Genomic DNA, 115,343 nt, shown 5'->3' on the forward strand with positions numbered 1-115,343 from the left:
GACAGGACAACTAATGACCCATGGCATCAAAGTAAACATGGTGGATCAATCGAAATTATTAGGTTTTTGAGTGCTTACCAATATTTTGAGGGTGGGGCGTAAACCAAAATCTTTGCTGGGTTCAGATAAGTATTATGCTGATGAATTTCATAGTGTAAGTGCGGGCCAGTTGACCTTCCAGTAGAGCCCGATTGTGCAATTACTTGACCACGCTTTACTGGTTGTCCCACCTTGACCAAGAGTTTGCTGTTATGGGCATACTTAGAAACAAAGCCTTCGTTATGAGCAATTTCAATAAAATTGCCATACGCTGGATCGAACGCCGACTTAAGCACCGTGCCATCACCCGATGCCACAATTGGGGTACCCGTTGGGGTAATAAAGTCAATGCCAGAGTGCTGCGCCAATTGCTGAGTAATAGGATCTATGCGGACACCAAAGTTACTAGTCATACCCAGCCTAGCATCAATTGGCGGCCCGATGGGCAGAGATCTTAGCCAACTATATTGCTTTTGCCATTCGGGTTCTAGCTTAGTGGCAATATCGAGAATTTCATTGGACTTGTTGGCAAGATCCTCAAGATTATCGACCAATGCTTTGGTGGGATCTAGCTGAAAATTGACTGGTTTTAGAGGGCCACCAAGGTGTGCGGGGTCTAAGAGCTTCTCTTTAATAGTGCTCGGGGTTGAGATGGCAAGATAGCGGTCTTTACTGGCTTTAAGCTCATTAAAGGTGGTACTTACCTCCTTGAGGCGCGCTTGGTAAGAAGCCAGTTCTCGGCGATACATACCGTCTAGTCTTGAGCGCTCTTCAGGTGTCACTACCCCAGTAACTTCTTTAGCCAGCTCAGGGTTGACTTCAAATGCAATGGTAATGCCAGTATAAAAAATCAAAATCCCAAAGGCGCAAAAAGCACAGCTGACAATAGCCACTAAGCGTAAAACACTCTTTTTGGTGATATTGATTTGTTTAATCGAGCCAGTCGATCCAGAAACCCAAAATAATTGCATTGATATTCTATAAGTGCTTGATTTTTTTAAAAAAATTACAAAGCTGCATTGCAAGGTAACCTATAATACCAATAAGTTTACTTTTCAGCGACCCTGTCATTCGCTTCTTATGAATTTATTACGCCCCACATTTAAAATACTGTTAGCTAGCATCTTTTCGTTTGGCAATCAAATTGCTCAAGGCGCAATCATTGGCCAAATGCCAGCCCATGGCGACATTTTGTACATTACCGCCGAGCCTTGTACCTCCGAAACGGGCAGGATTGAGCCTAATTGGTTTTTTTCCTATAGTGTCAGCGCTACAGGTAGCGTGAGCCGCAGTTGCTACGTGAGATATAACGATCAAATCTGGATTCGGGGACCATTTGGAGCCGAGACTACCTATCCATTGAGTTACTTCTCCAAGCCTGCTAATACTGCTGAAAACAAGCCAGACGCCGCTCCAGAAGTGAAGCCTTAATTAGTTCCAGCGGCTACTTGCCGCTTTGGCCCTTGCTAGACTGACCTGGTTTACAAAAAAACTGAAATAAGACATCACTCATCGTGTCCGGAATGACACGTTCCCAGGGCGAATTCGGGGTATTTTCAGCACCCAAACTGGTGCCAGAGCCCTCCGGACCTGCGTAATAACCAATATAAAACTGCTTATAGCTCTCGTAGCCAGTCCGGCAAAAATAGGATAAATCCTGAATGACAGAAAGGGTGGGCTCTCCATTGGGGCCGGAAAGAGCTTGAGAATAGCTTGTTAATAGCCATGTGCTGACTTGCTCTGCTTGGGCTTCCCTGACAGTTTTGCTGTCATCGTAATAGTAGTGATTTCCCAGTGCATCAGAGGAGATAAAGCTCCACCCGGCATAGCTGGCATTAAGCGGGTTTAGTAAAAAAGCCGTTAAAACCATCAAGATCCATTTTTTGGTCATAAAAAGAGGGTAGATTTCGGTGCGTGAAATATTTAAATTGTTCATATATAGTGCGTTTAAGCCCTTACAGGGAGTTTCAACTGATAAAATCGTTGCAATTTATACCAATAATAGAAGTACTGCCCCCAAGGAGTGTTAAGCATGGCTGAAGCAAATCAACAAGGTTGCCTATTTGTAGGTGAAGGTGTGGTTCTCAAAGGGAATTTTGAAGTTCCAGATATTGCCTCCATTTCAGGAGTCGTTGAGGGTGAGATTACTGCAAAACAAGTCATCATAGAGGCAACGGGTGTCGTGCGTGGCAAATTGTCTGGTGAGTCGGTCGATATTCGTGGTGAAGTAAATGAGTATATTTCTTCAACCCGTAGTTTGATTATTCGATCCACTGGTAAGGTTAGTGGCTCCATTAATTATTCTGAAATTGAGATTGAAAAAGGTGGCCATTTGCATGGTGAATTACATAATCTCAATCCCCATTCCTAATTATCTTAAGCAGAACATACGACGATGTCTATCTTTTCAAAAAATTCCAATTCACAAAATAACCCAGAGCAGAATACGGAAGAGCAGCCCGATAACTTTTCTCAGTCAAATATGCCTGAAGAGGTTGACTCTGAACCAGTCGAGCAAAATTTTCGAAGTGAAGCTCCAGTTCGCTCTTCCATCAACACTAAGCCATCGATTCTGAGTGAGGGCTTCGTCTTTGAAGGTACGATAGTTTCTGATGGTGTATTGAATATTTCTGGGACTGTACGTGGCAAGGTTACAGCTAAATCTATCTTGATTGATTCCACTGGTCAAGTTGATGGTGAACTCAATACTGAAAACCTAGTAATTAAGGGTGACTTGAAGGGGGATGTTAACTGCGATGACTTGAATGTTGGCCCTCTTGCTCATGTGAGTGGAAATATCAATTACAAATATATTCATATTCAACGTGGTGGCAAGATTAGCGGCAAATTTAATAAAAACTAACCTGCAACTAATATTGCTTTGAAACAAAATACCGTCATACGCCTGCTTGATCCGTCTAAAGAAACTTTCGGCTCAATTATTGGTTCTGACTTAGAAATCATTGGCAGTTTGTTGGCAACCAAGTCACTAAGAATCGATGGCACGATAGTTGGTGATATTAAAACGAAAGCGGGCGCGGATGTTTGTATTGCGCTTGGTAAAACGGGTTTAGTGCAAGGTAATATTTCCGGGGTACGAGTGTTGGTTGCTGGCCGAGTAGAAGGCAATGTGCTGGCAACGGAAAGGGTGGAATTGCACAGTGGTGCAGATGTCCATGGAGATATCATTTATGCTCAAATTGGTATCGAACAAGGCGCCCGTTTGAGTGGACTCCTTTCTAAAATTATCAACGATGATGATAATTAGGAACCTAGCATTGTTGGCAAAAAAAGAGTAATTAACATGTATACCAATGGCACAATCAAAATTCTAGTGACCAACCAAAAGGGTGGTGTTGGTAAGAGCACGATTGCCGTTAATCTAGCAGCCTACCTTGCGATACAAGAAAATATCAAAGTGTCTTTGATTGATATGGATCCTCAGGCATCATCCTCTCGCTGGGCTAAGAAAGCGCCGGATATTGGCGTCCAAGTCCATTGCCTTGACGTCAATTATGAAAGTAGTGGGGCGGCTCTTCTAAGCGCTCGCTCGGGTGTTCGCAAGTATTCATCTGGAGTTGAGGTCTGTATTTGTGATCTCACTTGGACGCCGGCTATGTCTGAACAATTCATCTTAGATTTTGATATGGTTTTAGTGCCCAGCTCGAATTCTAAATTTGAAATGGCAAGTACTGAAATTTTCATTCTGAAATATGCGCAACAGTGCATGTCTCGTCTGGCAGTAAACAAACAATTTATCTTGGTCGTTCCTAGTAAAGTGGAAGAGGGCTACTCTTCTCATGCAACTTTTACTAATTTAGACTTTCTCATGAATTGTCACATCACGCCGCCTGTCTATCGAACACCAGAAATTGACAGTTATGTGTATGAGGATTTTTTATGTGTCTGCCCTGATCAAAGAATTGCAGCGAATTTTTCTTCTTTTGGAAAGTATATTTCTAAAAAAATCATTGAACGCAACATTGTTAGAAAATCAATTTCGATCAGTGGCAACTCTTTAAATCGTGCGATCGTGAAAAAAGTGAGCGTCCTAGATGATTATCGTGAAAGAGCACGTGGCCTCAATTTTTACGGCGGTATTGCAAACACTCTACCTGTGCCGGAACTAAAAAATGAAGGCTCAACAGAATATCGCTCGAAAAAGGGAAGCTTGGTGCCCTCTTTCTTGAGGAGGGGTGGTAATTGAACTCATGACAGACATGAAAGATCCCTACAGAAACGATGTATTTGAAGATGAGCATGGGCGTCGAGTTGCCGTAAAGCGACTCTATACTCCCAATGAGTTAGGCGTGAGCTATGTTGAGTATAAAAATTATGATGACTCTGCTTTGCGTTTTATGCCCAAAGAACAGTTTTTGGAAGTCTTCCACTGGGTCGATAACTTTGGCACAACAGATACTTTTGTCAGAATGGAAGAGGTAGTAGAGGCTCCAAAACAGACTGCTAAGGAGCCAGATTCCTCGGCTAGCCCAAAGGAAGAGTCTGGCCAACAGCAGGCTGCGGACACCACTCCTCCTAAGCGTATATCCTAGCTTTGCTTTAGAGCTTTCGGCTTGGGCATAATGGTATTCGTTTGATCATACAGCGAGTAACCAAATAGATTAGCTGGTAGAAATTTTTTGGAGTCCTTGAGTCCAATATTTATTCTCTTTGCATTTATTAAGGAATTTTAGTGTCCGACAATCCAATATATTCTCGCTACTTGCAAATTACTATGAAGGTGATTGCAGCTTTGTGCGGTCTTACCTTGTTATTCTCTGCAGCCCAAAGTCAAGTTATTGGATTGGATGGCGAAGGATTGCTGCAATTTTTCCTGAGTCAAATACAAAATCCAGTGCAATTTAAATTACTGGTGGGCCTCGCTTTTTTAGTTGCGGGGATTTGTTTTCCAATGCCCCAGAAAAGTAGCGCAAGATTATCTGGACCCAAAGATTTGCAATCCAGTGCATACCGCTTGTATTTGGTTAATAAGTACAAGATAGAAAGAAATGTGGTCTTAAATCAACTGGTATGCCGCGATACAGTCTTTGTAAGTTTGGAGGAGGCTTTATCTTATGCGCATGCACTAGAGTGTCCACCACAATACCCTAGCTATAAAGCTCCTACCCTGGATTCCTTAAAGGATAGTTTCCTTGAAACTAGTTCTGAATTAGCAAAGGTTGCTAACACCGAATCACCTGAGAATGCTTCACTCACGGTCGGGCAAGAATCTAGAAATCCATTGCCCATCCCCATGATGATAGGTTCCTTGCTGTATTTAATTATTCTAGGTGGTATGTTTTACGCCCTTTCTCAAAATATAGTTAGTACTGAGATTGTTGAGTTTTCTAAAGCCCCAGAAGTTCAGAGTCCTGTAGAGGCCAATTCTAGTAACCCTAACGCTAGTGCAGAAGCGCCTAGTAGTGATGCAGTTCCTGCCGAACTTACTGCTCAAACTGTTGCTATCAATGAGCGCTGGCTTGGGGTATGGGCATCAGAGGGCAGTACTCAAAAGCTGTCGATTACTTCTACTGCAGTGAAGTATGGCAACGATGAGTTTTTATGGGTTGGAGTTCGTCCAAAGGGCGTTGTAAAGTGCTGCCCAGCTTTTTATGAGGGGTCAACCAATAAGGCTGAGTTATTAGCAAGAATGCAGGCTCAGCAAGCTTTGCTTGAAACCCCTACAATCGATTCTCAGAAGATTGTAGTCCTGGTGAATAACCTTGGCCAAGGTAATTTTAAAAAGATTGTATTGGCCGATCCATTTCTACGAAAATATTTCTTTATTTACGATCAGAATTATGTCTATCGTGTTGGTAGAGACGTAGGTGATAAATCGCCATTCATCTTTGAGCAATTTAAGAGGCAAGAGTGAGTGATATTGATAATCCAGCATCTAAAAAAGAAGACAAGCTTCATCCTATAGAGCACTTACGATTATTACGCGAGACTACGCCTCTACAAAAAGTCATTAATGAAATAGCTGGTCGTCAATGCATCTTTTTTTATAATACTTCTTGGGTTTTTGATTTTTCTTTAAATCACTCAGATCAGCCATGGTCAGTTACCAAGCAGGTTTATTTTCGCAACTCGCGAAGACACAAATGCTTAGCCTTTGCTTTGCCCTATCTAGTTATACAAATGAAGTTTTTAGATGAGCCTAAATATTTGCGCGCAGTCGTGACCTATGGCGAAGATGTTGCCACGATGATTGGCTTCATGAGTCAGTTTGTTAAGCAAGAAAAGGGTACCAAGGTATGGGCCGAAAAACCTGGCTTTGATTGGGAGCCGTGGAACATCTCTGCTTTATTTAACCATCTTTTGAATGCCGATGGACGCTTTAATGAAATTGAGTTTTATCGCTATACCGATGCCTTTCATGTGAAATTAAAAGGTAGCTGGGAAATGATTAATGTCTAAGAGGTAGATCCGTGATTTTGATGTACGTTTACACGCAGACTATTTGGGTATAAGTAAGCCTCCTTGCACTACTTTTATTTATATTGAAATACCCAAAACGATAAATTCCCATATTTATCAACAAGTTCTAATGCTTACTTTATCTATTTTTGAGAAATTTTCGATAGGCTAATGAAGTTAATCATTTATCTGCTTGGAGATTAATGCGGGGATAACAATCGGCTTTATTCCCGTCAATAAAATAGATATAAATCAATTACTTATAAAAGGATTTCATTAGGCGAGAAAATCACTTTGCCTTGTGAAAATCACTTTATTTTGCTTGCGAGAGCGTCTAGGATAGTACTAACAAGTCAACGCTTTTATAAGGAGATAAGGTCATGAACCAGTTCCAAGCGAAGAGTGATTTATCAGCAGTCTCAGCAACATTTATTAAATTAGAAATCGATGACTTGGTTAGGGATCGCTTGCTTTGGCAGGAGCGGATTGCAAGATCATTCAACCCCACAGAAATATTGCCCAATGTGATTCATCCACTTCAGGCCAATATTCTGAAGATACTCTGAGCTGGAAAAGCCCTTGAGGACATATATCGTCCCAGTTAGCTTTGCCTTATTAGTCATAGTAGCTGGTTTATGCCTTTTTACCTATGAGGCTAAGCCAACATCAGGCCCCCATAAATTTGAGGATGTTGCGATGGACTCTGACGCCAAAAAACATTTTTCCCTTATCGCTGAAAAATATGCCTCTGAGGCTTCTGATGCATCTAGAGCTTCAAATAACTAAGTCCATTAAAAAAGTTACTTATAACTTTATGTTGAGATCTTGACGATTATTTCGGGCTTTATTTAGGGCCTTTAGAGCCCATCCCCGGATATGATTGAGCAGGACTCCTTGGAGCCTATCTAGGCTCCCTCACCGCTTATCAATATTTAACATCTTAGGCGTAGTAAGCTATGACCTTATTGATATCAAATGAAGTGAAATTTATGACTGAATTGGATTGGGATCATTGGATCGCTAAGCAATATGTTTATACATGGCAAGCAGCTGCTTTAGTGCTTGGATTAAACCCTCGCCAAATTAAATTTCCAAGAAGAGATTCCGCTGGAGAGCTCCATTTCGATCGGGAAAATTTTGAAGGTCTCTTCTCTGATTTCAAGCTTAAGCTAGATTTACTGATTGAGCATGCCTGGATGCAAAATTTTTCCGCTCAAAACATGCGGGTTGATTTAAAACGATTTTTGTATTGGGCGCACAATGTTGTCAAGTGGGATATGCCGCAAAAGCTATTGTCCTTTGCTAAAGAAATTAATCTGCAAGATTTAGATGAGAGTGCAGAAGATAAGGCGAGCATTTTGTTGGATGAGCGCGCTTCCTTGCAATTAATTTGGGCATTAAGAATGATGCTGAAGGATCATCAGTTTGGCAAAACTGATCGAGAGCTCATTTATTATTTGGCAAAACAATATCCAGATCAAGCAGCTTTTAAGCGCCTCGCTTTAGAAATGAAGCTTGCTGAGGCACAGGTAGCTGCTGAGGGTTAGATGATTTGCGTTCAGAATCGCCCAGATCTGATGCAGGTCTGGGCGAGCTCACTGTTTATGAGCGAATTAAATAATCAAATGCTGAAAGTGAAGCCTTTGCCCCTTCACCCATGGCGATGATAATTTGTTTATAGGGGACTGTGGTGCAGTCTCCAGCAGCAAATACACCAGGCATAGAAGTCTCACCTTTTTGATCGATGATTACTTCACCTCTAGGGGAGAGGTCAATTACTCCTTTAAGCCAATCAGTATTTGGTAGCAAACCGATCTGAACAAATATACCTTCTAGTGCCACATCATGCATCTGATTGTTAGCTCGGTCTTCATAGCGCAAAGTAGTTACCTTACCATCGGCACCCAACACTTCCTTACTTAAGGCATTAGTGATTACCGTCACGTTGGGCATACTGTGCATTTTTTTCTGTAGTACGGCATCCGCACGTAACTTGGTATCAAACTCAACTAAGGTGACATGGCTCACAATACCCGCCAAATCAATTGCAGCCTCAACTCCAGAGTTACCTCCCCCAATCACTGCTACGCGTTTGCCTTTATAGAGCGGACCATCACAGTGTGGGCAGTAAGCGACGCCTTTACCGCGGTACTCTTGCTCACCCGGCACATTCATTTCGCGCCAGCGTGCACCCATACTCAGAATGACTGTCTTACTCTTCAGTACAGCTCCATTTTCTAAGGTGATCGTGATTTCATCACCAGTCTTACTCAAGCCCTTAGCAGTCTGCAGATTCATGACATCGACTTCGTACTCTTTGACGTGTTGCTCAAGCGCCATCACTAATTTAGGGCCCTCAGTTTCTTTAACGGAGATGAAGTTTTCAATCCCTACGGTATCGGCTACCTGCCCACCAAAGCGTTGGGCTACAACACCAGTCCTGATTCCTTTGCGGGCAGAATAAATTGCAGCTGAAGCACCTGCTGGACCACCACCGATAATCAGAGAGTCGTAAGCGGCTTTAGCACTTAATTTTTCTGCATCACGTGCTGAGGTATTGGTATCCAATTTGGCAGCAATTTCTTCAACGCTCATGCGACCCTGACCAAAGACTTCGCCATTCAGAATCACGGTAGGTACAGCCATGATTTGGTATTGATCTACTAAACCCTGAAAGAGGGCGCCGTCAATCATTTCATGTTCGATATCGGGATTAAGAGCAGCCATGAGATTTAGGGCCTGAACAACATCTGGGCAGTTATGGCATGACAAAGAGATGAATGTCTGAAAGCGCTTTTTACCTTCCAAGCGTTTGATGCTCTCGATCACATCTTGCTCGACCTTTGGTGGGTAGCCACTGGCTTGCAAAATAGCCAAAATGAAAGAAGTCATTTCATGACCCATAGGTAGGCCAGAGAATGCAATACGAGCAACTTCATCCACCTTGCCTACGGTAAAGCTAGGAATATTTTTACTGCTACCTGAGGTCTTTACTGTGATTTTGATGGATTGCTCGGCCACTTCATTTAATAGCTCTAGCATTTGGGCTGAGTGAGTGCTGTCATCCAAAGTGGCTTCTAAAATAATCGGGCTTTCTATTTTTTCAAAATAGGCTTTAAGTTGGGTTTTGATATTGGTATCTAACATGCGTATTCCTTAGTATTAAATCTTGATGAGTCTATTGGGCAGGGCTTTAGATTCTCATCCTGCCCAATAGACTCTCCGAAGAGAGTCGATTGATTGCTGATTACTTCGGACTTTGATTCTTAGATCTTGCCTACAAGGTCCAAAGATGGAGTCAATGTTGCTGCGCCTTCTTTCCACTTGGCTGGACATACTTCGCCTGGGTGAGCGGCTGTGTATTGAGCAGCCTTGAGCTTGCGCAATGTCTCAGAGATATCGCGAGCGATCTCATTGGAATGTACTTCAGCGGTCTTGATAACACCTTCTGGATTGATGATGAATGTACCGCGCAATGCAAGACCTTCTTCATCAATATGCACATCAAAACCACGTGTCAAGGTATGTGTTGGATCACCAACCAATGGGAACTTTGCCTTACCTACTGCAGGTGAAGTCTCATGCCATACTTTGTGTGAGAAATGAGTATCGGTAGTAACGATATAAACCTCTGCACCCATCTTCTGGAATTCAATATAGTTATCAGCTGCATCTTCAATTTCTGTTGGGCAGTTGAATGTGAATGCTGCTGGCATAAAAATGAATACTGACCACTTACCTTTGAGGGACTCATCGGAAACAGTGACAAACTTACCGTTATGGAAGGCTTGGGTTTTGAATGGAATTACTGGTGTATTGATTAATGACATGGGGTTTTCCTGTTAAAAATAAATGAGTTAATGCACAACAGGAGTCATTCTGAAGCGGAATGCTATATTTGTATAACGAATAATAATGATATAAATGATCGTTTTTTTAGATCAATAAATTGAGCGCTGGCTTGATAATCACGCGATGAGACCAATTTTGTATTCTTACCGCAGATGCCCTTATGCAATGAGGGCTCGTATGACTTTGAAATACGCCGGTATTGAATATGAGCACCGAGAGATTGTTTTGCGTGACAAACCGCTATCGATGTTGCGGGTATCCCCCAAAGGAACTGTTCCAGTTTTGTGTGTTGATGAGCTGGTTTTGGATCAGAGTCTGGATATCATGCGCTGGGCCTTAGATATTTTTGATCCAGATGGTTGGTTGAATGTTGATCAAATCATCTCGATAGAGTGGCTCGAGAAAAATGATGGCCCATTTAAAACTCTTTTAGATCAATATAAATATCCCGAGAGATATCCCCATCTCAATCGAGAAGCGATTTTGAATGCCGCAATAGAGTTGATGCTCAGGCCAATGGAGGCCGCGCTGAAATTAAATACTTATCTAATGGGTAATAAGCTATCCTGGGTAGACGTAGCTATCTTTCCGTTTATTCGGCAATTTTCAATGTCTGATCAAAAAAGCTTTGAGGGGTTGCCGCTCCCCAATATTCAGAATTGGCTTGGTGAACTGATTGAATCCGAATTGTTTAATTCGGTAATGCACAAGCATCCAGCCTGGATTGATTAAGCCTGAAAAAAAGCCCCCGAATTTTCATTCGAGGGCTCTCAAATTAAATGACTTAGCTAATTAAGCGTTTGCCAAATGGGCTTCTAAAGTCTTAGTGAACTTATTAGCGTGGCTACGCTCAGCCTTAGCTAATGTTTCAAACCAGTCGGCGATTTCGTCAAAGCCTTCGTCGCGTGCTGTCTTAGCCATGCCTGGGTACATATCTGTGTACTCATGTGTTTCGCCGGCGATAGCTGCTTGCAATGCTTCAGCAACTGTCTTAGCTGGCATACCAGTACCTGGCTCGCCTGCGCCGCCTTCGATCAAGTATTCCATGTGACCATGGGCATGACCTGTTTCGCCTTCAGCTGTTGAGCGGAAAACTGCTGCAACATCATTTGCACCAGCGATATCAGCTTGGTTCGCGAAATACAAATAACGACGGTTTGCTTGTGATTCTCCAGCAAATGCTTCTTTCAAAGACTGCTCAGTCTTTGTACCTTTTACAGTTTTAGCCATGATTGACTCCTAAAAACGGTTAGTTGAAATTGGGTGATTCGCTAAGTTACTAGCTCTATAAGGTTCACCTGCCGATGATTATGAACAAATCTGTGGATTTGAATAATCATATTTTTGTATTGACTTGATAGCTAAAAACAACTGATAAGCAAATATCAATTAATAAAATATAACGCTATATAGAGCTATTTTTTTGAGGTTTTTTGCTATCCAATGCGTTGACTGGGGGATGGAGTTGAATAAAAGTTAGTGTTCACTACCTATTATTGATCAATTTAGAGGGTATCTAAGTGGGGGTTGATCAAACTATTTAGGTATTTTCTATGAAGATTGTTAATTAATACAATTTCACTATCGACTGGCTGAGCTCTAAACTTAGCCCTACAAAATTAATGCATTGCATACGTTTAAATAGTAGAGGATATACATGACAACTCGCGAAGGTAGTTTAGAAGCCCCAACCAGACATCCTTTGGATTGGCAAAACCCCAAGTTTTACGATAAAGCCGATCTAGAAGCTGAGATGGAGCGTGTCTTCGATCTTTGTCACGGTTGCCGTCGCTGTGTCAGTCTTTGTGGGTCATTCCCAGCCCTTTTTGATTTGGTGGATGCCACTGAAGATTTGGAGATGGAGCAGGTTGATAAGGCCGATTACCAAAAGGTAGTTGACCAATGCTACCTGTGCGATGTTTGCTATATGACCAAATGTCCTTATGTTCCTCCACACCCTTGGAATATTGATTTTCCTCACTTAATGCTTCGTGCAAAGGCAGTGAATTTCAAGGACGACAAAACCACCTTCCGCGATAAATTACTCTCCTCTACAGATAAGCTTGGCCACTTTGCTGGCATTCCAATCGTTACGCAAGCAGTCAATGCTGTAAATAGCACTGGGCTTGCACGTTTGGTGATGGAAGGCGCCTTGGGAGTAGATAAGAATGCTTGGATCCCTGAATATGCTCCTAAGACATTCCCGCAGCTAGCTGAGAAATCTGAAAATCTGCCGGTGGTGGATGGTGTCAAGACACCTGGAAAAGTTGCTATCTATGCCACCTGCTATATCAATTACAACGAGCCAGGTATCGGGCAAGATCTCATCAAGATTCTGAAACACAATGCTATTCCGTATGAGCTTGTTGATAAAGAAGCTTGTTGTGGCATGCCTAAGCTCGAGTTGGGTGACTTAGAGTCTGTTGCGCAGAATAAGGAAAAAAATATTCCGAAGTTGGCTAAGTTGGCGCGTGAAGGTTATGCCATCTTGACGCCAATCCCATCATGTACTTTGATGTTTAAGCAAGAGTTGCCACTCATGTTCCCTGATTGTGCTGATACGCAATTGGTGAAAGAGGCAATGTGGGATCCCTTTGAATACTTTATGGCGCGAAATTCGGATAGCCTCTTGAAGAAAGATTTCAGTAAAGAGCTCGGGAATGTGAGTTATCACATGGCTTGCCATTCACGGGTTCAAAACGTAGGTCAAAAGACTGCGGAAACTCTGAAGCTGGTACCTGGTACTGAAGTGAATGTTGTCGAGCGTTGCTCAGGACATTCCGGTACCTGGGGTGTGAAGAAAGAGTTTCACGAAACGGCAATGAAAATTGGTAAGCCTGTATTTAGAAGAATGGCTGAGGAAGAGCCAAACTACATTAGCTCTGACTGTCAGCTAGCGGGTCATCATATTGAGCAGGGCATGGAGGAGTTGGGTTTACCTAAGTCCGAGATGGCTCACCCATTGACCTTGCTTGCAAAAGCATACGGTCTTTAATTTATATAAATAAAGGAAGATAGCAGTATGGGAATCATTACACGCGATAGTCTTTTAAGTCTTGAGACTTACCATAAAGAACGTCCCATTTTTCGTGAAAAGGCGATTAAAGAACGTCGCCTTCGTACTGTTCATCTGGGAGATCACGTAACGCTAATTTTTGAAAATGAGTTTTTAATGCGCTATCAAATTCAAGAGATGCTGCGTGTAGAAAAAACATTTGAAGAGGCTGGCATCGAAGATGAGTTAAATGCCTACAACCCCTTGGTGCCTAGTGGTTCAGATTTCAAAGCCACGATGATGATTGAGTATCCCAATGAAGCGGATCGTAAAGTTGCGCTTGCGAAGTTAGTGGGTATAGAGCACAAGATTTTTATCGAGATCGAAGGTCAGCCACGTGTCTATGCAATTGCTGACGAAGACTTGGAGCGCTCTACTGCCGAGAAAACTTCTGCAGTGCATTTCATGCGCTTTGATCTCACAGCGGATATGAAGATGGCACTAAAGGCTGGCGCTCAGATGATGGTTGGCTGTGATCACAAGGGCTACCCGATGCATGTACAAACCCTCCCTTCAGAAACATTAGCTTCGCTCATTTCTGATTTGAGTTAAAGCAAGTTGATCTTAAAGATATTGAACGCCAGGTAAGGCGCATTGACGAATTACTTCGGCTAATTCATTCATTGCAGCAGTGCGTGGAAAGTTTTTCCGCCAGACGAGGCAAACACGTCTGGTAGGAATAGGGTCCTCGAATGGGATATACCGAATGAGCTGATCAGCAGTTACATTATCAGAGGCGGACGTTCTAGGCAGTACTGAAATGCCGATGCCACTGGCTACCATCTGTCGAATAGTTTCCAGGGACGAGCCCTCAAAACTTCGCTGCTCCCCAATCGTTGTTCCGGAGCCCAAGCGATTCAATTCTGGGCAAACACCAAGCACATGGTCTCTAAAACAGTGCCCAGTACCTAATAGCAAAGTATTTTGCTCTTTAAGCTCTCGATGCGGAATTGATGTTCTATTTTCCCAAGGGTGACCTTTAGGCACTGCTACTAAAAAAGGTTCGTCATACAAATCAATTTGATTGAGCCCCGTGCTGGCAAAAGGATCTGCAATCACTATGCAATCTAAGGTGCCTTGACGTAGGACTTCAAGTAGGCGAACGGTGAAGTTTTCTTCTAAAAATAAAGGGGCATGAGGCAAGCGCTCTCGTGCAACCCGCACTAAGCTGGGTAGTAGGTAGGGTGCAATGGTGTAGATCGCACCCAGCCTGAGTGGGCCAGATAAAGGATCTTGACCATGCTTTGCTAAGTGCTTTAAGGAATTAGCTTCTTCAAGCACTCTTTGAGCCTGATCCACAATCAGTGAGCCTAGGCTAGTCATTGCAACCTCAGTATTGGTACGCTCAAAGATTTGCGTATTCAGCTCCTCCTCTAGTTTTCTGATGGCTACTGATAGGGTAGGCTGAGATACAAAGCAGGCATCTGCCGCTCTTCCAAAATGGCGTTCACGTGCAACTGCGACGATATAGCGAAGTTCAGTAAGAGTCATCTATGTCCTAGTGCAAGTTAGAGGTATGGCGGAATATGTTTAACTATAGTGTATCTACAGGTAATTAAATCGGTAGGGATTTCCGCGGGGTATCTTAACTGGCATAGTAAATCTCCATTACCATTAGAAATATAAAAAACTGTACTTTTTGATAGGTTCAACATCAAATCCCATATTGAAATCGTAACGCCGGCACCACAAGGTAGTTTGCACGGAAATCGGATCACTGCATTACGCTGGCAGAATTTCTTAGAGAAACTCGGCTATGCGGTTGTAGTGACTGAATTTTGGTCAGGTGAAGGTGCCAGCATGCTCATAGCACTGCATGCCTATCGTAGTCATGCATCCATCATGGCGTTTCATGAGCATCACCCCGATCGGTCAATTATTTTGGTTTTGACGGGCACTGATTTATATCGAGATATGGCAGTCCATGATGAGGTAGTTCGCTCAATGGAGATAGCAGATCAATTGATTGTCCTTCAGTCCTCAGCCTTAGATTCAATTCCAGCGCATCTGCGACATAAAGCCCGAGTAATTTATCAATCGGTTCAGGTTGATGCCTCTAATACAGTGACGAGTACGGATTTCCCAGTAATCATTATTGGCCACCTGAGGGAGGAGAAAGATCCTTTTTGTATCACTCGTTGCCTTCCCTTGATGCCATTAGATTCAAAGATCAAGGTCTTGCATTTAGGAATGGCGATGAATCAGCAAATGGAGCTTACTGCCGAGGAATATAGCGAAACTCTAGAGCGTTACCAATGGATTGGTGAGCTCAGTCATGTAGATACATTAAAGGCGCTCTCTCAGAGTCGCCTAATGGTAATTTCTAGTCGAATGGAGGGCGGTGCTCATGTGGTTTCAGAGGCAATAGCACTAGGGGTGCCAGTGATCGCTTCGGATATTCCGGGGAATCGAGGGCTACTTGGAGATGACTATCTGGGCTACTATCCAGTAGGGAATGAGGTTGAACTTGCAAGCCTGCTATCTCGTGCTGAAACCATGCCTGATTTTTACTCTGCACTAAAAAAACAGATTGATACTCTAAAAGATTTGGTGAGTCCCGATCGAGAGATGCAATCCATTCAAGAGCTGACGACTCAGCTACTTAAGGATTAAGAAAAGTATTGATTAGACGTTTGCAAAGCAAACTAAGAAGCGCTTATTTGGATCAGTCCAGCATTGGATCTCAGTGAATCCAGCGCTACTAAGCTTTTCTACAAAATGTTCCTGGGTGTATTTGTAGCTATTTTCAGTATGAATTAAATCGCCTGTACTAAAGGAGATAATATGATCTTGACTTCCATTGCCCGGCAGAGTCACCTGCACATCAGATCGTGCTCGCAGATGCATCTCAATACGGGACTGAGAGGCGTTATAAAAAGCATAGTGCTCCCAATCCTGAAGTTTGAAGTTGCTGCCAATCAGTCGATTGACGTTTAGCAGGGCATTCAAATTAAATGCGGCAGTGACTCCCAAAGGGTCGTTGTAGGCCAGGTTTAGGGTTTGTGTATCTTTAACGAGATCGACTCCAATTAAAAGTCCGCCATTCCCGTAGCACTCCTGAGCAAGATTCGTAAAAAACTGATCTGCTATTTCGGGATCAAAGTTGCCGATTGAGGAACCTGGGTAGAAAAATACTTTCCGAAGTGCTTGAAGTTCAGGAAAGCTTAGTGGCAAGCTCAGATCGACGGCATGAGCTGACATCTCAATTTGGGGGAACTGCTTTCGTAGATCAGCAACGGCGGCCTCTAAATATTCTTTTGAAATGTCGAGCGCTCTATATTGTTTTGGCTTAATACTAGTGAAAAGTTGACTTCCTTTGGCGCAATTACCGGCACCTAGATCTACCAAAACGTCGCAATGAGCTACAGCATCAGCAATCTCACGCCGATAGGCATCCATAATCCATTTCTCTGTGCGAGTTGGATAGTATTCATCGAGTAGTGTAATTACATCGAAAAGGTGTGATCCGACATCATCATAAAAAAACTTTGGCGATATCGATGGCTTATCAGCGCTAAGGCTGACCAGCAACTCTTCAGTCAAAGTATTTTTCATTGGTTCAATTCTTTAGGCGACAGACAAGCCCGTACCCGCTGCGAACTGACCGATTTTTTGAGCACTAGCAAAGCCGCCTGCATTCAGAATTGATAAGACTTCAGCCTCTTGCTCTGGTGCGCAAGCAATCAGTAAACCACCGCTGGTTTGTGGATCGGTAAGCACATTTTGTTGCCATAGCTCTAGGTTGCTCGCGAGCTGAATTTCTTTACCGTAGCCAGCCCAATTGCGCGTAGATGCGCCGGTAAAGATATCTGCTTTGACGTGTTCAATTGCTTCCTGCACCACTGGAATAGCATCCCAGTCGATCTTGGCCATTAAATTGGAGCCTCGTGCCATCTCTAGCAAATGCCCTGCAAGGCCAAAGCCCGTGACATCGGTTAAAGCATGTACACCATTTAGCTGAGAGAGTGCCACACCTGGCTTGTTCAGTTTTGTGGTGAGGGCAATCATCTCTTTGTAGCCCGTATCAGAGAGAACTTCTTTCTTGAGTGCTGCAGAAAGAATGCCTACACCCAAGGGCTTACTGAGGATGATGCTATCGCCTGCTTGAGCACCGCTGTTACGTTTCAACTTTTTTGGGTCGACTACACCAATCGCGACAAGGCCATAAATTGGCTCTACCGTATCAATAGAGTGACCACCAGCAATCATGATGCCCGCATCATTACAGACGGATTCGCCACCAGCAGTCACTTGCTGGATCACTTCTAAAGGTAATACTTGAATTGGCATGCCCAGCAGGGCTAGTGCAAACAGGGGCTGAGCACCCATTGCGTAAATGTCAGAAATTGCATTGGTGGCAGCAATGCGGCCAAACTCAAATGGATCATCTACGATTGGCATAAAGAAATCCGTCGTAGCAACAATCGCCTGATTTTCATTAATCTGATAAACAGCAGCATCTTCGTTGTTATCAGAACCCGCTAACAAAGCAGCAGGCAGATTGCGCATTGGTGAGGCCTTGAGGATGTCACTCAAGACGCCGGGTGCAATCTTGCAGCCACAGCCTCCACCATGAGATAAAGAAGTAAGGCGGCCGTTATAAGGTGTAGTCATAAAAATTCAAAATATAAATTAAAGGTAGGGATTACCGAAACATCATGAGCTTACTCAACTTAGAGTAAACACGTACGAAAGCCGCAAAAATGATCACTTCTCTGACCTTGATAAAAGTTACGAAATGCCACTCTTCTCAAGCGATCAGGGGTAAACGAGCTGCCACCCTTAAGCACCTGATGGCTGCCATCAAACCAGGGCTGTGAGTAGTCGATATAGGGATCGGAGCTAAAACCTGGGAAGGGTGCAAAAGTGCTGCTAGTCCATTCCCATAAATTAGATGATTGCCAAGCCCCCTGTTTTTGCGACATTAATAGGCCAAGCTCATGTTCGTTAGGTAGGCGTACTTGATGGTGCTCACAAAAACGCTGAGCATCTAAATAGCTAATGTGACGAACAGCCGCTGCGCAATTTAAAGGTAGCCATTGATTAAAAATTCGCTCCAACCAAATAGCTCCATCCTTTTTCCAGTGAGAGGGTGGTGCTACAGGCGTGGACTGGGCAAGATTACTTGGTGATTCTAGGAAACTTAGATAGTCGCCATTGGTGACGGGTGAACTCGCAATATCAAATGCGGGTAGGTCAATAGAATATGCCCACTTTTGATTGTCAAAAATAAAGCCGGAGCCCTGTTCGGAACCAGCTTGTATCGTTGATTTTGGAAAATGAATCCAAGTTTGCGTATTGGTCTCAAGCTTGCTCTCTTCAGTAAATGGGGTAAAAGGTATAGAGCGTCCCATGGTCTGCCACATATAGGCAAACGCCTCATTGTGCATATCCTGATGCAAGATCGCTAGCTGGATAAAGTAAGCAGCTTTATTGTCGATTGGTGCGCGCAGTAACTCTTGAGTACTTTCAATGACGCTGTGGTTGTATTCCAGTAAGTTATCTAAGGATGGCATTGGCGTGGACCAACGATCTTGATGTGCCATCTCTGAAGAGTTAAATAAGTAATCTGCATTCTGCATGGATGATGGCTTACTCTCTTGGCCATCGCGATGAACCCAGAATTCATGAAACCAAGTTAAATGACCTAATTCCCAAAGCGGGGGATTGAGGATATTGATCTGAGGAACCACCTGATCTGCTATCGAAATATTGCTCAGAATTTGACGGGTGATGCGGTTGCTTTCCTCTAACCACAGAGCCAAGGTCGACGCAGGTGGGTGCGGAGCATATAGAAGGTAATCGTTGCTTGAGGATTCGGACATACAGTATTTTTAGGCTAGTCTTCAGGAGGTGGTCAGCAGCTCACTTCAGTATCCAAATGTAGGGGTTTTAACAAAATACTGCAAATATCAAACTAGTGCGTATTATCGCTGTATAGGTCAGTCATTGCAGTACAGAACATCACAAACGGTACTTTTTAGATTCGTCAAAGATAAGCTCTATGCACTCTTTATTTCTGATTAAAAGAAGGTTGCAGCAATTTTATGATGATGTCATGAGTCTCATAAAAGCCAATTTGCGCTAATACCTGTCGGACCTGTTTAGCTGCAGTCATTTTTAGTACATGTATTTAAATAAGGAAAACTATGTTCAGTCACATTATGTTGGGTGCAAACGATTTAGAAGTCTCTAGAGATTTTTATGATGCTGCCCTAGGGGCATTGGGAGTTAAGCCTGGCAGCTTCGGTAATGATAGATATTATTATCGTGGCCCTGGTGGCGTTTTTGCCATCACTAAGCCTATTGATGGCAAGGAAGCTACTCATGCTAATGGTGGAACGATTGGCTTTGCTGCTAAATCCATAGCTGATGTAGATGCCTTTCATGCAATTGGTATTGCGCATGGCGGGACATTGTGTGAGGGCGATCCTGGCTACCGCGATGGTGTCGCTGGAACTATTTATATAGCGTGGTTAAGAGATCCCGCTGGTAATAAGATTTGCGCAATGCATAGACCTCCGAAAGAAGTCTGAAACAAGGCTCAAATAAGGCCGAAGTAAATCAAATACTAGATATTTTTTGATTTGTGTTTTGGCGTCAAAATCATTTGAGCTAGCAGAGCCAGCATAGCGGCTGGGATGGCTCCAGCAAGCATCAACGCGTGGTCGTTTACGGCCAGCCCAGCTACTATGCGATCACCAAATCCGCCGGCACCTACTAGCGCTGCTAGGGTGCAGGTACCAACTCCAATCACGGTTGCCGATGCCAAACCCGTCATGATGACGGGTCGAGCAAACGGAAGCTCGATTGATAATAGTAACTGCCACTCATTGCAACCAAGAGCCAGCGCTGCTTCTTTGAGATTGGATGGAACCTCCACCAAGCTAATGTGGGTTGCATTCACAATAGGCAGTAGGCCATAGAGAAATAAAGCTAACACTGCTGGCACAGCACCTATTTGATCTAGTAGAGCAATCAATATCGTGAGGAGTGCAAGTGAAGGTATGGTTTGCAAAATACCAGTAGCCCCTAAAATCCAAGCCGCATATCGGGGTCGTCGACATGCCAGAATGCCCAGAGGAATGCCGACTAGGAGAGCCATTGTTGAGGAGATCGCTACCAACAGAACATGATCACGCAGGGCGGTAAAAAAATCTGGACCAAAGAGTAGCTTAAAAAACCGGGAGAGTTGGGTAGGACTCTGTTGATCATTTGCAATGGTGTTTAAAAATATATTTGCCACTCTTTCAAAGCTGACGCCTGACTCAGCTAGTCCATTGAGCTTGGCCATAGTAGCTTCATCTAATTTTCCTTCTAAGCTTTGTAAGGACTTCTCATCCAAATCAGAACGCATTAACAGGACGGCATCGTAGCGTGGAAAAGCCTTCCTATCGTCTTCCAATAGAACCAGATTCTTTTGCGCAATTGCAGCATCAGTAGAGTAGGCGTCAACAATGTCGACATCGCCACGCGCTAGAGCATCGTAGGCTAAGCCATGTTCTAGCACTTTCCCTGGCTTCATTGTTAAGCGGTAATTTTTAACCAGCGCAGACCAACCATCCGCCCGAGTCTTAAATTCTGGAGATAGGGCGATTCGCAAAGTGGCTTGCTGCTCAGTGCTGAGGTTTGCAACATCACTAATACGCTTCACACCCAAGGCTTTCGCTTGCTCTGCCCTCATGGCAAGTGCATAGGTGTTATTGAACCCAAGTGGTATCGCTACTTTTAAACCTTTAGGTTTAAGCCAAATATTGAGCTCACTCAGTGATGCTTGGGTTTCTGAGCGCTTTAGAATTTCTCGGAGAATGGTACCGGTGTACTCTGGGTAAACATCAATCTGACCTGTTGTCAGTGCTTGAATGACAATCACAGTATTGCCTAGGCCTTGCCGATGGATGGATTGAACGCCAGCATCCCGTAATGTTTGATTGACTAATTCCCCGAGTACGTAGCTTTCTGTAAAACGCTTTGAGCCAACTACAGTATTTTTTTCCATAGGCTGCGCCATTACGGAGCAGCTGAGTGCTACTCCGATACATAAGCTGAGCTTCATCCACAAAGGAAAAATATATTTACTGAAATACAAGTGAGATTGACCTCGTTAATAACACAAGATCCCATCATAAAAGCCTTTGGCTTATCTTGCCTGATAGGCTAGTTTTGAGTTATGTCACTTTAGGGTGGCGTTTACTGTTACATTGGGTTGATCCAACTTAATAGCAAAGACTATTTATATGTCAGTCGACTTAGATTTCAAGGCGCTAGTGTCACAACTGGGTGAAGCAGTCATTATTTCTGACCGAGATGAAAATATTTTATTTTGGAATGTATCTGCCGAGCGAATCTTTGGATTTACTCCAGATGAAGCCCTGGGAAAAACACTCAGCATCATTACGCCTGAGCGCTTTAGAGAGCGGCACTCAAAAGGCTACTTTCATACAATTCAGACTGGACAAACTAAGTATGGACATACTTTACTGAGGGTCCCTGCAGTCCATAAAGATGGACGTTCTATTTCAATTGCATTCTCAGTAAGCATGTTATTTGATGAGCAAAAACAAGCTATTGCAATAGCGGCAATCATTCGAGATGAGACAGAGCGGTTTCAGGAGGAGCGCCAATTAAAGGCAAAGCTAGCAGCTTATGAGAGCAGTGATTGATGACGGTCTAAAGAAAAAGCCCCTGAACTTTCATTCAAGGGCTTTTGTATTACTGGTGGGTCGGGCGAGATTCGAACTCGCGACCAACGGATTAAAAGAGCCTTACAGCATTTTGAGTGATAAACAATCATACTGCAAGCTACTTAAGGCGTCTAATTTTGATTAACTCCGGAGCTTTTGTACTGACTTCACTAAGAGTCCTACAACGATCTGGATCCAAATTTTTTGCCGCATTGCTACTTGGCTATGCTGCTGGAGCTAGAGGTCTATAACGATTTCAGTTTTTTTGAGACTACAGCATGTTTAGGATTTCAGGCTTGGATCTGGTAATTGTTCAAATTGATCAAGCTTCGTTTGATCTTCGTTGAATATCAGCATTAATATTGCCTTCTCGTATGCCAGAAATGCAGCCCATTCCGGCTCCTGATTGGGGGAGGGCTTTTGATCTTTCATTATTTATATTTTAGTGAGGTAGGGGGTTAAAACCCTAGTTCCTCTGCCATCATTACCGCCTTTTCGCGCGTAAGACCAGGATTGTTTTTGATAGCCGCTTCAATAGGGCCGAGGGGGTAGGATTTAGATTGCGCTTTCGGAGAGGCATTTTTATCTCGAAGTAAAGCCTCCAGAATGGGTTTGCTATTCTTTAGTAACTCTTTTTTGCCCATTATGTATATCTTCCTCTAGAAATAAAAAATAGCCATGACTAAAAATATATTACGAAACATAAATCCATATTAGGGTACTTCTATCCATAGTAAAGTCTAAATAATAGATTTCACTTAAGTTCTTCACTCAAAGTCATCAATATTAACTATTGTGACGCGGGCGTATTTATCTTTTTGTAAAGCCATTGCAACCCCCCATACCTCGCCATAAACGGTTTTTAAATCACTATCGACTGAATTTTTAAAGTTGGGGTAGTCGATTTCAAGAATAATTTCAGTGAGTCGTTTAGCAACAATTTCCTTATCGATAACAGACCGCCAGTGATAGTCCCTATCGGGGCTATATTTCGGAAGGTATTTTGGCATGTAGCCTTTAAAGTTATCCGTTATATGATGACACTGTCTGGCCCTTACCAATAAAGTTTTTTTGTCATTGGCGTTCTCAACAATACTCAATAAACCGTGTTTGGTAAATACCCACATAGATCCTCCTAGTCAGTTTCTTCAACAGTCCCCTTGTAAATCTTTAATATATCAGCCAAGCTGATATTGATACCTTTTTTAAGAAGTGCCTCGTTCCTCTGGGCATAAATTGACTTAATTAATATTGCTTTGTTATCAAAGACTCCATGATGAATTAATCGGTGACAATTGGGACATAGAGCAACAATATTAGCCACAATATCTAAGCTATTTTCATAAAGCTCTTGCTGTGACATTGGTATCAGATGATGTGCTTCGACATACATTTTTCCAGAAACACTTGAAATAAAGCTTACATGCTCACTATTGAACTCGCAATTAAAATTTGCCTTTTTAATGGCCCCTCTTGATTTTTTAACATCTCTTTTGTACTTAACCCCAACTACAGATGGAAGTTGATTTGGTTTTAATTCTGGCCCATTAACCTCATTTAGCAATTCCGCTTCATCGACTGTTAATATTTCCTCAACTTCTTTTTGGAATTCAGAATCACTTAAAGCCTGAAGCGACATCAGATTTGGCCCTGCTAAATTAAATAACTGGTCATAAGCTAAAAGTAGTTTTTTTAAGTCCCTAGAAAATTCTTGCTCTGTTGGAAGGCTTTTAACTTGATATACAAAACTTGCTATCGCCCCCAATTCATATCCTTTAGAGTTATCGGTCTCTGCTTTTAAGTCAATGGGTCCATAAGTCGCTCCAGCTATTGGCTCAAGATAAGCTCTAGCCTTTTCAGCAGTTTCTTTAATTTTTTTTAGGGCTAAACTTTTTTTCTTAAACTCCTCAGTAAAGGCTTTGTATCCCTGATTTAGAGATAAGACGCAGCTTTGCATATCCTTTGCAAAAAGTAAAACTATGTCAAAGCCGCTCTGAGCTGAAGTGGTGATCCGAGTGTCAAAGGTGGCAACCCATGGGGTATGGGTCATCCCCGTATTACCATATGACCCTTGGAACTTATATCGCTCAATAGGAAGATTTGATTGCCGGACGATCTCTCCCATTAAGTCAGGAATTCCTCTTTTTAGGGCAACTTGTGAGGGCGAATTAATATTCCTAGCAACGCCATTATTAATATTGACCGTATTGGAGTAGTCCTGAAATACTTGCTGTAGTAGTTTCATTTATTTTTGATAGCCAATTTAAGCGTTGTATTTTTAGTTAAGAAAAATACTAGTCTATTATATAAATTAATATTAAACCTAGTTAATTCATCTCGCTTGGCTTTTTTGATACCCCTCTTTATCCTGAATCATTATTCGATTATTAATCCGTACAACTCATGCGCTTTTTTCATCAATTTCAATATTGGGTAGTCAAAACAAAAATTCGTAACTTCGCTGCATGGACGGCGGGGGCGATTTTTGTTTTCTTCTTCTTCTTAAGTTCAGCAGGAACGATGATCAAAACCTCTGAAAATAATGCAGAAATTGCTCGTATAAACGCAGGCATTCCAGTTGAGCAGTGTGCTGCGATAGTTGAGCAGTGCGACCTGAGGGATAAGGAGGAGAGAGAATTCTTAACAGCAAATGGACTCGGAGATAAATACAAGCCATTCATATATTCTTGCATTGAAGTATTAAAAAGAGCTGCCGGTATTGCTGGTTGCACCCCAAGCGAGATGTACTCATGGGCTCAAGTCTTTCAAATGCACTTTTTCACGCCTAATTTACTCGAGAGTCTCCTGCTTTTTTGGGCAGTGCCTTTTTTTACTTTCGTAGCACTCAAGCTTCTTTCTTATGAAAGAAACGCTGGGTGGGTTCGCCTCTCCGTAGTTTCTGCTTTATTTTTTTCGGTTTTTTCTCTTCTTTATTTCTGGGATTACTACAGTGATATTGAGCTTTTTGCTCGATGGTTCAGCATCTCATTTGCTGGTCTTGTTGTGCCTATTGCAGCTAAGACAGTTTTCTTCTGGGTGAAGAGTGGTTTTAATGAAGGAAGTGGTTCTATTGCCCCATTCGATCTTGCATCAGATACCCCATATAACGCTGTAAAAGAGTCGCTATTAAACGATAATTCTGATTTAATTGGTCAATCTGATCAAAAAATATTACCAGCTGGAAGTTTTTGGGACCGTTTTTTTGCAAGGTGTATTGACTTGCCTATTGCCGTAATTATTGTTGTGTTAATCTCAATTTTCATACCGGAATTCCCTGAACACGGCAGCTTAATTCCATTGTGGATTTTCTTAAATGCGGTTATTCGTTTGGCTATCCTATGTATAGTCATCATCTTGTGGGATGCTTTTTGGATATCCAGGTATGGCGCAACCCCAGGAAAAATGCTTTTTGGATTAACTATCAAGGATAAGAGTGGCAAGACACCATCCTGGGGAGCTGCAAAAACTAGGGCAATAGGATTTCTTGGGCAGGGTCTTCACTACACCATATTCTTCCCGCTATTACAGATCTTTGGATTAATCAGCTCATGGAGGAGGCGTGATGAAGTGCAGCCATGGGACCGGGCATTAGGAACACAAGTTCTTCAAAGCTCACTAGGGGTGGCCCATAGATTGATTGTTAGAGTAATCGCTGTAGTGCTTATCCTCTCCACCGTGCTTGTAATGCAAGTTCTTATGCAGGTTTACAAGCAGGAAATGCGTAATCAAATCGTTGAACAATATGTAAAATAGCTACTAATTCTTGATTAGGTCATTGTTGGCACAAAAATTTTTGATACCTTCGCGCGCGCGATGCGTGTAGTTAAGTGTTTATTTTACTAACCTCTTTTTTCTTTTCATTCGACGGGGATTAAATTAAGGTTTAAATGTACATGACTTATTTAAGTCAATCAAAATGGCAGATCATTATCATCTAGATAGTCTTTAAGGGAACCCCCTTTACTATAAGCTGTATTTGACTTACCTGAATTGGACTTGTCTTGTCTTAAGACTTGCAAGTTACTTACATCATGGATGGAGGGTACTTTAACTCCATTATTTGCTGTAGAAGCTAGTTTTTCTTTAAAACGCCTCCGACTCTCCTTGCCTCCTTCACTTTGTCGATTTCTTTTCTCTTGGAGATGTTCGCGATATTTCTCCAGTTCGATACAGGTTAAGATTTCACCATTAAAGTGAAAAAACTTCGATAGGTAAGGGAGTATTGTGGCTACTTCATCAACTGGAAGTCCTAATACTATTGCAAGTTTTTTGGGATCTCTTGGTAATGATTGATTTACCCAGCACTCAAGTCGCAAGGTATACAACAATCCTCGTTGACTTAAATTCAACAATCGATACTCCATTCGACTCATCATTGATGCTGCATATTCTTGGAATGCAGGCGCATCTCTGCCTTGGCTTATCTTCGGCAAGCTCATAATGTTTTCTCGCAACCAATAATTTTTTTTGCTACAACATCAAAACGACCGGAGTGTACAAAGTAATCTCGACCCAGTCTGATGATTGCATGGCTTTGGACCAGCTCACGCCGATTATTTTTTAAGAACCATTCAAATGACTCCTTGCGACCCCAGATTATGCGAACCCAATCAGGAGCGCCATTTTGGTAGTAATCATCCTTACGACGCAGTTTTGATAATTCAACATCATTCATTTCATTTCTCCAATTTAATACCGCTTCCGGCGACAAACTGAGAATAGATTTGAATGTAGATACAGCCAATTACCGGGTAATCGATTGCCAGGTAATAGATGGCTTATTTACGAAACTCCGAATACCAATTGATGAGGGTATTCGCTGAAACAGCAAAGCCGCAATCATTTAATATTTGGGATGCTTTTTCATAGGCACTGATTTTCGGTGAGTATCTGGATTTTGAAAGCCCTTCTTTTGTTGCAATTAGGTCAACAAGACTTACTGCAGTCTTTTTCAAGCTGATTGGATGAATTTTCCCGCCTCCTCTAGTCCGAACTGGGGGTGACATTGATAGTGCTTGATCAACCATATCTCCAAGAAGATGCTTTCTTGTGCCCTCGGGGAGCTTGATGGTGATTAGTGCTCTGTAAACACCTTTTGCCATTCTCTCAAGGCTGATATCACCAGCCTTGTAGCCCTCGAGCCAGATACCTAAGGCAATGGCCTGGGCTTTATCCAGCAGCCTTTTACTGTCCCCTAACGCCTTTTTCTCTTGAGGGCTTAAGGGGGTGGTTAACAGGGTATTCATATCTGTTCTTTGTTTAGATTATCACGAAGAGTATCAGTATTTAAGTGTAAATAGCGCAAGACTATTTGTGGAGTTTTTTGTGATTAAGATGGGCCATGATTACCGTCATTTAAGCGCCTCCTAGGACTAGGTTCGATGTTGCAATATGCCAGTAATGGTGGATAGTCCGCTCCTCAGGTAGATTAGATTTTTTTAATTAAATTTTCAGGTTCGCTTGATTGACGAGGCTCCAAAAGACTATTTGCATCAACCCCAAGCTCTTGCAACACCCTCTCTGAGGTGATCAACATTGAGATGGGAATAGCGCATTGCCATCTTTGGTGACGAGTGATTGAGTTGAGCCATGAGACCGGCCAATTGCATACCACTTGCAGCGAGCATTGATGCACAGATATGGCGGCAGCCATGAAAGGCAAAATATTCCACGCCAGCAAGCTTTAGAGTGCGTGCCCAGCTCTTTCTAAATGATCTATTGCCAAAGACTAGTGTGTCTGAGGTATCCAGGTCGCGCTTAATATTTTTTAGCTCTATGACTGCCTGGCTGCTAATGGCGGCGGAGTAGGGCTTGCCATTTTTTGATGTTGGAAAGTGAACTGAGCCGCGCTCTAGATCAACATCACGCCAAGTCATGGTCTGGAGATTGCCTAACCTGGCACCAGATGTCATGGCTACGCAGATCATTGCTGTGAACTTTCTCCAGCGCATTAGGCGAGACGCATCGATGATGTGATCAATCTGATCTCTCGATAAGTTAATGATGCGTCCAGGACCTTCTCTGGCTTTCTCTACGCCTTTGGTTGGCGAGATTGTTGATTTGGGAATGATGCGCTGGCTCTTGCCTAGCTTATAAATATGGCCTAGAGCAGAGATATGACGATTGAGTGTGCCCGCTGCTAATGGCTCGCCACTTTTTGCCCAGATGCCGCCAGGGAGTTGCCGAAGTTTGCCGCGCCTGGCCATTAACTCAATTCCAGCATCAACATCTTCCGAAGTGATTTCTGAAATATCTTTTTCGCCCATAAATTCGATCCAATATCGGATGCGGGCTTTGAGTCTAGTGTCGGCATGTCCCAGTGCAAACTGGGCTAATGATGAAAATTTCATTTAAAACTCCTTACTTTAGATAAAGGGGCAACGGACTTGCCGCTGCTGCTTTATCACTCGCGAGAGAAGTAAGGGCTTGATGTTGGTGGGTCGGGCGAGATTCGAACTCGCGACCAACGGATTAAAAGTCCGCTGCTCTACCGACTGAGCTACCGACCCAGTAAAAAGAAGATTATAGCAAGAAGTTTATGGGTACTCCCGGGTCAGTAGGCGCCTGCCTTCAAGCCCTTGTACTTACAAGAGTGCTATGCGTTTGCGCGTCTGGCAACGGGTGGGTTTTTAGAGAAATAGTCCTTAATTCCCCTCATAATCGCTTCAGCAATTCGGTCTTGGTAAGCATCATCATTGAGGCGTGCCTCTTCTTGGGGATTACTAATGAAGGCTGTCTCTACCAAAATGGATGGAATATCTGGAGCCCTTAGAACAGCAAAGCTGGCTTGCTCAACTTTAGGTTTGTGTAGCGTGGCAAATCCGCTAATTTGCTTGAGGATGGAGGTTCCCACTTGAAGCGAGTCTTTGATCTGGGCAGTGGTAGACATATCTAGTAATAGATTAGCCACCTGCTTGTCTTGCGTCTTAATATTGATGCCACCGATTAAATCCGACGAATTTTCTTTATTGGCCATCCATCGTGCCGTCGTACTACTGGCGCCCATTTGTGAGAGTGCAAAAACAGAGGCGCCTTTGGCTCTAGGCTCTATAAAAGCATCTGCATGAATCGAGATAAACAAATCAGCTTCAACGCGGCGTGCCTTTTGTACTCGGGTATGCAAGGGTACAAAGTAATCCCCATCTCGTGTGAGAAAGGGGCGCATGTAGGGATCGCTCTCAATTTTGTCACGTAAGCGCTTAGCAATGGAGAGGACAACATGCTTTTCTTTAGAACCCATTGCACCAATTGCGCCTGGATCCTCTCCACCATGACCTGCATCAATTGCAATAGTGATAAGGCGCTTATGTTTGGTTTTTACTGCAGAATCTTTTACATCTGGAATGGCTTGGGCCACTGGCGCCCTCGGAGCATCTTTTTCTTTTTTAGTTGCGAACTGCGCAATCAAGTCAATTTCTTCATTGGCTTTTTCTAGAGCACTCTCTTTACGGGCGCTGCTCTTGACCAGCTCCATCAGTGGATCTGGTGGGATAGTGGGATAAAGATCTAGCACCATACGATATTGGTATTCCGCAATCGGCTCTAGCGTAAAGAGTTGTGGCTTAACGGGCTCTTTTAGGTCAAATACTAAGCGGACCATACCTGGTTGAAATTGCCCCACTCGTATTTGAGAAACGTAAGGGTCATTAGGTTTGACTTTAGCTACTAAATCTTTGAGGGTGGAGTTGAGTTCCATACCTTGAACATCGACCACCAAACGATCCGGATTAGTAAGTAGTTGTTGGGTGATGGGGAGTGCTTTATCAGACTCAAGCGTAATGCGTGTGTAATCATCTGCAGGCCAAATGCGTACACCCAAGATCTTGGCTCCCCAGGCAATCTCTGCTTCACTGAAGAAGAGAATAAAGCCCAGCATCTTTGCTGAAGTTTTGAGATGCTTTCTTCTGGAGGAATTCATGAGAGGCTTACTCATTGCTATGAGATATTCATCTTATCGAGAACAGCCATTCCTTGACTTGAGCTTGCTTGGAAAATGATATTTCTTTCATATTCATCTGCACCAGCCATCAGATGAATTTCAATATCAAAAGCAGGCAGCGTCCCTTCAGCTTTTTCTGGCCACTCCACTAAACAAAATCCAGGCTCATCAAAATGCTCTGCAAAGCCCGCCTCTTGCCATTCCAAAGGATCTCGCACGCGATAAAGGTCAAAGTGGTTCATCGCCAAAGTCTTGCTATCGATGATGAGTGGATAGGGTTCACATAAGGTGTAGGTTGGACTCTTCACCCGGCTCTCATACCCTAGGCCTTGTATGAGATGGCGAGCAAAGGTGGTCTTGCCGGCTCCAAGATCACCCTCTAGGGAGATATTGAGGTGAGCACCGGGATCAAATTGAAATAGCTGACTAAGACTGGCGGCAAGCTTTTGCGCTAAAGCAGCTGTATCCGCTTCTTGCCTACAATGTTGAGTAAATGAAATCTGAGCCATTTGCCTAGTTTATTCAATTATTAAGCTACATTCTGTATTCCTAATGACTTCTTCTCAAATACCTAACTCTGTTGATCAGGCTAATCTGCGTGAATGGCTGGGTGAGCAGTCTCGAAAATTGGGTTTTGATGACTTGCGTATTACAGATACCCATCTAGGTGTTGCAGCTGAGCGTCTGAATGATTGGCTCGCAAAAGGGCGTCATGGTCAGATGGAATATATGGCTAGGCATGCTGACTTACGCTCAGATCCAAGTCTATTGGTGCCGGGCACAGTGAGAGTCATTTGCGTCACCATGAATTACCTATCTCCCGCAATCGACTTTGAACATGAATGGGACAGTTTGAGGGATCCCGCTCAAGCAGTGGTATCGATGTATGCCCGTGGGCGTGACTATCACAAGGTGATGCGCAATCGTTTGCAAGAGTTTGCGGAGCTTATTGAAAAGCGTATTGGATTATTTGGTTATCGTGTATTTACAGATTCTGCACCCTTGATGGAAGTGGAGTTAGCTCGTAAGGCAGGTTTGGGTTGGAGAGGCAAACATACTTTGTTGCTCAATCGCGAATCTGGATCGACATTCTTTTTGGGTGAGATCCTCGTTGATGTTCCGTTGCCTGTAGATCAAGAGCAGGAGTCGCATTGCGGAACTTGTCAGTCTTGTATAGACATTTGTCCCACACAAGCCATTACTGCGCCTTACCAATTAGATGCGAGACGCTGTATTTCGTATTTGACGATTGAAAATCCAGATGCCATTCCGGTAGAGTTTCGTAGGGCGATGGGTAATCGCGTTTACGGATGCGATGACTGCCAATTGATCTGCCCTTGGAATAAATTTGCTCAACGCACAGCCTTGCCAGATTTTGCTGAACGCCATGGCCTGGGTAAGGCAAGTCTTTTGCAACTGTGGTCTTGGACTGAGGATGAATTTGAGAAACGCCATGAGGGAAGTGCTATTCGTCGGATTGGCTACTCCAGGTGGCGCAGAAACTTAGCAGTGGCCATGGGGAATGCTTTAGCAGCTAATCATCTACCCAAATCAGATAAAGATCTTCTGCGGCAGGCTTTGCAGGGCGCCTTACCTTTGGCAGATGCCTTAGTAGCTGAGCACATCGACTGGGCGCTGAGTTGCTAAGTATTTTTTGGCAAAGTACGTGGTAACTCTTACAATCAAAGCATGTCATCAGCTGATCAACCCTTTATAGACCCCAGCGAAATCAAGATAGAAGCTTCAGTAGTGCAGCGCTATAAAAATCGCAGTGAGGCTTTTTGGGCAGGTATTCGGGATGCAGCTGGTGCACCTGCCATGGTGCTCTTTGCTGGAATGGTGGGTTTTGGTGCCATGGGTAAAACTAGCGGTATGGATGCTTGGTTTACCACTGCCACTAGCTTCTTTATGTTCGCATTGCCTGGACAAGTAGTGTTGCTCGAGATGGCAATTACTGGATCATCAGTTATTGCTATTGCTCTCGCAGTGACTTTAACTTCTTCGCGTTTCATCACGATGACGGTGACGCTCTTCCCACAATTTCATGAAAAAGATCGTAATCATGGGCTTTACGCTTCCGTGCATCTTTTGGCAATGACTGCTTGGGCTATTTCCATGCGCGAGTTTCAGACGATTGAAGCAAAGCACCGCTTGAGTTACTTCATCGGTCTTGGTTTACTGTGCTGGATTATTTCTATTCCGGGCACTATTCTAGGATATTTATTGGCAGGTGTCGTGCCGCCGTACGTTACGCTTGGCCTCGTTTTCATTAACCCATTATTCTTTTTGCTGACCTTTACCGAGGTCAAGCCTTGGGTTAACCGAATCGCCATTGGCTTGGGTTTTGTATTGGGCCCCTTTTTCTTTCTCTTGGATCGCGACACCAGTTTGCTGACCACTGGTCTAGTAGGAGGAACGATCGCTTATGTATTCGATCGTAAAGTGCTACGCAAACGAGCGGGGATAATGAGTTGATGAATGCTGGCCTCCAAGGTTGGGGTTTGTGGATTGCCTTAGCAGGCGCCACAATCGGAACCTATATTTGTCGTGCAATTGGTGTTTTGCTCGCCAAAAGAATTAATCAAGATAGCGAAATCTTTCGCTATCTTTCTGCGGTTACTTATGCGATGGTAGCAGCCCTCGTTGTCAGAATGGTCCTCATGCCGATTGGCCTTTTATCAACCGTACCCGTATGGATTCGATTGCTGATCTGCGCCTTAAGTATTGGTGTGATGGTTTCAAAGCCAACACACCGTCTTGTTCCAGCCCTATTGACTGGAACTTTACTAATGCTAGCGTACGGCCTTATTCGTTAGTTGGTATTTATACCCTGTTTTAGAGATGGGCTGCCAAGATCTTGGCAATATGTACAGCGTCTCTTTGGGTGCCATCGGCAATCTGGTGGCGACAGCTGGTACCATCCGCCACTACCCAACTATCTGGTGCTTTACGAATCGCGGGTAAGAGGCTAGCTTCTGCCATTTGCTTGGATACTTCAATGTGCTCAGCCTCGTAACCAAAGCTACCAGCCATACCGCAACAGGAAGACTCAATTAGCTTAGGCTCTGCATTTGGAATGAGTTTCAGAAGTTCCATGGCAGGCGTGATAGCAGCAAATGCTTTTTGATGGCAATGGCCATGAAATAACACTGGGCGCGTTGCCGTTTTCAGTGACAGTTTGAGTTTGCCTGACTTGGCCTCACTTGCTAAAAATTCTTCTAAGAGCTGCGCATGCTTACTAACATTAACTGCGCGCTCACCAAAGCCCATCACTAATGCTTCATCCTTTAAGGTGAAAAGACAGGAGGGCTCTAGACCAATAATGGGGATATCTTTTTCTGCAAAAGGAGCTAGATGGTTGACTAATTCATCTAGACTGACTTTGGCTTTATCGACCATACCAGCTGCTAGGTAAGTGCGACCACAGCAAAATTCTTTAGAGCAGGTATTGGTGCTGTCGCTTGATGCTTTGATTTTTTGAGGAATGTGAACACGATATCCAGCCGCTTGTAAAACTTGTAGAGCCGCACGTAAGTTCTCATCCTCAAAATAGGCATTGAAGGTATCGGCTAATAACACCACTCCCTTATTGCCATTTGCATCTAATTTGCTCAGTTCTGCGGGGGTAAATTGATAGGGTGCAATTGCACTTGGATTGTTCCAGAAGTTTTTTGCTTTCCAGGTCGGCAGACTTCTTTGTGCAGAGATGCCCATGACCCATTCTTGTAATTTAGCAATAGGAGTAATGTGGTTGCGAAGATTGAGTAAGGCGGGAAGCCCCGGAATGCTGCTGATGATAGGGGCATATTTTGGCAAATAGGCAACAGCTAGATCGCGCATCGTATGACCAGTTCGCTTCTTGTAAGCAGATAGAAACTCGATCTTCATTTTCGCCATATCAACGCCAGTAGGGCATTCACGGCGGCAAGCTTTACAGCTGACGCAAAGTTCCATCACTTCTTTAATAGCGTCGCTAGCGAGTGGTGAGCTCCCGTCTTTTATATCCAGTTGATTTGAGAGAGCTAGGCGTAATGTATTGGCGCGACCACGGGTGAGATGCTTTTCATCACGAGTGACGCGATAGCTTGGACACATCACTTCCGCATCAAATTTGCGGCAATGTCCATTGTTGTTGCACATCTCCATGGCTTTAGCAAAGCCCATCGCAGGATCGCCGCCGGTGCCTGGTGCACTGGTCTCTTCAGTAACGGGATTATTCTGTACATTCCAGGCAGACCAATCTAAGGCTGGTTGCAGCGGAATCACTTTATAGCTCGGTGGAAAGCGGAAGTTACTCGCATCATCCATCTTTGGCGGGTTGACGATCTTGCCAGGGTTAAATAATCCCTTTGGATCAAAAGCATGTTTGATTTCAGCGAGGGCCTGCGTAATCTTTGGGCCAAATTGCCAGGAGATCCATTCACCACGACATAGTCCATCACCGTGTTCGCCGCTATAAGCACCTTTGTACTTGCGAACTAGGGCAGACGCCTCTTCGGCAACTGCACGCATCTTTTGCGCGCCATCGCGACGCATATCTAAAATAGGGCGGACATGGAGGGTGCCGACGGAAGCATGTGCATACCAAGTGCCACGTGAACCGTATTTTGAAAATACATCTGTCAGTGCTTGAGTGTATTCAGCAAGACTCTCTAGTGGAACTGCGCAATCCTCAATAAAGCTCACTGGCTTACCATCACCTTTTAGACTCATCATGATGTTCAGGCCAGCCTTACGTACCTCCCATAGGTTCTTTTGCAAACCAGCATCGGGCATCGCAACAACAGAGCCTGGAAGACCAAGATCACCCATTAAGCTTTGCAAAGACTTTATTTTTTCAAGTAAGGGTGCATGCGCCTCCCCCGAAAACTCCACCAATAAGATGGCCTCAGGCGTTTGAGCGCTAGCATCAATCAGTGCAGTCTCGATAGTTTTCTTAAAGCTAGGATTGTGGCGCGCCAAGTCAATCATGGTGTGATCGACTAACTCAACAGCGGTAGGCCCAAGCTTAACGATATGTTGCGCGCTATCCATTGCCTTGAAGAAGCTTGCAAAGTTCACTACTCCAAGTACTTTATGTTGCGGTAATGGTGCTAACTTCAGCTCAAGTGATTTGAAATACGCTAATGTGCCTTCACTGCCCACTAATAAGTGGGCTAAGTTAACACTACCGTCTTGGGTATAGGGAAGCTCGCTTTGTGGATGGAATACATCTAGGTTATAGCCAGCAACACGACGCAAGACTTTGGGGAAGTGCGCCTCGATCTCAGGTTGTAATGTATTGGCAAGTCCCTTAACAAAGTCACCCAATTGTTTTGCAGCACCAGAACTATGGACGTAATTTCCAAAGCTAGCTACTTGTCCATTTGCCAGCCAGGCATCAATACCTAAAACGTTATGCACCATGTTGCCATAAGCAATTGATCGACTGCCGCAAGAGTTGTTACCTGCCATGCCGCCAATAGTTGCTTGTCCTGCAGTAGAAACGTCTACTGGGTACCAAAGGCCGTGTGGCTTGAGTGCAGCGTTGAGGTGATCGAGCACAATGCCCGGCTCAACAATTGCTGTGGCCTTGACTGGATCTGCATGCAGGAGTTTGCGAAAGTATTTGGTGTTATCGATGACAAGTGATGTGCCGGTAGTCTGTCCGCACTGACTAGTGCCTCCACCACGAGGCAGAACTGGAATGCCTAGGTCAGCTGCAATCTGAATCGCCGTTGCAATGTCCTCAGCTGTTTTAGGAATAAAGACGGCAACTGGCATGGCTTGGTAGATCGATGCATCGGTTGCATAGCGTCCACGACTAGCTATATCCGTCATGACCTCGCCAGAAGTTTCTTGCTTCAGGCGTTTAGCAAGCTCTGCCTTATTGGCAACGAATTCTGGCAATGGCAAATCAACTGGCTTGTTCATGCTGCAACCTTCTCTTTAGATTCTGAGTCAATTAACTGAATCACGACATCACGTTTATTCATTACGTGCTGCATCATGACCTTACGCATCCGCACGCTATCGCGAGCCTTTAATGCGTCTAACATTTCTTGATGTTCCTCAACAGCTTTTTCCCATTTGACGCCATCTTGATTAGATCGAAAGCGGAGTGCTTCAATGCGAGCGTTGACTTGGCTAAATAGTTGGCTAAGGACAGGATTGTTTGCTGCGTGATTAATAGCTTGGTGAATTTTGAGATTGAGTCGATAGTAGCTAGATAAATCTCTACGGGCATACGAGGCCATCATTTCATATTGGAGTGCTTCAAGTTCAATCAGTGTTTGATCACTAATATTTTGTGCTGCTAGCTCTCCAGAAAAGCCTTCTAAATTGGCGATTACATCAAAGGTGTGAATGATGTCGTCTCTGCTCAGTTGAACGGCAATGGCACCACGGTTAGCAATTAACTCAACCAGTCCATCAGCGGCCAAGCGTCGAATTGCCTCGCGGATAGGAGTGCGTGAGACGTTGAGCTGCTCTGCTAGCTCACGCTCATTGAGCTTACTACCAGGCGTAATGGCGCCCTCCACCAATAAAGCCCTGAGCTTAAGGAAGATCGCTTCATGCAAGTTTTGTGTATTTGCTGGTGTTGTGAGCATCATTTGAAATACCTTAAATTTGTATACATAATTACTATAACGCATCTAGAATCATAAATTACGCTGCAAATAGCTTATTTTTTTGATTATTTGATAATTATTTTGCATACAAAATTGTAAATTGCCTAAAAGTGACTTACACTGATCCCCAAGATTAACTACAAAAACCAAGCGAGACTCAGCATGCTAAAACTAGATAACCACCTCTCGGGGCGTCATTTCTTACATATCCCCGGTCCAAGCCCAGTACCTTCGCGGATCCTGAGGGCGATTAGCTATCAAACCATCGACCACCGCGGTCCTGAATTCGGGGAATTTAGTCTTAAGGTTTTGGAAGGTATCAAAAAGATTTTTAAGACCGAGCAGCCAGTCATTATTTACTCTGCCTCTGGAACAGGTTCATGGGAAGGCGCATTGGTAAACGTCCTCAATCCTGGCGACAAGGTGCTCTTCTATGAAACCGGTCAGTTTGCTAACTTGTGGGTTGCCTTAGGTAAGCGTCTTGGTTTAAATGTTGAGGTAGTGGGTAAGCCTGGTCAAGATACCTGGCGTTGGGGTGTAGATGCGTCAGTGATCGAAGAGCGTTTACGCAAAGATACTGGACATGAAATCAAGGCAGTTTGTGTAGTTCATAACGAAACCTCTACTGGCGTTACTTCGAATATTGCGGCAGTTCGCAAGGCGATTGACTCACTGAAGCATCCGGCTTTGTTATTAGTTGATACCGTTTCTGGTTTAGGCTCTGCTGACTATGAGCATGATAAATGGGGCGCTGACGTGACTGTGTCTGGATCGCAAAAAGGTTTAATGCTGCCTCCAGGTATTGGCTTTAATGCGCTGTCGGCTAAAGCAATTGAAGTCAGCAAAACCAATAAGATGCCAAAGTCTTATTGGGCTTGGGATGAAATTTTAGAGTCCAATAAAACAGGTTATTGGCCAACCACGCCAAGCACTAATTTAATGTATGGCTTGCATGAAGCGATTGACATGATGACGACAGAAGGTTTAGACACTATCTTCGCCCGTCATCAACGTTTGGCGGCAGCTTGTCGTGAAGCAGTCAATGCATGGGGCCTAGAAATCCAGTGCCAAGATAAAGATTGCTACTCACCAGTTCTTACTTGTATTGCTACGCCAGAAGGTATGAATGCAGATGTTTTGCGTAAGCATGCCCTGGAGAAGTTCAATTTATCCCTAGGTACAGGCCTTGGAAAAATCAAAGGCAAGGCCTTCCGTATTGGTCATTTAGGTGATTGCAATGAGCTCAGCCTGATGGCCGCGCTGAGCGGGGTGGAGATGAGTTTGGGTGCGATAGGCTATAAGCCCAAGGCAAGCGGTGTTGTTGCCGCCCAAGAATTTCTAAAATAATCAGTAAGTTGGGTGTAAATGGGGTGTCGGCTAGTGAATCAATTGGCTTACACCCCTTATAATTCAAGCACTTATAAATATAGCAGTTTAATCAAATAAAACATATTCGAGATAGAGAGAATCACATGTTGGCAACTAAACCGTATTTAACCCAGGCTGATGTTCAAAAGATTTTGGATGCAGCTGACAAGCACGCTGCAGCCAATAACTGGGCTGTGACGATTGCCGTCTGTGATGACGGTGGTCATCTCTTGGGTTTAATCCGTCGTGATACATGCGCTCCTGTCTCCGCTTATATCGCTCAAGAAAAAGCGCGAACTGCTGCCATGGGTAAGCGCGAGAGTCGTGTATACGAAGAGATTATTAATAATGGCCGCACTTCCTTTTTATCTGCCCCACATATTTCGGGGATGTTGGAAGGTGGCGTTAATATCGAGGTAAACGGGTTTACCATCGGCGCAGTCGGCGTTTCCGGCGTTAAATCGACTGAGGATGCCGAAACCGCAAAGGCCGGCATTGCAGCCATTCTGTAAGTTACCTTGATAAATACTGTTCCTGAAATAAATTCTCCTACCGGCGCCACTGAGAGTGGCGCCACCCCAGCAACAATTACCTTTGCTGACTTTGGCTTAGATCCAAAGATTCAAAAAGCGGTATCTGAGCAGGGTTACAGCATTCCAACTCCGATTCAAGCGCAAGCCATTCCGCACGTTTTGGCAGGAAGCGATTTGATGGGTGCGGCGCAAACGGGTACTGGTAAAACGGCTGCTTTTGTACTGCCCATCATTCAAAAGATTCTGCGTCATGCAAGTAGCAGTGCTTCGCCTGCTCGCCATCCGATCCGTGCTTTAGTATTAACGCCGACACGTGAGCTAGCGGTCCAGGTTGCTGAGAACGCAGCAAGTTATTCCAAGCACACCGATTTGCGTGCTGCCGTAGTTTACGGTGGCGTGGATATGAAAGAGCAGGTGGCCATATTGCGTGGTGGTGTAGAGATTTTGATTGCTACTCCAGGACGCTTACTGGACCACATTGGCTCTAAAGTAGCTAACTTGTCTCAAGTAGAAATCCTAGTGCTAGATGAAGCCGATCGCATGCTCGATATGGGCTTCTTACCGGACTTGCAGCGCATCATTGATTTGATTCCGGCTCAGCGCCAAACCCTACTGTTCTCCGCTACGTTTTCACCAGAGATTAAGAAGTTGGCACAAAGTTATTTGCGCACGCCGGTGACTGTTGAGGTGGCGCGCCAAAATGCTGCAGCAGATACTGTTAAGCAAGTAGTTCATATGGTGTCTAGTGCTGATAAGCAGCAGGCGATTGTGAAAGTGCTTGAAGCGCGTACTCGCCTGGGCTTATCTCGTCAGTGCATCATATTTACTAATAGCCGTTTGGGTTGTGCAAGGTTAGCACGCTCATTGGAGCGTGATGGCATCAAGGCTGGCGCGATTCATGGTGACAAGAGTCAGGGTGAACGCACTCTAACTTTAGATGCGTTTAAGTCAGGAGCGATCGAGGCCTTAGTCGCAACCGATGTGGCTGCTCGTGGTCTGGATATTCCATCTATGCCTTGCGTAATTAATCACGAGTTGCCATTTAATGCGGAAGATTTTATTCACCGCATTGGTCGTACAGGTCGCGCTGGCAGTAAAGGCGATGCAATTGCATTGGTTGATGCCAGTGAAAAACGTTTACTCGACGATATTGAAAAGTTGATGAAGCGCAAGTTAGATATTCAGCCATTACCTGAGGGCAGCTCACGCCCCGCTCCTAGTAGGAATTCGTCAAGATCAGATACGCCAGCAAAAATGTCAGACCCATTTTTCTATAAGCCTTATGAGCCCAGCGCTGCAGTGAATCCATCATCAGAGACTGCAAATCCTACAGAGAAAAAAGTGGGCATTACTCCTGCCAGACCGGCGGTTGGTGCCTTACTTGGCGGCTTTAAGAAAAAATAATTTTTCTATCCCAAGCCTGGGTGGCTGCCAAAAGCCACTCAGCGATCGAAGTTTCCTTCCCATCCGGAAGATCTCTCAGTCCTAAATGCCTTCCAGCTTTACGCAATTCTTGTAAAGCCTGCTGGGGATTCTCAGTATGAATGGCGCTTGCCAAAGTTTGCTTACTGAGTTTCTCGCCATGCTCATCAAGTACTAATGGCAGATGCAGATAACTCGGAGTTTCATAATCCAAGACTCGCTGCAGATAAATTTGTCGTGCGGTGTTGTCTAGTAAATCTGCACCGCGCACGATATGCGTAATTCCTTGCTCGGCATCATCCACCACAACGGCCAGTTGATAAGTAAATATGCCATCCCGGCGATGCAGAGCAAAATCCCCTACCTCCCGATTGAGATCTTGTATTTGTTTGCCTAAGGCTAGATCTTCAAAATGAATGGTGAGCTCTGGTGGCAGGGCAATTCTCCAAGCAACCTCGCTTGAAGATCTTCCTTCCTCATCGTATGTGCCAATTTGATCGGGGCGACAGGTTCCCGGGTAAACCATCTCTTGATTGCAGGGAGTTATTACGCCGCGAGCCTCTAGAGCGTTAGCAATGCCTTGTCGAGAGCAGGTGCAGGGATAGATGATCTTGAGCTTGTTTAAGCGTTTTAGAGCCTTTTTATAGCGCTCTTGGTGCTTGGATTGCCATGTTGGCTCCTCGTCCCACTTGAGGCCGCAGGTAAGCAATTGGCGCATGATCTCTTGATCTGCCCCCGGAATACAACGGGGAGCATCTAAATCCTCCATTCTGAGTAGCCATTTCCCGTGATTTTTACGGGCATCTAACCAGCTTCCTAGGGCAGCAACGAGTGATCCCGCATGTAGCGGGCCAGTGGGCGAGGGGGCAAATCGCCCGCGATAGCCGTCGGCTGGGGGTGAGGGGTTTTTGAAGTTCGGCACAGCTAAAATGATCTCATGGCTTCACCCCGTTTTGTTCATCTACGCGTCCATTCCGAGTTTTCGATTACGGATGGCGTCGTTCGCATTGATGATGCGGTAGCTGCTGCTGAAAAAGATGGCATGGGCGCCTTGGCTCTTACCGACTTAAGTAATTTATTTGGCCTGGTTCGTTTTTATAGTGCTGCACGCTCTGGCGGAATTAAGCCAATTGCAGGTGCGGATGTTTGGGTGAGTAATCCCCAAGACCCAGATCAACCTCATCGTTTATTACTCCTCGTTCAAAATCACTCCGGCTATCTCAATTTATGCCAGCTCTTGAGTAAGGCCTACCTTGAGAATCAATCTCGAGGTCGAGCTGAGGTCGATCTCAAATGGTTTAGCGAACCAGCCTCAAAATCTGAAGATAAAGCTGCAAAAAGAACTCTGTCTTATGGATTAATTGCACTTTCAGGTGGACGCTGGGGTGATGTTGGTGCTGCGCTCTTAGCAGGTCAAGAAGATGTAGCGAAAGATGCTGCCAAGCGTTGGGCAAGCTTATTTTCAAATGCTTTTTATATTGAAGTGCAACGCGGTGGCCATCCTCAAGATGAGCAGCAACTACAGCTGGCTTGCAACCTTGCTAGTGAAATGGATTTACCGATTGTTGCTACGCATCCAGTGCAGTTTATGCAGCGCAGTGATTTCATAGCCCATGAGGCCCGAGTCTGTATCGCAGAAGGCGAGCTTTTAGGTAATCCTCGTCGCACCAAGAAATTTAATGAGGAGCAATATTTTTTATCTCAAGAGGAGATGGAAAAGCGCTTTATAGATTTACCAGTAGCACTTGCAAACTCAGTAGAGATTGCCAAGCGCTGCAACCTTTCTTTGACTTTAGGTCAACCGCGTTTGCCGGATTTTCCAACGCCACCAGGCATTACGCTCGACGATTATTTATTACAGCAATCCGAGATTGGTCTGAAGCGCCATATGGAGCGTAATTTTCCTGACGCAGAAGAGCGCGCTAAGGAAGGGGCCCGATATCACGAGCGCTTGGTGTTCGAGGTGAAGACAATTTCTCAGATGGGTTTCCCAGGCTATTTTTTAATTGTGGCCGACTTTATTAACTGGGCAAAAAATAATGGCGTACCAGTTGGTCCCGGTCGCGGATCTGGTGCCGGCTCTTTAGTAGCCTATTCATTAGGAATTACTGACCTTGACCCGCTGCGTTACAACCTCCTCTTTGAACGCTTCTTAAATCCTGAGCGGGTATCGATGCCCGACTTCGATATTGACTTTTGCCAGCATGGGCGCGATCGCGTGATTCAGTACGTAAAAGATAAATACGGAAAAGATGCAGTTAGTCAAATTGCGACCTTTGGAACGATGGCTGCACGCGCTGCAATTCGTGACGTTGGTCGGGTGCTCGAGCAAGGCTATAACTTCGTTGACGGTATCGCAAAATTGATTCCGAACAAGCCAGGTCAATACATGACTATTGAAATGGCTAAGAAGGAAGAGAAGCAATTAGGTGAGCGTGAAAAGAATGAAGATGAAGTGCGTCAACTGTTATCTCTCGCACAGCAATTAGAAGGCATGACTCGCAACGTGGGCATGCATGCGGGCGGTGTATTAATTGCGCCTGGTCGTTTAACCGATTTTTGCCCGCTGTATACGCAAGAAGCGAAAGACTCTAAAGATCAGGAGAGTGGTTCAGTCATTAGTCAGTTTGATAAAGATGACGTAGAGGCGATTGGCCTAGTGAAGTTCGACTTCCTGGGTTTAACCACCTTAACAATTTTGGCCGCTGCTGAGAAATGGATTAAGACACTCCATGCCGACCGTAAAGATTGGAATATCGGTGAAATTCTGCTCGATGATCAAAAGGCTTTTGAAGTTTTAAAAAATGCTAATACGGTCGCCGTTTTCCAGCTAGAAAGTCGTGGCATGCAAGGCATGCTTCGGGAAGCTAAGCCTGACCGCTTCGAAGATATTATTGCGCTCGTTGCACTCTACCGTCCTGGCCCAATGGACTTGATCCCAGACTTTATTGAACGTAAGCACGGGCGGCAAAAAGTAGAGTATCCGGATCCTCGGATTGAGCCCGTGCTGCAAGAAACCTACGGCATCATGGTCTACCAAGAGCAGGTGATGCAGATGGCGCAGATGATCGGCGGCTACTCACTCGGTGGCGCTGATATGTTGCGTCGTGCAATGGGTAAGAAGAAGCCTGAGGAAATGGCGCAGCATCGTAAGATTTTTAGTGATGGCGCAAAAGCAGGCGGCATTACTGAAGGCAAAGCCAACGAGATTTATGACTTGATGGAGCGTTTTGCAGGCTATGGATTTAATAAATCCCACGCTGCTGCTTATTCGCTCTTGGCATATCAAACTGCTTGGCTAAAAGCCTACTACCCCGCTGAATTTATGGCAGCCAACTTATCGCTCGCAATGGACGACACCGATAAGGTGAAGATTCTGTATGACGATTGTTTGGCAAATCATATTCGCGTGTTTTCACCAGACATTAATACTGGTGTGTATGTTTTCACGCCATTGCGTGCACCAGATGCTGCCCCAGATACCCCGATTAGTCATATTCGTTATGGTTTAGGTGCAGTTAGGGGAACTGGTGAAGCGGCAATTGAAGTGATTGTGAAGGCGCGTGAGACTGGCGGTCCATTCAAGGATCTGTTTGATTTCTGCGCACGCGTGGATCGTAGACAGGTGAACCGTCGAGCGATTGAGGCTTTGATGCGTGCCGGCGCCTTTGATAGCTTGTATAAGGACTCCATTCCTGCTGGTGGTAATCCTTACGATATTCGATCTACTTTACTGGCTTCTCTTGCGCGCGCAATTGAGGCTGCCGAACAAGCTGAAGCTTCCATTAATCAAGTGAGCTTGTTTGAGGTCGCAGGAGAAGACGATCATCATTTGCCAGAGCTAGTCCGCGAATTACCCTGGTCTGAAAAGAAACGTCTTCAAGATGAGAAGAGCGCTCTAGGACTGTGTTTAACTGGCCACATGTTTGACGCCTATCGTGACGAGACGGCGCATTTTATTCGCCAGCCATTAGTCAAGGTGACTGAGGGTAAAGATCAGTTAATCGCCGGCATTATTACTTCTGCTCGGATGCTGACTGGGCAGCGTGGCCGCATGATGATTGCAACTATTGATGATGGCACTGCTGCGATTGAAGTGACTCTCTACAGCGAAGTCTATGAACCCAATCGTTCTTGGCTCAAAGAAGATGAGTTGCTGGTGGCCAAAGTCAATATCACTCCGGATAAGTTTTCTGGTGGAGTGAGAATCGTTTCTGAGGCGGTAATGGATATTACGGGAGCCCGTATGCGTTTTGCACGCAACCTTCATCTATCCATCGATTCAGCAATTGATCTCAAATCTTTACGTAGCCAAATTGGACCTTACTTGATGAGTAACCGGGTACGCGATCCTAAGCTAGGTCCTGCGGTAGCTTCTATGCCAAGCGCTAGCGAAGGCATGAAGGGTTTAGTACTTACTGCTGCAGTCACCACTAGTGGTGGAGCCTGTTTGATGCAGTTCCCGGAAGAGCTCCGAATTTATCCAGATGACGCTTGCCTACATAGTTTGAATCAAATTTTGGCAGCCAAGCAATCTAATACTGTTCAAGTTCAGTACCTTTAAACGCGCATCAGTTTTATTTCTTTATAGCGCTTTGCAGTGCTTGAATCACTTGGTTTGGGTCTAGCTGGTCCAAGCATTCGCTATTGCTACTTGCGCGATCCTCGCAACCTGCTTTGCGGCAGGGGACGCATTCACCAGGCCCTTGTAGGATTGAGACATTACCAACCGTCTGCGAGCGAGCTCTTAATCGATATGGCTGTTCACCAACAAAACCATTAGGCCATGGCCCAAAGTTGGTGGGTGGTGTTGGACCGAATAGGGCAATGGTGGGGGTATTGCATGCGGCTGCTAAGTGCGTAATAGAGGTGTCTACCCCAACATAAGCTATCGCTCCACGAATCAGTTTCCCCGCCTGCGGGATAGTGAGCTGACCCGCAGTATCAACAACATGCTTACGGGTTTCTTCATCAAGCAATGAAAGAATATCTTGATTGAGTTGCAGATCTTGCTTGGTGGGAGATGCGCTTAGCACCACTTGCCAACCTTGTTTTGTAATCCATGTCAGCAATGTTTGCCAATACGCAAGTGGCCAACGCTTATATGCAGTTAAAGGTCCAGGGTGAACCACCACATAAGGTGAGTGAAGTTGAGAGGCAATACTTGGGGTAATCGGATCACCAGTAGGAGCTGTTGCCGAGATCGGTTTCTTAAATAATTCCAGTGGATTTTTATAAAAGATCTCGAGCAGGCGAAGCTTTTCAGTAATGACATGTTGTGCAAAATAATCTACGTTAACTGTATGCAGGCTGATAGATTTTTTCCAGGCATTTTGTTTATCACTCTTACTTTTCTTGACTTTATCTTGCTCAGTGAGGCCTTGAGGATGGCCACCTAGAACGCCCACGCGGTGATGAGCTGCTGCTAGGCCATAGAAATAGGCGCGATCACTGGGTTGCGTGACTACCGCCAAGTCGTAACGCTGAAAGAGTTTAAAGAATAAAGTGAGATATTCCCCAAGCTTGGGGCGGTCTGAGGTTTCAATGATCTGAGCAATATCAGGATTACCTTTGAGCATTTCGAGTTTGCCACGGTAGCCCAAAAAGTGAAACTCAGCATCAGGCCACAGTTCACGAGCTTGTGAAATGAGTGGTGTAGTGACAAGGACATCCCCAATTTGGCGAGTCGCAATAAATAAAACTTTTTTAGGCTTGAGCGCTGAGAATGCAGTCATGGGGTTAATGTAACTTAATCCTACTGAGCTTTAGCCAGGATTTTTTCACGGACGCGACGCGCATTTTCTGCGGCATTGGATTGATCATTAATGCGGTGGTAGAGGTGCAGCACTTCAGTTGCCCAGGATCCGGATTTACGAATCAAACCTTTGTTTTGAAGTCTGAAAACAAAATCAGCATCCTCGTGTCCCCAGCCTGTCATAGTCTCGTCAAAACCGTTAATTGCTAATGCATCACTCTTCCAGCAAGCCATATTGCACCCTTTAATACGGCGCCAGACAAATTTTTTGTAGTTACGCCACGAACCATTACCTAATTTTATTTTGAGGGGCCAGTACTTATTGATGCCGTTCGATAGTCGATAGCTTAATAGGTTACCGGTGAATTTCTTAAAATCCCAGTGGGGCCATGAAAGCAATTGCTTACTGAGATCATCGTTTAGTAAGACACGGCTACCTGTTACTAAATGGTTCACCAGCGACAGTGCGCGATGTTGTGCAATAAAGTCGGGTTGAACAATGCAATCCCCGTCGAGAAATACGAGATATTCACCGGACGCTGCTTGAATGGCTTGATTGAGAATGCGGGTCTTACGAAATCCCCGATCTTCTTGCCAAAGATGGGTGATTTTTACTGGGAAATTTTTCTGGATTGCTTCTATGAGATCTTTGGTGTCTGTGCTTGAGCCATCATCGGCAATGATGATTTCAAAATGGAAATCTGTTTGAGTACTAAGTGACTCAAGACAGAGTTTGAGGGCCTGCGGCCAGTTATAGGTCGCTAGAAGAACAGAGATCATTTACTGAAGGAGTTATTGGAGTTCGCTTCTTGGTGTAAATGCCACAACTTCATATAGCGATAGTAGGTTCCTTGGCCATTCGAGACTGCCAATGTAAAACCCTGAGAACCGTCCAGAAAACCAAGTCGTATGAAGTAGGTGCGAGTAAAAGCCCAAATGCCATGAAGTACTGCAGTTAATGGACTACTCTTTTTACCTTTAGAAAATGCCTGCTCTGCTGAAGCCGTTGAATAGCGATCTAGTTTTTGGAGCACCTGCGAGTAGTTCATGAAGCTGAAATGCAACATTGGATTTTCTAGCTTGGCTACTTGCCCATTAGGGATCAGCCGCTCATGAACTAGATCATCCGAGAAGCGAGCAGTATCGCGCTTAAATAATCGATCTACATAATCTGGGCTCCAACCGGAATGTCGAATAAAACGACCGCAATACCAAGATAGGCGAGGAATTGCAAAACAGTCAACATGGGCTGAATGGTGAATAGCGGTCAGAATTTCACTTCTGAGGGCGGGAGTGAGTCGCTCATCCGCGTCTAGGGAGAGCACCCAGTCACCTGTGGCCAGGTCTAAAGCACGGTTCTTTTGGGGGCCAAATCCAGGCCAGTCGGCTGGCTGGCTAATAAGCGCCCCATGCTTTTTGGCTATCTCTAGGGTGCTATCGGTGCTATTGGTATCGACCACCACGATTTGCTGGGCAATCCCTTCTAGGGAGGTCAAACAATCGGCCAAATTGGCCTCTTCATTGCGAGTAATGAGTATGACGGATAAGGTGGGCATAATTCATTATATGAATGCTCAAGACCGTACCGCCCTAAATCGCTTAATTCAGTACCTCAAGCCCCATATTCGCTTAATTATTGGCTCAATATTAGCCATGGCACTGGTTGCCGGCGCCGAAACCTCTATTCCTGCCCTCATGAAGCCTTTGCTAGATCGTGGTTTTACTGGCCAGATGGATCAAAAACTCTGGCTGGTGCCAGTTTTCTTGGTCGGCTTAGCTTTTGTGCGAGGGATGGCGCAATTTTTGTCTAGCTATCTTTTAAATCGCGTGATCAATGCTGTTTTGCTGAAGATGCGTATGCAGATGTTTAAGGCATTACTGCATTCAAGCACGACGTTCTTTCAAAAGAACTCTGCATCCAGTTTAATTAATGCGGTAGTTTTTGAGGTAAATAATGCCCTCTCTATTATGGGCGGCATGTTGATTAGTTTAGTACGTGATTCTCTTACCGTGATTGGACTGATTGGCTACTTAATTTATCTAAATTGGCAACTCACATTAGTGGTACTGATGATTTTCCCAATCATCGCCTTCATTATTGGAAGGATCAATAAACGCTTGCGCTCACTGAATCGTGAGCAGCAAGCAATGACTAGTGAGCTCGCTTACATTGTTCAAGAGGCAGCCGCAGGATATAAGATCGTGAAGGTACATGGTGCCGAAGAGTTCGAGATGGGTCGCTTTATGGAAAAAGCAGATCGTCTTCGCCGATTCGCCTTGAAATCAGCTGTTGCTGGTGGCTTGAATCAGCCGATTACTCAGCTCATCGCCTCTATGGCGTTGTCGATCGTTTTGGTTATCGCCTTGATGCAGTCAGCCTCTGAGGGAACTACGGTTGGGGGCTTTGCCTCGTTTATTACCGCCATGCTGTTGGTGATCTCACCTATTAAGCATCTAGCTGATATTAATCAGCCCTTGCAGCGCGGCTTAACCGCTGCGGAAATGATCTTCTCCCTCATGGATCAACCTTTCGAAGAAGACGAATCCCGAAAAGAGAATATGAAACCTCTGGGCAAAGCCAAGGGCGCAATTCGGTTTGAGGATGTCGGTTTCTCCTATCAGCAAGAGGCTGGACGCAAAGATGCTCTCGCTGGTGTGAACTTAAATATCAAGTCTGGTGAAGTAGTTGCCTTTGTTGGTCCGTCTGGTGGCGGTAAATCTACGCTAGTCAATTTATTGCCGCGTTTCTTTAAACCGACCAGTGGACAAATTTTCTTGGACGAGATTCCGCTCGAGGATATTGTGCTGGCTGATGTGCGTAAGCAGATTGCTTTTGTAAGTCAAGATGTCATTTTATTCAATGACAGTATTGCGGCAAACGTAGCCTACGGCGCTACGGGCGCAAATGGCATTGATCGTGGACGTGTCATCGAAGCGCTTGAGGCGGCAAACCTATCTGCGCTCATGAAAGAAATGCCTGAAGGTATTGATACGCAAATTGGTGATAACGGTAATCGTCTATCGGGCGGACAACGTCAGCGTTTAGCTATCGCGAGAGCTATCTACAAAGACGCGCCCATTCTGATTTTGGATGAAGCAACTTCAGCACTAGATTCTGAATCCGAACGCCAAGTGCAAGATGCCTTAGAGCGCTTAATGGCCGGTAGAACTACTTTAGTTATCGCCCATCGTTTATCAACTATTGAGCATGCTGATCGGATTGTGGTGCTAGAGCATGGTCATGTGATTGAGAATGGCTCACACGAAGAATTGATTGCTAAAGATGGCTTGTATGCCAACTTACATCGCATTCAGTTTTCGAACGCTTAATCAATGATTAGCTGAGAACGATGTTGTATTGTTCTTGGCGGAAGCTGCCTTCTGCCTGGAGCTTGATGGGCTTGGCAATAAAGTCGCCTAACTGTGCCAAGAATTGATTTTCTTCTTCAAGGAAAAGATCAATCACATCAGGTGCGGCAACGATTCTAAATTCTCTTGGGTTAAATTGGCGATGCTCGCGCACTATCTCTCGCAAAATCTCATAGCAAACCGTTTGCGCAGTTTTGATTTCACCTTTGCCTTGACACGTAGCGCAAGGCTCACAGGTGATATGAGCTAAAGATTCCCGAGTACGTTTACGGGTCATCTCCACCAGGCCTAATGAAGAGAAGTCATTCACCGAGGTGCGAGCATGATCGCGCTCTAAATTGCGCTTGAGTTCGTGCAAAACCGATTCTTGATGGTCTTTACTCAACATATCAATAAAGTCGATGATGATGATGCCGCCAAGATTGCGCAAGCGCAATTGACGGGCAATAGCTTGAGCAGCTTCAAGATTGGTTTTAAAGACAGTGTCATCTAGATTACGTGCGCCTACATAACTTCCGGTGTTGACATCAATCGTCGTCATGGATTCTGTTTGGTCAATCATCAGGTAGCCCCCCGATTTGAGATCCACTCTTCTGCCAAGTGCTTTATTAATTTCAGCATCAACATCAAATAAATCAAATAAGGCACGCTCACCACGATGCAGTGTGAGCTTGTCCAATACATTTGGCATATACAGCGTAGCGAACCCTTTGAGCTTTTCAAAGTTCTCGGCTGAGTCCACCCGAATCTCTGTAGTCTCTTCGCTAGCAAGGTCACGCAATACGCGTTCAGCCAGACTGAGATCCTGATACAGCAAGCTAGGTGCAGCCTTGTGATTTACAGCTTCACGAATCTTTTCCCAGGTTGTGCGCAGGTAATGCATATCGTGCTCAAGCTCAGTATCGCTGGCATCTTGCGCGCTGGTACGCACAATGATCCCGCCTTTTTCGTCGGCAGGCATGAGTCCAGCAAGACGAGCCTTGATAGCTTCTCGCTCTTCAGGCTGATCAATTCTTTGGGATACGCCAATATATTTCTCGATGGCTGCATCTGTACCAGCTGGCGGTAAATAAACCAAGTTCCGGCCAGCAATACTCAGTTGGGTGGTGAGGCGTGCACCTTTGGTTCCTAAAGGATCTTTTAGAACTTGAACTAAAACATTTTGACCCTCAAAGAGCAGTTTTTCGATTTGAGCTTGAGGATTATTTTGAGTAATGTCGGCGACGTGCATAAAAGCAGTGCGCTCTAAGCCGATTTCAATAAAGGCGGACTGCATGCCAGGTAGCACTCGTACCACTTTGGCTAAATAGATATTGCCGACAATACCGCGTTGACGCGTACGCTCAATCTGAAGCTCTTGAACGGCACCTTGCTGAATTAGTGCCACCCGTGTTTCTTGGGGGGTGATATTGATCAGGATTTCTTCGTTCATATGCGGGCGACTTTTGCGAAATCTAATAATTGGTTAACTTCGAAAATGGGTAATCCCATGATACCGCTATAGCTGCCTTTAATAGAAGGAATAAAAGCCCCACTAAGACCTTGAATGCCATATGCTCCAGCCTTACCAAAAGGTTCGCCACTCTGAATATAACTATTAATTTGAGCTTCAGTTAAGTGGGCAAATTCCACTTCAGATACTTGTACCAAGCACAAAGGATTTATTTTGGGATCAGTTGTAAGTACAACTGCAGTTAAAACCTGATGCGTTTGACCGCTAAGCATTTTTAGAATACGCGTAGCATCTGAAGCGTCATTTGGTTTTCCAAGGATTTCACCATCTGGATTGCCAGGTAGGCTGACGGTAGTATCTGCACACAAGATAGGTGCCCAAGGCTTACCGCTTTTTTGCCACCTGGCTAAGGCAATGGCACTTTTGGCAAAGGTAACTCGTTCAACGTAAGTACGTGCCTTTTCATTAGGGAGGGGTGTTTCAAGAGTTTCCGTATCTTCACCAGGTGATGCAACCAGCATCTCAAAATTGACGCCAATCTGTTTGAGTATCTCTTGGCGTCGTGGACTTTGTGAGGCAAGGTAAATATAGGGGAACATCAATGTTTACTCGCGGTGATAGGGGTGGCCTTGCAAAATAGTCCAAGCTCGATAGAGTTGCTCAACTAACAAGACTCTAGCCATAGCATGGGGTAACGTTAGGCTTGAGAGGCGCCACATCGCTTGAGCATTCTCTTTCAGGCTGGGATCGAGTCCATCAGCACCACCAATCAAAAAGGTAATATCAAAACCTTCCTGTCGCCAACCTGCTAACTGGGTAGCTAGATTTTGTGTGGTTTGATCTTTTCCACGCTCATCCAGCGCAATCACCCGAGAGCCTTTCGGAATGGCCGCTGCAATTTTTACGGCTTCTTTGGCTGGACTCAGATCAGGTTTAATCTCTTTGATTTCAATGCTGCAATCTGCGGGCATGCGCTTAATGTAATCATGGGTTGCAGTTGCAACCCATTCTGGCATTTTGTGACCAACAGAAACAATCGTTAAACGCATTGCTAAAGTATTACTCTTCGTCGTCGGGTTCGCTTGCCTTCACAAGACCCTTGTCCGCTGCCAATTTGACGCGAACTGGCTTAGCACCCCACATGCCTTCCAATTGGTAATAAGCGCGCAGTGCAGGTTGCAAAATATGAACCACGATATCGCCGCAATCGACGAGCACCCATTCACCAGTCTCCAAACCTTCGACAGAGATCACTTCTCCGCCTTTTGCGTTGACAGCCTCTTTAACTGACATGGCCAACGATCTAGTCTGGCGGTTGGAGGTACCGGTGGCAATGATTACGCGATCAAATAACTCGCTGAGTTTAGTAGTGTCATAAACGCGAATATCTTGTGCTTTGACATCTTCCAGGGCGTCGATCACGACACGTTGTAATTTAGTTAATTCCATAGTTTCTTTAATATTTTTCTGAGATTTTTGTATATAAGGGTGATCTTAGCCTGATTACTTGTACAGACCTAAATTTGTAATGATTTCTAAAGCGTGAGCGGGAATCTGCTTAAATGCAATTTCCTCACGAGATGCGCTTTTAAGTTGATTTCGAAGTTCGGTAGAGGAAAGGTCAACCGATAGACTGTTATCTAAGTAGATGCGTCCAAAAGGACTTTTTGCAAGGGCGTCGGCATAAATACATTGATGCTTTTCTAGTAAGTCCTGCACTTCAGGGCTTATTTCTGCAGAAATTGAATGGTGAGGCCTACTGGCCACTGCCAAATTCAGATAATTCAGTAATTGATCCCAAGAATTCCAGGTTGGTAGGTTCAGAAGAGTATCGGCTCCCATTAGCCAAGTCAGGCTAACCTGGGGTCCAAAATGCTTCCTGAGAGCTTTGGCTGTATCAAGTGTGTAGCTTGGACCCGCTCGATCCATTTCTATGCGATCAGTACTAATTTGCGTTGCTAAATTCTGCTGTAGAAATTCAATAGCTAAATCGATGCAAGCCGCTTCAGTCATCTGAAAGCGAAGCTCAGAAGGGGTAATGCTAGATTCTTTTTGCCAGGGCTCCCCGCTGGGAACGAGCAGCAATTGGTCAAGATGCAAGATTTTTGCAAAATGGGTTGCAAGTTTGATGTGGCCAAGATGGGGTGGGTCAAACGTACCGCCTAGAATGCCAATTTTTTTTAGGGTAACCAAATGTTCTGAGATCATTTAGGCAAGCCAGTCGCGTGGCTTAAGGTAGTAGTCGTAAAGCTTTGCTTCTGGTGTCCCTGGTTTTGGCTGCCAGTTGTACCACCACTGCACTACGGGTGGCATAGACATCAAAATAGACTCTGTGCGCCCGCCAGAGTGTAGACCAAAAATGGTGCCTCGGTCAAATAATAAGTTGTACTCTACATAACGTCCGCGACGGTATTCTTGAAAGGCTTTTTCTTCTAGGGTAAAGCTGTCTTGATAACGACGCTCCACAATCGGCAAGTAAGCTTCAATGAAGGCATCGCCAACCGCACGCGTCATGGCAAAGCTTTGCTCAAAACCCAGTTCATTGAAGTCGTCAAAGAACACGCCACCAATGCCGCGGGGCTCTTCACGATGCTTAAGATAAAAATATTCATCACACCATTTTTTGAATTTAGGATGTAGCTCTTTGCCAAACGGGTCTAAAGCATCTTTAGCGGTTTGATGAAAGTGTTTACAGTCCTCATCAACACCATAGTAGGGGGTAAGATCAAAGCCGCCTCCAAACCACCAAACGGGCTCTTTATCGCGAGCTTGCGCAATAAAGCAACGCACATTCATATGGGTGGTTGGTACCTTGGGATTGTTTGGGTGAAAGACCAAAGAAACGCCCATGGCTTCAAAACTACGTCCAGCAACTTCTGGGCGATGGTGTGATGCTGAAGGAGGCATTTGATCACCGCGAACATGAGAAAAGCCCACACCACCTTTTTCTAATATATTGCCGCCATCTAAAGTACAAGTACGTCCATAACCCCGCAGCTTGCTATCTTCCGGCTTTTCCCAGGCATCCACCTCAAAGGCTTTGCCGTCGAGCGCACTCATTGCAGTAGTGATGCGATCTTGCAGACCTAAAAAATAAGATTCTAGTTCTGCAATATTAATTTGAGTCTGTTCAGTAGATGACAAGGATGAAAAGTCCTTCGTAGTTAGAGTTATTTCACTGCCCGATAGCCAATATCTTTGCGATATTGCATGCCATCGAATTGGATCTGAGCAATCGCTTCATAAGCTTTTTGTTGCGCACCGCGAACGGTATCCGATAGACCCACGACGCACATGACACGACCACCCGAGGTGACTAGCTTCCCATCCTGCAACTTTGTGCCAGCATGAAAGGTGAATTGATCTTCAGTATCAGCAGGGATACCCGTAATGACATCGCCATTACGCGGAGTATCGGGATAATTGTGAGCTGCCAATACCACGCCTAGGGCAGTTCGACGATCCCACTCCAACTCCACCTCATTGAGTGTGCCGTCAATAGCATGATCAAGTGCGTTTACGAGATCGCTCCGCAGGCGCGCCATGATTGGCTGTGTTTCTGGATCACCCATACGGCAATTAAATTCTAAAGTCTTAATCTTCCCATCGGGGGAAATCATGAGTCCCGCATAGAGAAAGCCGGTGTATGGAATGCCATCAGCCTCCATGCCTTTAACTGTCGGCATGATGACTTCGCGTAAGGCACGTGCATGAATTTCTGGGGTAACCACTGGAGCAGGGGAGTAAGCCCCCATGCCGCCAGTATTGGGGCCTTGATCAGCATCGAGCAGACGCTTGTGATCTTGACTAGTTGCTAAAGCTAAAACATGTTTGCCATCTACCAGTACGATAAAGCTCGCTTCTTCGCCAGTCAGAAATTCTTCAATGACTATGCGTGCGCCAGCATTCCCCAGTTTGTTATCAGCCAGCATCATGTCAACGGCTGCATGAGCTTCATCTAAATTCATTGCCACAACTACACCTTTGCCTGCAGCCAGACCATCCGCCTTAATGACGATGGGCGCGCCCTTGGCATCAATATAAGCGTGAGCCTCTAATGCATTCGAAAAAGTCTGATACTCCGCTGTTGGGATGCCATGACGTTTCATAAATGCTTTAGAGAAATCTTTGGAAGACTCTAATTGGGCTGCTAACTGAGTAGGTCCAAAGATGCGCAAGCCATTGTTGCGAAATACATCCACAATACCGGCAGCCAATGGCGCCTCAGGGCCCACTACGGTGAGGTGAATCTTTTCACGTTTAGCAAAGTCCGCCAATTCTTGAAGGTCTGAGATCGGTAGGTTTTGAATGCCGGCTGCATTTTGTTTTGCAGTGGCCGTACCGCCATTGCCCGGGGCTACATATACGGTTTGAACTTGTGGAGATTGCGCTAGCTTCCATGCCAATGCATGTTCACGACCACCAGAACCAATTAAAAGAATTTTCATAAAGGGCTAAAAGATGTATTAATAATTAGTGTTAAAAAGCTGGCCGATTACAAAGAGGCGTTCGTGAATACTTCCTGAACATCATCCAAGTTCTCAAGCGCATCTAATAGTTTTTGCATGCTCTCTGCTTGATCACCTTCGAGTTCAGTTTCAGTTTCAGGGCGCATTGTCACTGTTGCTAGTTCTGCTTTTAAGCCCGCTTGGTGAAGTGCGTCCTGTACCTTAGGAAATTCAGGCACTGGGGTGAGCACCTCAAGTGAACCATCATCATGGGTGATGACATCTTCTGCGCCAGCATCTAGCGCGATCTCCATGAGTTGATCTTCATTGGTACCTGGAGCAAACAACATCTGACCACAGTGTTTGAACATAAAGGCAACTGAACCTTCGGCGCCCATATTGCCACCATTTTTAGCAAATGCATGGCGTACTTCAGCAACAGTGCGGGTGCGGTTATCCGTTAAGCAATCCACAATAATGGCGGCGCCATTGAGGCCGTAACCTTCGTAACGAATTTCCTCGTAGTTAACGCCTTCCAAAGAGCCAGTGCCACGCTGAATCGCCCGTTGCACATTGTCATTAGGCATATTGGCATCTTTAGCCTTATCAATCGCAAGGCGTAAACGGGGGTTTGTAGCGATATCGCCACCGCCTAATTTAGCTGCAACCGTTATTTCTTTAATGAGTTTGGTCCAAATCTTGCCGCGCTTTTCGTCTTGACGTCCTTTGCGGTGCTGAATGTTGGCCCATTTCGAATGGCCGGCCATACGGGTAAGTCCTTTTGAGTAATGTGGCTTGAAGACCCTATTTTAAGGTCTTATGAGCCTAAGAATGAGGGTCCTACAACTTTTTTGTTACACTCTCACCTCTTAGTAAGCATCAGTGCAGTATTTCCACTGCAAACACCTGCCCCGGTGATGGAATTGGTAGACGTGCCGGACTCAAAATCCGGTGCCGCAAGGCGTGGCGGTTCAAGTCCGCCCCGGGGCACCATCTCATGCAGGCTGTTATTTACGCCCGAGCCGTTTTAAATTTTAAATCTCGTAAGTCTCGGATTCGCTATTCATAGCTTGCTCAACGATTTTCTTGGTGAGCGTGGGTGAGAATAGTTCAATGAAGGTGTAAACGAAAGAACGTAAATAGGCGCCTTGCTTTACACCAAGATGCGTTACGTTGCTACCAAATAGATGGCTAACCGGAATGACTCTGAGGTTGCGATCTCGATCTGCATCATAGGCCAAGCCAGCAACAATTCCTACGCCCATTCCTGTTTCTACATAGGTCTTAATGACGTCTGCATCAATCGCCTCCAAAATAATATCGGGACTGAGATTGCGTTGTGCAAAAGCGGCATCGATTTTGCTTCGACCTGCAAATGCTTTGTCGTAGGTAATTAGTGGGTACTTCGCAATTTCTTCTAGGGTGATTGTGGCTTGATTGAGGAGCGGGTGACTCAATGGCACCATGACGACGTGTTGCCACTGGTAGCCAGGAAGTGCCAGCACGCCTGGGGTGTTGGCAATGCCTTCGGTGGCGATTGCGATATCAGCACGATCATGAATGAGCAGTTCCGCAATTTGACCTGGGCTACCTTGCTGAATACTTACCCGTACCTTTGGAAAGCGTTTTGTGAATTCAGTGAGCACTTTAGGCAAGGCATAACGGGCCTGAGTGTGGGTAGTTGCAATTACAAAATTACCCTGATCTTGGCTGGCAAAGTCTTTGCCAACCCTTCTTAGAGTTTCCACTTCATCCAAAACGCGCTCAATCGAAATCAGGATGCGCTTGCCCGGTTCAGTGAGTGAGCGAATACGCTTGCCGTGGCGTCGGAATATCTCTACACCAAGCTCATCCTCTAGCTCAATAATGGCCTTGGAAACCCCTGGCTGAGAGGTAAAGAGTGCCTTGGCGGCCGAGGTGAGGTTAAAGTTCTGTCTTACAGCTTCACGCACAAATCGAAATTGATGCAGATTCATATGGATTCCATTCTTTATATCAACTGAGATATAGGAATCAAATTCTATATGATTTTGAGGTATTAAGCTCTAGATACCCAACGTAAACCTACCATTGCCAAAATGAAATAGACCAATGGAGGTGTAAGGGCAGTCAGCAATGCCGGCCATGATCCTAAAAGCCCCACATTTGAGAAGAGCGAGTTAAAGAGTTGGAAGCTCATGCCCAGCATGATGCCGCCAAATACCTTAATTCCAACGCTGCCTACCCGAACCTTTAAGTAGGCAAACGGCAGTGCCAGCGCCAGCATGACAAAGATCGTGAATGGATAAATCACTTTTTTCCAAAAGGCAATAGAGTGCCTTTGCGCATCTTGTTTGTTGTCAATTAAGTGAGAAATGAAGCGACCCAAACTAAAGATCGACATTTTTTCTGGGCTGACCAAGAGTACATTCAAAATTTGTGGAGTGACTTCAGAGCTCAGGCTAACAATCGGGTGCGCAACAGTTTTCGCTGAATAGACTGGATTCAGCGGGTCGACCTGCTTAGTTTCTTTAAAGCGAGTTTCGGTGACGTCATCCAGAATCCAAGTTCCAGTTTGATCAAAGCGCCCCGATACAGCGCTCCGAAAGGATAGCAGGCGATAAGCATCATCAAACTCATACATGCTGATATTTTTGATTTCATTATCTTGTTCAATTTTGCCAACGTTGACATAGCGAACTCCCGGCCTAATTGGACCACTGCCATCCTTATCACGTAAGCGATCTTTAACCCACACTCCAGTTTTGAATTGAGAGCTATAGGATGAACCCAAAGCTTTCATGCGAATCTGGTCAGACAAGCTTTCGGCGTAAGGCCCAAGCCACTCGCTCATCACGAGCGTCACAATAACTAAAGGTAACGAAATCTTCGCTAGGGTAGTTAAGCCCCTGCGCATATCCAATCCCGCAATACGTAAGATGGTGAATTCAGATTGACTTGCTAGCATTGCAAATACGTAGATACTTCCAATCAAGCCAGCTATAGGAATAATTTCAGAAATGCGGCTTGGTGCTTTCAAGAAAACATGTAGTAATGCTAGTGACAAGGTGTATTGACCCTTCACTGACCCAAGCTCACTGAGGATGTCAAAAAATAAGAATAGTGCAACTAAGGCAAAGAGAATGAAGCCAAAGGCAGCATAAATTTGCCTAGCTAAATAGCGTTCAAAGATATAGGGAAACAGATATTTCATCTATTGGCTAAAAATGAAGGTAATTGACGGCGCCACCACTTAAGGGATGGATTAATGCGATTACGGATGAGTAAAAAAGCCATGCCAAAAGCGAGGGCATGTATAGGCCAAGCCGCCACTAAAACATTCACTTTGCCTTGGGACACAAAGTTTTGCGTGAGATTTAACAGGTTGCTGTAAATGAGGTATGTCAACACCGCATAAAACATTGCCGTGTAATTACCCAGTCTTGGGTTAACGTAGGCAAGCGGGATTGCAATTAAGACAAGCCCAAGCGCCATTAGCGGTAAACCAATCCTCCATAGTAATTCAGCATAATTAGAATTAACGGCAGCCACACTGGGGTCATTTAGCAATTCAGATACCGATTTTTCACGATCACGCGGCGCTGGATCGAGTACGTTCTTGTTTTGGATGAGGGTACTGTATTGGGAGAACTCCAAAATCCTAAAATCAGGCTGCGTTGGCACTCCTTCATAGCGCCGGCCATTATTGAGCACTATGGATTTGCCGCCACGCTCTGCATTCTCAATAAATCCTGTAGAGGCAACGGCGACACTCAGGCGACCATTTTTAGTCTCTGCTGCAAAGATATTTTTCACTTCGCTTTTATCAACATCTAACTCTTCAATGAAAAATACACGCTCGGCTTTGGCTGATTCTCTAAACTGACCTGCAGCAACCATAGATACATCACTTCTTTGCTGAAAGCGCTGGCTAATGATGGTGGATTCGCGGTTTGCCCAAGGCCAAACAAAAAGGGCTAGCAGGGCAATGATGACGATGAGCGGCGCTGCAAAGCGCAGGATGGGTCGAATGAGGCTGGCAATACTGAGGCCACTAGCAAACCAAACAATCATTTCTGAATCTTTGTACCAGCGTACTAGTACCATAAGAACCGCCACAAAAAGAGAGACGGTCAATAGAACGGCCATATAACCAAGAGTGGCCAACGCAATGAGGACGAGAGCATCTTCTGGATTAACAGCACCATTGGCTGCAAAGCCCAGAATTCTGATAACCAGAGTGGTAATCATGATGGTAACCAGGACCAAAAAAACGCCACCAGTCGTAAAACTGAGTTCGCGGCGAAGGGCTTGGTGAAAAATCATGAATAAATAGCGAGTTCACTGTTATTGGCTCACTCAAGATGTGAACCTGCATCTCGGAGGATAATGGATAAACACCCATTTTTTTCCTTGAATTGACTTAAAAATACCTCAAGACATGATGACTATCCAATTTAGCACTAAGATTTTCGCGCAAGCCGATCTGATTAACCCCAAGCAGCTCAAAGCAGGCCTTGCCACTTTAGTGGCGCAGAGCTCCGACTGTTTGGTTTTGGCCTACTCAAAGACAGACTTAGATGCTCTAGCGACTGCCAAATCCAAATCTGGACTTTTGGTTGAATTAGATCGTCTGCTTGGCGGTTCTGTCACCCATGCCAATCTCGTTGGTGACCTCGATACTCAGCAGGCCTCAACCTGTTTAATTCGTGCCGAAAAGTCGTGGGCCGCTTCTGGAGTGAGAGTAAAACGCATTCTTTTGGTTTCTTTGGGTGACATTACTCCCTCTAACGCACGCAGTTTGAGTGCATATTCAAAAATTGCGCGCGCCGCATTAAAGCAACTCAGCGGTGGCTCCATCCAGAGTGCTTTGTGGTTTATTCCAAGTTTTGCTTTAGGCCATCGCGCAGAGTTTATTGCCGAAGAAGTCCGCTTGACCATTCAGTATGCCGGGGACCAGGCATATCGCTTTGGGGTTCGCCAACCGGCAATGAAGTTCAAGGCCAAAGATAAAGCAGATACGTTTAACCATCTCACTTTTGCTGGAAATGATGCTTGTGCTAAGGAGCTCAAGGCTGCAGTCCCCGAGGGCGCTGCAATGGTTGAGGGTATGAACTTAGCCAAAGACTTGGGTAACTTGCCTCCCAATGTTTGTACGCCAACTTATTTGGGTAAGGCGGCGCAAGGCTTAAGTAAAAAGACTGGTTTAAAGGTTGAGGTTTTGGGTCGCAAGCAAATTGAAGCTTTAGGTATGGGCTCATTTTTATCTGTAGCCCAAGGTTCAGATACGCCACCGCAATTTATTGTGATGCGTCACCTCGGAGGTAAAGTAGGTGAGGCTCCAATTGTGCTGGTGGGTAAGGGTATTACTTTTGACACTGGCGGTATTTCTCTTAAGCCTGGTGAGGCGATGGACGAGATGAAGTACGACATGTGCGGCGCCGCATCTGTCATTGGTACGATGTACGCTACAGCTTTGATGAAGTTGAAAAAGAATGTCATTGGTGTGATTCCGACTTGTGAAAATATGCCTTCCGGTAATGCCACTCGCCCTGGCGATATTGTGAAGAGTATGTCGGGGCAAACGATTGAGATTCTTAATACCGATGCTGAAGGACGCTTGATCCTGTGTGATGCCTTAACTTATGTTGAGCGCTTCAAGCCTAAGGCGGTGATTGATGTAGCTACCTTAACTGGCGCCTGCATCATTGCCTTGGGTCATGTACATAGCGGCGTTTTCTCTGATGATGAGGGATTAGTCAGTTCACTCACGAAGGCAGGTCATGCCTCTTTAGATACTGTGTGGCGTTTGCCGTTGGATGCTGCTTATCACGAGCAGTTGAAATCGAACTTTGCAGATGTGGCGAATATTGGTGGACGTCCCGCAGGTAGCGTGACTGCAGCCTGTTTCTTATCGCGCTTCACCGAGAAATATAAATGGGCTCACTTAGATATCGCAGGTACTGCATGGAAGAGTGGCGCTGCGAAAGGTTCTACTGGGCGCCCAGTTCCCTTGCTTGTAAATTACTTACTAGAGCAAAAGTAATTCATGGCCCGGATTGATTTTCATGGCAATGTTAGCAACAAGCTGGAATACGCTTGTCGCTTAACACGCAAGATCTGGAGTGCCACGCCCGTCGGTGAGCCTGTTCGCAATATTGTGATGGTGGGCGAGAAAGCAGATCTCAAAAAGTTAGATGAATTACTGTGGGCATTTAGTGCAACAGATTTTTTGCCCCATTGCTTGATTGAAGATGAGGTGGCAATTGATACACCCATTTTGCTGTCAGATAATTTTCTATCACCTGCTTTATCTCATCTTCCCCATGCAGATGTATTGATTCATTTGGGAATGCGTATGCCGTCTGACGTTCCAGGTTTACTTGCCCGCTTTCCTCGAATTGTGGAGGTTGTGACGATTGATGAAGCGGAGCGCCTTGCTGGTCGTGAGCGTTACAAAACTTATCGTGACTTAGGTCACGAGCTGCACAACTTCGATCAATCTAAAGCGTGATTATTGTTCGCGCCTCAGTATGTTGATTCATCCCGAATTTGATCCTGCCGTAATTCGCATTGGCTCGTTTGCCATCCACTGGTATGGCTTGATGTATCTCTTGGCGTTTGCTCAATTTTTATTACTGGGTCGTTTGCGTATACGCGCTCCGCGATACCAATCCTTGGGATGGTCATATAAAGACCTTGAGGATCTTTTATTTGTTGGTGTCTTAGGCGTAGTACTGGGTGGACGTTTGGGTTACACCTTGTTCTACATGCCAGGCTACTACCTCGCAAATCCCCTGAGTATTTTCAAGATCTGGGAAGGTGGCATGTCTTTTCATGGCGGACTCTTGGGTGTTTTGCTTGCATTGCTCTGGTTTGCTTATCGTCGCAAAGTTTCATTCTTTGTTGTCAGTGATTTAGTTGCGCCACTAGTACCATTTGGTCTGGCATTTGGTCGATTGGGTAATTTTATTAATGGCGAACTGTGGGGCAGGCCGACAGACTTACCTTGGGCGATGGTTTTCCCAATGGTTGACTCCATTCCCCGTCATCCCTCCCAGATTTACCAGTTTTTTGGTGAGGGAATTTGTCTAGGCATCATTCTTTGGATTTATTCCAGCAAGCCTCGTAGGGTGGGGCAGATTTCAGGCCTATTTTTATTGGGTTATGGTGTTTGTCGTTTCTTGGCAGAATTCGCTCGAGAGCCAGATGCCTTCTTGGGGCTTCTAGGTCTAGGTCTTTCCATGGGTCAGTGGCTTTCTATACCCATGATCATTTTCGGAATTTACCTTATAGTGAGGATAAATACGAAAACAGGTGCTTATCAGTAGTTAAAAATCCGATTTTCTGGCTCTTTTGTAGTTAAGTTCCTTAAATGACCTTAATTACCCATGAAAACTTGGTTTTTTTGCTGATTGTGCTTAGTTTCAGGCCATATTTACCTCAATCGAAAGAAATCCATGCTGGAGAAGCTCACTAAAGCTCGAAATTTGTCTAAGGCAAATAACGCTATCAAGCGCTTGATATCGGAGCGAGGAGAATCCAATGCGCTTAGCATGGCTGATGATGTGGTTAACAACTATCGTAAGTTGTCAAAAGATCAATACGTTTCATTCTTTACCTTTCTGTTTGAGAAGCTCAACCCTCAAGCAGATGCAGTACTGAAAGCGGCACAAAATTTTGTAGCTGACTCTAGTGCACGCAATTACATCCAGTTGCAAAAAGTTTCTGAGTCTCCTCGTCAAGAATTCTTCCGCCGCTTAAATCGTGCCAGCCATGGCACCGCAGCTGTAGTACAAATGCGCCGTGATTTATTGCAGCTATTGGATAAAAAGCCTGAGTTGGCTGCCGTGGATTTCGATATGCGTCACTTATTGTCTTCTTGGTTTAATCCGGGATTTCTGAAAATGCATCAGGTGGACTGGAAATCCCCTGCAGAGGTCCTTGAGAAGCTGATTCAACATGAGGCCGTTCATGCGATTGATGGTTGGGATGACCTGCGTCGCCGCCTGCAGCCAGATCGCCGTTGTTTTGCCTTCTTTCATCCGCAACTTCCAAGTGAGCCTCTCATTTTTGTGGAGGTGGCGCTCCTACCTGAGATTCCAACGGTGATCACACCTTTGGTTGATAAAAAAGCAGAAACAGTAGATCAGGCATCCCAATATAAAGTCGCCGTTTTTTATTCGATTAGCAATTGCGAGTCTGGACTTCGCGGCGTATCGATGGGGAACTTTTTAATTAAGCGGGTAGCCGAACAATTGCATGCAGAGTTCCCTGGAATAAAAACCTTTGTGACTTTGTCGCCTATTCCAGGATTCATGGATTGGGTGGCTGCTGGTGCGAATTTAGGCGATGGCGTGCCAGCCGATAGACTGAAGCCAAACCTCAAGGCGGCGCGAGATGCTGCTTTGGCAGTGCTGGGGCTCGAGAGTCAATCCTGGGTTGAGCGTTTAGCGGCTGGATGGCACCCCGATTTAGCTTCTGAAAAAGAAAAAGTAGCTTTATTGAGCTTAGCAAGCCTGTATTTGGGTCTTGCCTCAACTGGGCGCGATGGTAATCCGGTGGCGAAATTTCATTTGGGTAATGGTGCCAAATTGCATCTGGTGAACTGGGCGGGCGATCTATCACGCAAAGGGCTGCGTCAATCCGCCGGTTTGATGGTCAACTACCTTTACGACCTGGGAAGCGTGGAGGATAACCATGAGCGCTTTGCCAATGGTGAAATCGTGTATTCGAGAGCTGTAGGCCGCCTCATGGCTCCCTAGTGTTTTCCCTTGTATGGACTTTTGCAGCAGGCCTTAAGTACCCTTAGAATAAGCCCTGTATTTATAAAAATGAAGACAATTATTAGATTGATCCAAAAGGAGACAAAATGTTTAATCAAAAAAACAAGTCAGCATTTTCTTTGAGCATGCTTAAGAAGGCAGCGTTTTTAGTCTGTGCAGCCCCACTTACAGTATTTGCGCAAGAGTGGCCAGCTAAGCAGATCACATTCTTAAATCCGTTCCCAGCTGGTGGTGGAACCGATGCTTTTGCAAGACCTTTGGCTGCGCAGTTAACAGAGCAGCTGGGTAAGCAAGTCATTATTGATAACCGCGGTGGTGCAGGCGGCACTGTTGGCGCCTCAGTTGCTGCTAAGGCTGCTCCTGATGGTTACACCTGGTTCATTGGTGCTACCCATCACACTATTGCACCTTCGATGTATAAGAATTTAGATTACGACATTGAGAAGAGCTTTATTCCAGTTGCTATGCTGGCAAACGTTCCTCAGGTCTTGGTGGTCAATCCACAGCGCGTGAGTGCACGCAATGCTAAAGAGTTCATTGAGCTCATGAAGAAGAATCCTGGCCAATATAACTTTGCTAGCGCTGGTAGTGGCACAGTTCATCACCTGGCTGGTGAATTATTTAAGATTCAAACAGGTACCTTCATTACGCACATTCCATATCGTGGTGCAGGCCCCGCTATGAATGACTTGTTAGCTGGTCAAGTTGATCTTGAATTTGATGGTCTTGCAACTTCAGCCCCACAAATTAATGCCGGTAAGTTAGTGGCAATTGCTGTGGCATCAAATAAGCGCTCAACTGCGATTCCGAACGTGCCTACTTTCAAGGAAGCTGGCTTGCCTGATTATGAAGTATCTACTTGGTACTCTATTTTTGCTCCAGCTGGTACTCCTAAGCCAATCGTAGACAAAATGATCGTTGAAGTACAAAAGGCTTTGAATACACCTAAGCTCAAATCGATCTGGGAAAAGAACGGTTCCGATACGCCTAATTTGTATGGTGAAGCTTTCGGCAGGCAGGTTCGTGCCGACGTAGCGCGTTGGTCTGGTGTGGTTAAGAAATCTGGTGCTACTTTAGATTAATTAGTTGTTGTTTGAATTGTTTTTATTGTTTGGTTTTTTGAGGCTCGAATGAATTTATATTCCTTGTTGGAAACAGGTTTTCCAGAAGATAAGCAGGCTTGTGCATTGGAAACGCATGATGGTTTGTACTACTCCTGGAGTGATCTGGAGCGTGCTACTTCCAAGATGGCAAACCTACTGAAGAGCCTCAAATTACCAGCAGGATCTCGTGTTGCTGTTCAGGTTGAAAAATCGCCTGAGGCACTCTTTCTGTATCTAGCAACTGTAAAAGCAGGCTATGTTTATCTACCTCTGAATACTGCCTATCAAGCGGCGGAGATTCAGTACTTTCTAGAGAATGCTGAGCCTGCGGTAGTTGTCTGTAGCAGCAAAAACTTCTCATGGGTTTCTAAGGTTGCTTTTAAAGCTGGCACTAAGCATGTCTTTACTTTAGATGAGGATCGCAAAGGCACCTTATTAGAGCGTGCCGCTGGTCAAAGCGATAAGTTCAAAACTGTTGCTGTAAAGGATGATGATTTAGCGGCTATCTTGTATACCTCCGGTACAACTGGTCGTAGCAAGGGTGCAATGTTGACTCATAAAAACTTGGGCAGTAATGCACAGGTATTGCAAAAGTTTTGGGGCTGGAAAAAAGGTGATGTCTTATTGCATGCGCTCCCAATCTTCCATGTACACGGATTATTTGTGGCTGCGCACGGGGCATTAATTAACGGTAGCAAAATGATTTGGTTGCCACGTCTAGATACTGCGCAATTGATTCATCACATGCCAAATTCCACTGTGATGATGGGTGTACCGACTTTCTATGTTCGACTACTCGCAGATAAAAACTTTAATAAGAGCGTCACGCGCAATATGCGCCTGTTTGTTTCTGGTTCTGCTCCACTACTGACTGAAACATTTAACTCTTTTAAAGAAGTGATTGGGCAACCCATTCTTGAGCGCTATGGCATGAGTGAAACTGTGATGCTTGTTTCTAATCCATATAAAGGTAATCGCGTAGGTGGGTCGGTTGGCTTACCTCTACCTGGTGTCAAAGTACGCGTGGTGAATGAAAGTAATAAGCCTTGTGGTACTGATGAAATTGGCAGCATCCAAGTGAAGGGTCCGAATATATTTAAGGGCTACTGGCGCATGCCAGAAAAGACTGCCGAAGAATTTACTAAAGATGGCTGGTTCAAGACTGGTGACGTTGGTCGCTGGGGTGGTGATGCTAATGGTGGTAAAGCACCCAAGGATTACCTCTGCATCGTTGGACGTAGCAAGGATTTAATTATTTCTGGTGGGTATAACGTATATCCAAAAGAGATCGAAAGTTTTATCGATGATATGGACGGCGTGGATGAGAGTGCTGTGATTGGTATTCCGCATCCTGATTTTGGTGAGGCGGTAATGGCGGTAGTTGTGCCAAAAGCAGGCGCTAAGTTGGACTCCCAGGCCATGATTGCAACACTAAAAACACAAATCGCAAATTTTAAGATTCCTAAGCGTTTAGAGATTGTCTCTGACTTACCTCGTAATGCAATGGGTAAGGTTCAGAAGAATATTCTGCGTCAGCAATACACTAGCTAAAAGCAGTAAGTCGGTTTCTTAAAAACCAAATGCCTTGCGGCTTTCATTAAACATGAAGGCTGCAAGCATAAAGAGCATGACACCGAAGATGCGTTTGAGCTGAGCTACATTGAGCTTCCTGGCCATCTTTGCGCCTAGTGGGGCGGTGAATATGCTGACTGCCACAATGCAGAGTACTGCTGGTACGTAAACAAACCCAAGTGAACCTTCGGGAAGGTTAGGGTTGCCCCAACTTCCATACATGTAACCGATCGTCGCTGCAGCTGCAATCGGAAATCCTAAGCCTGAAGAACTGGCCATCGCAGTATGTGGTTTGACGTTGCACCAAAGCATAAACGGCACAGTAATAAATGCTCCGCCTGCACCTACTAGGCTCGCAATTACGCCTGTTAGCGCTCCAAATGAGAAAAGACCAAATGCACCGGGTAATTCTCGTCCAGCCGTAGGCTTTTTATTAATGATCATTTGGATCGAGGTGTAGACAATAAAAATGGCGAAGAAGAGGGATAGCCAGGAGGTGTTGATCGCCTCAAAAATCTCACTACCACCAACTAGGCTGCCAATCACTAGGCCGGGACTGAGTGCTGCCACTAACTTCCAATCGATCGAGTTGTGTTTGTGATGCGCCCAGATGGCTGAGGTGGTGGTGAAGAGGATAGTAGCCATACCAGTCGCAATAGCCATATGTACGATGATGTTTTGGCTAAACCCTAAATGATTGAAGACCACAATCATGAATGGCACCAAAATCATGCCGCCTCCAATACCTAAGAGACCTGCTAGAAAGCCCGATATGCTTCCGCACAACATTAGCATTGCGATATCGGCTATCGACATGAATTCCCCGCCTTAGCCGCTAGGCCGTCATCCTGAACCCTAAGGTTCAAGGTGGAACGGCTACTCTGCTTCGGGTGCATTAAGAAGTTCAGGGAGTGAACAGCGCGAAGCTGCCACTGTGAAAATTCGAAACGCTCACGCCCGCAGTGTAAAGATCGTTCCTGATGCTTGCGCATCGGTTCAAGGAACTATTGGCCTTGGCGAACCAGGCAGGGAAAGAGTTTGCATCAGGGCATCCACCTGATCTTCCAGAGCATAAATTTCATTCTGGAGTCGAGTAATTTCTTCTGAATTAGAGTTGGATGAACTGCTCTGTGCTGAAGTAATTTGAGATGCAGTTTGTAGCTTAATGAGATCACCTGCAATCTTCAGCGCGGCCATCATGCTCGCACGTTCAATGCTGCGATTACCACCATTAATTGCCAGTTGAATTTGCTCATCGACTAATGTGCAAGCTGCACGAAGCAGCGGCTCATGCTCAGTGCTCGTAGCTAAAGTAATTTTTTGACCGGCGAGGGTTACTTCAATGCGTTGTTGGCTCATTGTCATCCTCTGGATTAGTTGGTGTCACGGGCTCACTGAGCAAGTTCAATTGACGTCCATCACTCTGCTCTGGCAGGCGACTCAAAATATGCTGAACCCGTTTTTGTGCATCCTCAATTTTGGTCTCAAGTTGTACGCGATCCTGATGCAGCGCTTTAACGGCATCAGAAATGAGCTGAATTTTTCCGGCTAGCCTCTGCAGAGATGCGGCTATCGGATCAGGTTCAGCGGAGTCGCTTGGGACGTGAGGGGTGTACTCGGTCATATAGGCATTGTAGCCTTAGGGAAATGCTTTGTGGAACCCCCGATTTTGGGCTTAGTTGGGTAAAGCTATCCAATCTCCACCAAGCTTTTCTAATCGAATACGGCCATCAAATAGGGCAACCAGGGCTTGATGGGTTGCAGGATCTTGACTGGATCCTTGAAAATGCAGTTTGCCTTTATTGAGCATGATCACATGGTCGGCTCGGAGCGCGAAATGAATCTCATGCAAAACAGTGACCAAAGTTTTCCCTTGCTCCAGTAAATTGACTTGCCCTTTCAAAAAATCGGCTTGATGAGGGGGGTCTAAGTTCGCTAGCGGTTCATCCATTAAAAGAATGTCGGAGCCCACAGCAATCAGGCGTGCCAATAAGACTCGTTGACGCTCGCCCCCAGATATTTGCTGAAGAGGGCGTTGGCGTAAATGCCAAGCATCGCTCTGCTTCAAGGCCTGCTCGACCAATAGATGATCGATTTCAGAGGGTAAATGTAGCCAGCCTTGATGAGGTAGTCGCCCTAACATGACGACCTCATAGACGCTGAGCGAGTCGCCCAGTTCATCTGGAGTACTCGAGCCCTGATCAAGCCAAGCTATTTTCTTAGCAAGATCTTTTTTAGTAAATGCAGATATATCTACATCGTCAATGGTGATTGAGCCATCCCGCTTGAGTAAGCCAGCTATCGCTTGTAAGAGGGATGACTTACCTGCGCCATTAGGTCCAATAACACTAGTCCATTTGCCCTGTGGAATGTCTATATTCAGGTCAGAGAGAATGGCGCATGGACCTCTATATAAATTGAGCTGGTGGGTTTTCACGGACGCCCTCCAAGAGATGTTCTTCTTAGTAGTGCCAGTAAATATAGGCCACCCAAGACTGCAGTGACAAGGCCAACCGGAATTTCAATTGGAGCAAAGAGGGTGCGCGCAATCAGATCTGAAGTAAGCAACAAGATTCCGCCACCTAAAAAGGAGAATAAAAGCTGTACTCGTTGCCGTCCGCCAGAAAACTTTCTAACCATGTGTGGAGCTGCTAATCCAACAAAAGCAATCAAGCCAGTTTGAGCAACAGCACAACCAGTCGCAAGAGCCAGAATGCCAATCAATACTAGGCGTAGCTGATCTAGAGGTAAGCCTAAAGTACGAGCTGTATTTTCACCTAGTGATAGCGCATCGAGTACAGGGCTAATGATGAGGGTAACAAGCAGGCAAAGCGCTAAAACGATGGTCATGATCTCGACACCAGACCAACTTAGTAGTGTGGTGTTGCCCAACATGAATGACTGAATACTTTGAAATAGGTCAGGGCGAATAAAGGTAAGCATGGAATTTACAGCACCTAAAATCACACTAATTACTACCCCGGATAATAAGAGGCGCAAGGAACTGCGGTAGCCGCCCGCCAAAATTAATGAGGCCAGAACACCAATTAACGCTCCAAGAAATGCGCCACCATTAAGACCAATGATCTCTAGCCAAGAGTTGCCAAGATAAGCAAAGCAAAGGATGCTGCCCACACCTAGTAGTGCGCCCGATGCACTTCCAAGTAAATAGGGGTCGGCCAAAGGATTGCGAAATAGGCTTTGGGCAATACCGCCAGCAAGCCCCAATAATGCTCCTGCAAAGTAAGCCCCTAATGATCGTGGAAGCCGAATATCAAAAACCAGAGTTTGGTCAGAATTAATGAAATTCCAGTTGGCACCAGTACTGCCCAGTAGGGTGCCCATCAGTACTAAGACAGCACTAAAAATAAGCAGACCAGATAGCTTTCCAAGAAGATGATTTTTTTGCATTATTGAGATGATGACATCTTCTCTTGTATGCATTGAGAAATGATCAGTGCTGCCTCTCCCATGCGTGGTCCGGGGCGAACTAAGACATCATTTTGATCAGTAGTAAAACTGCAGATGCGATTTCTCTTTACTGCTGGAATCGAATTCCATCCAGGACGCTTCTGAATATCTTTAGTAGTAGATTCGGTGAGGAGAATCACATCAGGCTTAGCCTGCACCACGAACTCAGGATTGATTTTAGGAAATGGTCCGAGAGATTCTGGAATGATATTAATCAAATTTAACTGAGTCAGAATTTCCCCGATAAAGGAGCTTCTACCTGCCGCAAATGGTGCAGGATTTACCTCAAAGTACACGCTAATATTTCCACCCTTGGAAGAGAGTTGTTTATTGGCGCGCATAATCTCCTTCTGAATCTGATTCCAAGCTCGCGCACTCTCAGATGTTCCCAGTAAGGTATCTAGTTTTTTAAGGGCTCGCTCCTCGTCACCCATTGATTTAACATCAAGTGCAAATGTTCTGACCCCTAAAGAGTTTAGTCTTGCAATCGCGGGTGAGGCTTTTTCCAGCAACACAATATCTGGCTTGAGTTGCACGATACGCTCGATATTGACATCGCCCATGCCACCTAGCTTAGGCAATTCTTGAATTGATAGTGGCCAATTTGAGAATCGGTCTACACCAACTAAAGCACCACACTTTCCCAAGGCACAAACGGACTCAGTGAGAGAGGGGAGAAGACTTACAACACGCTGTGGTGGTTTATCAAACATCACCACAACACCCCGATCGTCAACCACCGAAACCGATGCAGCAAAAATAGCTAAGGAGAATCCTAGTAGAAATAAAAACCCCCCGACCGCCAAATAGTGCGTGAGGATCGAGGGTTGAGTGAAGCTTTTCATATTTATCTACATTGCGTAGCGAATGCCCGCAAAGATGTTTGAACCTGGAGTGTTGTATCCATAACTTAGTTGATAGTCTTTATTAAATACGTTGTTCCATCGACCAAAAAGGCTCAGATTTTTTTCAAGCTCATGACTGGCGTATAAGTTGTAAAGACCATAGCCGCCCATGTAGTTTGAGTTACCAGAGTTGTAGCGCCCACCTTGAAACGTTCCCTCAACTCCAACTTTTGTAGATTTGATCAAATATTCCGCAGCAATATTTCCGAATTGCCTTGCACGCTTCGCTAATAAATAGCCGGTAGTTTGAGCAACCGGATTTTGTTGGTCGAAAGACGCCCTGAGCAGTAGATCAGAAATTCTGCTGACGCCACCTAAAGAAACTCCTGAGACCTTCGCAACCCCAGCATTTCCCGCGCAACCGCCTTGGGAGCCATTTAGTTGAGCAGTCGTACATGGAGGTGATGTAGTTGTATATTGAATCAAGTTGCTAATCGTACTGTTGAAGACAGTGGCATGAAGATCCAATGCTCGCGACTCATAATGCAAGCCTACTTCTGTATTTTTACTTTTCTCAGCCTGTAGACTGGTGTTGCCATAGTCTGGATAGTACAAGTCATAAAAAGAGGGGGCCTTAAACCCTGTTCCATAGTTAATATTTCCTCTGACATGCTGTGTAAAAAAGTATCCATACGAAGCACTTCCAGTTGTCTGTGGTCCGTATCCGGTGATGCTATCGTTTCTCAGTGCGAGATTTGCTAAATGACTTCCCCTTTGCAGCTTATAGGCTCCTGCTAAGGTATTTGTATTTTGATCCTGATTGATGTTCCCATCATTTGCGATTGCATTTGCAGTTTTTCGTTCCGCAATGAGTTGCAGCAAGTCCTCGCCAATATTCAAGTCATTCTGCCAAGTGTAAGTGGACAACTTAGTTTTAGTAACTGGATTTCCTGATGTGTAAATGTATTGTCCCAAATCGTAGGATTGAGATAACTGAAGACTACTTTTCCAGTATTGATTAATTTGATTATTTGAGTATGCAGAAAATACTCCAAGATTATTAACTTGGTCTCCGATGCCTCCTCCATAGTATGAAGTTACTGGATATTGATTTTCCAGACGGCTAGCTAAGAATTGAATGCCAACCTCTTGGCCTTTATCCCACTCTTGAGATAGTCGTCCTGAGGCACCACTCTTGGTGTAACCAGTTCTTCCCATTGAAAGTTTTGGGCTGTTACAAAAATTGCTGGCCAAGGTTGCACTTGATTGTGTGTTCGGATTACAGGGATTGTTGCTGGCAATGCTTGAAAAACCAGTGGATATCTCTTGGCTTGCGCTCAATGAATAGCTAGTATTATTTTTTTCACCTAGCGATCCATACAAACTAGCATCAGTGATGCTAGTTCCATAGCTTCCATAGCCAGTTGACGCTGAAACTTTTGCAGCCCCAACTCCTTTCTTGGTAAAAATTTGGATAACACCGCCTATCGCGTCCGAACCATAAAGACTGCTTTGTGGTCCAAAAACAATTTCGATATGATCGATAATTCCAAGTGGAATGGCTTGTAAGGTAGAGCTTCCTGAAAGCGCCGATTGTGTTCTCACACCATCAATCAACACTAGTGTTTGATTTGAATTGGCTCCGCGTAAAAATATACTCGCAGGTGATCCCGCCCCTCCAACCGTTGATATTTCAACGCCGCGTTGCCGCTGAAGTAATTCGACAAGGCTGGTTTGACCTGCCTGTGCAATTTCTTCTGGACCTATGTAGACGTTATCAGCTAGAACGTCATTTGCTTTTGTCGGGGTTCTAGTTGCCGTCACAATGATTGGATTCATTGGATTTGGCGAGTTTGTTACCGAAACCGATGGATTGGTTTGGGCAATTGCTGCTGTGCTGAGTGTGATTGCTGCGCCACAAAGTAGGGCGAGTATTGCCTTATTACTGAACTGCTGTTTCATGATGAACCTTCTGCCTTCGAATCACCTAGCTAACTTCCCCGTAAGCTGGGTCGAACAGAATTTCACATTGAGAGTACTTAGGCGTCAATTGGGCATCTTGCCAGCCTGGCAGGAGATGCTTCATCGGCGCGCGAAGGTCCCCGTCCGCAAAATTCCACCTGTCTTGGCCGGTATCCGGGCTAGTAAACCTCAGAATCTGGCCTTCCCATGCAATTGACGCGCACAGTGGCTTATTCAGACTCCTGACACCTTTACCTTGAAGTTAAGGTGCATTTACTTACCGTTGCGGGGGCAGCACACGTTTAGTGTTTCCCGTTTAACTTTATTGCATTGCAACAAAGCACCACGACCTTTTAATTCTATCCTATAAATGGGGTTAAGCCGTTGTGGGCGTCAAAAAAGCCTACAATGCACTCTCTAGGAACAAGGATTCATGACAGCATTAGATAAACACCCCGAAAAAAACCTGATTCGTTTGCAGTTGAGCCAAAACTCGGTGTTAAAAAGTCTGGATCCTGAAGCGATGGCTGAATTAGAGCGTCATTTAGTGATTTCAGACCTGAAAAAATCAGAAATCCTGCTCCATCAAGGCGACCATCAGATGGAGCAATATTTTGTTTTAGATGGGATTTTGAAGCGAATTGTCTCTAGTGCTGATGCAAAAGAAATGATTTTGCGATTCGCCATCGAAAAAGATATTGAAACAAGTTATGCGGCTTGGCGCCTGAAGACGGCTGCCCCGTATAGCATTGCCTCCGTTACCAAGGCGCGAGTTGCCCGTATGCCCCTAAAGAAGTGGGCTGAATTTCTAGATGCCCATAAGCCCCTCAAAGAGAGCTTTGAGTTTGAAGTAATGCGCTTAATGAGTGAGATCATGGCGCATACCATCACACTGCATATGCTTGATGCACCAGGTCGGGTAGAGCGCTTCTTGCGTAAATACGAAGACTTATTTGAGTTGCTCCCCAAAAAAGAGCTGGCTGCTTATCTTAATCTCTCCCCAGAGACTTTGAGCCGCCTTAAAACAAAGCACAAAGAGCTCTTTGTCTAATTAGCAGGCCTAGATGTTTCTAGATTTCAGGGGAAATTGACCGAAGTCAATGATGAACCCGATCCCAGAGCCTAACATTCGTATCAGCCTCAACGGGAGAGTTTTCTTGCCCGTGGCACTACTAATAACTTAATTGGAGACAGTTAGCGAAAGCTAAATTGCACTGAGCGCACTTGACGTTCGGGCGGTGTAATTAACTATAAATTTCTATGACAACAGATAATCAAAATACCCAAGTCACTGATGGCTTTCATCTCGTCATCGATGCTTTAAAAGCAAATGACTTAGACACCATTTTTGGTCTCGTTGGTATTCCAATTACCGACTTATGCCGTTTGGCTCAAGCTGAAGGTTTGCGCTTCATTGGTTTCCGTCACGAGCAACATGCTGGTAATGCTGCAGCGATTGCAGGCTACATGACTCAAAAGCCTGGTATCTGCATGACTGTGTCAGCACCAGGTTTCTTGAACGGATTAACAGCCTTGGCAAATGCCACCGTGAACTGCTTCCCAATGATTTTGATCTCTGGTTCAAGTGAGCGTGAGATTGTTGACTTGCAACAAGGTGACTACGAAGAGATGGATCAGCTCAATGCAGCCAAGCCATATTGCAAAGCTGCATATCGTATCAATCATATTGAAGATATCGGTATCGGTTTTGCGCGCGCAATTCGTGCGGCTGTTTCTGGCCGTCCAGGCGGCGTGTACTTAGACTTGCCAGCACAGTTGTTAGCTCAAACAATGCCTGTTGAAGAAGCCAAGAAATCAATCTTTAAAGTAATCGATCCAATTCCACGTCAAATCCCTGCGCCTGATGCAATCGAGCGTGCATTGAATGTATTGAAGGGCGCCAAGCGTCCATTGATTCTCTTGGGTAAGGGCGCTGCTTATGCTCAAGCTGATGCTGACATTCGTGCATTGATAGAGAAGTCTGGTATTCCGTACTTGCCAATGTCGATGGCTAAAGGTTTATTGCCAGACAACCACCCACAATCCGCTTCTGCAGCGCGCTCATTTGTATTGGCTGAGGCTGATGCAGTGATGTTGGTTGGTGCGCGCTTGAATTGGTTGCTTGCACACGGTAAGGGCAAGACCTGGGGTAAAGATCCTAAGAAATTTATTCAGATCGATATTCAATCAAACGAAGTGGATAGCAACGTACAAATCGATGCCCCATTGATTGGTGATATTGGCTCTGTTGTTGGCGAACTCCTAAAAGGTATTGCTTCAGTACCAAAGCCTTCTGCCGAGTGGATCAGCGCAATCAACGAGAAAAAAGATAAGAATTTGGCGAAGATGGCTGAAACATTAGCCAAAGAAGCTTCACCAATGAACTTCCATGGTGCTTTGCGCGCTATTCGTGATGTGATCAAGAAGAACCCAGACGTGAACTTGGTAAACGAAGGTGCAAACACACTCGACTATTGCCGTGCAATTGTGGATATGTACAAGCCACGCAAACGTTTTGACTCTGGTACATGGGGCATCATGGGCATCGGTATGGGCTACGCCATTGGCGCTGCTGTAACGAGTGGCTTGCCTACAGTTGCGGTTGAAGGCGATAGCGCATTTGGTTTTAGCGGTATGGAGCTAGAAACGATTTGCCGTTACAACCTGCCAATCACAACAGTGGTGTTTAACAACAACGGTGTTTATCGTGGTACAGACGTGAACCCTACTGGCGGTGCTGATGTGGCGCCAACAGTGTTTGTGAAAAATGCCCGTTACGACAAAATGATTGAGGCATTTGGTGGCGTTGGTTATTACGTGACTACCCCAGCAGAATTAGAGGCTGCATTAACTAAGGCGATTGCTGAAGGTAAGCCTGCTTTGATCAATGCTGTGATTGATGAAACTGCTGGTACAGAAAGTGGACGATTAACCAACTTGAATCCATCAACTGCCGCTGTTAAGCATTAATTTGTAGGCAATTTATCGGTAATTAATACGTAATATTTTTGAACTAAATTTAGCAATAAATAAGCAATACTTTAAGGAGAATCAAATATGACTAAACCATTAGACGGCATTCGCATCATCGATTTCACACACGTACAAGCAGGTCCTGCATGTACTCAGTTGTTGGCTTGGTACGGTGCTGACGTAATTAAAGTTGAGCGTCCAGGTTCCGGCGACGTAACTCGTAGCCAGTTGCGCGATATTCCGGGTGCTGATGCTTTGTACTTCACTATGTTGAACGGTAACAAGCGTTCATTAACTTTGGATACCAAGACTCAAGAAGGTAAAGAAGTTTTAGAGAAGATGATCAAGACTTCTGATGTCATGGTTGAGAACTTCGGTCCAGGTGCTTTGGATCGTATGGGTTTTAGCTGGGCGCGAATTCAAGAATTGAATCCAAAGATGATCATGGCTTCTGTAAAAGGCTTTAGCGATGGTCACTCATACGAAGACTTAAAGGTTTATGAGAACGTTGCTCAGTGTGCTGGCGGTGCCGCTTCTACTACTGGTTTCTGGGATGGTCCTCCAACAGTTTCTGCTGCTGCTTTGGGCGATAGCAACACTGGTATGCATTTGGCAATTGGTATTTTGACTGCATTGATGCAGCGTCAAAAAACTGGCAAGGGTCAAAAAGTATCCTGCTCAATGCAAGATGCCGTATTGAACTTGTGCCGCGTGAAGTTGCGCGACCAACAGCGTTTGGACAAAGTTGGTTACCTTGAAGAGTACCCACAGTACCCGCACGGTACATTCACTGACGTAGTTCCACGTGGCGGTAACGCTGGTGGTGGCGGTCAGCCAGGTTGGGTGTTGAAGTGTAAGGGTTGGGAAACAGATCCAAACGCCTACATTTACTTCACTATTCAAGGTCATGCTTGGGAGCCAATTACTAAAGCTTTGGGCAAGCCAGAGTGGGCAACTGATCCAGCGTACATGACTGCAGAAGCGCGTCAAGATAAGATTTTTGATATCTTCGCAACAATCGAAGAGTGGCTTAAGGATAAGACTAAGTACGAAGCTGTGGACATCCTCCGTAAGTTCGACATCCCTTGCGCACCAGTGCTGTCAATGAAAGAATTGGCTGCATCACCTGACTTGCGTAAGAGTGGTTCTATCGTTGAAGTGGACCACAAAGTACGTGGTAAGTATTTGACTATCGGTAGCCCAATTAAGTTCTCTGATTTGGAAATCGAAGTGGGTCCATCACCAGTATTGGGTGAGCACACGAATGAAGTATTGGCTGACCTTGGCTATAGCGCTGATGACATCGCTAAGTTGCACGCAGCAAAAGCAGTTTAATAACGATTAGTAGTATTCGTTTTAGCTTTAAAGGCGCTCCATGTGGGCGCCTTTTTTTACGCATTATCGGTAACAAAGCTCCTTTGCTCGATTATGAAAAAGTCCTGAGTTTGCAGCCAAATGGCTATTCTTGGGCATTAATAGCGAGGATGCCTAATAAATAGGCATCCCGTATTGCGCCAAAATCCGGCGCTGGTAAAATTGCGCCAATTCAAAATTTTATTCTTATTAGGACTTTAATCATGGCAAAAGCATTAGAAGGGGTCAAGGTTCTTGACTTCACGCACGTTCAATCTGGCCCTACTTGTACTCAGCTTCTCGCTTGGTTCGGTGCCGATGTAATCAAAGTAGAAAAATCTGGTGAGGGTGATGCCACTCGTGGCCAATTGCGCGATATCCCGGATGCAGATAGTTTGTATTTCACAATGTTGAACCATAACAAGCGCTCAATCACTGTGAATACCAAAACTCCAAAAGGTAAGGAAATTCTGGAGCGCTTAATTAAAGAGTGTGACGTTCTGGTTGAGAACTTTGCCCCTGGTGCATTAGATCGTATGGGTTTTTCTTGGGAACGCGTTCAGGAACTCAATCCAATGATGATTATGGCTTCAGTTAAAGGTTTTGGTCCCGGCCCTTACGAGGACTGTAAGGTGTATGAGAACGTCGCTCAGTGTGCTGGCGGATCAGCATCGACCACAGGTTTTGATGATGGTCCTCCAATGGTTACTGGTGCGCAGATTGGCGATAGCGGTACTGGATTGCATTTAGCTTTGGGTATCGTTACAGCGCTCTATCAGCGCACACACTCTGGCCGTGGTCAAAAAGTATTGGCAGCAATGCAAGATGCCGTATTAAATTTATGCCGCGTGAAGCTGCGTGATCAACAGCGCTTAGAGCGTAATGGCTTGATGCAAGAGTACCCACAATTCCCTAACGGAGAGTTTGGTGACTCTGTACCTCGTGCTGGTAATGCCTCTGGTGGCGGTCAACCAGGCTGGATTGTGAAATGTAAAGGCTGGGAAACAGACCCAAACTCCTATATGTACGTTATCGTGCAAGGGCCAGTTTGGGAGGCAGTCTGTAAAGTGATTGGTCGTGAGGATTGGATTACGGATGTGCGTTTTGCATCCCCAATGGCTCGCCTCCCACATTTGATGGAAATCTTTGGTGAAATTGAAAAGTGGACCATGACTAAGACTAAGTTTGAAGTCATGGATATTTTGAATAAATACGACATTCCATGCGGCCCAATTTTGTCAATGAAAGAAATCGCTGAAGAGCCCGCATTGCGTGCGACCGGAACCGTGGTTGAAGTAGATCATCCAATTCGTGGCAAGTACCTCACTGTAGGTAATCCAATCAAGATGTCTGATAGCCCAACTGATGTGACGCGTTCACCATTATTAGGTGAGCATACTGATGAAATTCTGAGTGAACTGGGCTACTCAACCGACGAGCTGATTGCTCTGCGCCACGATAAGGTGATCTAAGATGCGGGTTGCGCTGATTGGTAGTGCTGATTTTGGTAAGGCAGCCCTAGAGGCTTTTTTGGATCGGGGCGATGAAATTGTTGCCGTCTTTTGTCCGCCTGATAATCCTAAATCGACTAAGCCTGAAGTGCTGAAAGAGGCAGCGATTGCAAGGGGCTTAACCCCTTTGCAATTCGCCACTCTGAAAGGCCCTGATGCAGCGCAAGCGATGATTGAAAGCAAAGCTGATATCTGCGTCATGGCATATGTGTTGCAGTTCGTACCCCAAGAGCTTTGCAAGATTCCAAAGCACGGCACAATTCAATATCACCCATCACTACTGCCGAAATATCGTGGTCCTAGCGCCATTAACTGGGCGATTGCTTTGGGTGAAGATAAAACTGGCCTCACTATTTTCCGTCCGTCTGATGGTTTGGATGAAGGCGAGGTGATCTTGCAAAAAGAGGTCGTGATTGGGCCTAATGACACTTTAGGTAAGGTGTACTTTGATCATCTTTTCCCGATTGGTATTAAAGCATTACTTGAAGCTGCAGATCTAGTGGTTGCAAATCAGCATCAAGAAGTCGCCCAAGATGAATCGCTGGCAAATTATGAAGGTTGGTTTGGTGTTGATGCAGCTCAAATTCATTGGGCTACGCATATCAATCAGATCTACAACTTGATTCGTGCATCTAATCCAGCGCCAGGTGCTTGGACTAAATTCGGTGAGCAAAAAGTGCAGATCTACGATTGCCACAAGCACATAGTAGCCACCTTTGGTGCAGTTAAAGGTAAGCCTGGTGAAATTACCCAAATTACTCCGGACTCATTCTTTGTTGCCTGTCATGGCGGACAAATCGAGGTCCTCAAAGCCAAAGGCGCGGCAGGAAAAGTAACTGGTGCCGAATTGGCTAAAGAATTGAACTTAGAGATAGGTCAGTTCTTTACGCTGTAGCTGTCTTATTCTTCACGTAAATCAGTTGAATCTTAGCCCTCTAGGGAATGAAGATTTGGCGATTGCTAGCTGTGAGTAGGAAAGCAGAAAAACCTTTCACTTATCGCATCCTCTAATGTCTGCTTGACCATTCTGATCTTCAGGGTATTGAAAAACTAAAAATAAATAAAGTGCTTCAGTAAGCCGACACTTTAGGTAAGACTCTCTACCCTACCATTTGAACTTTGAGTTCTCTGCCCTTATTCCGACATAAGGAAATATTTGACGGATATGTTGGTTAACGCACTGTTTTTTCAGGTCGACTCTTTAAAGTAATTGGTGGATTCACTTTTCTATTGCAAACACCAGGGAGTCGGCTTTAATGGACAAGATCAAAGAAAATAATTTATATGATGTGGTCAAGGATTTTGATGAAGCTATGTTGGTGACGCATAGCACGCGCGGAATTCATGCAAGGCCCATGGCAATAGCGCGACTAGATGAAAGTATGATGGCTTATCTCTTAACTGATATGAACTCCATCAAGGTTGAAGAGATCCGCGCCAACCCGCAGGCCTTACTCACCTTTCAAAGTGCTAGAAAATTTGCCACAGTGAGTGGTGAATTAACAGTAGATGATGATCGCGCTTTAATTGGGACGCTGTGGAAAGAAATTTGGAAGGTATGGTTTCCAATTGGAAAATCTGACCCGAACATCGCATTGCTGAAATTTACTCCAAGCGAAGGGGAGTTTTGGGATAACGCAGGAATTCAGGGATTAAAGTATGTTTATGCCGCTGCCAAGGCCTATGTAGCTGGGGAGAGACCCAAGCCAGATGCTGAGCAGCATTCCAAAGTGAATATGACCTAAGGTGCCCTTGGGTCGATATTAGCCCGCTAGTTAAATTTCTAAGTTATCAATCAAGCGCGTTTTACCCAGCTTGGCAGCCGTCAGAATCACGAGCGGTTCGCCAGCTTGCAAACTTTCATTTGATGCTGGGGCTAAATCGCTTTGCTGACGTATGGCAATGTAATCGGGTTGCCAGCCGCGGCCAGTAAGAATATCTACTGCCAGTTTTTCAATCTGGATTAGTGAGTGCGTATTGCGCTCACTGAGATCCAACACGCGCGCACGAACTTCCTTCAAGACTTTTTGAAGTTCAGGCGCCTCTAGACGTTCTTCAATAGAGAGATAGCCATTGCGAGAGGAGAGGGCAAGACCGTCTTCGGCGCGAATGGTTTCTCCTGGGATGATGTCAACTGGAAGGGCAAATTGTTTAGCCATCTGACGAATAATCATCAGTTGCTGATAATCTTTTTTACCGAAGACTGCTACTTTGGGTTGTACGCAAGACAGAAGCTTAAGCACTACAGTGCAAACACCTTTAAAGAAGCCAGGGCGGAATTCACCCTCCAGGATGTCTCCAAGCTGTTGAGGCGGATCTACGCGGTATTCTTGAGGCTGTGGATATAGATCGCGCTCAGTGGGCGCAAACAAGATATACACGCCTTCTTTTTCAAGCTTATCAATATCCGCCTGCATAGTACGCGGATAGCTATCAAAATCTTCATTTGGACCAAACTGTAGGCGGTTCACAAAGATACTGGCAACTACTGGATCACCATGTTGCCTAGCAAGAAGCATCAGTGATAAGTGACCTTCATGGAGATTGCCCATGGTTGGCACAAAGGACGCACGATTTTGACCGCGCAAATGGTCGCGCAGCTCTTGTATATCGCTAATAATTTTCATGCAACAGGGGTATAGGCAAGGCGAACGTAGATTGGAGCGTATGGCTCTGCTTGGGTAATTTCAACTAAAGCCTCGCGTGAGAGCTCTAACATCGCAATGAAGTTCACGATGACGACCGGAATACCTTTGCCAGATTTGATGGCATCTTCAAATAGCTCGCCAAACTCGACAAAGCGTGTGTTTTGTAAGCGACGCAAGATGCGCGTCATGAAATCGCGAACAGATAATTCTTCGCGGGTAATCGTATGGTGTTGATTTAGTTTTGCGCGGTGTAGTACGTCACGCCAAGCCATCTGTAGGTCATCTTGATTAACCTCAGGCCAAGTCACTGCAATAGTGGTGTCGACATAACCATGGGCAACTTGGAAATCACGCCCTTGTTGTGGAATTTGGTCAAGCTCTTGTGCAGCCAGTTTCATGCGCTCGTATTCTAAGAGGCGACGAACCAATTCGGCACGAGGATCCTCAACCTCTTCATCGCTATCAGCCTTCTTCATTGGCAACAGCATGCGAGATTTAATCTCAATCAACATGGCCGCCATTAAAAGATATTCGGCAGCAAGTTCTAAGTTGTGATGACGGATTTGATCGATGTAGCTCAGATACTGCTGAGTTACCTGTGCCATTGGAATATCAAGTACGTTGAAGTTCTGTTTGCGAATCAAATAGAGCAGAAGATCGAGTGGACCTTCAAATGCTTCTAGAAAAACTTCTAGAGCATCAGGCGGAATATAGAGATCGGTCGGAAGCTTAAATAGCGGCTCACCATAGAGCTTGGCGAAAGCCGAAGACATCCCATCGGTCACCGACGGTGTGCTGTCAAGCAATTCGGTTTGAATGCTTGGCTCTGCCCCTAAGCCACTACCTGAGTTAGTCATTCGAATACACGTAAGCGCGTTGCTTTAATTTAGCTGTCTTAGCGCGACGTTGATCTTCAATAGTTAAAGGCTCTTTATCCCAAAGGAGCGCGCGACCAGCTTGCTGGCCTGCTTCGAGCTGTGGTTTCTCAGATTTGAGCTCATTTAAGAACTGGGTGAATTCAGATGTATACCTAGCCATCATATTTCCTAAAATTCTTATTTAATTCAATAACTTACAAAAAATTACTGCGAAGCAATGTATTGCCTAGGCCATCATTATTAACGATTTTTCCTACAAACCTGCCGACTTTTTGGCTAATGGTTAAAAATCAGCTCTTTTGGGGTCATTTTTATAGGTTTGCTGCCAATAAAGCCTCGATTTGAGGCGCTTCAACGCGCGTCATGAGGTGTTTATAGGGTTTGATCGGATTTTGGCTGGAAAGAGGTGTTTTAACGTCATTCCAAGTCATCGCTGGCACAGAGAGGAAGTCCTCAACCCCTGCTGTAACTCCTGGAAGTACTGGCTTGAGATAAAGACTCAATAAGCGGAATGCCTCTAAGGTGACGCTGCAAACTCTTTGTAAGTCAGACTCGCGCTCAGGATCCTTGGCGATTTCCCAAGGCTTGTTTTCATCAACAAAAGCATTGACCTTGTCAGCTAGTTCCATGATGGTGCGCAATGCCTTGGCGTATTCACGAGCTTCATATAGCTCAGCAATTTTTTCACTAGCAGATGCAATATCAGTAAGCAACGGGTTGTTCATTGCCCCATCAGAAACTACACCGCCAAAACGCTTGACCAAGAAACCAGCGCTGCGACTGGCGATGTTGATGTACTTGCCCAGTAGGTCGCTATTCACGCGTGCAACAAAGTCTTGAAGATTCAAATCCAAATCTTCCATGCTGTCATTCAGTTTGGTTGCAAAGTAATAGCGGAACCATTCAGGGTTAAACCCAGATTCAATGACGCTGTGTGCAGAAATTAAAGTGCCGCGTGACTTACTCATTTTCTCGCCATCAACCGTGAGAAAGCCATGAGCAAATACATTGGTTGGCGTGCGGTAACCTGCAAAGTGAAGAGTTGCTGGCCAAAAGAGTGTGTGGAAATACAGAATATCTTTACCGATAAAGTGGTATTGCTCGGTGGTCGTATCTGGCCTGACCCATTCCTCAAAGTTCATGCCTTTAGCCTGGCAGTAATTGAGGAAACTGGCGTAATAGCCAATCGGTGCATCAAGCCACACGTAAAAATATTTACCTGGAGCATCCGGAATCTCAAAGCCAAAGTAGGGGGCGTCACGGGAGATATCCCAGTCACCTAACTTACTGTCTCCAGGCTGTCCAACCCATTCCTTCATTTTATTGCGAGCTTCAGGTTGCAGTGGAGTTCTTACCTGAGTCCAATCACGCAAGAAGGTTTCGCAGCGGGGATCGGATAACTTAAAGAAGTAATGATCGGAAACTTTTTTAATAGGTGTTGCACCGCTCACTACTGAGAACGGGTTTTTTAAATCTGTTGGGGAGTAGGTTGCTCCACACTTTTCGCAAGAGTCGCCGTACTGATCTTTTGCGCCACACTTGGGGCACTCGCCTTTGATAAAGCGATCTGGCAAGAACATTTCTTTAACGGGATCGTATGCTTGCTCAATCGAGCGCATTTCAATTAAGCCAGCATCACGTAACTTGAGATAGATGCTTTGAGACAGCTTTTCATTCTCAGGGCTATCAGTGGTGTAGTAGTTATCAAACGAGATTAAGAAATTATCAAAGTCGCGCTTATGTTCTTTCCAAACATTGGCAATGAGCTCTTTCGGGGTGAGGCCCTCTTTTTCAGCGCGCAACATAATCGGAGTGCCGTGGGTGTCATCAGCGCCAACATAGTGCACTTCGTGACCACGCATTCTCTGGAAGCGAACCCAAATATCTGTCTGGACATACTCCACTAAATGCCCAATATGAATCTGGCCATTGGCGTAAGGTAAGGCGGAGGTAACTAGCAGGCGACGTTTGGGGCTACTCATGCGGACTTAAATAGAAAAGTGATAACAAATAGGAATACAAGATTATGGGGCTTGAAGGCCTGTTTAAGCACCAATTTTAGTCTGCGGTTAAAGTTAACACCGATTTGAACCTATTCAAGAGGCGTTTTATGGCTTTGCCCCACAACATTCAGATGTCTCATGCCTCCGTGCCCTTGGTGCACGAGGTGCAGGTCATGGATGAAGCAGGGCGCATCAAGACCACCCATATCCCTGGGGAACGACCTTTAACCATTTACTTGGATAAGCGGGAAGTGGTTACTCTAATGACCTTAGGGAGCGCTCCTGAGGCCCTAGTTCTGGGCTATTTACGTAATCAACGCCTAGTAGAGTCACCGGATGATATTGCGAGTATTCAGGTCGATTGGGAAACTGATTCAGCTGCAGTCAAAACTCATCGCAGCACGGTCGACATCGATGCCCTCACCAGTAAGCGCGTTGTCACAACGGGCTGTGGCCAGGGCACCATGTTTGGTGGTTTGATTGAGGAGATGGCAGAGATTAGATTGCCTGATGGCCCGCAGTTAACCCAAGAGGCAATCGTTGATCTGATTGATAACATTCGGGTTCATGACACCATCTATAAAAAATCTGGCTCGGTTCACGCTTGTGCCGTATTTGAGCGTGATGGCAACAATAATGTCCGCCTCCTCCATTTTATTGAGGATGTTGGGCGTCACAATGCCGTTGACTCAATCTCTGGGCTGATGTGGCTGGCAGATAAGCCAGGCAAAGACCTGATCTTCTTTACTACTGGACGCCTCACCTCTGAGATGGTGATTAAAGGCGCTCAGATGGGTATTCCGTTCTTGATGACCCGCTCTGGCATGACCTTAATGGGCTTGGAGCTGGCTCGCAAAACCAATCTCACACTGCTATCTCGTTGTTCCGGTAAGCATTTTGAGATCTTCAATGCCCCTGAGAGGGTGATTTTTACCTCCCCAACTGCCGCCTCATAATTTCGTGGGCATCTGGCCTGTGATGGTTTTACAATTCGGCCATGACTATTAAATCTGACCACTGGATCCGCCGTATGGGCGAACAAGGCATGATCAGCCCATTTGAACCTGGGCAGGTCCGCCAAGATGCCGCCGGGCAAAAAATTGTGAGCTATGGCACTTCAAGCTATGGCTATGACATTCGTTGTGCTGATGAGTTCAAGATTTTCACGAACATTAACAGCACGATCGTGGATCCTAAGAATTTCGATGAACAATCGTTTGTCGATTTCAAGGGTCCGGTTTGCATCATTCCACCAAACTCTTTTGCATTAGCAAGAACAGTTGAGTACTTCAAGATCCCGCGTAGCGTCTTAACGGTGTGCGTTGGTAAGAGTACGTATGCACGTTGCGGAATTATTGTGAATGTCACTCCATTCGAGCCTGAATGGGAGGGTTACGTCACACTCGAGTTTTCTAATACGACCCCATTGCCTGCAAAGATTTATGCTGGCGAAGGATGCGCACAAGTTCTGTTCTTTGAAAGCGATGAAGTGTGTGGCACATCGTACAAAGATCGTGGTGGTAAGTATCAAGGCCAAGTCGGCGTTACTCTGCCGAAGACTTAATCTGCTTAATCTGCTTAATCGCCGTATTGGCGACTTTAAAGGGTACACATGAAATTTCGTTTTCCAATCATCATTATTGATGAGGATTTTCGCTCTGAAAATATTTCAGGTTCGGGTATTCGTGACTTAGCGGAAGCGATTGAAAACGAAGGCATGGAGGTGATTGGCTTAACTAGCTATGGAGATCTCACATCCTTTGCCCAGCAGGCCTCCCGTGCTTCTAGTTTTATTGTGTCGATCGATGATGAGGAGTTCGTCTCTGACTCTGAAGATCATGATTTACCTGCATTAAATAATTTACGCGCTTTTATTACTGAAGTACGTAAACGTAACGAAGATATCCCCATCTTCTTATATGGCGAGACTCGTACTTCACGCCATATGCCAAATGACATTTTGCGCGAGTTACATGGCTTTATTCATATGAATGAAGATACGCCAGAGTTTGTAGCGCGCCACATTATTCGTGAGGCTAAGGTATACCTTGATTCATTAGCGCCCCCATTCTTCCGCGCCTTAACTAATTACGCCTCTGAAGGTTCTTATTCTTGGCATTGCCCAGGACACTCTGGTGGCGTCGCTTTCTTGAAGAGTCCAGTAGGACGAATGTTCCATCAATTCTTTGGTGAGAACATGCTACGCGCTGACGTCTGTAACGCTGTAGAAGAATTAGGTCAGTTACTAGACCACACTGGTCCTGTCTTGCAAAGTGAGCGTAATGCTGCGCGCATCTTTAACGCTGATCATTTATTCTTTGTGACAAACGGCACATCGACATCCAATAAAATTGTTTGGCACTCTACTGTTGCCCCTGGTGATGTAGTGCTGGTAGACCGCAATTGCCACAAGTCGGTAATTCATTCGATCACGATGATGGGTGCGATTCCGATCTTCCTGATGCCAACGCGTAATCACCTTGGCATTATTGGTCCGATTCCTAAAGAAGAGTTTGAGTGGAAAAATATCAAGAAGAAAATTGATGCCAACCCCTTCATTAAGGATAAGAATGTGGTGCCACGCGTTATGACGCTTACGCAAAGCACTTATGACGGCATCGTTTACAACGTTGAGATGATTAAAGACATGCTCGATGGCAAAGTCGATTCATTGCATTTTGATGAAGCTTGGTTGCCACATGCTGCATTCCATCCTTTCTACAAAGACATGCATGCCATTGGGTCAGATCGTAAGCGCACTAAAAAGAGTTTGATGTTTGCAACCCAATCGACCCATAAGTTATTGGCTGGTCTCTCACAAGCTTCGCAGGTATTGGTGCAGGACGCAGAGGATACAAAGCTTGATCGTGATTGCTTCAATGAAGCCTATTTGATGCATACCTCTACTAGCCCGCAGTACGCCATTATTGCCTCTTGCGATGTGTCTGCTGCCATGATGGAATCTCCTGGCGGTACTACGCTCGTTGAAGAATCTATCGCTGAGGCAATGGACTTCCGTCGCGCGATGCGTGAGGTAGATGATAAGTTCGGCGCAGATTGGTGGTTTAAGGTTTGGGGTCCAGATCATCTAGCTGAAGAGGGTATTGGCGAGCGCTCAGATTGGATCTTAGAGCCATCTGCTGCCTGGCATGACTTTGGCAAGCTGGCTAAAGATTTCAATATGCTAGACCCAATTAAGGCTACCGTAGTAACGCCGGGATTGGATATTGAAGGTAACTTTGGCTCCATGGGCATTCCGGCAAGTATCGTTACTAAGTACTTGGCTGAGCACGGCGTGATCGTAGAGAAGTGCGGTTTGTATTCCTTCTTCATCATGTTCACCATCGGTATCACCAAGGGTCGCTGGAATACTTTGGTAACTGAGCTACAGCAGTTTAAAGACCACTTTGATAAGAACGCTCCACTATGGAAAGTGTTGCCAGAGTTCGTTGCCAAGCACCCTCGCTATGAGCGTGTTGGCCTCAAAGATATTTGTCAGCAGATTCATGAGTTCTATAAGAGCCGCAACGTTGCCCGTATGACTACGGAGATGTACACCTCAGATATGGTGCCAGCAATGATGCCTTCCGAAGCTTGGGCAAAGATGGCGCACAAAAAAGTTGATCGTGTTCCCTTGGATCAACTTGAAGATCGTATTACTGCTATGTTGGTAACGCCATATCCACCAGGCATTCCATTGTTGATTCCGGGTGAGCGCTTTAACAAACGCATTATTGATTATCTCTACTTTGCTCGTGACTTCAATGCGCAATTCCCAGGCTTTGAGACTGATATTCATGGGTTAGTAAAGGGTGAAATCAATGGAAGTACTGAGTACTACGTTGATTGCGTAAGGCAGGAGCCAGATATCACCTTGTGACCTAGTTTAGGTAATGAATCCTTCCAAATACCCTGCTTATGCAGGGTATTTTTTTGCTTGCGCCTATTTAGGGCTTTGACTATACTTGTACAATATATTGAACATGTAAGGACGAGTCATGAGAGTGATCAATTTTTCTGACGCAAGAAACCAATTTAAGCAAGTAATCGATCAAGTGGTAAATGATTGTGATGTAGCCATCATCTCTCGCAGGGATGCTGATGATGCTGTAGTGATGTCTTTGAATACCTATAACAGCATGATGGAAACACTCCATTTATTAAAATCTCCAGCTAACGTAAAACATTTGGAGAAATCATTAGCGCAATATCGAAAAGGGAAAACCAAAGAAAAGGCTCTTGTAGATGCTGAGTAGGGTTGTATGGACAAGCGCTGCATGGTCTGATTACGTTTACTGGCAAGGACAAGATAAAAAAACTTTAAGGCGTATCAACGCACTTATAAAAGATGTCATGCGAAATCCTGAGGATGGTATTGGAAAGCCTGAGGAATTAAGGGAAAGTCTGTCGGGATTTTGGTCTAGAAGAATTGATGATGTTCATCGCCTTGTCTACGCTATTGAGAAAGATCAACTTGTGATTATTGCCTGCCGATATCACTATCAATAATTATGTTTTGTAGATGGTTATTTGCCTGGCTTATCTAGCTGAAAGATAACCGGCGCATCTTCATCAACTTTGCTTGGCAATGAGTCTGGTTTAACATCTTCACTGCCCGTGAAATTAAAATCTTGGCTTTGTACTACTGCCGCAGGCTTATCTAGCAGGGTGGTGACTAAGGCTGGGAATGCCGCAACCACCACAACCATGATCAGCTGCAGAACAACCCAAGGTAAAGCACCCCAGTAGATATCGCTGCTCTTGACCTCTTTAGGCGCAACGCCACGCAAATAGAATAAGGCAAATCCAAAAGGTGGATGCATAAATGAGGTTTGCATATTCACGCAGAGCATTACGCCGAACCACACTAGAGCAGCACTAGCCGCTGCCTGGGGATTGCCGTTCATGGAGGCAAGTAATACTGGTGCAAGCAGTTTGACGGCGACTGGCGCAAGCAGCGGCACCACGATGAAAGCGATTTCGAAGAAGTCCAAGAAGAATGCTAAGAAGAAAACAAATAGATTCACGGCAACTAAGAATCCAATCCAGCCTCCCGGTAAATCAGAAAATAACTCTTCTACCCAGTGACCACCGTCAACGCCTTGAAAGACAACCGAGAAACAGGTGGAGCCAATTAAGATAAAAACCACCATCGCAGTAATGCGCATGGTGTTTTGGTAAGCCTCTTGAATTAATCCTTTGAGATTAGGAATGCTGGCCCTGCGTATCCAAGCTAAGATCAAAGCGCCCATCGCACCCATGGCGCCAGATTCCGTTGGCGTTGCGATGCCAGTCATGATGGTTCCCAGTACCAAGAAAATCAGTACTGCCGAGGGAATGATCCCCGTGAGACATTTTTTCCAGAGCGCCCAGCCCTTGAGTGTGAGCTCGTTTTCTGGGGCCGCGGGTAGGTAGTCGGGTCTAAAGCGAGAGAGGAAGAATGTGTATATAGCAAAAAGACCAATTTGCAGGAGTGAGATACCCCAAGCGCCCAGATACATGCTGCCCACATCGGCGCTGCCACTCTGGGTTTTTAGCTGGTCAGCTAGGACAATCAGAACCAAGGAGGGCGGCACTAGTTGGGTAATGGTCCCAGAGGCCGCTAAAACGCCCGTAGCGTAGCGCATGTTATAGCCATAACGCATCATCACTGGTAGAGAGATCATTGCCATAGCGATCACCTGAGCGGCTACTGTGCCAGTAATTGCCCCCAAAATAAATCCCACAATGATGACGGAGTAGCCAAGCCCACCCCGAATACGTCCAAAGAGCTGACCCATGGAGTCCAGCATTTCTTCTGCAAGACCGCAGCGTTCCAAGATGGCACCCATGAAGGTGAAGAAGGGGATTGCTAGAAGTAGGTCGTTAGCAAGAACGCTACCAAAGATGCGCTGAGGAATGGCTTGCAAAAATGGCATGCCAAAGAAATTCTCAGCAATTGCAATGCCAGCAAAAAATAATCCCGCAGCCATTAAAGAAAAAGCCACCGGAAAACCGATCAACATAAACACAATCAGCCCGCCAAACATGAGCGGCGGCATCCATTCAAGTGGAATCATTGCATGGGCTTTTCATAATAGAAATCAGCGGCGGGTAATATTGCTTTGCCTTTGAGGGCGCCAATACGTTTGATGATTTCTGATAGGCCTTGGAGGCTCAGCATGAAGAAACCAAAAGGCACAATAAACTTAATGGGATAGCGTGGTAAACCGCCTGCATTGAGTGAATGTTCAGATACTAACCATGAGGGGTAAAACAAAGTCGTCCAAGATAGCCAGGCGAACAATAAGCAAGCAGGCAATAAAAAAACAATCAAACCAAAGAGGTCTACATAAAGACGTCCGCGATCAGAAAGCTGTGAGTAAATGAGATCGACTCGAACATGTTCATTGCGTTTGAGGGTATATGCAGCTCCCAGCATGACAGCAGCAGCAAATAAATACCACTGTAGTTCTAGTGGCCAGTTATTACTGATATCTAGACTGTAACGAAGTAGAGCGTTAACGGCTGATACCACGCAAGACAGCAAAATCATAATGCTAGCTGCCTTGCCCAAGAATTGATTTAAGCGGTCAATTCCTATTGAGAGCATTCCCCAAAAGCCCATGCGGATTAGAGATCTGCACGACCCTGTTTAATTGCAGCGAGTACTTGTGCCGGTGCGGTACCACCAGCATGTTGACGAGAATTCACGGAGCCATCTACAGTCAGTAAAGCAAACACATCATCGCCCATGAGCTCAGGACGATTATCTAAGCCACAAGCAAAACGCAATTCAGAGAGTGATAAGTCGGTGAGCATGCAGTTGCGGCCTACACAGGCTTTCACTGCATGAGCTACTGCTTCGTGAGCATCACGAAAAGCCAAACCTTTTTTAACTAAGTAATCAGCTAAGTCGGTAGCAGTTGCGAAGCCTTCTTCAGCAGCAGCCTTCATCACATCGGCTTTTACCTGAATATGGGGGACCATATCAGCGAAGATGCGCAAGGTATCTTGTACGGTATCCACCGCATCAAACAAGGGCTCTTTGTCTTCTTGGTTATCCTTGTTGTAGGCTAATGGCTGACTCTTCATTAAAGTTAATAAAGAGATCAAATCACCGTAGACGCGACCAGTTTTGCCGCGTGCTAATTCCGGTACATCTGGATTCTTTTTCTGCGGCATGATCGAGCTACCGGTACAGAAGCGATCTGGCAAGTCAATAAAGCCAAAGCGTGGGCTCAGCCACAGTACCAACTCTTCGGATAAGCGGGACACGTGCATCATCAGAATGGATGCAAAGGCGCAAAACTCAATCGCAAAGTCACGATCAGATACCGCATCAAGAGAGTTGTTGCAGATACCATCAAAACCTAAAATCTTAGCAACCTGCTCGCGATTAATGGGATAAGTTGTTCCGGCTAGAGCGGCTGCACCGAGTGGTAGACGATTAAAGCGAGCGCGCAGATCAGCCAAACGGCTCGCATCGCGACTAAACATTTCGTAATAGGCCATTAAGTGATGACCAAAAGTAATTGGCTGGGCCACTTGTAGATGGGTGTGGCCAGGCATGATCGTCGCAGCATGAGTCTCAGCGAGGTTCAGCAAAGCAATGCGTAGGGTTTTGAGGATGGCTGCGATTTCATCAACACTGCCACGCAACCATAAGCGTAAATCAGTAGCCACTTGGTCATTACGCGAGCGACCAGTATGAAGACGCTTTCCAGCATCGCCAACTAACTCAGTCAGGCGAGCCTCGATATTCAGATGCACATCTTCCAGCGCGAGTTGCCACTTAAATTCCCCGGCTTCAATTTCGGCTTTGATCTGGGCCATACCCTTTTGAATATCCGCTAAATCCTGGGCGCCGATAATCTTTTGAGTAGCCAGCATTTCAGCGTGTGCTAAAGATCCTGCGATATCGACCAAGGCAAATCGTTGATCAAAGCCAATAGAGGCGGTATAACGTTGAACTAGTTCGTCAACAGGTTCGTTAAACCGGGCCGACCAAGCTTGGGCTTTGTTGGAGAGGGAATTTTTTGATGAGCTCATAAACGCAGTATATTGATGTAAATCTTTAATTATTTTAAATGCTATGTCCCAAACACCTATTTCTAGCCCTATAGCCTCCAACTCTGGCACCCCTGAGCGCCTTGTAATTGCCTCCCGTGAGAGTCGTCTCGCTATGTGGCAGGCTGAACACGTCCGAGATTGCCTTAAAAAGCTCTATCCGGCATGCGATGTACAGATCCTGGGTATGACTACCAGAGGAGATCAAATACTGGATAAAGCCCTCTCTAAGGTAGGTGGTAAGGGCTTATTTGTAAAAGAACTCGAAACTGCCCTAGAAGATGGTCGGGCAGATTTGGCGGTGCATTCTCTGAAAGACGTTCCCATGGTCATGCCAGAGGGCTTTGATCTGTCCTGTGTCATGGTGCGGGAAGATGCCCATGATGCATTTGTTTCTAATGACTATGCCAGTCTAGAAGATTTGCCAAAGGGTGCGGTAGTGGGCACTTCAAGTTTGCGACGAGAGTCTGTTCTGAGATCCAGATTTCCGCATTTGGTGATTCAGCCCTTGAGGGGAAATTTAGATACTCGTATGGGTAAGCTCGATCGTGGCGAGTATCAGGCAATCATTTTGGCGGCTGCAGGTCTCAAGCGATTAGGTTTAGGAAGTCGCATTCGGGCTTTACTACCGATTGATCCGTACACACCGGCTGCGGGACAAGGCGCACTTGGTATCGAAACCTTGACTCAGCATCCCAGAATTAAAGAGTGGCTTGCGCCTCTGAACGATTTGCCAACACTCTTTGCGGTGACTGCTGAACGCATGGTGTCGCGTCAATTAGGTGGATCTTGTGAAGTACCTTTGGCTGCGTATGCTACTTGGGACAAAGATCATATGAATATCCGCTCATTTGTAGCTAGTGTCGACGGCACTGCAAGTTGCTTGGCTAGCGCTCAAGGTGCCGTCAAGAGTTTGGAAGATGCAGAAGCTTTGGGTCTCTTGGTTGCACAAGACCTCATTGCTCAAGGTGCTGAGCGTTTATTGCCTAATGGCCTGCCTAAGTAAAAGTTGATAAGCAAGACCTATTAGATAAGTTGTGGATGAGCAATAAGACCATTGTCATCACCCGCCCCAGTGGACAGGCACGTCAGTTGTCAGAAGCGCTTCAGGTGAGTTTGCGCAATAGCGGCTTTACTCTCGAATCTGCCCCCAAGATCATTTCTTTACCCTTATTGACTATTGCCCCAAAGGGCGATGATCTTTTGGTGGGACAGATTACTACAGCTCTAAAGACTGCAGACCTAGCCATTTTTGTTAGTCCGAATGCCATTGAATGCACGATGCGTTTATTGGAGCACCCCTGGAAAGCGTTATCTAACAAGCCTGTGCCAATTGGGGTGATGGGTGGTAGCAGCATGGCAGCCCTCAAAAATCATGGTGTTGGTCTTGAGGCTAATCCCGCAAAAGTCATTCTTCCTCAGAATAATACGCAGTGGGATTCTGAAGGCTTATGGACCGAATTGCAGAATCTGCACTGGAATTGGCCCACTAAAAAAGTGATTATCTTTAAAGGTGAGGGTGGGCGCGATTGGCTTGCTGACACTCTAAAAAATGCTGGCGCGCAAGTTGAAGCATTCTCAGTCTATGCCCGCGTTCCTTTAGATCTCAATAGTTCGGCCTGGAATGAAATTCATAAGATGGAGTTTGCTAACTCGCTTTGGATTCTGACTTCATCGGAGGCAGTCAGGTATTTAGGTCAAGCTAAACTGCCGCTTGCGCTCGCTACAGCTGTTTGCCCACACCATAATATTGCCTCTGCGGCTGAGCAAATCGGCTTTGGTGAAGTGACTACTTGTGAGCCTGGGGATGAGGCTTTAATTGGCGCATCGCAGGTCTGGCTAGCTAACTAATTATTGGGATAATTAAGAAGGGCTGGCAGAAAAACTTCACTCACTAAAAGTGGACGCCCTTTTAGTTGATATAAGGTCCTTCTTGCCCAGCTGACCGCTGGCAATTTTTGATATTGCTGAAAACATTTTTTCCATAGGATGTTTCGTTTATCAAGGCGAGCAATTTCTCTGAGAGGCTTCTTTTTTGAGCGCATCCGTGTTTTAGCAAATAGCACTGCACCTAATGGTTTCTTTCCTAAGCGCAGAACTTCATGGTTACTGCCGCTCGAGCTGCTACTAGGAATAATGCTGTTGGCCATCACTAGTGGCATGCCGTTTGCGCAAAGCAGTACCTCTCGGATGCGACAGCGTTTGATCTTGAAATGAAAATAGCGACTCTCGTCGCTATTGAGGTTTTGGCGGCAATCACGCAAAACTACTACCTCTAGTTTTTGTCCGATTGCACGTTCAATTTTTTGGGTTAAAGAACCGGTATCGCTGAGCCAAGACTGCCACTGACGTGGCGCTTGATGTAATTCACCGGAATCGACTCGATTCCATGCAGAACGGAGGCGACGACGGTGAATCATTTTTAGTTACCGCTAAAGCTTCTGCGTTGACCGCCAGTTTTGGGTTTAGCAAAACGTGGACCAGCAGACGGACGTGAGTCACCAGAGCGATTGCCACCGGCTGGGCGTGAGTCGCCAGAACGCGTAGGGCGTGAATCAGCAAAACGATTGCCGCCAGCAGGACGTGAGTCACCAGATGGACGGGAGTCACCAGCAGGACGGGAATCACCAGAGCGAGATTCGAAATGATTGCCAGAGCGATTACCACCGCCTCCGCCACCAGAACGAGACTCTGAGCGAGCACCAGAACCATAACGACCACCACCGCCACCAGAGCGATTACCGCCACCAAAGCCACCACCAGAGCGACCGCCGCCTGGACGACCGCCACCACCACCAAAGCTAGGCTTAGCTTGTGGCTCGAGGCCAGCGATCACTGAAGCAACGATATCTTGCTGTGTAAAGCGTTCGATATTACGAATTTTGGCGCGATCACGATGTTCAACCAAAGTGATAGCAACACCATTGCGACCAGCGCGACCTGTACGACCGATGCGGTGCGTGTAGTCTTCCGGTTTCATTGGCAGGCCAAAGTTAATCACGTGGCTAATACGTGGCACATCAATACCGCGAGCTGCTACGTCAGTTGCAACCAAGATCTTGGTATGACCTTTGCGGAGTGACTCAAGACGACGCATACGTACTGCCTGAGGCATGGCACCATGTAAGGCGCTAGCTTCGTAACCATTAGCACGCAAGGTGTCAGCAATTTTTTCGCTTTCAATTTGAGTGCTTGCAAACACAACTGCTTGATCCAAAGAGGCATCAGCCAAAATGTGCTCGAGCAGTTTATGCTTGTGTGACATGCTGTCAGCCCAATGCAGCTTTTGTTCAATGTTCGCGTGCTTCTCGCCAGCATGAGCCAGCTCAATACGCTTAGCATTAGTAGTTAACTCATTAGCTAAAGACATAATCTTTGGCGCAAAAGTTGCAGAGAACATCAAAGTTTGGGTGCGACTAGCGCAACGCTTATCAATTGCCTCGAGATCATCAGCAAATCCCATGTCGAGCATGCGATCGGCTTCGTCAATTACCAGTTGCTTTACATCATCTAGGCGAATTGCTTTGCTGTCTGTCAGATCGAGTAAACGACCAGGAGTTGCAACAACTAACAAGGCGCCTTTCAGTGCTTGGATTTGCTTGCCGTAAGGCATGCCACCCATGACGGTTGCAATGCGAATGCCTTTCATGCCGCGAACTAAGTTCACTGCATCAGCGGCAACTTGTTGAGCTAATTCACGAGTAGGGCAGAGCACTAGTACTTTAGGCTGTGCGCGACCTGGAACAGGTGATCCGTTTGGATTGTCCTCAATGAGTTGATTAATCAAAGGCAATAAGAAGGCTGCGGTTTTACCGCTACCAGTTTGGCTGCTGACCAATAAATCACCACCAGCGAGAGCGGCAGGAATAACCTGAGCTTGCACTTCAGTAGCTTGGGTATAACCCAGTTCAGCAACGTTTTTAAGGAGTGGCGCCGCGAGGGCGAAATTCTGGAATTCTGTTCCAGTAGGATTGGTTTCTTTAGAAAAAGTCATGCTGTTACACATCCCGTTAATGGGATGTCTCCGTGTATACACTCTCTGTTTTTTATTGAGTGTGATGGTCAAAGGCATCGACCATCAGACAGGCGGCAGCGCGTTTTGTAAATTCGGTGTTTATGACTTCTAAACGATGCGCTGAAATATAGCTGGGGGGCGATGAATCAAATTGCTTTAAAAAGCTTCTAATTATGACATTTTAAGGAGCCCATTACAAGGGTTTTCCCGAATTTAATTATGATTAGGTGATGAATTGGTTTATTACGCCCTCAAGCGTTGGCATTGTTGATTTCCCTGCATACCTTGTGGGTGTCATTTTTACGATCTTATTTCCCGGCCCAAATTCCCTGTATGTACTGGCGATTGCTTCGGTAAAGGGATGGCGCGCTGGTGCGTGGGCATCCGTAGGCATTTTTATTGGCGACGCTATCTTGATGATCGGCATCGCCTTAGGTGCTGCAACTTTACTGAACTCATCGCCATCCACATTCAATATCTTGCGTTTGTTTGGCGTCGCTTATCTGGCGTGGATGGGATATGGTTTTATTCGGAGTGGCCTGGCGCGTTGGCACGGCACTCAAGTACTGGTATCAGGAGATAGTCAGTCTCATTACTTAAGTACCCTACATCCAGCAATAGCTGCACTGACTTTATCTTTAACTAATCCTAAGGCAATCTTTTTCTTCGTCTCATTCTTTGCGCAGTTTATTCAACCGGAGTATGCGCATCCAGTGCATACCTTTTTATACCTAGCTCTGGTATTGCAAATAGTGAGCATGACCTACTTAATAAGCCTCATCTTTGCTGGGCAATTTTTTCTCAGCTTCTTTAATCGTCACCCTCACTACGCCGCAGCTCTTTGGTTTCTAGTTGGAGCTCTGCTAATTGGCTTTGCTGGAAAGCTACTACTCTATTGATAAGCCTTGATCAGGGATTATTTGAGCCAACGCAATAAGCGCTCAACACCTTTACCGTAGGGTGGTCTTGCTAACTGAGTGCCACGTAAAAAAGGAAGACCAAATAAACCGCGCACCTCTAAAACAGATTTGCGATGACTAAATGCCTCAAAACCTGCTTTGCCATGGTAAGCGCCCATACCGCTTGCGCCGATGCCCCCAAAGGGTAAATCTTCCACAGCAGCATGCAAAAGGGTGTCATTGATTGTGACGCCACCAGAGCGAGTTTCTTTTAAAACGCGCTTCATTGCTTCTTTATTTTTACCAAACCAGTACATGGCTAATGGCATTGGGCGCTCATTAATATATCGGATGATTGAATCGATATCGTTGATTGTCACGATTGGCAGAATGGGGCCGAATACCTCTTCTTGCATGATCAGCGCACTCTCAGAAACATTTAAGAGTGCTACTGGAGTAAATGGCAGTCCAGTATTGTTCGTTGGCGAAATCAGTGGAATTGCTTGTGCACCATGATCTATTGCATCTTGAACGAGTTTTTGCCAGCGTGCTAGCTGCTGCTCATCAATCGGGCCAGTGAACTCTTCTGGGTTGGAAAATTGGTTTTGCGCAGCATTCTGCAGCTCTTGAATAAATGCATTGCAATCACTTTCGCGAATAACGGCGTAATCCGGCGCAATGCAAGTTTGTCCGCCATTCACTAACTTGCCATAAATGATGCTAGCAGCTGCCTCTTTGAGCTTCGCTGAGGAGTCAACAATTGCTGGAGACTTGCCGCCCAGCTCTAAAGTAATTGGGGTTAGATGATCTGCTGCCGCACGCATGACCTTTTTTCCAATATCTCCGGAGCCTGTAAAAAATAGATGATCAAAAGGGAGTGCTGCAAAAGATTCTGCAACCTCGGTACCGCCAACGCTTACGCAAAATTCGATTGGGTGAAAATATTCTTGAATCAAAGTTGCCAAGAATCCAGAGGTGCGAGAACTTCTTTCTGACGGCTTTAGCCAAACGCGATTACCTGCTGCAAAAGCAGCGATCGCTGGCAAAAGTGCTAGTTGTACTGGGTAATTCCAGGGACTCATGATGCCCACGACACCCATAGATTGCATTTGTGTCCAAGCGTGAGATGAACCCAAAAATCCAGGCGTTGGCACTAGCTGCGGCTTCATCCACTCTTTTAGATTCTGACGAACATGTTTGCAAGCTTGATAAATTATTTGAAACTCAAGAAGTCGACTCTCAGTGGGGTGGCGAGTACCAAAATCTGCAGCCAACACTTTGCAGATTTTTTCTTCATTGGCGGCAATCATTCGCTCAATACGCCCAATCCGCTCAAGGCGAACCTGTAGGGAGGGGTTCGGTTCCGAGGCATAAGCTGCCTTGATTTCGTCTAATTGAATTGTGAAGCGGTTTATCGGCATGAGGTTTTATGTAGAGCAAGCAAACGATTGAATAAGGCATTAGGATAAAGCCATGAACGAAACTATTCTCAAAAATCACCCAACTCTCGAGCGCGCTACTTTAGGCGGTGGCTGTTTCTGGTGTCTGGAGGCGGTTTACCAGCAAATTTCCGGCGTAAGTGCTGTGGTTTCAGGGTATGCGGGAGGGGCAATGCCAAATCCGGACTATGACTCCATTTGCACTGGCCAAACAGGACATGCTGAAATCGTCGACATTTACTTTGATCCGGCGGTAGTGTCCTATCGTGATTTATTAGAGATCTTCTTTGTAATTCATGATCCAACTACTTTGAATTATCAAGGCAATGACCGTGGAACCCAATACCGTTCGGTGATCTTTACTCACGGTGATAGTCAAGCTACAACTGCCCGTGAAATAGTCAAAGAGTTAGAGAATGCGAAGATTTACTCCAATCCAATAGTGACTCAAATTGATGCGGCGCCAGTTATTTACCCAGCTGAGGAATATCACCAGAATTATTTTCGTCAGCATCCGGGGCAGGGCTACTGTATGGCAGTCGTTGCTCCTAAGTTGGCAAAATTCAGAGCAAAGTTTCAATCTCTGATTGCGCCAGAGTTTCGGTAGAAAAACTGGGTTAAACGTAATCCAATCTTTTAGGGTGCCAAGCGAGTAATCCGCCATTGAGCGCCATCGAGTTGATAGTGAATACGGTCATGTAAGCGTGAAGGACGGCCTTGCCAGAACTCAATCTCAGTAGGTTGTAGGCGGTATCCTCCCCAGTGCTCTGGGCGTGGCGGCTTGTCTCCAAAGTCTGCTGCAAAACGCTTTTCAGCTTCCTCAAGAAACTCGCGATTGGGAATTTCGGAGCTTTGTGGTGAAGCCCATGCCCCAATTCGAGATGCTGCTGGTCGGGAGTGAAAGTATTCATCGCTCTCGGCAGGACTAACGCGCTCAACGATTCCTTTGATGCGAACCTGACGTTCTAGCTCGTGCCAATGAAACAACAAGGCAGCGTGTGGGCGAGCAGCCAGTTCTTTACCCTTTTGACTTTCGTAATTGGTAAAGAAGGTGAAGCCAGCACTATCCGCACCTTTTAGTAAGACAATACGGGCTGATGGATTGCCCGCAGAATCTGCAGTTGCCAAAGTCATGGAGTTGGGTTCGGGACACTCCGCTTTCACGGCCTGATCAAACCAAACTTGAAATAAGTCCAGTGGATTTGGTGAAACCTCAGTCTCTGAAAGCTGACCGAAAGTGTAGTTTTTGCGAAGTTGAGCAATGGAGTCCATTATTTCAGTATAAAGAGAGTCTATGGCAGAAGACAAGGTAGAAGACAGTTTGGGAGATCGTCGTTTTGGGGGTGTAGCTCGTCTATATGGTCCAGAGCTGCGTGAGCGTTTTCGTCATGCGACAGTGGTAGTGGCAGGATTAGGTGGAGTGGGGTCATGGGCTGCTGAGGCATTAGCTCGTACTGCCATCGGACATCTCGTCTTGATCGATTTTGACCACATTGCCGAAAGCAATACCAATCGTCAACTGCATGCCTTGGAGGGTGAGTTTGGTAAGGCAAAAGTACAGGCTATGACTGATCGCATTCGCCAAATTAATCCTGAAATCATGCTGACTACCCATGATGCGTTTTTGGAGCCAGAAAATCTAGATATCTTGATTCCAGAAAATGCGATTGTTTTAGATGCGACTGACTCAGTGCAAATCAAGATTGCTTTGGCTGTGTGGGCGAACAAAAATGAGCGTGCTCTGGTGATGTGCGGTGCAGCCGGTGGAAAGTCAGATCCTACTTCTGTGCGCTGCGATGATCTTTCGCGAACTGAGCAAGATGCCTTGTTAGCAAAGGTGCGTCAAGGCCTTAGACAGGATCACGGCTTTTCTAGAAATTTGAAAAGAAAAATAGGTATTCGCGCAATTTATTCTCATGAGCCACGCGCGGGGGCTGCTAGTGGTGGTCTTGCCTGCTCTGGTTATGGATCTACCGTGATGGTTACGGCAGCTTGTGGTTTAGCCGCTGCTGCTGAAGTTTTAAATCTTATTGCTGCTCAGCAAGTAATTTTTTCAAATCCATCTATGAATCCTTAAGGGGAATCCCTGTAGGAAATTACGGATTCTGCTGTCATCCCAAATTTATTAATAGCCTATTAAGCCTACGCTGATATAGAACGCTCATTTATTACGCATCATATTTATTTGCTTAAGTACTTTTCGCACTCTCATCCCCTAGTGTAGATGCGCAGTCCTCCCTAGACTTTGCCTCGTTGGTGATTTGCCAATGACAAATTGAAAGGAGGTCTCTTTTGCAGACTGAACAAACTGGTTTACAGCGCCACCTCAAAGTGCGGCATATTCGCCTCATGGCTTTGGGGTCCACTATTGGCGTTGGATTATTTCTAGGCTCGGCAAGTGCGATTCAAATCGCAGGACCTTCAATTTTGTTGGGATATCTGCTGGCTGGCATCGTAGCCTTCATCGTGCTTCGCAACTTGGGTGAGATGGCGGTGCATGAACCAGTTGCTGGTTCATTTGCAGCTTATGCCAATACCTACGTAGGACCGCTTGCCGGCTATATGGTCGGGTGGGGTTACTGGACCTACTGGATCGTCGTTGGAATAGCCGAAGTCACCGCGGTTGGCATTTACATGGGGATTTGGTTTCCTGAGACGCCGCAGTGGATCTGGGCTTTATCTTCCATTTTGATGATGGGTCTAATAAATCTCATTGCTGTCAAAGTATTCGGTGAGTTTGAATTTTGGTTTGCCCTTATCAAAGTGGTTGCCATTGTTGCCATGATTGCCTTAGGTGGTTCAGTCATTTTCTTTGGCTTTACTAATGACTGGAATCCTATTGGTCTTGCCAACTTATGGCAGCACGGTGGCTTCTTCCCTAATGGCATTAGTGGGATGTTGCTCTCTTTGCAGATGGTCCTGTTTGCCTATGTTGGCATTGAGATGATTGGTTTATCTGCTGGTGAAGCGGAGAATCCACGCAAAACTATTCCGATGGCGATTGATTCATTGGCATGGCGCATCTTAATTTTTTATATGGGCGCGATTTTTGTCATTCTAGCGATCTTCCCTTGGAATGAGGTTGGCCAACAGGGCAGTCCATTCGTGGTGATGTTTGAGCGAATTGGTTTACGCGAAGCGGCTGGAATCATTAACTTCGTAGTCATCACTGCTGCCTTGTCATCTTGTAATGCCGGCATTTTTAGTGGTGGTCGACTCCTTTACGCACTCTCAGTCAATGGGTACGCACCTTCGCCATTTGCCAAGTTGTCAAAGTATGGTGTTCCACATCGTGCGGTGATGGCTACCGTAGCAGTTTGTATGACTGGCGTAGTGCTGAACTACTTTGTTCCAGATAAAGCATTTCAATACATCATGGCCGCAGTGACCTTTGTTGGTTTGATGGTGTGGATTGCTATTTTGATCACGCAAATTCAGTTTCGACGCTCGCTTTCAAAAGCCCAGGTTGCAGAGTTGGCATATCGCACACCTTGGTGGCCCTATTCCTCGTGGTTCGCATTGGCATTTATCGCCCTAGTAGTGGTGTTGATGGGCTTTCATGAGGATGCACGGATTGCCTTGGTCTTAGGTCCGTGCTTATTAGGTGTGTATCTCGCCATGTTCTACATCGTTGGCTTGCATCGCAAAACAAAACTGAGTCGTGAATTCAAATAAGGAGACATAAATGATTATTGGCGTACCTCAAGAAGTAAAAAATAATGAATTTCGTGTTGGCTTGACCCCAGGCAATGTGAGGGGTTTATGTAAGCAAGGTCATTCTGTTTTAGTGCAACGTGGGGCAGGTGAGCAAATTGGCTTGAGCGATGAGTCCTATCGTCTTGCTGGTGCTACATTAATTAATAGTGCTGCTGAAGTTTTTGCAAAGGCAGAGATGGTGGTCAAGGTAAAAGAACCTCAGCCACAGGAATGTGCGATGTTGCGTGAGGATCAAATTCTCTTTACCTATTTACACCTAGCACCAGACCCGCAGCAGACTAAAGCATTGCTCGCATCAGGTGCAAGTTGTATTGCTTATGAAACCGTAACCTCGTTTAATGGCGCATTACCACTCCTAGCCCCGATGAGTGAAGTTGCGGGCAGGATGTCTATACAAGCAGCCGCTACGCATCTAGAAAAAACAAATGGAGGCTTAGGTATCTTGATGGCGGGTGTGCCCGGAGTGGCGCCTGCAAAAGTGGTGATATTGGGAGCGGGAGTTGTAGGGCGCAATGCTTTGCAAATGGCAGTTGGGATGGGTGCAGATGTTTGCATATTTGATCGTAATATTGATTGCTTAAGACAGATTGACATACTTTATGGCAATCGTGTGAGAACCTTTTATGCTGATCCACTTTTAGTCGAGCTCGAGGTTTGTGAAGCAGATGTGGTCATTGGCGCCGTATTGTTACCTGGTGCTGCAGCCCCAAAACTGGTAACACGCGAGATGGTACGCAAAATGAAGGTGGGTGCGGTAGTAGTAGACGTAGCGATTGACCAAGGCGGATGTTTTGAGACATCTAAACCTACTACACATACTGACCCTACCTTTATTGTGGATGGTGTGCTGCACTACTGTGTAGCGAATATGCCTGGTGCAGTTGCAAGAACTTCTACCTTTGCTTTGACGAATGCAACTTACCCCTTCATTGAAGCCCTGGCAAATCGGGGTATGGTGAAGGCGTTGTCGCACGATCATCATTTACGCAATGGTTTAAGTGTGCACCGAGGTCAGCTCACATCCGAGCCAGTTGCTAAGGCGCAAAGAGTGGATTTTGTATTGGCGGAAGAGTTATTGGCTGCCTAATGGTTTGATTGCAGCCTTATAGTGGAGTGTCTTGGGGGTCTAGACTCCCAAGCTTTCCTCTATCATCCTAAGAATGGACTTATCTGCATTAGCACTTTCTACTGGTGTCGTCGCTCTAGCGGAGATGGGTGATAAAACCCAATTACTCTCTATGATGTTGGCTGCGCGCTATCCAAAGCAGGTGCTCGCTATTATTGGTGGGATATTCATTGCAACAATTGCTAATCATGCGTGTGCGGCTTTACTGGGACATTGGCTCACTACTTTTATGAGTCCAGATCTGCTCAAGTGGATTTTGGGCTTAAGCTTTTTGGGAATAGGTCTCTGGCTCTTGGTGCCTGATCATATTGATGATGCAGCTGGATCAAAAGTAGCCGATCGAGCTTTTCAGGTATTTATGCTGACGGTCGGACTCTTTTTCTTAGCTGAGATGGGAGATAAGACCCAAATCGCTACGATCGCCTTGGGTGCAAAATATCCCGATGTCTTTTCTGTGACGGTTGGCACTACTTTGGGGATGATGCTGGCGAATGCCCCAGCAGTTTGGGTTGGGCAAAAATTCACCAATCGTATGCCCATTCAGTGGGTACATGCGGTAGCAGCTATCACCTTCATCGCTATTGGTATTGCTACCCTTATTTGGGGTTAGGTCGAATTTTTCCATGGGGCTTAAAATTACCCTATGAAAACTGATCTGCCACAGAGCTTTCGCAGGCTCGAATACCGCGCTTCCAATTACACCTTTTCACAAGTTGATCTAGATATTGCTTTAGATCCCGCTAGGACAATAGTGAAGAGTCGCCTAGAAGTTCTGCCTGGCCCTAGTCATGAGGCTGGTACACCTTTAGTACTGCAGGGCTATGAACTTGAATTCGTGAGTTTGCGCATCAATTGTGAAGCCCATCGCCAGTTTGAACTTAATCCAGAAACACTGACTATCCACGCTTTGCCGAATGAGGGTAAGCAAGCTTTCATTGTTGAGATCATCTGCGTATGTGTACCTGAGAAAAATACCTCGCTCATGGGCTTATATGTTTCCAATGGGAATTTCTTTACCCAGTGCGAAGCGGAGGGATTCAGAAAGATTACGTACTTCCTCGATAGACCTGATGTGATGGCGCGTTATCGCGTCACTCTTCGTGCTCGTGAGTCAGAATGCCCAGTGTTGTTATCGAACGGCAACCTAATTAGTGCTGAAAAATTACCGAATGGTTGGCATAGCGCTGTTTGGGAGGATCCGTTTCCAAAACCATCTTATTTGTTTGCCTTGGTTGCCGGAAAACTGGAATGCATAGAAGAAACCATCACTACAGGCAGTGGTGCAAAAAAGTTATTACAGATTTGGGTTGAGCCGCATGATTTGAAAAAGACCCGTCACGCAATGGATTCTTTAATTGCCTCAATTCGTTGGGATGAGAAAAGCTATGGCCTTGAGTTAGATCTGGAGCGCTTCATGATTGTGGCGGTGGGTGATTTCAATATGGGCGCGATGGAAAACAAGGGTCTGAATATTTTCAATACTAAGTATGTCCTGGCTCAAGCAGATACTGCAACTGATGCCGACTTTGCCAATATCGAAAGCGTTGTAGCTCATGAGTACTTCCATAACTGGACCGGCAATCGAGTTACCTGTAGGGATTGGTTTCAGCTTTCATTAAAAGAGGGTTTAACTGTATTTCGCGATCAAGAGTTCTCTGCAGATCAGATGGGGACTGAGTCTGGTAAAGCAGTAAAGCGCATTGAAGATGTGCGCTTATTGCGTCAACTACAGTTTCCAGAAGATGCGGGGCCAATGGCACATCCAATTCGTCCAGACGAATACCAAGAGATCAATAATTTCTACACCGTCACTGTGTATGAGAAGGGCGCGGAAGTAGTGCGGATGTATCAAACTCTATTAGGTGTTGAGGGTTTCCGTAAAGGCATGGATTTATACTTCCAGCGTCATGATGGTCAAGCAGTTACCTGTGATGATTTCTTGGCTGCCATGGCTGATGCCAATGGCCGCGATCTTTCCCAGTTTAAAAACTGGTACAGCCAGGCCGGCACTCCTCAGGTCAAGGTGGAGGAATTCTATGATGCGGACAAAAAACAATATCAAGTGACTTTGACGCAAAGCCCTTCAGCAAATACAGCGCACAAAGATGGCAAGCTTTTTCACATTCCATTGAAGATGCGTTTACTAACATCTGAAAATGACCAGCTTGAAACTTTGTTGGAGTTAACGCAAGGTCAGCAAGTCTGGACTTTTGATCAGGTGATGAGCCGTCCAGTGTTATCGATTAATCGCAATTTCTCAGCTCCGATTAATTTAGATTTTGATCAAAGCGAAGCTGATCTGCTCACTATGTTCTCAAGTGATGATGATGCCTTTAATCGCTGGGAGGCTGGCCAGAAACTCGCAATGCAAATGATTCTAGGTAATCGCTTGCCTGATCAAGTTTTGATTGAGGCTTATCGCACTTTACTAACTGATCCGAACTTAGATCCTGCATTCAAAGAACTGGCACTGACTTTACCTGCCGAGACTTATCTGTATGAGCAGTGCGCGAGTGTTGATCCGCAGAAAATTTATGAGGCACGCCGCGATTTCCGCCGCGTCATTGCCAGCGAGTTGCGTATCGAGTGGGCAGCACTCTATCAGCAGATGCAAACGCCAGGACCATTTAATCCAGATGCAGCAAGCGCTGGTAAGCGCGGCTTAAAGAATCTGGCATTGAGTATGTTGCTTGAAGCGGACCCTTTGATCTGGGCGCCTATGGCAGTCAATCAGTATCAGAATGCCGACAACATGACTGATCGATATGCTGCTTTAGCTGGCTTAGTCATTCATGGATCAAAATCAGCGACTGCTTGTTTGGAGGATTTTTATAGCCGATTTGCTGACGATGCTTTAGTCATTGATAAATGGTTTGCATTGCAATCGAGTAGACCCCCAGTTGTAAATGCTGAATCGACATTGAATGAAGTCAAGCGTTTACATGAGCACGAAGCCTTTAAGATGAATAATCCCAACCGAGTTCGCAGTGTCATTCATGCTTTTTGCATGAATAATCCTGCTAGCTTTCATCAGGCGGATGGCAGTGGTTATGCATTTTGGGCTGAATCCGTTCTGGCCTTAAACCTCATCAATCCTCAGGTTGCTGCTCGTTTAGCTAGGGGATTGGATCGCTGGCGTCAATTTGCCAAGCCTTACCAAGACCATATGCTGGCAGCCCTAAAGCAGGTTGCGGCTTGCGAAACCCTCTCTCCAGATGTGAAAGAGGTGGTTTCAAAGGCTTTGGGTAATTAATCGATTCAGAACAAGGCAAAATAGAGCCATTGCAGAACCAACCACATTTCGGAGAAATTCCTTTTGAGCGCTTCAAGCACCTTTAATACTAATTTCAAGCAATACCTGACATCCGCCAAGGTGAAGGATGCTGGCATACCCGCTGGCTTACAAGAACTGTTGTTAGCAGTTGCACATACTTGCTCAACCCTGAGTCATGAGGTCGCACAAGGCGCTTTAATTGGCTTATTAGGCTCTGCTGGCACCGGCAATGTCCAAGGTGAAGTTCAGCAAAAACTGGATGTGATTGCCAATGACTTACTAATTGATGGTGTGCAGGGATGTAAATCTCTGGCCGGTCTGGCTTCTGAAGAAATGGAATTACCACTCCCAGTTCAGGGTACTGGTGACTACTTGCTATTGTTTGATCCATTGGATGGTTCGTCAAATATCGATGTGAATGTATCTATCGGTACTATTTTCTCTGTACTGAAGAAGCAGGATCCTACGGCCCCATTACAAACTTCAGATTTCTTACTATCAGGCCGCCATCAAGTGGCCGCAGGTTATGTTGTCTACGGCCCGCAAACAACCATGGCATTAACGTTGGGCGAAGGCGTAGTAATGTTTACGCTCAATAAAGTGACTGGTGAATTCATCTTAATTAAGCATGCGGTTGAGATTGCGCACTCAACGAAAGAGTTTGCCATCAACATGTCAAATATGCGTCACTGGGCTGAGCCTGTGCGCCGCTATGTAGATGAGTGCTTAGCAGGTGTCAGTGGTGAACGTGATAAAGATTTCAACATGCGCTGGATTGCGTCCATGGTTGCCGATGTTCACCGCGTCTTATCGCGTGGCGGTATCTTCATGTATCCATGGGACCAACGTGAACCTCATAAGCCAGGCAAGTTACGCCTCATGTATGAAGCTAATCCCATGAGCTTTTTAGTAGAGCAGGCTGGTGGTGCATCAACTAATGGTGATCAATTAATTATGGACATGATTCCTACAGAATTACATGAGCGTGTCTCTGTCATGCTGGGGTCTAAAGAAGAGATTGAGCGCTTACAGCATTACCATTCTCAGGTATAGGTGTTCGTCTCAACCTGAGCTAGTAAGATTAAACAAAAACGCCCAATCACTGATTGGGCGTTTTTACTTCAGGCCATTGCCTAAAAATGAATTAAATGATTATGGCCGAACCTGCTCTTTAAGATAGGCTAGCGATTCTTCGACCTGGTCAATGAGTATCAGGCAGATATCGCCGGCAGACAAATCATTCAGAGCAGTATCAATAGCAAGAAATTCACCAGTAATCTCTTTAACTTGCTTAGCTTTCTTGGTACCCACTAAACCTTCTTGAAGAAGCTTGAGTACTTCACCATCTTCGCGGCCACGCTGACATTGATCTTGATACAGGATGACATTGTCAAAGCTATTGCCAAGAATACGAGTTAGATCGCGAATATCTTCATCACGACGATCGCCGGCGCCGCTAATAACAACGTGGCTCTTTTTAGGTTTCATGGCCTCAATTGCGCTAGCTAAAGCGCGCATAGCATCTGGATTGTGGCCGTAGTCAGCGATGACAGTGGCACCTTTATGCTGGAATTGATTAAAGCGACCTGGCACAGCATTGGCAGAGCTCTCAAACGAGTGGAGGCCACGCGCAATCTTTTCAGCATCCAAACCTAATGCCCAAGCCGCCCCAATAGAAGCCATAGCGTTTTCAATTTGGAAGCCTAAAACGCCATTCTGGGTCAACGGGATATAGCTGACCGGGAAGCGAAAGAGAACGCGTGATCCTTTGGAGCAGACGATAAAAGCTCCATCAAAGTAAATCACTTTTTTGTTTTTAGCTCGATGTGCTGCAATCACCGGGTGATGTTGATTTTGCGCAAAGAAAATCACTCGACCTGTGCAAACATCCCCCATCTTTACCACTATAGGATCCGTAGCATTGAGAACTGCAGCGCCAGACGGCGCCACATTTTGAACAACTACCCGTTTCAGAATCGCTAAGTCTTCAACACTAGTGATGTAGTTAAGACCGAGATGATCTCCTTCGCCAATATTGGTAACAACAGCAACTTCACAGCGGTCAAAACCTAAGCCTTCGCGCAGCATTCCGCCGCGAGCTGTTTCTAAAACAGCGGCATCTACGTCGGGATGCATGAGGACGTTACGAGCACTCTTAGGCCCACTGCAGTCTCCTGAATCAATTAGTCGATGGTTGATATACACGCCATCAGTGGTTGTCATGCCAACCCGTAGGCCGGTTTCATTGAGTAAATGAGAAATCAGGCGTACGGTGGTTGTTTTACCGTTGGTTCCAGTCACCGCAACAACTGGAATTCTGCCATCCTCGCCAAGAGGGTACATCGTATTAATGATGTCTTCGCCTACAGGGCGGCTCTTGCCATAGGAAGGCTTGAGATGCATACGTAGGCCTGGTGCGGCATTGACCTCAACAATTCCACCGCCTTGAGCTTCCAAAGGCTTGTAAATTGCTTCGCACAAAATATCGACACCTGCGATGTCCAAGCCAATCATTTGCGCAGCAGCGATAGCGCTGGCTGCAACATCAGGATGGACATCATCTGTAACATCAGTTGCAGTGCCACCAGTACTCAGGTTGGCATTGTTACGCAGCAAAACGCGTTCCCCAGTTTTGGGAATGTATTTAGGGCTTAGATTATTGCTGGCTAAATGCGCAAGAGCAATATCGTCAAACCGAATCTTTGTTAATGCTGTTGCATGACCGTCACCACGTAATGGATTTTTATTTTCCAGCTCAACTAGTTCAGCAACGGTATGCTTGTCATCGCCAATCACTTGAGCAGGTTCGCGACGTGCCGCAGCAGATAAGCGATTTCCAACCACTAGTAAACGGTAGTCTGCGCCAGGTAAATAGCGCTCCACAATGGTTTCTCGACCAAAGGCTTGGGTCACAACAAAACCAGCACGTACCTCTTCCTCTGTTTGAATGTTTGCAACAACGCCTTTACCTTGATTGCCATCCTTAGGTTTAAGCACTATGGGGCCACCAATTTTCTGTGCCGCGCGCCATGCATCATCAGCAGTGGTAACTACCTCGCCAATTGGAACTGATACGCCTGCGGCTGCTAAGAGATTTTTAGTGAGCTCTTTGTCTTGTGCAATGGCTTCTGCAATTGCGCTTGTATCGCTGGTCTCGGCGGCTTGAATACGTTTTTGTTTGCTACCCCAACCGAACTGCACCATGCTGCCTTCAGTCATACGGCGATAAGGGATATTTCTTTGTACTGCAGCGTCAACAATGGATCCAGTGCTCGGGCCTAGACGTACATCCTCATACAAAGCCCCTAATTCTGAGAGAGCGGCTGCTAAATCAAACGGTACATCATTGAGAGTTGCCTGGATTAATCCAAATGCAAAGTCAAATGCCATGCGACCAACGACTTCTTCTGTGTATTCCACCACAACTTGATAGACGCCCACATCAATAGTTTGTACTGTGCGGCTAAAAGTGACTGGACAGCCAGCCTGGGACTGAAGGCCCAAGGCAGCATGCTCCAAGGCATGGGCTAGGGAGAGAGCTTCATTGTGTCCACCTCGGCGCATACTACCTAGCTGGGGAAAGCGTTCACGAATCTTGATTTCAAATTGAGGAATTGAGTCGATTGAACGCTCTGATTCGTCACAAGAAACAATTGCCTCTAGAGTGGTATGGCGGCTCCATAAATTTGGGCCACGCAACATGCGAATACGGGTGATTTCCAATTAAGCCCCTGCTGGAATATTGGAGCTGGAAACAAATGTTTCAACACCAGCTTCGATAACGTTGAACGGAATATCTAAAGCCCAAGCAGCCCCAATGGCAGCTGAAAGACTTAAGTTGGGAGCCCAATCAAGGGATGCATCTCTCACACTTGGTGGGATGGGGATAACTAATTTATCTAACTTACCCTGTTTGAGGGTGATGAAAGATAAGCCCACAATAATTGAGCGGCCATCTTTTTCTTGGTGAGCAGCTATTACAGGGGAGGCTGGGTCTTGAGAGAAGTACATCACTTCACCCTTGCTGAGTTCAGCCATTTTCACAATCATGGAGTCATCTGCATTTAACACGCTAGTACCTGTCGGTAATACGACATCAACTTGGGTTCGAACCACGTTAAATAATTGATCTTCCTCGCTAATGTAGTGTTCTGGAAAGAGCTTAAGCGGATCAATGTTGAGAACGATGCCAACTTGACATTGGTCGTATGCGAGACCTTCTAGCAAAAGAGAGGCATTGTCATTTTCAATTACAGCGACTTCGATGGCCCTATTTTGTAGTGTACGTCGCGCATTATCCCAATGAGAAGAGGAGGTTTGCTTAATGGTACGGCTACCGAAATACAAGCCATTAGAAGTGGAGAGCCCAACATGCGCGTTAGTCAGTCTAATAAAATGGGCAACCATTTCAGCGACGATGGTTCTTCCGGAATTGCCACTAATGCCAACAATAGGAATCCTAAAATCGTAACCTGGCGGGAATAAATGATTTGCAATTTCTTCGCCTACGGGTTGAGGTTTGCCGCTGGCAGGTTTTAAATGCATCAATAAGCCAGGACCTGCATTGACCTCGACGATGGCAGCATTCTGTGACTCTAGTGGTTTACTAATATCTTGGGCCACAAGGTCAATACCAGCAATTTCTAATCCTACTACGCGTGCAGCCAGAGCAACTTGATGAGCTACTTCAGGGTGAACTAAATCGGTTACATCAAATGCAACGTTACCGTTACTTTGAATGAGTACCTTTTGATCAATGCTGGGAATGCTGTCACCAGTGAGTTTCTGGCGTGCAAGCTCTAACTCAACTGCAGAATCGATACGAACTGGATTGAGAGGGCACTCTTCGGTGGTACCCCGACGTGGGTCAGAATTAATTTGAATCTGAATGAGTTCAAGAACGGTATGTTTGCCATCCCCCGTAATCCAAACGGTTTCACCTTTGGCGGCTGCCACTACTTTATTGCCTACTACCAATAGGCGATGTTCGTCACCGATGATATGTCGCTCTACTAAAACTTCACTACCTTCGTTAATAGCAACAGCATATGCCGCTTCAATTTCTTGTTGGGTGTAAAGATTGATAAATACACCACGACCATGATTGCCATCGATTGGCTTTACAACTACTGGCAGGCCAATATCTTGCGCCGCTTCCCAGGCATCATCCGGACTAGTAACAGTTCTACCCTCTGGAGTGGGGACGCCAGCACTGGCAAGTAAGCTCTTGGTAAGGTCTTTATCGCGCGAGATAGTTTCTGCGATGGCACTGGTTTGGTCAGTTTCTGCTGTCCAAATACGTCTTTGCTTAGAACCATATCCAAGTTGTACTAAATTGCCGCTAGATAGCCTGATGTAGGGAATTTCTCGTGCGGTTGCAGCGTTGACGATGCAGGCTGTACTGGGACCAAGACAGAGGTCATCGCTTAAATCGCGAAGGTCTTCAACAATCTGTTCTCTTTGCGCAATAGCATCGCCATTATCTTTAATTAGGGTGAGGAGAAGATCGCGTGCAAACTGAAAGGCCTGCAATGTCACTGCCTCTTCGGTAGCGCTCACAATGACTTTGTATACGCCTCGACGACCACCGTCCCGAGCTCTTCCAAAGCCACCCGCAATGCCAGCTAAGTTTTGCAGCTCAATGGTGAGGTGTTCCAGAATATGTCCAGGCCAAGTACCTTCTTCAACGCGCTTTAAAAACCCGCCTGGCTCTCCGTAGCTGCAGCGATGCTCATGCAGGCTGGGAAGGCACTTACTAAGGCGATCGTAGAAACCGGGAATGAGGTCAGATGGATAATCTTCCAAGTCGCCGATATCAATCAATACCTCAAGCGCTGGGTTGTAGCTCCACATATTGGGGCCACGAAGATGTCTATGGCTCAGGATTTCAATGGTTTTATCTAGTAATTGGGGCATATGTGGAGTGGGGGATCACGGCGCCAACATGGAAAATGAGGGCGGAGATGTCTCAGACTGTCTCTCTGGTTCTAGTAATTATTCAAAATCCACAAAATTAGCAAAAATGCTTAAAAAAGCCTACTTTGTCAATTTAACGGCTTTCTACCCACTAAAGTTGACAGTATTAGTAAATCTAAAAAACTGAGCTCCACTATACTTTTAGGATTAATGAAGCCTGAAATTTCCCCATCCGCCCACACTTTGCCAGGTCATTGGGCTAGTGTTTTAGAGGCTTCTCAATCCCCAGTAAAAGATCTCAACTCCATACTGGCATGGGTTGAGCTTGATCTCGATGGTGAAATGCGCTTTGAGAAAAGCCTGCTTTGCTTGATTCCTACAGGTCTATTTTGGAGTGACGGTATTCGCTCGGAATTCTGGCCGATTAGCCCTGGAGCCCATCTTTTGCATGGCGACCACGCTGGAGTAGGGCATCTCAAGCTGGAGTCTGAGGCTAGCCTACTACGACTCTGGTACTTCACTTTGGCCGTTAATCCTCAAGTATTGCGTCTGCAGAGTGGTTTTAGGCAGTTAATTCGGGGTGACCAGATTGGTAACGAGCCCGAGGCTTCTGAATACGATAAGCAGGTTTGTCCGGTGTGTTTAAGCCCTAAGCCTGCTAACTCAGACGCTTGCCCAACGTGCGATCCAGAAGAGGATGCCCCTCCATCGACTTGGACTTTATTTAAGTTGTGGCGCTTTGCACGCCCCTATAAAAAAGAGCTCTTACTGGGCTTTGTTCTGACTTTACTGTCAACCGGCGCCACACTGATTCCGCCTTATTTGACGATGCCCTTGATGGACCATGTATTGATTCCATATGAAAAAGGTAATCCGATTGATTTTGATTTAGCAACTAAATATTTGCTTGCCCTCTTCGCTGCAGCAGTTGTTGCTTGGGGCCTCGGTTGGTGGAAAACCTATCTACTCGCATTGGTGAGTGAGCGCATCGGCGCAGATCTGCGTAATACGACTTTTGAGCATTTGCTCAAATTATCTTTAGAGTATTTTGGTGGCAAAAGAACTGGCGACTTGATTGCACGTATTGGTGCTGAGACAGATCGCATCTGCGTATTCTTATCTTTATACGCTTTGGATTTTGCAACCGATGTCATCATGATTACCATGACGGCAGCAATTCTGGTATCAATTGATCCTTTGCTGGCCTTGGTCACTTTGGCGCCACTACCATTTATCGTGTGGATGATTCATGTGGTGCGCGATAAGCTGCGATTTGGTTTTGAAAAGATTGATCGCGTTTGGTCTGAAGTAACCAATATCTTGGCTGATACGATTCCAGGAATCCGGGTGGTCAAAGCGTTTGCTCAAGAAGATCGTGAGCTCAAACGCTTTGTTGATTCCAATAAACACAATTTGCAAATCAATGATCGCGTCAACCGCGTATGGGGATTGTTTTCCCCCACGGTGACGTTACTAACAGAAACCGGTCTTTTAGTAGTGTGGGGTTTTGGTATTTGGCAGGTTGCACATCAAAAGGTCACCGTTGGTGTGTTGATTGCATTCCTTGCTTACATCGGACGTTTTTATATTCGACTCGATTCAATGAGTCGCATCGTTTCGCATACGCAAAAAGCCGCGGCTGGAGCTAAACGTATTTTTGATATCTTGGACCATGTTTCGAGTGTTCCTGAGCCAATTAATCCAGCACCTTTAGGTGCAGTGAAAGGCCACATCTCCCTACGGGGCGTGGGTTTCCGCTACGGCAATCGTGCTGTTTCCAAAGGGATTGATCTGGATATTGCTCCTGGAGAAATGATTGGTTTAGTAGGCCATAGCGGCTCTGGTAAGAGTACTTTGGTGAACTTAATCTGCCGCTTTTATGACGTCAGTGCTGGTTCGATTGCCTTGGATGGTCGCGATATCCGTAGCATCAGGATTGCCGACTATCGCAAACGTATTGGTTTAGTTTTACAAGAGCCGTTTCTATTCTTTGGCACGATTGCAGAAAATATTGCTTACGGAAAGCCGGACGCTACTCGTGAAGAAATTATTGAAGCGGCGCGCGCAGCACATGCGCATGAATTTATTCTTCGCTTACCACTCGGTTATGACTCCTTAGTAGGTGAGCGCGGCCAATCTCTTTCAGGGGGTGAGCGCCAACGTATTTCCATTGCACGTGCGCTGTTGATTAATCCAAGTATTCTAATTTTGGATGAAGCCACCTCATCTGTAGATACCACCACCGAAAAAGAAATTCAGCGCGCTTTAGATAACTTGGTTAAGGGCCGCACTACGATTGCAATTGCCCATCGTCTCTCTACTTTAAGAAAAGCAGACCGCTTGGTTGTGCTCGATAAAGGTGAGATTGTGGAGATTGGTTCGCACGATGAGCTAATGGATGCGCAGGGTGCTTACTACGCCCTATACCAAGCTCAATTGCGTCATGCTGCGGAGTTGGTTGAGGGTGGCGCGATTGGTGAAAGTATTGATGAGAGTGAGCTCAAACAAGAAAACCTCCAAGTCATCGCTAAGGAAACTGGGGGCGGGGTATGAGTCAGTATCAAAAGCCACACAAGCTTGAGCGTGACGCCCTGGGTCGACTAGTACTCATTGATGCAGTTGGTACTCGTCATGTTGGCGTCTATCCAGTAAGAGCATTCCCGATTACCGCACCAGGTGCCGGAATCTCAATCATGGATCAGTCGGGCAAAGAGCTATGTTGGTTTGATGGCATCACTACGATTCCCGAAGGCGAGTTAGCCCTCCTTGAGGAAGGGTTGGCTGCCCGCGAGTTCATGCCGGTGATTGAAAAAATCACCAAGGTATCCACTTTTGCTACCCCGAGTATTTGGGATATTGAAACCGATCGTGGCCCC

109 protein-coding genes, 2 tRNA genes, 1 other RNA gene, 2 pseudogenes and 1 riboswitch (1 of these 115 cut by a window edge) are annotated in these 115,343 nt (G+C 45.6%); of the genes and pseudogenes, 55 read left to right on the forward strand and 59 right to left on the reverse strand.

All coding sequences use genetic code 11. The features are described from left to right. Positions 1 to 74: 74 nt before the first annotated feature. Entirely contained in the window at positions 75 to 1,010 is a 936-nt protein-coding gene (locus C2759_RS02475; RefSeq protein WP_215356037.1) for a M23 family metallopeptidase, read from the reverse strand. A 109-nt stretch (positions 1,011 to 1,119) separates the two neighbouring features. Between C2759_RS02475 and C2759_RS02480 the strand changes: the two genes are divergently transcribed. Continuing rightward, positions 1,120 to 1,470 (forward strand): hypothetical protein, encoded by a 351-nt coding sequence (locus C2759_RS02480; RefSeq protein ID WP_215356039.1) that lies wholly within the window; start codon positions 1,120 to 1,122, stop codon positions 1,468 to 1,470. A 13-nt stretch (positions 1,471 to 1,483) separates the two neighbouring features. Here C2759_RS02480 and C2759_RS02485 read toward each other — a convergent pair whose 3' ends face one another. Further along, positions 1,484 to 1,975 carry a surface-adhesin E family protein gene (locus C2759_RS02485; RefSeq protein ID WP_215356041.1) on the reverse strand — a complete coding sequence of 164 codons (492 nt, stop codon included), beginning with the start codon at positions 1,973 to 1,975 and terminating at the stop codon, positions 1,484 to 1,486. Between the two features lie 96 nt (positions 1,976 to 2,071). On the opposite strand from C2759_RS02485, the gene C2759_RS02490 reads away from it, so the two are divergent. The 9 genes from C2759_RS02490 to C2759_RS02530 all read left to right on the forward strand — a co-directional run bounded on the left by C2759_RS02490 (position 2,072) and on the right by C2759_RS02530 (position 8,006). After that, the gene (locus C2759_RS02490) at positions 2,072 to 2,410 is read left to right on the forward strand and encodes a polymer-forming cytoskeletal protein (protein WP_215306033.1); all 339 of its coding nucleotides are present in this window, start codon (positions 2,072 to 2,074) and stop codon (positions 2,408 to 2,410) included. Positions 2,411 to 2,434: 24 nt separating this feature from the next. Then, positions 2,435 to 2,902 carry a polymer-forming cytoskeletal protein gene (locus C2759_RS02495; protein WP_215356043.1) on the forward strand — a complete coding sequence of 156 codons (468 nt, stop codon included), beginning with the start codon at positions 2,435 to 2,437 and terminating at the stop codon, positions 2,900 to 2,902. Positions 2,903 to 2,920: 18 nt separating this feature from the next. Then, the gene (locus tag C2759_RS02500) at positions 2,921 to 3,307 is read left to right on the forward strand and encodes a polymer-forming cytoskeletal protein (RefSeq protein ID WP_215356045.1); all 387 of its coding nucleotides are present in this window, start codon (positions 2,921 to 2,923) and stop codon (positions 3,305 to 3,307) included. A 66-nt stretch (positions 3,308 to 3,373) separates the two neighbouring features. Then, on the forward strand, positions 3,374 to 4,246 hold the full coding sequence (locus C2759_RS02505; protein WP_305849435.1) for a ParA family protein: 873 nt from the start codon (positions 3,374 to 3,376) through the stop codon (positions 4,244 to 4,246). A 4-nt stretch (positions 4,247 to 4,250) separates the two neighbouring features. Beyond that, positions 4,251 to 4,592 carry a hypothetical protein gene (locus C2759_RS02510; protein WP_215356049.1) on the forward strand — a complete coding sequence of 114 codons (342 nt, stop codon included), beginning with the start codon at positions 4,251 to 4,253 and terminating at the stop codon, positions 4,590 to 4,592. A 140-nt stretch (positions 4,593 to 4,732) separates the two neighbouring features. After that, positions 4,733 to 5,914: a hypothetical protein gene (locus C2759_RS02515; RefSeq protein ID WP_215356051.1), complete on the forward strand. Its 1,182-nt coding sequence runs from the start codon at positions 4,733 to 4,735 to the stop codon at positions 5,912 to 5,914. Beyond that, the gene (locus C2759_RS02520) at positions 5,911 to 6,459 is read left to right on the forward strand and encodes a hypothetical protein (protein WP_215356053.1); all 549 of its coding nucleotides are present in this window, start codon (positions 5,911 to 5,913) and stop codon (positions 6,457 to 6,459) included. Before C2759_RS02515 ends, C2759_RS02520 begins: the two co-directional genes overlap by 4 nt. 380 nt (positions 6,460 to 6,839) lie before the next feature. Further along, positions 6,840 to 7,025: a hypothetical protein gene (locus C2759_RS02525; RefSeq protein WP_215356054.1), complete on the forward strand. Its 186-nt coding sequence runs from the start codon at positions 6,840 to 6,842 to the stop codon at positions 7,023 to 7,025. A 423-nt stretch (positions 7,026 to 7,448) separates the two neighbouring features. Beyond that, on the forward strand, positions 7,449 to 8,006 hold the full coding sequence (locus tag C2759_RS02530; protein ID WP_215356056.1) for a hypothetical protein: 558 nt from the start codon (positions 7,449 to 7,451) through the stop codon (positions 8,004 to 8,006). 55 nt (positions 8,007 to 8,061) lie between these two features. Here C2759_RS02530 and ahpF read toward each other — a convergent pair whose 3' ends face one another. Beyond that, positions 8,062 to 9,606, reverse strand: a complete 1,545-nt coding sequence (gene ahpF, locus C2759_RS02535) for an alkyl hydroperoxide reductase subunit F (protein WP_215356058.1) — start codon at positions 9,604 to 9,606, stop codon at positions 8,062 to 8,064. A 119-nt stretch (positions 9,607 to 9,725) separates the two neighbouring features. Then, positions 9,726 to 10,289 carry an alkyl hydroperoxide reductase subunit C gene (gene ahpC / locus C2759_RS02540; protein WP_215356060.1) on the reverse strand — a complete coding sequence of 188 codons (564 nt, stop codon included), beginning with the start codon at positions 10,287 to 10,289 and terminating at the stop codon, positions 9,726 to 9,728. Between the two features lie 145 nt (positions 10,290 to 10,434). Between ahpC and C2759_RS02545 the strand changes: the two genes are divergently transcribed. After that, positions 10,435 to 11,043, forward strand: a complete 609-nt coding sequence (locus tag C2759_RS02545; RefSeq protein ID WP_215356063.1) for a glutathione S-transferase — start codon at positions 10,435 to 10,437, stop codon at positions 11,041 to 11,043. Between the two features lie 60 nt (positions 11,044 to 11,103). Here the strand turns inward: C2759_RS02545 and C2759_RS02550 are convergent, their stop codons facing one another. Then, complete coding sequence (locus C2759_RS02550) at positions 11,104 to 11,541, reverse strand: rubrerythrin family protein (RefSeq protein ID WP_046329724.1); 438 nt, start codon at positions 11,539 to 11,541, stop codon at positions 11,104 to 11,106. Positions 11,542 to 11,968: 427 nt separating this feature from the next. Here C2759_RS02550 and C2759_RS02555 point away from each other — a divergent pair, with 427 nt between their 5' ends. Next, entirely contained in the window at positions 11,969 to 13,306 is a 1,338-nt protein-coding gene (locus tag C2759_RS02555; RefSeq protein ID WP_215356065.1) for a heterodisulfide reductase-related iron-sulfur binding cluster, read from the forward strand. Positions 13,307 to 13,333: 27 nt separating this feature from the next. Next, a complete protein-coding gene (locus C2759_RS02560; RefSeq protein ID WP_215356067.1) occupies positions 13,334 to 13,918 on the forward strand; it encodes a DUF3501 family protein in 585 nt (194 codons plus the stop codon). Between the two features lie 12 nt (positions 13,919 to 13,930). Here C2759_RS02560 and C2759_RS02565 read toward each other — a convergent pair whose 3' ends face one another. Continuing rightward, positions 13,931 to 14,857 carry a LysR substrate-binding domain-containing protein gene (locus tag C2759_RS02565; protein ID WP_215356069.1) on the reverse strand — a complete coding sequence of 309 codons (927 nt, stop codon included), beginning with the start codon at positions 14,855 to 14,857 and terminating at the stop codon, positions 13,931 to 13,933. Positions 14,858 to 15,037: 180 nt separating this feature from the next. Here C2759_RS02565 and senB point away from each other — a divergent pair, with 180 nt between their 5' ends. After that, positions 15,038 to 15,979 carry a selenoneine biosynthesis selenosugar synthase SenB gene (gene senB, locus C2759_RS02570; protein ID WP_256441210.1) on the forward strand — a complete coding sequence of 314 codons (942 nt, stop codon included), beginning with the start codon at positions 15,038 to 15,040 and terminating at the stop codon, positions 15,977 to 15,979. A gap of 12 nt (positions 15,980 to 15,991) precedes the next feature. Here the strand turns inward: senB and egtD are convergent, their stop codons facing one another. The 3 genes from egtD to C2759_RS02585 are packed head-to-tail and all read right to left on the reverse strand — an operon-like array spanning position 15,992 to position 19,191. Next, the gene (gene egtD / locus C2759_RS02575) at positions 15,992 to 16,921 is read right to left on the reverse strand and encodes an L-histidine N(alpha)-methyltransferase (RefSeq protein ID WP_215356072.1); all 930 of its coding nucleotides are present in this window, start codon (positions 16,919 to 16,921) and stop codon (positions 15,992 to 15,994) included. Between the two features lie 12 nt (positions 16,922 to 16,933). Continuing rightward, on the reverse strand, positions 16,934 to 17,980 hold the full coding sequence (gene selD / locus C2759_RS02580; RefSeq protein ID WP_215356074.1) for a selenide, water dikinase SelD: 1,047 nt from the start codon (positions 17,978 to 17,980) through the stop codon (positions 16,934 to 16,936). A 59-nt stretch (positions 17,981 to 18,039) separates the two neighbouring features. Next, positions 18,040 to 19,191, reverse strand: a complete 1,152-nt coding sequence (locus tag C2759_RS02585; protein ID WP_215356076.1) for an SUMF1/EgtB/PvdO family nonheme iron enzyme — start codon at positions 19,189 to 19,191, stop codon at positions 18,040 to 18,042. A gap of 324 nt (positions 19,192 to 19,515) precedes the next feature. Between C2759_RS02585 and C2759_RS02590 the strand changes: the two genes are divergently transcribed. Then, positions 19,516 to 19,902: a VOC family protein gene (locus tag C2759_RS02590; RefSeq protein WP_046329731.1), complete on the forward strand. Its 387-nt coding sequence runs from the start codon at positions 19,516 to 19,518 to the stop codon at positions 19,900 to 19,902. A 35-nt stretch (positions 19,903 to 19,937) separates the two neighbouring features. Here the strand turns inward: C2759_RS02590 and C2759_RS02595 are convergent, their stop codons facing one another. Continuing rightward, positions 19,938 to 21,365, reverse strand: a complete 1,428-nt coding sequence (locus C2759_RS02595) for a glycine betaine ABC transporter substrate-binding protein (protein ID WP_251367005.1) — start codon at positions 21,363 to 21,365, stop codon at positions 19,938 to 19,940. Positions 21,366 to 21,603: 238 nt separating this feature from the next. On the opposite strand from C2759_RS02595, the gene C2759_RS02600 reads away from it, so the two are divergent. Continuing rightward, positions 21,604 to 22,029 carry a PAS domain S-box protein gene (locus C2759_RS02600; protein ID WP_215356079.1) on the forward strand — a complete coding sequence of 142 codons (426 nt, stop codon included), beginning with the start codon at positions 21,604 to 21,606 and terminating at the stop codon, positions 22,027 to 22,029. Between the two features lie 303 nt (positions 22,030 to 22,332). Here C2759_RS02600 and C2759_RS02605 read toward each other — a convergent pair whose 3' ends face one another. The 4 genes from C2759_RS02605 to C2759_RS02620 form a co-directional block, all read right to left on the reverse strand. Then, positions 22,333 to 22,482 carry a hypothetical protein gene (locus tag C2759_RS02605; RefSeq protein WP_215356081.1) on the reverse strand — a complete coding sequence of 50 codons (150 nt, stop codon included), beginning with the start codon at positions 22,480 to 22,482 and terminating at the stop codon, positions 22,333 to 22,335. A 26-nt stretch (positions 22,483 to 22,508) separates the two neighbouring features. Then, complete coding sequence (locus C2759_RS02610) at positions 22,509 to 22,694, reverse strand: hypothetical protein (RefSeq protein ID WP_215356083.1); 186 nt, start codon at positions 22,692 to 22,694, stop codon at positions 22,509 to 22,511. A 123-nt stretch (positions 22,695 to 22,817) separates the two neighbouring features. After that, positions 22,818 to 23,177 carry a hypothetical protein gene (locus C2759_RS02615; protein ID WP_215356084.1) on the reverse strand — a complete coding sequence of 120 codons (360 nt, stop codon included), beginning with the start codon at positions 23,175 to 23,177 and terminating at the stop codon, positions 22,818 to 22,820. Positions 23,178 to 23,185: 8 nt separating this feature from the next. Continuing rightward, the gene (locus C2759_RS02620) at positions 23,186 to 24,295 is read right to left on the reverse strand and encodes an MrcB family domain-containing protein (RefSeq protein ID WP_215356086.1); all 1,110 of its coding nucleotides are present in this window, start codon (positions 24,293 to 24,295) and stop codon (positions 23,186 to 23,188) included. A 158-nt stretch (positions 24,296 to 24,453) separates the two neighbouring features. On the opposite strand from C2759_RS02620, the gene C2759_RS02625 reads away from it, so the two are divergent. Beyond that, positions 24,454 to 25,803: an RDD family protein gene (locus C2759_RS02625; protein WP_215356088.1), complete on the forward strand. Its 1,350-nt coding sequence runs from the start codon at positions 24,454 to 24,456 to the stop codon at positions 25,801 to 25,803. A 158-nt stretch (positions 25,804 to 25,961) separates the two neighbouring features. Here C2759_RS02625 and C2759_RS02630 read toward each other — a convergent pair whose 3' ends face one another. The 7 genes from C2759_RS02630 to tsaE all read right to left on the reverse strand — a co-directional run bounded on the left by C2759_RS02630 (position 25,962) and on the right by tsaE (position 30,498). Then, complete coding sequence (locus C2759_RS02630; protein WP_215356090.1) at positions 25,962 to 26,489, reverse strand: hypothetical protein; 528 nt, start codon at positions 26,487 to 26,489, stop codon at positions 25,962 to 25,964. Continuing rightward, complete coding sequence (locus C2759_RS02635) at positions 26,486 to 26,725, reverse strand: hypothetical protein (RefSeq protein ID WP_215356092.1); 240 nt, start codon at positions 26,723 to 26,725, stop codon at positions 26,486 to 26,488. The genes C2759_RS02630 and C2759_RS02635 overlap by 4 nt, the downstream gene beginning before the upstream one ends. A 103-nt stretch (positions 26,726 to 26,828) precedes the next feature. Next, positions 26,829 to 27,296, reverse strand: coding sequence for a hypothetical protein (locus C2759_RS02640; RefSeq protein WP_215356094.1), 468 nt, complete (start codon positions 27,294 to 27,296; stop codon positions 26,829 to 26,831). 246 nt (positions 27,297 to 27,542) lie between these two features. Next, positions 27,543 to 28,400 (reverse strand): site-specific integrase, encoded by an 858-nt coding sequence (locus C2759_RS02645; RefSeq protein ID WP_215356096.1) that lies wholly within the window; start codon positions 28,398 to 28,400, stop codon positions 27,543 to 27,545. Between the two features lie 83 nt (positions 28,401 to 28,483). Beyond that, positions 28,484 to 28,559 (reverse strand) — tRNA-Lys (locus tag C2759_RS02650). Between the two features lie 86 nt (positions 28,560 to 28,645). Beyond that, complete coding sequence (locus tag C2759_RS02655) at positions 28,646 to 29,983, reverse strand: N-acetylmuramoyl-L-alanine amidase (RefSeq protein ID WP_215356098.1); 1,338 nt, start codon at positions 29,981 to 29,983, stop codon at positions 28,646 to 28,648. Positions 29,984 to 29,985: 2 nt separating this feature from the next. After that, positions 29,986 to 30,498, reverse strand: coding sequence for a tRNA (adenosine(37)-N6)-threonylcarbamoyltransferase complex ATPase subunit type 1 TsaE (tsaE, locus tag C2759_RS02660; RefSeq protein ID WP_215356100.1), 513 nt, complete (start codon positions 30,496 to 30,498; stop codon positions 29,986 to 29,988). 43 nt (positions 30,499 to 30,541) lie between these two features. On the opposite strand from tsaE, the gene queG reads away from it, so the two are divergent. From queG to C2759_RS02675, 3 genes are read left to right on the forward strand one after another with little or no spacing between them, the layout of a single operon-like run. Next, entirely contained in the window at positions 30,542 to 31,636 is a 1,095-nt protein-coding gene (gene queG, locus C2759_RS02665; protein WP_215356102.1) for a tRNA epoxyqueuosine(34) reductase QueG, read from the forward strand. 42 nt (positions 31,637 to 31,678) lie between these two features. Next, the gene (locus C2759_RS02670) at positions 31,679 to 32,464 is read left to right on the forward strand and encodes an AzlC family ABC transporter permease (RefSeq protein ID WP_215356103.1); all 786 of its coding nucleotides are present in this window, start codon (positions 31,679 to 31,681) and stop codon (positions 32,462 to 32,464) included. Next, positions 32,464 to 32,805, forward strand: a complete 342-nt coding sequence (locus tag C2759_RS02675) for an AzlD domain-containing protein (protein WP_215356105.1) — start codon at positions 32,464 to 32,466, stop codon at positions 32,803 to 32,805. The genes C2759_RS02670 and C2759_RS02675 overlap by 1 nt, the downstream gene beginning before the upstream one ends. 19 nt (positions 32,806 to 32,824) lie before the next feature. Here the strand turns inward: C2759_RS02675 and C2759_RS02680 are convergent, their stop codons facing one another. Both C2759_RS02680 and C2759_RS02685 read right to left on the reverse strand, forming a co-directional pair. Then, positions 32,825 to 35,902 carry an FAD-binding and (Fe-S)-binding domain-containing protein gene (locus C2759_RS02680; RefSeq protein WP_215356107.1) on the reverse strand — a complete coding sequence of 1,026 codons (3,078 nt, stop codon included), beginning with the start codon at positions 35,900 to 35,902 and terminating at the stop codon, positions 32,825 to 32,827. After that, positions 35,899 to 36,582, reverse strand: a complete 684-nt coding sequence (locus C2759_RS02685; protein ID WP_251367006.1) for a GntR family transcriptional regulator — start codon at positions 36,580 to 36,582, stop codon at positions 35,899 to 35,901. The genes C2759_RS02680 and C2759_RS02685 overlap by 4 nt, the downstream gene beginning before the upstream one ends. Before the next feature lie 180 nt (positions 36,583 to 36,762). Between C2759_RS02685 and C2759_RS02690 the strand changes: the two genes are divergently transcribed. From C2759_RS02690 to C2759_RS02700, 3 genes are all read left to right on the forward strand, one after another. Further along, on the forward strand, positions 36,763 to 37,947 hold the full coding sequence (locus C2759_RS02690) for an alanine--glyoxylate aminotransferase family protein (protein WP_215356109.1): 1,185 nt from the start codon (positions 36,763 to 36,765) through the stop codon (positions 37,945 to 37,947). 128 nt (positions 37,948 to 38,075) lie between these two features. Next, on the forward strand, positions 38,076 to 38,480 hold the full coding sequence (locus C2759_RS02695; RefSeq protein WP_205621327.1) for a heme-binding protein: 405 nt from the start codon (positions 38,076 to 38,078) through the stop codon (positions 38,478 to 38,480). 6 nt (positions 38,481 to 38,486) lie between these two features. After that, positions 38,487 to 39,905: a DEAD/DEAH box helicase gene (locus tag C2759_RS02700; RefSeq protein WP_215356111.1), complete on the forward strand. Its 1,419-nt coding sequence runs from the start codon at positions 38,487 to 38,489 to the stop codon at positions 39,903 to 39,905. Here the strand turns inward: C2759_RS02700 and gluQRS are convergent. After that, positions 39,892 to 40,845 (reverse strand): tRNA glutamyl-Q(34) synthetase GluQRS, encoded by a 954-nt coding sequence (gene gluQRS, locus C2759_RS02705; protein ID WP_251367007.1) that lies wholly within the window; start codon positions 40,843 to 40,845, stop codon positions 39,892 to 39,894. The genes C2759_RS02700 and gluQRS overlap by 14 nt on opposite strands. Positions 40,846 to 40,860: 15 nt before the next feature. Between gluQRS and dnaE the strand changes: the two genes are divergently transcribed. Next, positions 40,861 to 44,487: a DNA polymerase III subunit alpha gene (gene dnaE, locus C2759_RS02710; RefSeq protein WP_215356113.1), complete on the forward strand. Its 3,627-nt coding sequence runs from the start codon at positions 40,861 to 40,863 to the stop codon at positions 44,485 to 44,487. Between the two features lie 13 nt (positions 44,488 to 44,500). Here dnaE and C2759_RS02715 read toward each other — a convergent pair whose 3' ends face one another. From C2759_RS02715 to C2759_RS02725, 3 genes are read right to left on the reverse strand one after another with little or no spacing between them, the layout of a single operon-like run. Next, entirely contained in the window at positions 44,501 to 45,658 is a 1,158-nt protein-coding gene (locus tag C2759_RS02715; protein ID WP_215356115.1) for a glycosyltransferase family 9 protein, read from the reverse strand. Between the two features lie 20 nt (positions 45,659 to 45,678). Further along, positions 45,679 to 46,458, reverse strand: a complete 780-nt coding sequence (locus tag C2759_RS02720) for a glycosyltransferase family 2 protein (RefSeq protein ID WP_215356116.1) — start codon at positions 46,456 to 46,458, stop codon at positions 45,679 to 45,681. Next, the gene (locus C2759_RS02725; protein ID WP_215356118.1) at positions 46,455 to 47,234 is read right to left on the reverse strand and encodes a glycosyltransferase family 2 protein; all 780 of its coding nucleotides are present in this window, start codon (positions 47,232 to 47,234) and stop codon (positions 46,455 to 46,457) included. The genes C2759_RS02720 and C2759_RS02725 overlap by 4 nt, the downstream gene beginning before the upstream one ends. A 10-nt stretch (positions 47,235 to 47,244) precedes the next feature. Between C2759_RS02725 and msbA the strand changes: the two genes are divergently transcribed. Continuing rightward, positions 47,245 to 49,008, forward strand: coding sequence for a lipid A export permease/ATP-binding protein MsbA (gene msbA / locus C2759_RS02730; protein WP_215356120.1), 1,764 nt, complete (start codon positions 47,245 to 47,247; stop codon positions 49,006 to 49,008). A gap of 7 nt (positions 49,009 to 49,015) precedes the next feature. Here the strand turns inward: msbA and rng are convergent, their stop codons facing one another. The 8 genes and pseudogenes from rng to C2759_RS02770 all read right to left on the reverse strand — a co-directional run bounded on the left by rng (position 49,016) and on the right by C2759_RS02770 (position 55,715). Next, a complete protein-coding gene (gene rng / locus C2759_RS02735) occupies positions 49,016 to 50,479 on the reverse strand; it encodes a ribonuclease G (RefSeq protein WP_215356122.1) in 1,464 nt (487 codons plus the stop codon). Next, positions 50,476 to 51,099, reverse strand: coding sequence for a nucleoside triphosphate pyrophosphatase (locus C2759_RS02740; protein ID WP_215356124.1), 624 nt, complete (start codon positions 51,097 to 51,099; stop codon positions 50,476 to 50,478). Before C2759_RS02740 ends, rng begins: the two co-directional genes overlap by 4 nt. Before the next feature lie 6 nt (positions 51,100 to 51,105). Next, complete coding sequence (gene rlmH, locus C2759_RS02745; protein ID WP_215356126.1) at positions 51,106 to 51,549, reverse strand: 23S rRNA (pseudouridine(1915)-N(3))-methyltransferase RlmH; 444 nt, start codon at positions 51,547 to 51,549, stop codon at positions 51,106 to 51,108. Positions 51,550 to 51,562: 13 nt separating this feature from the next. Next, positions 51,563 to 51,949 (reverse strand): annotated as a pseudogene (gene rsfS, locus C2759_RS02750) (ribosome silencing factor); the annotation flags it as partial. 54 nt (positions 51,950 to 52,003) lie between these two features. Next, positions 52,004 to 52,708, reverse strand: a complete 705-nt coding sequence (gene nadD / locus C2759_RS02755) for a nicotinate (nicotinamide) nucleotide adenylyltransferase (RefSeq protein ID WP_215356128.1) — start codon at positions 52,706 to 52,708, stop codon at positions 52,004 to 52,006. Next, positions 52,709 to 53,620, reverse strand: a complete 912-nt coding sequence (gene hemF / locus C2759_RS02760) for an oxygen-dependent coproporphyrinogen oxidase (protein ID WP_215356616.1) — start codon at positions 53,618 to 53,620, stop codon at positions 52,709 to 52,711. A gap of 50 nt (positions 53,621 to 53,670) precedes the next feature. Further along, positions 53,671 to 54,948, reverse strand: a complete 1,278-nt coding sequence (gene purD, locus C2759_RS02765; RefSeq protein WP_215356130.1) for a phosphoribosylamine--glycine ligase — start codon at positions 54,946 to 54,948, stop codon at positions 53,671 to 53,673. Positions 54,949 to 54,995: 47 nt separating this feature from the next. Next, positions 54,996 to 55,715, reverse strand: a complete 720-nt coding sequence (locus tag C2759_RS02770; protein ID WP_215356132.1) for a YebC/PmpR family DNA-binding transcriptional regulator — start codon at positions 55,713 to 55,715, stop codon at positions 54,996 to 54,998. Positions 55,716 to 55,856: 141 nt separating this feature from the next. Between C2759_RS02770 and C2759_RS02775 the strand changes: the two genes are divergently transcribed. Then, positions 55,857 to 55,941 (forward strand) — tRNA-Leu (locus tag C2759_RS02775). A 41-nt stretch (positions 55,942 to 55,982) separates the two neighbouring features. Here C2759_RS02775 and C2759_RS02780 read toward each other — a convergent pair. The 3 genes from C2759_RS02780 to lptF all read right to left on the reverse strand — a co-directional run bounded on the left by C2759_RS02780 (position 55,983) and on the right by lptF (position 59,253). Next, complete coding sequence (locus C2759_RS02780; RefSeq protein WP_215356134.1) at positions 55,983 to 56,924, reverse strand: CysB family HTH-type transcriptional regulator; 942 nt, start codon at positions 56,922 to 56,924, stop codon at positions 55,983 to 55,985. 62 nt (positions 56,925 to 56,986) lie between these two features. Beyond that, entirely contained in the window at positions 56,987 to 58,141 is a 1,155-nt protein-coding gene (lptG, locus tag C2759_RS02785; RefSeq protein WP_215356136.1) for an LPS export ABC transporter permease LptG, read from the reverse strand. Then, positions 58,138 to 59,253, reverse strand: coding sequence for an LPS export ABC transporter permease LptF (gene lptF / locus C2759_RS02790; RefSeq protein WP_215356138.1), 1,116 nt, complete (start codon positions 59,251 to 59,253; stop codon positions 58,138 to 58,140). The genes lptG and lptF overlap by 4 nt, the downstream gene beginning before the upstream one ends. Positions 59,254 to 59,377: 124 nt before the next feature. Here lptF and C2759_RS02795 point away from each other — a divergent pair, with 124 nt between their 5' ends. From C2759_RS02795 to C2759_RS02820, 6 genes are all read left to right on the forward strand, one after another. Beyond that, the gene (locus tag C2759_RS02795; protein WP_371816918.1) at positions 59,378 to 60,973 is read left to right on the forward strand and encodes a leucyl aminopeptidase; all 1,596 of its coding nucleotides are present in this window, start codon (positions 59,378 to 59,380) and stop codon (positions 60,971 to 60,973) included. 3 nt (positions 60,974 to 60,976) lie between these two features. Then, the gene (locus C2759_RS02800; protein ID WP_215356140.1) at positions 60,977 to 61,441 is read left to right on the forward strand and encodes a DNA polymerase III subunit chi; all 465 of its coding nucleotides are present in this window, start codon (positions 60,977 to 60,979) and stop codon (positions 61,439 to 61,441) included. Positions 61,442 to 61,460: 19 nt separating this feature from the next. After that, complete coding sequence (gene lgt / locus C2759_RS02805; RefSeq protein WP_215356142.1) at positions 61,461 to 62,258, forward strand: prolipoprotein diacylglyceryl transferase; 798 nt, start codon at positions 61,461 to 61,463, stop codon at positions 62,256 to 62,258. A gap of 129 nt (positions 62,259 to 62,387) precedes the next feature. Then, positions 62,388 to 63,692 carry a malonyl-CoA decarboxylase domain-containing protein gene (locus tag C2759_RS02810; RefSeq protein WP_215356144.1) on the forward strand — a complete coding sequence of 435 codons (1,305 nt, stop codon included), beginning with the start codon at positions 62,388 to 62,390 and terminating at the stop codon, positions 63,690 to 63,692. 107 nt (positions 63,693 to 63,799) lie between these two features. Then, positions 63,800 to 64,795, forward strand: coding sequence for a tripartite tricarboxylate transporter substrate binding protein (locus tag C2759_RS02815; RefSeq protein WP_215356146.1), 996 nt, complete (start codon positions 63,800 to 63,802; stop codon positions 64,793 to 64,795). A gap of 48 nt (positions 64,796 to 64,843) precedes the next feature. Beyond that, positions 64,844 to 66,367: a malonyl-CoA synthase gene (locus tag C2759_RS02820; RefSeq protein WP_215356148.1), complete on the forward strand. Its 1,524-nt coding sequence runs from the start codon at positions 64,844 to 64,846 to the stop codon at positions 66,365 to 66,367. Positions 66,368 to 66,385: 18 nt separating this feature from the next. On the opposite strand, the gene C2759_RS02825 is transcribed toward C2759_RS02820, so the two are convergent. The 8 genes and pseudogenes from C2759_RS02825 to C2759_RS02860 form a co-directional block, all read right to left on the reverse strand. After that, a complete protein-coding gene (locus C2759_RS02825) occupies positions 66,386 to 67,204 on the reverse strand; it encodes a sulfite exporter TauE/SafE family protein (protein ID WP_046329765.1) in 819 nt (272 codons plus the stop codon). Continuing rightward, positions 67,205 to 67,423, reverse strand: a non-coding RNA gene (ssrS, locus tag C2759_RS02830) — 6S RNA. Between the two features lie 99 nt (positions 67,424 to 67,522). Beyond that, positions 67,523 to 67,753: pseudogene (locus C2759_RS10635) on the reverse strand (cell division protein ZapA); the annotation flags it as partial. Beyond that, positions 67,728 to 68,012, reverse strand: a complete 285-nt coding sequence (locus C2759_RS02840; protein ID WP_215356150.1) for a hypothetical protein — start codon at positions 68,010 to 68,012, stop codon at positions 67,728 to 67,730. The gene C2759_RS02840 and the pseudogene C2759_RS10635, both read right to left, overlap by 26 nt. 51 nt (positions 68,013 to 68,063) lie before the next feature. Then, positions 68,064 to 68,825, reverse strand: coding sequence for an ABC transporter ATP-binding protein (locus C2759_RS02845; RefSeq protein WP_215356152.1), 762 nt, complete (start codon positions 68,823 to 68,825; stop codon positions 68,064 to 68,066). Continuing rightward, the gene (locus C2759_RS02850; protein WP_215356154.1) at positions 68,822 to 69,799 is read right to left on the reverse strand and encodes an iron ABC transporter permease; all 978 of its coding nucleotides are present in this window, start codon (positions 69,797 to 69,799) and stop codon (positions 68,822 to 68,824) included. The genes C2759_RS02845 and C2759_RS02850 overlap by 4 nt, the downstream gene beginning before the upstream one ends. Beyond that, positions 69,799 to 70,704: an ABC transporter substrate-binding protein gene (locus C2759_RS02855; RefSeq protein ID WP_215356155.1), complete on the reverse strand. Its 906-nt coding sequence runs from the start codon at positions 70,702 to 70,704 to the stop codon at positions 69,799 to 69,801. Before C2759_RS02855 ends, C2759_RS02850 begins: the two co-directional genes overlap by 1 nt. Positions 70,705 to 70,710: 6 nt before the next feature. After that, entirely contained in the window at positions 70,711 to 72,666 is a 1,956-nt protein-coding gene (locus tag C2759_RS02860; protein ID WP_215356157.1) for a TonB-dependent receptor domain-containing protein, read from the reverse strand. A 147-nt stretch (positions 72,667 to 72,813) separates the two neighbouring features. Next, positions 72,814 to 73,029: riboswitch (cobalamin riboswitch) on the reverse strand. A 70-nt stretch (positions 73,030 to 73,099) separates the two neighbouring features. On the opposite strand from C2759_RS02860, the gene C2759_RS02865 reads away from it, so the two are divergent. The 6 genes from C2759_RS02865 to C2759_RS02890 all read left to right on the forward strand — a co-directional run bounded on the left by C2759_RS02865 (position 73,100) and on the right by C2759_RS02890 (position 80,248). After that, entirely contained in the window at positions 73,100 to 73,717 is a 618-nt protein-coding gene (locus tag C2759_RS02865) for a Crp/Fnr family transcriptional regulator (protein ID WP_215356159.1), read from the forward strand. A 209-nt stretch (positions 73,718 to 73,926) separates the two neighbouring features. Then, positions 73,927 to 75,636 (forward strand): oxalyl-CoA decarboxylase, encoded by a 1,710-nt coding sequence (gene oxc / locus C2759_RS02870; protein ID WP_215356161.1) that lies wholly within the window; start codon positions 73,927 to 73,929, stop codon positions 75,634 to 75,636. An 87-nt stretch (positions 75,637 to 75,723) separates the two neighbouring features. Beyond that, positions 75,724 to 76,974, forward strand: coding sequence for a formyl-CoA transferase (frc, locus tag C2759_RS02875; RefSeq protein ID WP_046329772.1), 1,251 nt, complete (start codon positions 75,724 to 75,726; stop codon positions 76,972 to 76,974). A 242-nt stretch (positions 76,975 to 77,216) separates the two neighbouring features. After that, positions 77,217 to 78,464 (forward strand): formyl-CoA transferase, encoded by a 1,248-nt coding sequence (frc, locus tag C2759_RS02880; protein ID WP_215356162.1) that lies wholly within the window; start codon positions 77,217 to 77,219, stop codon positions 78,462 to 78,464. 1 nt (position 78,465) lies between these two features. After that, on the forward strand, positions 78,466 to 79,398 hold the full coding sequence (locus tag C2759_RS02885; RefSeq protein WP_215356164.1) for a methionyl-tRNA formyltransferase: 933 nt from the start codon (positions 78,466 to 78,468) through the stop codon (positions 79,396 to 79,398). Between the two features lie 361 nt (positions 79,399 to 79,759). Beyond that, positions 79,760 to 80,248 (forward strand): pyridoxamine 5'-phosphate oxidase family protein, encoded by a 489-nt coding sequence (locus C2759_RS02890; protein ID WP_215356166.1) that lies wholly within the window; start codon positions 79,760 to 79,762, stop codon positions 80,246 to 80,248. Positions 80,249 to 80,278: 30 nt separating this feature from the next. Here the strand turns inward: C2759_RS02890 and panC are convergent, their stop codons facing one another. From panC to metG, 4 genes are all read right to left on the reverse strand, one after another. Then, on the reverse strand, positions 80,279 to 81,130 hold the full coding sequence (gene panC, locus C2759_RS02895) for a pantoate--beta-alanine ligase (RefSeq protein ID WP_215356168.1): 852 nt from the start codon (positions 81,128 to 81,130) through the stop codon (positions 80,279 to 80,281). Further along, the gene (locus C2759_RS02900) at positions 81,127 to 81,924 is read right to left on the reverse strand and encodes a ScpA family protein (protein WP_237150549.1); all 798 of its coding nucleotides are present in this window, start codon (positions 81,922 to 81,924) and stop codon (positions 81,127 to 81,129) included. Before C2759_RS02900 ends, panC begins: the two co-directional genes overlap by 4 nt. Positions 81,925 to 82,000: 76 nt before the next feature. Further along, the gene (locus tag C2759_RS02905; RefSeq protein ID WP_215356170.1) at positions 82,001 to 82,189 is read right to left on the reverse strand and encodes a DUF3460 family protein; all 189 of its coding nucleotides are present in this window, start codon (positions 82,187 to 82,189) and stop codon (positions 82,001 to 82,003) included. A 151-nt stretch (positions 82,190 to 82,340) separates the two neighbouring features. Then, on the reverse strand, positions 82,341 to 84,011 hold the full coding sequence (gene metG / locus C2759_RS02910) for a methionine--tRNA ligase (RefSeq protein WP_215356171.1): 1,671 nt from the start codon (positions 84,009 to 84,011) through the stop codon (positions 82,341 to 82,343). A 134-nt stretch (positions 84,012 to 84,145) separates the two neighbouring features. Between metG and C2759_RS02915 the strand changes: the two genes are divergently transcribed. The 5 genes from C2759_RS02915 (at position 84,146) to C2759_RS02935 (ending at position 88,541) form a co-directional block, all read left to right on the forward strand. Further along, positions 84,146 to 84,988, forward strand: a complete 843-nt coding sequence (locus C2759_RS02915) for a formate dehydrogenase accessory sulfurtransferase FdhD (RefSeq protein ID WP_215356618.1) — start codon at positions 84,146 to 84,148, stop codon at positions 84,986 to 84,988. A gap of 41 nt (positions 84,989 to 85,029) precedes the next feature. Then, on the forward strand, positions 85,030 to 85,596 hold the full coding sequence (gene dcd / locus C2759_RS02920) for a dCTP deaminase (RefSeq protein WP_041484826.1): 567 nt from the start codon (positions 85,030 to 85,032) through the stop codon (positions 85,594 to 85,596). A 48-nt stretch (positions 85,597 to 85,644) separates the two neighbouring features. Further along, the gene (locus C2759_RS02925) at positions 85,645 to 87,912 is read left to right on the forward strand and encodes an arginine/lysine/ornithine decarboxylase (protein ID WP_215356173.1); all 2,268 of its coding nucleotides are present in this window, start codon (positions 85,645 to 85,647) and stop codon (positions 87,910 to 87,912) included. 118 nt (positions 87,913 to 88,030) lie between these two features. Next, entirely contained in the window at positions 88,031 to 88,288 is a 258-nt protein-coding gene (locus C2759_RS02930; protein WP_215356175.1) for a type II toxin-antitoxin system Phd/YefM family antitoxin, read from the forward strand. Next, on the forward strand, positions 88,278 to 88,541 hold the full coding sequence (locus C2759_RS02935; RefSeq protein WP_215356177.1) for a Txe/YoeB family addiction module toxin: 264 nt from the start codon (positions 88,278 to 88,280) through the stop codon (positions 88,539 to 88,541). Before C2759_RS02930 ends, C2759_RS02935 begins: the two co-directional genes overlap by 11 nt. A gap of 17 nt (positions 88,542 to 88,558) precedes the next feature. On the opposite strand, the gene C2759_RS02940 is transcribed toward C2759_RS02935, so the two are convergent. The 3 genes from C2759_RS02940 to argH are packed head-to-tail and all read right to left on the reverse strand — an operon-like array spanning position 88,559 to position 92,063. Continuing rightward, positions 88,559 to 90,091, reverse strand: coding sequence for a TRAP transporter large permease subunit (locus C2759_RS02940; protein WP_215356178.1), 1,533 nt, complete (start codon positions 90,089 to 90,091; stop codon positions 88,559 to 88,561). Then, positions 90,088 to 90,639 (reverse strand): TRAP transporter small permease subunit, encoded by a 552-nt coding sequence (locus tag C2759_RS02945; protein WP_215356180.1) that lies wholly within the window; start codon positions 90,637 to 90,639, stop codon positions 90,088 to 90,090. Before C2759_RS02945 ends, C2759_RS02940 begins: the two co-directional genes overlap by 4 nt. 5 nt (positions 90,640 to 90,644) lie before the next feature. Next, entirely contained in the window at positions 90,645 to 92,063 is a 1,419-nt protein-coding gene (gene argH / locus C2759_RS02950; RefSeq protein ID WP_215356182.1) for an argininosuccinate lyase, read from the reverse strand. Positions 92,064 to 92,106: 43 nt separating this feature from the next. Between argH and hemC the strand changes: the two genes are divergently transcribed. Continuing rightward, a complete protein-coding gene (gene hemC / locus C2759_RS02955) occupies positions 92,107 to 93,087 on the forward strand; it encodes a hydroxymethylbilane synthase (RefSeq protein WP_215356184.1) in 981 nt (326 codons plus the stop codon). 35 nt (positions 93,088 to 93,122) lie between these two features. After that, on the forward strand, positions 93,123 to 93,932 hold the full coding sequence (locus C2759_RS02960; protein WP_215356185.1) for a uroporphyrinogen-III synthase: 810 nt from the start codon (positions 93,123 to 93,125) through the stop codon (positions 93,930 to 93,932). On the opposite strand, the gene C2759_RS02965 is transcribed toward C2759_RS02960, so the two are convergent. After that, complete coding sequence (locus tag C2759_RS02965) at positions 93,929 to 94,501, reverse strand: chorismate lyase (protein ID WP_215356187.1); 573 nt, start codon at positions 94,499 to 94,501, stop codon at positions 93,929 to 93,931. The genes C2759_RS02960 and C2759_RS02965 overlap by 4 nt on opposite strands. 2 nt (positions 94,502 to 94,503) lie before the next feature. Then, positions 94,504 to 96,075: a DEAD/DEAH box helicase gene (locus C2759_RS02970; RefSeq protein ID WP_215356189.1), complete on the reverse strand. Its 1,572-nt coding sequence runs from the start codon at positions 96,073 to 96,075 to the stop codon at positions 94,504 to 94,506. Positions 96,076 to 96,326: 251 nt separating this feature from the next. On the opposite strand from C2759_RS02970, the gene leuE reads away from it, so the two are divergent. Continuing rightward, a complete protein-coding gene (gene leuE / locus C2759_RS02975) occupies positions 96,327 to 96,995 on the forward strand; it encodes a leucine efflux protein LeuE (protein WP_215356191.1) in 669 nt (222 codons plus the stop codon). A 17-nt stretch (positions 96,996 to 97,012) separates the two neighbouring features. Here the strand turns inward: leuE and C2759_RS02980 are convergent, their stop codons facing one another. Continuing rightward, on the reverse strand, positions 97,013 to 98,416 hold the full coding sequence (locus tag C2759_RS02980; protein WP_251367008.1) for an aldehyde dehydrogenase family protein: 1,404 nt from the start codon (positions 98,414 to 98,416) through the stop codon (positions 97,013 to 97,015). Between the two features lie 52 nt (positions 98,417 to 98,468). Between C2759_RS02980 and msrA the strand changes: the two genes are divergently transcribed. Beyond that, positions 98,469 to 99,041 carry a peptide-methionine (S)-S-oxide reductase MsrA gene (gene msrA / locus C2759_RS02985; RefSeq protein ID WP_215356193.1) on the forward strand — a complete coding sequence of 191 codons (573 nt, stop codon included), beginning with the start codon at positions 98,469 to 98,471 and terminating at the stop codon, positions 99,039 to 99,041. A 29-nt stretch (positions 99,042 to 99,070) separates the two neighbouring features. On the opposite strand, the gene pdxH is transcribed toward msrA, so the two are convergent. Continuing rightward, positions 99,071 to 99,706 (reverse strand): pyridoxamine 5'-phosphate oxidase, encoded by a 636-nt coding sequence (gene pdxH, locus C2759_RS02990; protein ID WP_215356194.1) that lies wholly within the window; start codon positions 99,704 to 99,706, stop codon positions 99,071 to 99,073. A 22-nt stretch (positions 99,707 to 99,728) separates the two neighbouring features. On the opposite strand from pdxH, the gene C2759_RS02995 reads away from it, so the two are divergent. The 6 genes from C2759_RS02995 (at position 99,729) to C2759_RS03020 (ending at position 107,604) form a co-directional block, all read left to right on the forward strand. Beyond that, entirely contained in the window at positions 99,729 to 100,511 is a 783-nt protein-coding gene (locus C2759_RS02995) for a ThiF family adenylyltransferase (protein ID WP_215356196.1), read from the forward strand. Positions 100,512 to 100,783: 272 nt separating this feature from the next. Beyond that, positions 100,784 to 102,109: an amino acid permease gene (locus C2759_RS03000; RefSeq protein ID WP_305849437.1), complete on the forward strand. Its 1,326-nt coding sequence runs from the start codon at positions 100,784 to 100,786 to the stop codon at positions 102,107 to 102,109. A 10-nt stretch (positions 102,110 to 102,119) separates the two neighbouring features. Then, complete coding sequence (ald, locus tag C2759_RS03005) at positions 102,120 to 103,238, forward strand: alanine dehydrogenase (protein ID WP_215356200.1); 1,119 nt, start codon at positions 102,120 to 102,122, stop codon at positions 103,236 to 103,238. 73 nt (positions 103,239 to 103,311) lie between these two features. Beyond that, the gene (locus C2759_RS03010; protein WP_215356202.1) at positions 103,312 to 103,887 is read left to right on the forward strand and encodes a TMEM165/GDT1 family protein; all 576 of its coding nucleotides are present in this window, start codon (positions 103,312 to 103,314) and stop codon (positions 103,885 to 103,887) included. Between the two features lie 33 nt (positions 103,888 to 103,920). Then, complete coding sequence (pepN, locus tag C2759_RS03015) at positions 103,921 to 106,530, forward strand: aminopeptidase N (protein WP_215356203.1); 2,610 nt, start codon at positions 103,921 to 103,923, stop codon at positions 106,528 to 106,530. Between the two features lie 63 nt (positions 106,531 to 106,593). Further along, positions 106,594 to 107,604: a class 1 fructose-bisphosphatase gene (locus tag C2759_RS03020; protein ID WP_215356205.1), complete on the forward strand. Its 1,011-nt coding sequence runs from the start codon at positions 106,594 to 106,596 to the stop codon at positions 107,602 to 107,604. A gap of 99 nt (positions 107,605 to 107,703) precedes the next feature. Here C2759_RS03020 and cphA (C2759_RS03025) read toward each other — a convergent pair whose 3' ends face one another. Further along, positions 107,704 to 110,274 carry a cyanophycin synthetase gene (gene cphA / locus C2759_RS03025; RefSeq protein ID WP_215356206.1) on the reverse strand — a complete coding sequence of 857 codons (2,571 nt, stop codon included), beginning with the start codon at positions 110,272 to 110,274 and terminating at the stop codon, positions 107,704 to 107,706. Next, complete coding sequence (cphA, locus tag C2759_RS03030) at positions 110,275 to 112,467, reverse strand: cyanophycin synthetase (protein WP_215356207.1); 2,193 nt, start codon at positions 112,465 to 112,467, stop codon at positions 110,275 to 110,277. Positions 112,468 to 112,677: 210 nt separating this feature from the next. On the opposite strand from cphA (C2759_RS03030), the gene C2759_RS03035 reads away from it, so the two are divergent. Together C2759_RS03035 and C2759_RS03040 are read left to right on the forward strand one after the other, a co-directional pair. Further along, positions 112,678 to 115,020, forward strand: coding sequence for an ABC transporter ATP-binding protein (locus tag C2759_RS03035; protein ID WP_215356209.1), 2,343 nt, complete (start codon positions 112,678 to 112,680; stop codon positions 115,018 to 115,020). Next, positions 115,017 to 115,343 carry the 5' portion of a DUF1854 domain-containing protein gene (locus C2759_RS03040; RefSeq protein ID WP_215356211.1) on the forward strand. It continues 150 nt past the right edge of the window, so only the first 327 of its 477 coding nucleotides appear in the window; its start codon is at positions 115,017 to 115,019; the stop codon falls past the right edge of the window. Before C2759_RS03035 ends, C2759_RS03040 begins: the two co-directional genes overlap by 4 nt.

Source organism: Polynucleobacter sp. MG-Unter2-18 (assembly GCF_018687675.1).
In the GTDB taxonomy this organism is placed as follows: Bacteria; Pseudomonadota; Gammaproteobacteria; order Burkholderiales; family Burkholderiaceae; genus Polynucleobacter.

Bases quoted from the DNA above. Each gene is read 5' to 3' on its own strand.
- C2759_RS02475 (WP_215356037.1), bottom strand. From the start codon at position 1,010: ATGCAATTATTTTGGGTTTCTGGATCGACTGGCTCGATTAAACAAATC.
- C2759_RS02480 (WP_215356039.1), top strand. From the start codon at position 1,120: ATGAATTTATTACGCCCCACATTTAAAATACTGTTAGCTAGCATCTTT.
- C2759_RS02485 (WP_215356041.1), bottom strand. From the start codon at position 1,975: ATGAACAATTTAAATATTTCACGCACCGAAATCTACCCTCTTTTTATG.
- C2759_RS02490 (WP_215306033.1), top strand. From the start codon at position 2,072: ATGGCTGAAGCAAATCAACAAGGTTGCCTATTTGTAGGTGAAGGTGTG.
- C2759_RS02495 (WP_215356043.1), top strand. From the start codon at position 2,435: ATGTCTATCTTTTCAAAAAATTCCAATTCACAAAATAACCCAGAGCAG.
- C2759_RS02510 (WP_215356049.1), top strand. From the start codon at position 4,251: ATGACAGACATGAAAGATCCCTACAGAAACGATGTATTTGAAGATGAG.
- C2759_RS02525 (WP_215356054.1), top strand. From the start codon at position 6,840: ATGAACCAGTTCCAAGCGAAGAGTGATTTATCAGCAGTCTCAGCAACA.
- C2759_RS02530 (WP_215356056.1), top strand. From the start codon at position 7,449: ATGACTGAATTGGATTGGGATCATTGGATCGCTAAGCAATATGTTTAT.
- ahpF (WP_215356058.1), bottom strand. From the start codon at position 9,606: ATGTTAGATACCAATATCAAAACCCAACTTAAAGCCTATTTTGAAAAA.
- ahpC (WP_215356060.1), bottom strand. From the start codon at position 10,289: ATGTCATTAATCAATACACCAGTAATTCCATTCAAAACCCAAGCCTTC.
- C2759_RS02545 (WP_215356063.1), top strand. From the start codon at position 10,435: ATGAGACCAATTTTGTATTCTTACCGCAGATGCCCTTATGCAATGAGG.
- C2759_RS02550 (WP_046329724.1), bottom strand. From the start codon at position 11,541: ATGGCTAAAACTGTAAAAGGTACAAAGACTGAGCAGTCTTTGAAAGAA.
- C2759_RS02555 (WP_215356065.1), top strand. From the start codon at position 11,969: ATGACAACTCGCGAAGGTAGTTTAGAAGCCCCAACCAGACATCCTTTG.
- C2759_RS02560 (WP_215356067.1), top strand. From the start codon at position 13,334: ATGGGAATCATTACACGCGATAGTCTTTTAAGTCTTGAGACTTACCAT.
- C2759_RS02565 (WP_215356069.1), bottom strand. From the start codon at position 14,857: ATGACTCTTACTGAACTTCGCTATATCGTCGCAGTTGCACGTGAACGC.
- egtD (WP_215356072.1), bottom strand. From the start codon at position 16,921: ATGAAAAATACTTTGACTGAAGAGTTGCTGGTCAGCCTTAGCGCTGAT.
- selD (WP_215356074.1), bottom strand. From the start codon at position 17,980: ATGACTACACCTTATAACGGCCGCCTTACTTCTTTATCTCATGGTGGA.
- C2759_RS02585 (WP_215356076.1), bottom strand. From the start codon at position 19,191: ATGTCCGAATCCTCAAGCAACGATTACCTTCTATATGCTCCGCACCCA.
- C2759_RS02590 (WP_046329731.1), top strand. From the start codon at position 19,516: ATGTTCAGTCACATTATGTTGGGTGCAAACGATTTAGAAGTCTCTAGA.
- C2759_RS02595 (WP_251367005.1), bottom strand. From the start codon at position 21,365: ATGGAAAAAAATACTGTAGTTGGCTCAAAGCGTTTTACAGAAAGCTAC.
- C2759_RS02600 (WP_215356079.1), top strand. From the start codon at position 21,604: ATGTCAGTCGACTTAGATTTCAAGGCGCTAGTGTCACAACTGGGTGAA.
- C2759_RS02605 (WP_215356081.1), bottom strand. From the start codon at position 22,482: ATGAAAGATCAAAAGCCCTCCCCCAATCAGGAGCCGGAATGGGCTGCA.
- C2759_RS02610 (WP_215356083.1), bottom strand. From the start codon at position 22,694: ATGGGCAAAAAAGAGTTACTAAAGAATAGCAAACCCATTCTGGAGGCT.
- C2759_RS02615 (WP_215356084.1), bottom strand. From the start codon at position 23,177: ATGTGGGTATTTACCAAACACGGTTTATTGAGTATTGTTGAGAACGCC.
- C2759_RS02620 (WP_215356086.1), bottom strand. From the start codon at position 24,295: ATGAAACTACTACAGCAAGTATTTCAGGACTACTCCAATACGGTCAAT.
- C2759_RS02625 (WP_215356088.1), top strand. From the start codon at position 24,454: ATGCGCTTTTTTCATCAATTTCAATATTGGGTAGTCAAAACAAAAATT.
- C2759_RS02630 (WP_215356090.1), bottom strand. From the start codon at position 26,489: ATGAGCTTGCCGAAGATAAGCCAAGGCAGAGATGCGCCTGCATTCCAA.
- C2759_RS02635 (WP_215356092.1), bottom strand. From the start codon at position 26,725: ATGAATGATGTTGAATTATCAAAACTGCGTCGTAAGGATGATTACTAC.
- C2759_RS02640 (WP_215356094.1), bottom strand. From the start codon at position 27,296: ATGAATACCCTGTTAACCACCCCCTTAAGCCCTCAAGAGAAAAAGGCG.
- C2759_RS02645 (WP_215356096.1), bottom strand. From the start codon at position 28,400: ATGAAATTTTCATCATTAGCCCAGTTTGCACTGGGACATGCCGACACT.
- C2759_RS02655 (WP_215356098.1), bottom strand. From the start codon at position 29,983: ATGAGTAAGCCTCTCATGAATTCCTCCAGAAGAAAGCATCTCAAAACT.
- tsaE (WP_215356100.1), bottom strand. From the start codon at position 30,498: ATGGCTCAGATTTCATTTACTCAACATTGTAGGCAAGAAGCGGATACA.
- queG (WP_215356102.1), top strand. From the start codon at position 30,542: ATGACTTCTTCTCAAATACCTAACTCTGTTGATCAGGCTAATCTGCGT.
- C2759_RS02670 (WP_215356103.1), top strand. From the start codon at position 31,679: ATGTCATCAGCTGATCAACCCTTTATAGACCCCAGCGAAATCAAGATA.
- C2759_RS02675 (WP_215356105.1), top strand. From the start codon at position 32,464: ATGAATGCTGGCCTCCAAGGTTGGGGTTTGTGGATTGCCTTAGCAGGC.
- C2759_RS02680 (WP_215356107.1), bottom strand. From the start codon at position 35,902: ATGAACAAGCCAGTTGATTTGCCATTGCCAGAATTCGTTGCCAATAAG.
- C2759_RS02685 (WP_251367006.1), bottom strand. From the start codon at position 36,582: ATGATGCTCACAACACCAGCAAATACACAAAACTTGCATGAAGCGATC.
- C2759_RS02690 (WP_215356109.1), top strand. From the start codon at position 36,763: ATGCTAAAACTAGATAACCACCTCTCGGGGCGTCATTTCTTACATATC.
- dnaE (WP_215356113.1), top strand. From the start codon at position 40,861: ATGGCTTCACCCCGTTTTGTTCATCTACGCGTCCATTCCGAGTTTTCG.
- C2759_RS02715 (WP_215356115.1), bottom strand. From the start codon at position 45,658: ATGACTGCATTCTCAGCGCTCAAGCCTAAAAAAGTTTTATTTATTGCG.
- C2759_RS02720 (WP_215356116.1), bottom strand. From the start codon at position 46,458: ATGATCTCTGTTCTTCTAGCGACCTATAACTGGCCGCAGGCCCTCAAA.
- C2759_RS02725 (WP_215356118.1), bottom strand. From the start codon at position 47,234: ATGCCCACCTTATCCGTCATACTCATTACTCGCAATGAAGAGGCCAAT.
- msbA (WP_215356120.1), top strand. From the start codon at position 47,245: ATGAATGCTCAAGACCGTACCGCCCTAAATCGCTTAATTCAGTACCTC.
- rng (WP_215356122.1), bottom strand. From the start codon at position 50,479: ATGAACGAAGAAATCCTGATCAATATCACCCCCCAAGAAACACGGGTG.
- C2759_RS02740 (WP_215356124.1), bottom strand. From the start codon at position 51,099: ATGTTCCCCTATATTTACCTTGCCTCACAAAGTCCACGACGCCAAGAG.
- rlmH (WP_215356126.1), bottom strand. From the start codon at position 51,549: ATGCGTTTAACGATTGTTTCTGTTGGTCACAAAATGCCAGAATGGGTT.
- nadD (WP_215356128.1), bottom strand. From the start codon at position 52,708: ATGATCTCAGAACATTTGGTTACCCTAAAAAAAATTGGCATTCTAGGC.
- purD (WP_215356130.1), bottom strand. From the start codon at position 54,948: ATGAAAATTCTTTTAATTGGTTCTGGTGGTCGTGAACATGCATTGGCA.
- C2759_RS02770 (WP_215356132.1), bottom strand. From the start codon at position 55,715: ATGGCCGGCCATTCGAAATGGGCCAACATTCAGCACCGCAAAGGACGT.
- C2759_RS02780 (WP_215356134.1), bottom strand. From the start codon at position 56,924: ATGAATCTGCATCAATTTCGATTTGTGCGTGAAGCTGTAAGACAGAAC.
- lptG (WP_215356136.1), bottom strand. From the start codon at position 58,141: ATGAAATATCTGTTTCCCTATATCTTTGAACGCTATTTAGCTAGGCAA.
- lptF (WP_215356138.1), bottom strand. From the start codon at position 59,253: ATGATTTTTCACCAAGCCCTTCGCCGCGAACTCAGTTTTACGACTGGT.
- C2759_RS02800 (WP_215356140.1), top strand. From the start codon at position 60,977: ATGGCCCGGATTGATTTTCATGGCAATGTTAGCAACAAGCTGGAATAC.
- lgt (WP_215356142.1), top strand. From the start codon at position 61,461: ATGTTGATTCATCCCGAATTTGATCCTGCCGTAATTCGCATTGGCTCG.
- C2759_RS02810 (WP_215356144.1), top strand. From the start codon at position 62,388: ATGCTGGAGAAGCTCACTAAAGCTCGAAATTTGTCTAAGGCAAATAAC.
- C2759_RS02815 (WP_215356146.1), top strand. From the start codon at position 63,800: ATGTTTAATCAAAAAAACAAGTCAGCATTTTCTTTGAGCATGCTTAAG.
- C2759_RS02820 (WP_215356148.1), top strand. From the start codon at position 64,844: ATGAATTTATATTCCTTGTTGGAAACAGGTTTTCCAGAAGATAAGCAG.
- C2759_RS02825 (WP_046329765.1), bottom strand. From the start codon at position 67,204: ATGTCGATAGCCGATATCGCAATGCTAATGTTGTGCGGAAGCATATCG.
- C2759_RS02840 (WP_215356150.1), bottom strand. From the start codon at position 68,012: ATGACCGAGTACACCCCTCACGTCCCAAGCGACTCCGCTGAACCTGAT.
- C2759_RS02850 (WP_215356154.1), bottom strand. From the start codon at position 69,799: ATGCAAAAAAATCATCTTCTTGGAAAGCTATCTGGTCTGCTTATTTTT.
- C2759_RS02855 (WP_215356155.1), bottom strand. From the start codon at position 70,704: ATGAAAAGCTTCACTCAACCCTCGATCCTCACGCACTATTTGGCGGTC.
- C2759_RS02860 (WP_215356157.1), bottom strand. From the start codon at position 72,666: ATGAAACAGCAGTTCAGTAATAAGGCAATACTCGCCCTACTTTGTGGC.
- C2759_RS02865 (WP_215356159.1), top strand. From the start codon at position 73,100: ATGACAGCATTAGATAAACACCCCGAAAAAAACCTGATTCGTTTGCAG.
- oxc (WP_215356161.1), top strand. From the start codon at position 73,927: ATGACAACAGATAATCAAAATACCCAAGTCACTGATGGCTTTCATCTC.
- frc (WP_046329772.1), top strand. From the start codon at position 75,724: ATGACTAAACCATTAGACGGCATTCGCATCATCGATTTCACACACGTA.
- frc (WP_215356162.1), top strand. From the start codon at position 77,217: ATGGCAAAAGCATTAGAAGGGGTCAAGGTTCTTGACTTCACGCACGTT.
- C2759_RS02885 (WP_215356164.1), top strand. From the start codon at position 78,466: ATGCGGGTTGCGCTGATTGGTAGTGCTGATTTTGGTAAGGCAGCCCTA.
- C2759_RS02890 (WP_215356166.1), top strand. From the start codon at position 79,760: ATGGACAAGATCAAAGAAAATAATTTATATGATGTGGTCAAGGATTTT.
- panC (WP_215356168.1), bottom strand. From the start codon at position 81,130: ATGAAAATTATTAGCGATATACAAGAGCTGCGCGACCATTTGCGCGGT.
- C2759_RS02900 (WP_237150549.1), bottom strand. From the start codon at position 81,924: ATGTCTTCGGCTTTCGCCAAGCTCTATGGTGAGCCGCTATTTAAGCTT.
- C2759_RS02905 (WP_215356170.1), bottom strand. From the start codon at position 82,189: ATGGCTAGGTATACATCTGAATTCACCCAGTTCTTAAATGAGCTCAAA.
- metG (WP_215356171.1), bottom strand. From the start codon at position 84,011: ATGAGTAGCCCCAAACGTCGCCTGCTAGTTACCTCCGCCTTACCTTAC.
- dcd (WP_041484826.1), top strand. From the start codon at position 85,030: ATGACTATTAAATCTGACCACTGGATCCGCCGTATGGGCGAACAAGGC.
- C2759_RS02925 (WP_215356173.1), top strand. From the start codon at position 85,645: ATGAAATTTCGTTTTCCAATCATCATTATTGATGAGGATTTTCGCTCT.
- C2759_RS02930 (WP_215356175.1), top strand. From the start codon at position 88,031: ATGAGAGTGATCAATTTTTCTGACGCAAGAAACCAATTTAAGCAAGTA.
- C2759_RS02935 (WP_215356177.1), top strand. From the start codon at position 88,278: ATGCTGAGTAGGGTTGTATGGACAAGCGCTGCATGGTCTGATTACGTT.
- C2759_RS02940 (WP_215356178.1), bottom strand. From the start codon at position 90,091: ATGATTCCACTTGAATGGATGCCGCCGCTCATGTTTGGCGGGCTGATT.
- C2759_RS02945 (WP_215356180.1), bottom strand. From the start codon at position 90,639: ATGGGCTTTTGGGGAATGCTCTCAATAGGAATTGACCGCTTAAATCAA.
- argH (WP_215356182.1), bottom strand. From the start codon at position 92,063: ATGAGCTCATCAAAAAATTCCCTCTCCAACAAAGCCCAAGCTTGGTCG.
- hemC (WP_215356184.1), top strand. From the start codon at position 92,107: ATGTCCCAAACACCTATTTCTAGCCCTATAGCCTCCAACTCTGGCACC.
- C2759_RS02960 (WP_215356185.1), top strand. From the start codon at position 93,123: ATGAGCAATAAGACCATTGTCATCACCCGCCCCAGTGGACAGGCACGT.
- C2759_RS02965 (WP_215356187.1), bottom strand. From the start codon at position 94,501: ATGATTCACCGTCGTCGCCTCCGTTCTGCATGGAATCGAGTCGATTCC.
- C2759_RS02970 (WP_215356189.1), bottom strand. From the start codon at position 96,075: ATGACTTTTTCTAAAGAAACCAATCCTACTGGAACAGAATTCCAGAAT.
- leuE (WP_215356191.1), top strand. From the start codon at position 96,327: ATGAATTGGTTTATTACGCCCTCAAGCGTTGGCATTGTTGATTTCCCT.
- C2759_RS02980 (WP_251367008.1), bottom strand. From the start codon at position 98,416: ATGCCGATAAACCGCTTCACAATTCAATTAGACGAAATCAAGGCAGCT.
- msrA (WP_215356193.1), top strand. From the start codon at position 98,469: ATGAACGAAACTATTCTCAAAAATCACCCAACTCTCGAGCGCGCTACT.
- pdxH (WP_215356194.1), bottom strand. From the start codon at position 99,706: ATGGACTCCATTGCTCAACTTCGCAAAAACTACACTTTCGGTCAGCTT.
- C2759_RS02995 (WP_215356196.1), top strand. From the start codon at position 99,729: ATGGCAGAAGACAAGGTAGAAGACAGTTTGGGAGATCGTCGTTTTGGG.
- C2759_RS03000 (WP_305849437.1), top strand. From the start codon at position 100,784: ATGGCTTTGGGGTCCACTATTGGCGTTGGATTATTTCTAGGCTCGGCA.
- ald (WP_215356200.1), top strand. From the start codon at position 102,120: ATGATTATTGGCGTACCTCAAGAAGTAAAAAATAATGAATTTCGTGTT.
- C2759_RS03010 (WP_215356202.1), top strand. From the start codon at position 103,312: ATGGACTTATCTGCATTAGCACTTTCTACTGGTGTCGTCGCTCTAGCG.
- pepN (WP_215356203.1), top strand. From the start codon at position 103,921: ATGAAAACTGATCTGCCACAGAGCTTTCGCAGGCTCGAATACCGCGCT.
- cphA (WP_215356207.1), bottom strand. From the start codon at position 112,467: ATGCCCCAATTACTAGATAAAACCATTGAAATCCTGAGCCATAGACAT.
- C2759_RS03035 (WP_215356209.1), top strand. From the start codon at position 112,678: ATGAAGCCTGAAATTTCCCCATCCGCCCACACTTTGCCAGGTCATTGG.